The following is a 115,343-nucleotide window of genomic DNA, read 5'->3' as shown; positions in this document are numbered from 1 at the left end:
GCCTATTTCCTGGCACGCATTCTGGCTATAATTAACATGGGTCACAGGGTGCCCAATTATGAAATCTACTCCATTAAACTCTAAATAGTCTTTAAGGTTTTCTGCTAAACGATAACCCATAACTGATGGTGGTAATGTGGGAAACTCCAACACACTACATTCTAGCCCCTGCTCAATATCACTTATGACCTCTTGCCAAGCATTCACACCAAGGACTGCTGGAACAACCACTAAAGAATCCTTAGATACAATACTTTTTAATTGGTTGATAAAACTATTTTTTATTTCACTTTTTTCCATAGCTATAGCAATATCATAGCTGTTTAATTCTCTATTTATTTTAAGTCCTAAGGTAACCCAGACAGGTTTTATTGAACATTTAAGCTGCCGTTTCAGGTTGTGAGCAGCATAGACTGGATAAAAATCAGCCAGTTCCTTAATACCTACTACAATCACTTCTTTTGCTTCAGTAATCTTTCTATTTGCTGTTTTTGGGTAAAGGCTTGTAGGAACTAATGCACCGGCAGCTGAAGGCATTAATATATTTTCATCCATACTACCTGTATATGGAAGCCCCATTTCATTTGTGGCCTGTAAAAAGGCGGAGAATGCATCATTAATAGCATCCTCTCCAACAAGGCTATATGGGTGATTAGGTTGTTTGTCAATCAGTTCTTTTACGCTAATCTTAGGATTTGGTACTGGTTGCTTTGAATTTGCAGGGTAGTAGCCTAGAAAGTCTATATATCCTGAAGCAGAGTAGAAGTTTCCCAGGCCCTTAGCAACAATAAGTGCTTTTTTATTGTATTTTATGGCAGCAAGGGCCGAGCTAAAGCCTGCCAAACCCGCACCAATTATTACAACATCATAGGTCATTTTCATCACTTTCCAATCTCTCCAGGTTTAATAAACCTAGATAAATTCCCCTAGTTAACTCTACTTCCTGAGCTTGCCCGCCCCAAAGGACAGGTCTGCTTCCCTTCCAACGCTCCTGGATGTGGTTCATTAGGAGCTTATTGGTCTCTGTAACCTCTAGGCCCCTTGTCTCATGATAGTAACCTGTTGCTCTAAAGGTACAAAAAGTGCCTTGACAAGGACCCATCCCTAAACGAGTTGATCTACGAACGTCACTTAAAGTAAACTTGTCTTTATCTACGACTGCCTTGTTAAGCATCTCTTTAGTAACCATTTCACATTGACATAAACGGTTCTCATGGCTGGATTCCTGCCTGATAATAGGTGCAAATATCTGTTCTTTGTGGGTTATACAAGGCTTATCCACACCTAATTTGTTGGCTACAAAATCGACGCCAGATTTAGCCATTAGCCGGTAGGTGGTAAGCTTTCCACCTACCAATGAGATTAAGCCCTCAAGACCTGTTAGTTCCTGATGATTAATTAGGGTGAAATCTCTTGTAGCCCCCCTACCGGCTGCTTCCCCATTAGGTTGATATAGGGGCCTAACACCTGCAAATGCACGTATCAAACGCATATCTCTAAGCTCAGGAATGAGCCGAGAACCCTCTTCCAATAAGGCTAGAACCTCTTCCTTTGTTGCTTCAGTATCATCAGGCGAACTGGTACTCTTAGATGTAGTTCCAAAAACAGTTACACTCCCATGAGGTACAAATATATCTCCATCTCCAGGGGGACGTAAACGGTTAAGGACCCTACTAGTAATTCGGTGATTGAATATAACTAGGACACCCTTATCTGGAGAAATGTTTAAATTCTCTCCAGCAAGCTCAGCAACTTTTCCTGCCCAAGCACCTGCCGCATTTATAACAAAGTCACATTCAACAAAGTCTTCTTTGCCAGAATATTTATCCTTTATAAATACACCTTTTATTTTGTTATTTTCTGTTTTAAAGGCAGTCACTTTGGAATAGGTTTTTGCTTTAGCCCCAGCCTTTTTTGCAGAATTGACATTTGCAGCAGCTAAGGTAAAGCCATCTACTGCCGCATCAGGAACAAGGAATGCTTTTTTTACTTCTGTTGTCAGGGCTGGTTCCTCATTTTTCAAGTCTGCTGGTGATATTTCCTCAGTACGTATACCTGCCTGGGAACAACCCTCAAGCCATTTAGTAATATATCCAGGGTCATCTTCTTTGGTAGCTATAAACATCCCGCCAGTATCTTCAATACAGGTTGGAGCAATTTCTTTTAGTATTCTGTTCTCATCTATACATTCTTTGCCAGAATTTAAATCCTTGACCACATAGCGTGCTCCGCTATGCAAAAGTCCATGGAAGCGGCCACTAGTTCCCGTGGCAAGGTCGTTTTGCTCTACCAAAAGGCAGTCTATTCCCCTTAAAGCAAGGTCCCTCAAAACACCAGTTCCTGTAGCCCCTCCTCCGATTACAACAACTTGCACCTTTTCTCCCATTAGCACTCACCTCTCTAAGCCTGCTCTAAGCTCATCAAATCCTAGCTTAAAACTAATCTGAGTCAAGTTTAAGACTAATCTAAGACTAGTTTAAGCCCAGCCCTTCGCTCTTCCAACTGCTTTTTCCCATTTGCGATATAGGTTTTCCGAGGTTTCCTGAGCCATCTTAGGGGCAAATTTTCTTCCTAGTTTCCATGAGCATTCTATATCACTAATATCTTCATAGATTCCGACTCCCAGTCCTGCTAAATAAGCAACACCTAGGGCAGTAGTTTCATTAATCTGTGACCGATCTGTTGTAGTCTGTAAGATATCAGATTGGAACTGCATTAAGAAGTCATTCTTTGCTGCACCGCCATCTACCCTAAGACCTTTAAGTTCCATTTTAGAATCAGCAAGCATTGCCTTGACAACATCTTTGGTCTGATATGCTATTGACTCAAGGGCCGCTCTTGTAATGTGATATTTATTTGTACCCCTGGTTATGCCAACTAAAGTACCCCTTGCATACATATCCCAGTGAGGTGCTCCTAAACCTGCAAAGGCAGGCACAAGATAAACTCCTCCTGTATCTGCTACCTTAAGGGCAAACTCCTCCGACTCAGCTGAATCTTTAATAATATTCATTTCATCACGAAGCCACTGAATGACAGCTCCTGCTATGAAAATACTTCCTTCAAGGGCATAATAGACCTTATCTTCAATACCCCAGGCAATAGTTGTTAATAAACCATTTTGGGATTGAACTATTTTTCCCCCAGTATTCATAAGCATAAAGCAGCCTGTGCCATAGGTATTTTTGGTCATGCCAGGTGTAAAACAGCATTGCCCAAAAAGGGCTGCCTGTTGATCCCCTGCTACACCTGTAATAGGTATTTCTGCACGGAATAATTCTGGAACTGTTTTTCCAAATTCACCACTTGATGGTTTAACCTCTGGAAGCATTTCTTTGGGAACCCTGAACCTTTCAAGGATTTCCTGATCCCACTTTAATTCATGAATATTGTACATCATTGTACGGGAGGCATTTGAATAATCAGTAGCGTGGACCTTCCCACCTGTAAGCTTCCATATAAGCCAGGTGTCAATTGTGCCAAACAATAGCTCTCCCTGATCTGCTCTTTCCTGTAACCCTGGAACATGATTTAAGATCCACTTAACCTTTGTTCCTGAAAAGTAGGCATCTAAGACAAGACCAGTCTTATGTCTAATTTTTTCATCCCACCCTTCTTTTTTTAAACGTTCACAGGTTTCTGCTGTACGTCTGCATTGCCAAACAATGGCATTATATACGGGCTTGCCTGTCTTTTTATCCCAAACAACTGTGGTTTCTCTTTGATTGGTAATCCCAATAGCTGCAATGTCTGCCACATCAATACCCGATTCCTTGATAACCCTTCTTGTTACCTCTAACTGGCTCTCCCATATCTCCTCTGGATCATGCTCAACCCAACCAGGTTGGGGATAAATCTGCTTAAATTCCTTGTTGACCTGCTTTAATATTTCACCATCTTTATTAAATAAAATTGCTCTGGAACTAGTGGTTCCCTGATCTAATGCCAAAAGATAATTTGCCATACACAGTCCCCCCTAACTATAGTTTCGCCCAACTAAATTTCAAGAGCCTATCATCTTATGTTCGTCATTAAATCTAAGCCGCCTCTTTGGTTTTAATACTATTTGTTACAATAATTATAACAGAACTACTAGTACTCAACTAACGTCTTCATTAAAACTTCAGACAATATTCCAAAAGATATCTTAAAAAAAAATGGTTCCCCTGTAAAATACAGAAACCATTTCATAACTTAAATAATAGTCTGACATCATTTTGACACATTTCGGTATGATTTATAGCTTACATCTTGCCATGTTTTTTCTAAAAGTTTTCCTTATTCTTAAGGGCCTCCAAAATTTTCTCAGGTGTAGCTGGAAGACTTGTAATCCTTATACCAACAGCATCATATATTGCATTAATTATTGCTGGAGCGGTTGGTATCATACACGGCTCTCCCACTCCCTTAGCACCATAAGGCCCAGTAGGCTCAGGGGACTCTACTATTAGCGGCTCAATGTCTGGTATGTCCGCAAAGGTAGGTATCAAATATTTGGAGAAGCTAGGGTTTTTGATTTTTCCATTACTTAGTTGTACCTCTTCCAATAGTGCCATGCCCATTCCTTGGCAAACACCACCCGCGATTTGTCCTTCCACATTAAAAGGATTTATTGCTCGGCCAACGTCATTGGCAGCAATAACTTTAATCACATCCACCATGCCTGTCAAGGTATCCACTTCAACCTCAACAATTTGAACTGCAAAGGCATAGGGCCAGTATGGAGCACCTTGTCCTGTTTCCATATCTACCTTGGTACTATGGGCTGTAAAGCTACCCTCACCAACAAGTCTTAAGCCTTCTAGTTTAGCGTTAAATGCTAATTCTTTAATACTAATTTTTCTATTTGGTAAACCTCTAGGATAAATGTACCCTTTTTCCCCTACAAGTCCATGTAATGTGTTTACTTCTAATTCTATACGAGCTCTATCATATAAGATTTCTCTTGCTTCTCGTGCTGCTTTACGAACAGCATTTCCTGAAGTATATGTCTGCCTGGTGGCAGCGGAAGTTCCAGCATCTGGGGTGGCATCCGTATCTTCAGTAATTACAGTTATATCATCAACCCTTATACCTAATTCTTCTGCAGCTATTTGGGCAATAACTGTACTTGATCCCTGACCACAATCTGAAGCACCAATGCGTACAATAGCAGTACCATCTTCATTGACCTCCACAAAGGCACTAGATGTATCTGCAAAACCATTACCGTAGCCAAGACCGTAAAAAATACTTGCCATTCCCGTGCCACGTTTTTTAGTCATTGCTGCCACCTCCAGTCAACTCCTCAAGATTCCATCCGGCAGCAGCTGCTGTTACTCTCATGCATTCCTTTAGCCCTACACTAGTATCAAGAACTTGCTCTGTAGCCGTTTCACTACCTTCTTCCATGGCATTTAGCCAACGTATGGTGAAAGGGTGAATCCCTAGCTTTTCTGCTATTCTATCCATCTGAGACTCATGAGCCAAGGGTGGTTGTGCTGCACCAAACCCCCTCATGGCGCCAGCAAATGGATTATTTGTATATACTGCAAAGGAGTCAACCTTCACATTTGGTATATTGTACGGTCCCGTGGCATGAATAGCTGCTTTTCTCATGATATTTGGGGCCCATGAAGCATATGCTCCTGTATCTCCTATGATCCTTGCTTCTAGTGCAGTTAACTTTCCTTCTGCATCTGCTCCTGTCTTATAATACATTTTAATAGGATGTCGTTTAGAATGGATTTTAAAGGATTCCTTTCTATCAGAAACCATTTTGACTGGTTTGCCTGTTTTTAAAGCCAGGAGAGCCGTTCTTATCTGTAATGTTATGTCCTCCCTGCCGCCAAATGCGCCACCGACTGATGTGTTTATTACTTTTATCTTATGAACAGGCATATTCAATGCTCTAGAAATTTCATAGCGATCCCAATGAATATACTGGGTGGCTACATGAATAACTAGATGGCCTCTATTATCTAGATAGGCAAGGCAGCCTTCAGGTTGTAAAAAGGCATGATCCACCATTTGAGTTGTGTATATATCTTCAATTACCGCGGCTGCCTTTTCAAATCCATCCTCTACATTGCCCTTTCTAATTTTCAAGTGATAGATTATATTATTATTATCATGTACCTTTGGAGCATCTTCTTTCATTGCTTCTTCTGCATCAAATACGGCGGGAAGTTCTTCGTATTCCACTTTGATTTTGGTTAATGCTTCTTCTGCAATGTCTTCTCTTTCAGCAACCACTATAGCTACAACATCATTGATGGAGCGAATCCTGTCTGCAGATAAAACTGGCATGTCAGCAAATAAAACACCCTGACCATTAAGGCCTGGCACATCCTTACCCGTTAAGACCACTTTTACTCCTGGCAGTTTTTGTGCCTCATTAATATTAATATCAATTATCCTTGCATGTGCCACATCTAATTGGAACAGCCTTCCATATAGCATGTTACCCATTTCAAGATCTGCAGGGTATTGCGCCCTACCTGTAACTTTGCTTAAAGCATCAACTTTGATGGAGTTTTGGCCTATTACCTTTTCCTTAAACATACCTACTCAACCCTCCTAGATGCCTTTTGTACTGCCTTAATTATTTTATCGTATCCCGTACATCTGCATAGGTTGCCTGCAAGGTGCCTTTTAATTTCGCTTTTTGTAGGACTAGGTTTTTTATTTAAGAGGTCTACAGCTGATATAACCATACCTGGAGTACAATAACCGCACTGTACTGCACCCTCTTCTAAAAATGCCTGCTGCACAGGATGGAGTTCCTCCCCTGTTGCTATTCCTTCTATAGTAGTTATTTCTTTACCCTGTGCCTGAACTGCCAATACTAGGCATGCATTAACAATATTTCCATCCATAAGAACAGAACAAGCTCCACACTCACCCTCACCACAGCCCTCTTTAGTGCCTGTGAGTTTTAGTTTATCCCGCAAAATATCTATCAACCTCAAGTGACTCTCAACCTCTAAAGTGTATTCCTTGTCATTAACCCTCAACCAAATCAACATCATTATCACCTCTCGGGGTCAGGCTTGACAAATTGACATTTTCAATTTGTTATATTCATCTTTTACAAGATTGTAGTCCGTTCTTGTTAATATCTTGCTAATTCCTGATGGTGTTAAGCCAAACAATTCTCCAAGTTCATTATTACTTATATCCGAGATTTCTTTGCTAAGCAATAGAATAATCGCCCTCTTTCTCCTATCCTCTTTTGTTATTCTACCATTCTTGTATTCTTCAAAATTGACGTTGTAGTAGTCTATCACACTTTCTAAATATTTATCCTTCCCAATTTTCATCGTTAGTTCTACTTTTTCACCTATCTTTTCTACCTCTTCCTCCACCGCATACGCATCTTGAATATTATCCTGCAGGTCGGCTGCTCCCATGAATTTCTGGTATTTTTTAATTGCCTCTTGCCTATTTTTTGAGAACCGCATTAATAGATAACTTGTGTCTACTAACTCTGGAAGCCCAAGATATTCTGCATAACTGCTCCACTTATAATTTGGCGTCTTTGTTATCTCTGCCTTTATCGGATTTTGGTGGATATATCTTATCAGCTCTAAGAAATAATTTTCCTTATCACACAGTATTGCTTTATATCTTTGTTCAAATACATGTCCAGTTCTTTCATACTTTTTATTGAACACTTGCGTATAGACCTGTTGTATTCCCTGCATAATTTTTGAAAGTTCTGTATTCTTAATTTCTATTAGTATATGTGCATGGTTGTCCATAATGCAATAAGCATAAATTAGAAATAAGTATTTTTTCTTATAATTCTTGATAATCTCCTTATAATTTACTTTATCTGCTTCCCCTTCAAAAATATATGCTTTGTTATTGCCTCGTACAATGACATGATATAATGCCCCACTATAATGTACTCTAGGTCTTCGTGCCATTTTCTCACTTCCATTTTTTTCTTTATATTACCTTTATTTTTGTCAAATCGTCAAGCCTGACCCTAAAAAAACCCAAAAAAAGACTGCCTTTGGGACAGTCTTTAAATATTGGCTATTACTGCCTGTATTTCATTTTATGCCACTGGGGCATAAAACCATTTTCATCTAGATCTTCATAACATTTTTCCATTCTAGAGATTATTTTATCTCCTTTTTCCTTTGTAATTATCCCGAATTCAACATACTTATTTATAAGTTCTTTTTTCTTGCCAAAAATGTCCTTATGAAGTGCGGCTAATTCACCTTTTTGTGCATCTGTTAATTCTACTGTTTGTTTTTCTGAATTAATGTCTGTTGCTTGAATAGGAAGCCCCGCTGCCATTAAGAGTCCAAATACAAGCATGGCAATAACTAAAATTTGAAGCTTTTTCATAAAAAAAATCACCTCCTTCTTCAATTGATGATATTATTTTTTGCATTACTGCGGAGTTTTATCTATAGAATAAAAGGAACTTTTTCCATTAAATTTTCTAAAAAATATCTTTATTAAAACTTTGATATTACAATTCTGGGTTCAAAATTATTACCATTTATTACATACTCCATGAGTCATGATTTTTTTGTCAATTTGTCAAGCCTGACCCCGATGGTTTTTATTTGTTGCATTGACAACCAGTATCAGGTTATAATAAATGTTATGCCGCTTATCCGCAATGATATTTGCAATGGAAGGAGAAAACCTTAATGAAACAACAAAGTGAACGTCTTGGAAAAGAGCCAATTCCCAAGCTTTTAGCTAAATTAGCTGTCCCTGCCATGTTTGGTATGTTCGTGATGGCCCTATATAATGTTGTTGATACGATATTTGTGTCAAGAGCTGTGGGTACAGTAGGGGTTGCTGCAGTTTCTATTGCTTTTCCAGTACAAATGATAGTCATGGCACTAGCAGGGGCTATTGGTATCGGAGGGGCTTCAGTAATCTCAAGAATGCTTGGAGCTAATAAATTAGAGGATGCTAATCAAGTTTTTGGTAACGTAATCAGTTTGGTCTTTTTAGTTAGTATTATTGGTATCTTATTAGGACTTAACTTTTTAACCCCTATCCTTTACCTATTTGGATCTAGTGAAACTATTTTACCTTATGCCAAGGATTATTTAGGAATTATTTTATATGGTACCATCTTCTTTGCTTTTGCTTTTTCAATGAATAATATCATTCGCTCTGAAGGTAATGCTAAAACTGCCATGTTGACAATGGTTATTGGAGCAGTCTTAAATATAATTCTAACTCCTACTTTTATCTTTGGTTTTGGTTTAGGTATTAAAGGTTCAGCTCTTGCCACCGTATTATCTCAGGGAATTACAGCGGTTTATCTGGTAATATACTTCCTTTCAGGAAGAAGTTCTCTTTCTTTTAGGACTCTATATCTACGCCCTAAATTACTTGTTATTAAGCAAATATTAGCCATAGGATCATCGGCTTTTGTACAACAAGCCGCCGGAAGTCTAATGTTCATTGTTGCCAACCATATGCTAATTTTTCATGGTGGGGATCTGGCAGTTGCAGTCTTTGGAATAATCCATAAGGTCATTATGTTCTCACTCATGCCAACGATGGGGATTATTCAGGGACTCATGCCCATAGTTGGTTACAATTATGGTGCTAAGCAACACCACCGTGTAAGTGAAGCTATTATGTTAGCCGTAAAAGCTTCAACTTTAATTGTTTTAATTGCATTTATCGTTATTATGGTGTTTCCAAAATATATTATGTTGATTTTTACAAGTGATCCAGAGGCCATTCAGATGGGTCAAACTGCCCTGAGAATTTTGTTTTCTCTGACTGTTACAATAGGAATACAAATGGTTACCGGTGGGGTCTTTCAATCCTTGGGAAAAGCAAGAGCAGCCTTAATTTTATCCATGTCACGCCAGGTATTGTTCTTAATTCCATTGATGCTAATTCTTCCATCTATGTTTAGTGTGGTCGGGATTTGGTTGGCTTTTCCTATAGCAGACTTACTATCTTTTTTCCTAGCCCTTTGGTTTATAAATAGTCATAAATCAATATTTTTTGGTAAAGAGAATTTAATTATTTCCAATCAAAATGCATAAGACACAAAAGAGGCTACCCTATTCTATAGATAGTCTCTTTTAATTGGCATCGCTATATATTATCTTACGATCTAACAAATGCCCTAAATGAAAACAATCGGTAAACTCTACATATTTCCACTTTCTGTGAAAATTATTTCTTTTTTATCAGCATCCATTATGACCCTTGTTCCAAAAGCCATCGTGGGCTGAGGAAAGTTATGTCCAGCCGTGAAGTTTGTGATAACCGGTTTGTTAAATGGAACTATTATATCCATAAACACTTCTTCCAGAGACAAATCGGCACCTCCTTCATCGCCTCTTTGTTCCGAAACACAGTCTATCCATGTTCCCAGTATCACTCCCAGACAGTCTCTGAACTTTCCTGCCAAAGCTAAAGAGGTAAGCATTCTATCTATTCTATATACCTTCTCACCAACATCTTCTATGAATAATAATTTCCCCTTTGTATCAATCTCATAAGGTGAACCAAGGGTTGCCACAAGCAAGGATAGATTTCCGCCGACTATTTCGCCTTCAGCCTTTCCGCCAACAAGTACTTCCATAACCTCCCCTTCTGGATTTTCCACAAGTCCAGGTGCTTCATTTGTAAAAAGGTTTTTTCTCAGGCTGTTATATGTATATCTTTCAAATTTAACTTTGGTTCCTTTAACCTTTGCAAAGGATGATGTTGCCATTGGGCCATGGTATGTAACCATTCTGCATATTTTATTAAATGCTGTGTGAAGCCCAGTTATATCGCTGAATCCAAGGAATACCTTGGGATTTTTCTTTATCATGTCATAATCAAGTAAATTAAGGATGCGCGTTGTCCCGTATCCGCCCCTAAGGCAAATTATTCCTTTTATGCTTCTATCGGCAAAGGCATTGTTTACATCTGCTGCTCTTTTTTCGTCTGTTGCCGACAAATAACCATATCTTGTGTAACACACCGGAGACATTACAGGTTCAAGTCCCATTGCCCGTATGCGCTGTTCTGCCTTGTTTACCGCATTTAAATCAGCCGCTGATGTGGGAGAAATAATTGCAACTTTATCACCCGCTCTTAGGGCTTTTGGTTTGATTATCATTTGTTTACCTCCTGAATACCACTAATTCAATGTTGAACCATAAGTATAGAGCCTGGCCAGTTGATTTACATTTGGCAAAATTAGACAAACATGATCCAAACTCTGAATGTTCTCATTGGATAGGCTATATTATTTGTATTAAAATCTTTCCTCTTTTCATAATTTATACTGGGGGAATATTATGAAAAGTACATTAAATCAAATTTTAGGCAAATTAAACATCATTACCGGTGGAACAGTTATTTTGATGGGAATTTATAAATTTTTCATTGATCGTTCCAGTTATGTTTCGTTATACATAGCACTAGCTATCATTATCGTCGGACCGGTTGAGGATTATTTTAATAAACTGATTAAGGATAGTAATAAAACCTCAAAGAGAAAAGAGTTGTTATATCAACGGGTTGACCTTACAACCAGCCTCATATTTCTTATTCTTTTAGGTTTGGTATTGCTTGAAACATAAGATGTAGGCCCTAAAGATCAAGGGGCCTACATTAAGTTTTTAATGGCACATATCTAATGATTAAATAATTGGTATTACTTCCCTTTTTGGAACAGAATATTGACCTTTCTTTAATTTTCCTAATGCTTTTTCTAGTCTGCTTATCCCTTCTAAAAGTACTTTTTCATTATGCTGGGAGAAGCAGAGACGAAATTCCTTATCTTCTCCTGGAGTTGCATAAAATGCTTCTCCTGGAACAAAGGACACTCCCATTTTTAAAGCCTCCTGCAGCAATCTTTTTGATGGAATGTTTTCATGAATTCTGCACCATATGTAAAATCCTCCTTGAGGGATATGATAGGAAAGCTTTGATTTCAGTCCCTGGTTAAGGGCATCAGCCATAACATTTCTTCGTTTCTTGTAAATTCCCCGCATCTTTGTCAGGTGTTTTGCCAGATACCCCTCCTTGATGAACAAGTCAAGGAGCCATTGTGAAATATTATTGCTGTGCAAATCAACATATTGTTTCTCTAAGATTATTCTATTAATCAAAGATGGATGGGCAACCATATATCCCAGCCTTAATCCGGGCATCAGGATTTTTGAAAAAGTGCTTAAATATATCACCCCTCCATAATTATCTAAAGCTTTCAAACTCGTTGGCGGACTGCATTCATAGTAGAAGTTGCTGTAAGGATCATCTTCCAGAATAACCAACCGATACCGTGCTGCAAGCTGGATAAGCTTTTTTCTTTCCTCAGTATTAATAACATTACCGTTAGGATTTCGGAAGGTAGGAATACAGTACAACAATTTTGGCCTATACCGGGCTAGATAATCTTCCAGGATTTCAAGGGGGAAATCCTCCCTTTGAGGCAGGCTTAATACTCTTGCCCCCAAGGCTTGAAAAACCTGAATAGCTCCTAGATAGGTAGGAGACTGGATAATCACATAATCACCTGGCTCAATCATTACTCTTGCAGTAAGATATAAACCCTGTTGGGACCCTGAAAGAATAACCATTTCATCAGGCTGACATTTGATACCATCTGCATCTAACATTTGAGTAATAGTTTTTCGCAAAGGTTCATACCCCTGTATAGGTATATGTCCAAAATCTCTAGATTTCAACTCTCCCACGTAATCCCTATGCAGCTTACAGAATATATCTACAGGGTAATAATCAGGATCCGGCATACCTGCATCAAGAGAAATCTTATCCTCCAGCATACTGCTAACCATCAGTTCACTCATAAGCGAAGCCATTGAGGGCTGAATATAAGGTTTTAACAATTGGGGCCAGGGTATCTCATTATTGGTTTTGCTTGCTAAAGTATAGCTGTCACTGACATATGTACCACTACCATTTTTTATGCTTACATAACCATTCTTTTCTAAATAACGATACGCATTGATAGCTGTGGTCCTACTAACCTCGAACAACAATGCCAGTTCCCTTTCAGCAGGAAGCTTTTCACCTACTGCCAGGGAACCATCAACAATCTTATCTTTTATAAGGGCAGAAATCTGCAGGTAATATGGAGAATTGCTGTCCAATTTTGTGTTAACCATCAGTTTGGATATATCCATTTCCCATTTTTCACTCCTTTGGTATCCAATTTCACCTAATACTATTATAATTGGATATTTACCTAGTATTTCCTTCTGAGTTAGAATAAAAATGAAGGAGTTGAAATCTCTAGTGGATAGAAATATATCTTACACTTTGCGAAATTGGGATATTGTGATATGGAAGGAAGTATTAAAAGACTGCTTGCCAATTACCGCTGGAATTATTCCATTTGGATTGACCTGTGGGATAATGGGCAGTACCGCAGGTTTTTCAGCTTTTGAAATAACCTTTATGTCCATGACAGTCTTTGCCGGTGCAGCGCAGTTTATGGCTATTGCCATGATCAATTCCGGCATTACCACATGGGGAGTAATTGTCTTTACCACCTTCTTAATTAACCTGCGCCATTTGTTAATGGGTGCATCATTATCTCCTTACCTTTTTAAGCTGCCTCGGAATCTACAGTATCTGTTGGCTTTTGGCATGGTGGATGAAAGCTATGCTTTGACTATCAATCGTATTGAAAAAAAGGGCTATGATCCATATTACCAGTTGGGAGTAAGCTCTTTGTTATATATCATATGGGTTACTTCTACTTTTCTAGGAGCTTCTCTTTACCATAATATTCCTAATCCGCTGGAATGGGGGCTTGATTTTGTCATACCATTAACATTTCTGGTTTTGTTAATACCTCGTCTTATTAACCGAACCGCCCTGCTTGTAGCCCTGGTCTCTGCTCTGACTGCTGTTTGGGGAGCTTTATATCTGCCTGGCAAGTGGTACATAATTCTGGCCGCTTTTGCAGCAAGCATTGTTGGAGGACTGATTGAAAGGGGAAGTAAAAGTGAATCTTAAATTAATCTCCATTATATTAGGTATGGCTTTGGTAACCTTCTTTACCCGAATTGGGTCACAGGTTATCTTCGCTCGTACCGGAATACCATCTTGGCTAGAAAAGTGGTTGAAACATGTACCTACAGCATTTTTAACAGCTCTAATAATTCCAGCTATTTTATTACCAAAGGGTTTTCTGGATATATCATTGAACAATAGTTATCTTTTAGCAGGAATTATTGCTGCATTTACTGCTTATAAAACTAAAAACGTATTAACTACTATTATTATAGGAATGACTGTAATGATATCTGTAAACAAACTTTTATTGTAGAATATAAAAGTATTAAATTTTATTCAAAAAATAACAACCCATGTTATTAACCTATCTAGGGTTTTTTGTCAATTTGTCAAGCCTGACCCTCTCTCGTATTACCTTTATAAATTCTTCTCCATATTTTTCAAGTTTGGCCTGACCAACACCTTTAATTCTGCTAAAAGCTGTCATGTCCGTTGGGTAGTATTCACTCATCTCCCGTAAGGTACTATCATTAAAAATAATATAAGGTGGTACGTGTTCTCGCAAAGAAATTTCCTTGCGAAGGCTACGAAGTTCTTCAAATAAAGTATAATCTGCTTTCACAGTTTCTACTTTATGATGAACTCTTTGAAATACTTTTTCCTCATTTTTTACCACAGATACAGCCTTTTCCTGTAATTTAATTACTGGATATTCATCTTCTGTAAGATGCAAATAACCATCTGCAATTAGTACATTGATTGTTTCTTTTATCTGCTTTAGGGTATGTTCCTGCATAATTCCATAGGTTGTTAACCTATCCAGTCCTAGCTGCTTCAATCTTTTACTATTGGAACCCTTTAACACCTGGGAAATCATTGAAACCCCATAACGCTCTCTCATTCGATGGATACAGGAAAATATCTTTTGGGCATCAAGTGTAATGTCAAAAAGCTCTGTTTCATCCGCACAAATACTGCAATTAGAACAATTGTCCTGCAAATACTCCTCCCCAAAATATTCAAGTATAGATTTTCTTAAACATTTCGTTGTATGACAGTAATCGACCATTGTCTGCAGCCTATTATACTCAAACTGCTTTCTTTCATCAGATAAACTATTGTTCTGTATCATAAATCTTTGCAGTACCACATCCCTGGATGAAAAAAGAAGGATACACTCACTAGGTTCATTATCCCGCCCTGCCCGTCCGGCTTCTTGATAATATGCTTCAATATTTTTTGGCATATTGAAATGAATAACATATCGAACATTTGATTTATCAATGCCCATCCCAAAAGCATTAGTTGCTACCATAACATTTACATCATCAAATATGAATGCTTCTTGGGCTTTATTACGACGCAGATCATTCATGCCTGCATGATATCTAGCTGCAGCAAATCCTTTGTGGTATAGGGTTTCATAAAGCTTATCAACCTCTTTACGTGTTGCGGCATATATAATTCCAACCTCATCTTTATGTTGTTCCAAAAAACGCAGTAAAAATTTTTCCTTGTCTATTTCCTTATGTACAGAAAAGTATAAGTTTTTGCGGTCAAAGCCTGCTATAAACACGTTAGGGTCTTGTAATTTTAACTGCTTTACCACATCGTTTTTTACTTCATCAGTAGCCGTTGCTGTAAATGCAGCAACGGTAGGCCTACTCTTTAATTCTTCAATGAATAATGCTATGGATCGATAGCTAGGGCGAAAATCATGCCCCCATTGGGATACACAATGAGCTTCATCTACTGCAATTAAATCTATGGAAAGATTCCGTACCAATTGTTTGAAATCCCCTGATTCTAGCCTTTCCGGTGCAATATAAATCAGCTTGTATTTTCCATTTTTACATGCTTCAATACGCTCCATTACCTCATAATAATCCAGGGAGCTGTTAATAAATGTCGCCGGAATTCCGAGCTGCTCCAGTGCTTCTATTTGATCCTTCATGAGCGATATTAATGGTGAAATAACTAGTGTTATTCCTTTAAATATGATAGCTGGGATTTGGAAACAGGCGGACTTGCCTCCTCCTGTTGGTATAATTCCAAAAGTATCTTGTTTTTGCAGAATAGATTGGATAATCTGTTCCTGCCCTTTGCGAAAATCATCATATCCATAGTACTGCTTTAATAATAACCTTGGCTGCTGTAGCAATTCTCTGCCTCCCTTGAAGAACTAACTTAATCTTCCTTTTTCCTGGTCCAGCGATTCTTATCTCTTGTATTAAACTTATACATCATTGCGTTAAATGCCTTTTCTAAATCTATATTTAGTGAATTAGCAAAGCAGATAAGAATAAACATGCAGTCTGCCAATTCCATATCTATGCTATTTTCCTCTTCATCAGCTCTTTTGGGTTTTTCTCCATAATAATGGTTTACTTCTCTGGCCAGTTCTCCTGTTTCTTCTGTTAAACGTGCCATTAATGCCAGAGGACTAAAATATCCTTCTTCAAATTGAGAAATATATTCATCAACCATTTGTTGCATTTCTTCTATAGTCAAACTATTTTTTGTCACTTATATACCTCCCATTAACTCTTAGTTAAGGAAGCAAGAGAATCGTCCCTAGGCTTCTTGCTTTCTTAATTGCAATTTACTCAGATGGGCCTACGCTTCCTCTGTTGCTTGCATTTATTGCCTACGCTTCTTAATTCCTCTTACTATTTTAACAGATATTGTCTTACATCTTGACGACTCTTGCAATTAAATATATTTTGCGACTCAAGCCAACCCTTTCGAGCTATTTTCACTCCATAAACAACGTCCCGTAGTTCCTCAATCCTGTGAGCATCAGTGTTAATGGTTATAAGAATTCCTAATTCTTTAGCCCTTTTTAAATATCTCCAATCAAGGTCAAGGCGAGCTGGGCTTGCATTTAATTCAATAATAACATTATACTTACGTGCTGCATCAAATATCTGCTCCATGTCAAGCGGATAGCCTTCTCTACCTAATAAAAGCCTTCCAGTAGGATGACCAAGCATTGTAACCTTTGGATGTTCCATTGCCCTGACTAATCTTTCAGTAGCCTTATCTTTCGACATCTTTAAATTGGAGTGTACGGATGCTATCACAAAGTCAAAAGAATCCAATACTTCATCGGAATAATCGAGAGATCCATCTGGCTTAATATCAGACTCAATACCACTATAAATATCTATTTCGGGATATTTTTCTTTTAAATGGGCTATTTCTTGCTGCTGTCTATAGACTTCTCTTTCCCGCAACCCACCTGCATAAAAAGCAGATTGACTATGGTCTGTAATTCCAAGATATTCATAACCAAGTTCAATACAAGCACATACCATTTCATGAAGTGTATTAGTACCATCACTAAAGGTTGTATGTATATGAAAAGCACCCTTTATATCTGCTTCTTTAACTAGTTGAGGCAGGCTGCCGTTCTCAGCAGCTTCGATTTCACCTAAGTCTTCTCTAAGCTCTGGAGGTATGAATTCAAGTCCGAGTGCTTTAAAAACTTCAATTTCATCTGAACAGTCTATCCTCTTTTCTCCTTGAAAAACACCATATTCATTCATTTTTAAGTCTATGGTCTTTGCCCTATGGCGCATGGCAGTATTATGCTCCTTGCTCCCTGTAAAATGGTGCAATGCATATGGGTATTCATCTGGTTTGACCACTCTCAAGTCAAGGTTTATTCCTAGATTAAGTTTTACTGACACCTTTGTTTCACCAAGTGCGATCACATCATTCACCACGGAAAGATTTGCCAGATAGTTGGTCAATTCTTTAGGGTTCTCAGAAGAAGCTACCAGGTCTATATCCTTTACAGTCTCCTTGCATCTTCTTATACTGCCTGCTAGACTGATTTGAACCAGATCTGGAGATGTTTTTAATTCTTGTATAATATCTTCTGCAATCACAATTGCTTCACTATAATAATATTGGCCTTGAAAACGCTTTAAATACTCTATCCCTTTTAATATGTTTTCTTGAGATTTAGCGCCGAAACCTTTTAGGTCAACCAGTCTGTTTTCTTTACATGCATATTCAAGTTCTATGATACTATTAATTGCTAATTCCTCATATAATACTTTGATCTTTTTAGGCCCAAGGCCAGGGACATGGAGCATTTCCATAAGACCCTGGGGAATATTAGCCTTTAGTTCTTCATAATATATGAGTTGACCTGAAAGAACCAGCTCTGTAATTTTTTCATTAAGTGCTGCACCAATACCTTTTACATCTTTTAACCTATTTTCCTTTACCAAAACTCCCAAATCTTCTTCTAAAAATTCTATTATCCTAGCACCATTATAGTAAGCCCTGGTCTTAAAAGGGTTCTCTCCCATTAGCTCAAGGAATAAACCTATTTCCTTTAAAATTCTGGCTACTGAATGCTTATCCATTGCAATCCCACCCTTATCCATAATATTCCATATGAGTTAAGACTCCCACTTCTATATAAGTGGGCTCTAAATCAGGTGGAGTAGAGTCTCCATCTGATTCCCCGATGTTCAGCTTTAGCTGAACGAGTTCACTTTGTCAATTTGTCAAGCCTGACCCTATCTCACCCATTGTTTTTCCACAATTTAACACATTTTTGCACATAATACAATATTTTAACTATATCTAAGAGCAGGAAATGCAGAGTAGTAGCAGAATTTAGTATAATTGGAGTAAATAAATAATCTTAAGGCGGAATACTATGAAGACAATTATTAAATGGCCCGGCGGAAAAAGTAAGGAATTAAACTATGTGAGACAACTAATTCCTAAGGATTTTGATAGATATATAGAACCCTTTTTTGGGGGAGGAGCAGTATATTTTGATATTGAACCCAAAAAAGCCATTATAAATGACCGTTGTAAAGAACTAATTCTTTTTTATAAATATGTAAAAGATGACCTAGATAGAGAGTCCTTTAAAGTAGAACTGTATAGATATGTAGACTGCTGGGAAAAAATCTCCAACTATATGGAAGCCGTATTTGAGGAGCTACTTGAGCTTTATCTAGACTATAGACAAGGTTTAGCAAATAGTAGCCAGATGAAGGAAAGGGTTCTTGCAGTTTTTACGGAAAATACAGTAGCCATTGATAATCATTTCAACATAAATTTTACAATATTACCCGGAAACCTTTTACGCCAGATGTCTAAAAATACAATAGCTAAACTTAGCCGTATTATGATTCTTGAGGAAAAACAAGGTTGCCTCTCTACTGAGGATCTTATGAAAAATATTGAAACTGCTATAAGAAGTGGTTTTTATATGCACTTCCGTGATCTTTTAAATACCTATAGTGTTGAAGGCCGTATAATTCCAGAGGTAAAAAAAGTTGCTAACTATTACTTTATTAGAGAGTTCTGTTATGGGTCCATGTTCCGTTTTAGCTCTAAGGGTGAATTTAATATACCTTATGGCGGTATAGGATATAACAGAAAAAATTTCAGAAAAAAAGTAGACTTAATTTTTAGTGAAAAAACTAGTAAAATTCTAAGCAATACCATTATAGAAACCATGGATTTTGAGGATTTTTTCCAGAAATATATCCTGACAGATGATGACTTTGTTTTTTTAGATCCACCCTATGATTCAGATTTCAGTAAGTATGAGCAAAACTCTTTTACTTTAGAAGACCAAATAAGACTTTCTAAATGTTTAGTGAATCTAAATGCTAAGTTTATTTTAATAATTAAAAAAACTGATTTTATTATGGATTTGTACAGAGATAAGCCAGGAGTCAATATTACTTCTTTTGAAAAAACCTATTTGTATAATGTTCGGGGACGGAATAATAGGAAGACTGAACATTTATTAATATGTAACTACTAATTATGGAGTAATTTTTGAAATAAAAAGTGCTTAAAGGGTAAAAACTATTTTCAGGATAACAATAACAATATATGGAGGTCTATCATGAAACGAGCTAGAAAAATAGAAAAGACTCCTAGGTTTGCACCTGGAATGGATGATGAATTAGAACGCGGAGCAACCAGGGATGAAAAGAAAAAACAAAAAGTCACCAAAGTGACTCATTTGTCCTACGATGAAGTTGACCCCTCATAGATTCATAAAATATTTTTGATTTGGTCCATCACAAAGGCTTTTCCCGCTTTTGTGCTTTTGTTTTGTCAATTTGTCAAGCCTGACCCCGTTGCAGGGCGACGAAGTGTTCAAATAGGGTTTTGTATATGTCTTTTGTTACAGTTGGGCTAAAGCCTTTTTGTTCTGCAACTGAGCTAAGTTTTTCAAGTATCCACTCTTCTCTTTTTGGGTCATGGACCTCTCCAATACTAGCTTTAAAGTCTCCTATTCTCTTAACAATCCGGGTACGTCTTCCAAGCATCTCAATTATTTGCTCGTCTAAAACATCTACTTCCTGGCGTAAATTTTGTAGGCTGGGGGTAAATTCGCTTTTCCTTCCCGTATTTTGGCTGGCTGCTGGATATGAGCCTAAGACCTTTGCTGGCTGAGTAATAGTCTTAATTTCATTAAGAGCATCGCTAATTTTTGGTTCCAAATAATGTCCATCTATATCTATGAAAAACAAGTATTCTCCCATTTTTGTCTTGGCAGGCCTTGATTCTATTTTAGTTAAATTTATCCCCCTAAGGGAAAACTCCTTTAATACCTGATACAAAGCCCCTGGCTGATTTGCTACATTGATTAACAAAGATGTTTTACATTCTATATTACATTCCTGCTCCTTTTTTGAAATAACTATAAATCTAGTTTCATTATTGAGATAGTCATTTATCTCGTGCTCCAAGACATTTAGTCCATATTTTACTGCTACACCAGACATGGCAATGGCTGCCCAAGGTTTAGTTGCCTGAGCGACTTGCCTTACTGCTTCAGCAGTACTACTTGCTTCTACTAATTCAACTTGAGGAAAGCTTTCTGTCAAGTATTCCCGGCATTGGGCTAATGCCTGGGGATGGGAAATGATACAATTAATATCTTCTAGTTTTATGCCCGGTCGAACTAAGATACTATGCTTAACCGGCAAAATAATTTCTCCTATTATTTTGATGTCATAACTACAATTATCCTCTCTACCAGATACAGGTGGATAACCATACGCTAGTAAATCAAAGGTCTGATTAACTGCACCTTCACAGGAGTTTTCCATTGGGAGAACTCCCAGATCAATTTCCCCTGAATCTACTGAGGAAAAAACTGCTTCAATTGTTTGAAAAGCAAGACTTTGATAGTTCTTTTCTTTAGAATACTGTTGTACAGCTGACTCGCAAAAGGTACCACAGGGCCCTAAATAGCCTATCTTTTTATTCATTGACAACTACCTCCCTTTCAAGAATTAAGTCATCTTCTAAAGCAGGAAGCATCTTTTTAATCCTACTCATCAAGCGGTTTAATTCATCAGGTGTTAATGATTGATGTCCATCACATAAAGCTGTACTTGGATCAGGATGCATTTCTATTATCAAACCATTTGCTCCAGCTGCTAAAGCCGCCAAAGACATGGGTGGGACGAGTTTGGTATTGCCTGTGGAATGACTTGGATCCACGATTACCGGCAAATGACTAAGTTGCCTAACCAATGATACTGCGCTTAAGTCAAGGGTATTGCGAGTATAATTTTCAAAGGTTCTAATGCCACGTTCACAAAGAATAACCCGATGGTTGCCTTCTGCCATGATATATTCAGCTGACATTAACCATTCCTCAATAGTTGCTGATAATCCCCTTTTTAGCAAGATTGGTTTTCCAGACTGGCCTGCCACTTTGAGCAGTTGAAAGTTGTGCATGTTACGGGCCCCAATTTGTAGAATGTCTACATAATCCAAGGACATTTCTAGGCTACGTTCATCTATTACTTCTGTTACTGTAATCAATCCCGTTTTTAAGGAAGCTTCCTTTAATAATTTCAGACCTTCTTTCTCCATACCTTGAAAGCTATATGGGGAAGTCCTTGGCTTGAAAGCTCCCCCTCTTAAAACTTGTGCTCCAGCTTTTTTAACAATTTGAGCAGCAGTTAATAATTGTTCTCTACTTTCTACAGCACATGGACCTGCTATAATAGTCTTATGACTACCTCCGAAACACACACCATTAATATCAATAATAGAATCTTCTTCTTGGGCCTCTCGACTAACCAGCTTAAAAGGTTTCATTATAGGTACAATTTTTTCTACCCCTGGTAGTCTCTCCAGACTCATGGATTCTATATCTTCTCTAGTTCCAACAGCACCAATAACTATTCTTTTTGAACCATGAATTATGTGGATTTTAAAACCCAATCTTTCCAGCTTTTCAGTCACTAATTTAATTTGCTTAGGTGTTGAATTATTTGTCATTACTACTACCATTTTGTATACCTCCTGTAGAGTGAATTTTAAAACCATAGCCATTTTCGTTTTAGGAACGAAGGCTACGGATTTCGCGGTACCACCCTAATTGGTCATTATATTAAAAAATGACCCACTCATATTGGATACGGGAATAGTTTTTTGGAACAAAAAAAGCCTTTCGTCCCAAAGGACGAAAAGCTTTAGCTTATCGCGTTACCACCTTAATTGTTCTGTTAATAAACAGAACCTCTCAAATAAGATACGGGAAATAACTATTCCGATACCCCTTCTCTTGTAACGTAGAGAATATACGACCCTGTCTATTCACCATTAAGGCTTTCAACTAGTGACTCAGGAGTGAACTTCGATTAATCATGTTTTAAAGGTGCTTTCAGTCGATGACACCTTCTCCCTGAAAAAACTGGGTCTAATCTACTTTTCTCCATCATAGTCTTTTAATATTATGTTTGATGTATTTCTCAATATTATATACTATATTAAAAGGTCATGTCAAGAAAAATTATTTTGTCAATTTGTCAAGCCTGACCCTATGAACTCTGCCACTAGGTGTGGGTCAAATTGTTTTCCTGCCTGTTTTTCTAGTTCCATCAATGCATCAGCTTTACTCATTGCTTTTCTATAAGGGCGATTATTGGTCATTGCATCAAATGCGTCAACTATGGCCATGATGCGACACTCAATGGGTATTTCTTCCCCTTTCAAGCCCAATGGGTATCCAGTTCCATCCCACTTTTCATGATGCTTTAATATTAAATCAGCAATTACTGACAGATCAGGTGATGATTGGGCAATTCTATAGCCTTTTTCAGGATGTTGCTGCATTATCTCCCATTCCTTGACGGTAAGTCGGGCTTCTTTAAATAAAATATTATCTGGAATGCCAACCTTGCCCAAGTCATGCACTTGCGCCAAAAGATTTAAATCTATTAGTTGACGAGTTGTTAAACCAACTCTCTCTCCTAGTTCATGGCTAAGTTTGAGCATACGAGATGCATGGCCATCAGCAATATAATCTCTCTCGGAAAGAGCAGCAAGAAGAGAGTTTACAATCTGGCTTCTTACACTTGAGCTTCTATAAAGCTTATCCTTGTACATAAGGTCATCTGCACTTTTTAAAACTTCGTTTAGAGATTTCTCAGGCCCACTAGTAGTTGCTACACCAAGTGATATACTTAAAGGTATTTTTAGATTTCGCAGATTATATTTCTCTATTTCTCGCTTTATTCTTCCAATTATTTCATCTGCAACTTCTTCTTCAGTATTTGGAAGGATAACGGAAAACTCATCCCCACCAATTCTAGCTATTATGTCTGCCTTTCTTAGAGATCTCTCTAACACCCTAGCAGCAGCATTTAATAATTTATCACCCTTGTCATGACCCATTGTATCATTAATAAGCTTTAAGCCATCTAAGTCAGCAGAGATCATCGATACTGGATAGTTTCTAGCACCATCAAGCTTTTTTATTTCTTCTTCAAAATATACTCTATTGTATAAGCCTGTTAAAGAATCATGTAAGCTTATATGCTTTAGATTATCTTCATACCTTTTTCTCTCAGTAATATCTGTATATATTACATAACAACCAACAAATTTATCATCAATAATAACTGGGATTCCTTTTAGATACACATCAATAGGTTTACCAGACTTCGAATATCTCACAGTTTCCAATTCATAGGTTTTGCCATTAGTGATTTGTTCATACATCTCCATAAACTCTTCTTTATGCTTTTCATCCCCTGAAGATAATAAATCAGAGGAACGTGACCCCTTTGCCTCTTCTAAACTGTATCCAAATAGTTCTGTATACTTTTTATTAATTTCTAGAATATTTTTCCCTTCACCAATAAACACTAGTGCATCCATGGAGTCTAAAAATAAAGCCTCATAACGTCTTTTTTGAAGTTCTATTTCTGCCTCAGTATTTTTTCTTTTAGTTATGTCTGTTACAAACGAGAATATGTATTCCTCATTACCATAATTTAAGTAGGTTGAAAATATCTCTACTGGATAAATGATTCCATTCTTTTTTTTATGTAGGGTTTCAAATCTAACCTTTCTTTTTTTCTTTGTGTAATTCCAATGTTTATCCCAATTTCTTTTAGAAATATTAGGATCTATATCAAAAACACTTTTTTCAAGAACCTCTTTACTTAAATATCCTAATAATTCACATGCAGCTAGATTTGCATATGCAAAGGATCCTGATCTCTCAATCCAGAAAACTGCATCAGAGGAATTATCAAGGGCAAATTGAGATATATGAAGGCTGTCCGTTATCTCTTGTAGCTCATCAAATTGGGATTTTAATTCTTCCTCAGAGGCAGCTAATTCTTCATAAGTTGACTCTAATTCTTGATAGTTTTCCTGAAGTTTGATTTCAGCATTTTTTCGTTCTGTTATATCTGAATAAATTGCATAACCACCAACTAATTTCCCATCTATAATTACTGGTGCACTCACTATTAACACAATTATTTTTTGCCCATTCTTTTTAACAGCGGTACCCTCATGACTTACTGGTAGCTTCAGATTAAATTGATTTTGATTATTGTACACTCTTAAATCGTCATTGCCAGTAGCTTGATTAATATCCATTCCAGTAACTTCTTCTAAGGAATAGCCAAAGGTTTTAGTAAATTGAAAATTGGCATCATAAATCCTAAATTCAGTATCAAAGTAGACCACAGCATCTGAAGTATTATTGAACAAAGCTTCAAAATGCTGCTTTTGATCTGAAAGTCTATTGAACAGTTGCTCTACATCTGAGGACATTTTATTCATAGAATCCCCTAACTGTCCCAATTCATCCTGATAGTTCATCTGTACCCTTTCGCTAAAAACACCTGTGCTTAAACTTTTACCATAATCTATTAGTTTATTTATTGGCTTGATTAGAATATGGTTACCTAGCAACATATAAGTGAAAAAAGCTAAAACTAATACTCCAAGCGTAGCTAAAAATATCTGCTGTGTTTTTTCGGATATCATTATATCTACATCGTTAACATATATTCCAGTTCCTATTACCCATTCCCAAGGTTCAAATAGGGCTACACAAGCTAACTTGGGTTCAATTCTATCAATTTCATCATAATACTGCCATTGGTAAAATATACAGCCCTTCCCCTCTTCTTTAGCAATCCTTACAAACTCGGCAAGTAATGCGATGCCGTCTGGATCCTGCTCTGCATTTCCCTCAAGTTCAGATCTAAATGGATGAACAATTATTATTTGATTCAAATCATTAATCCAAAAATAGTCTTGTTGGTCAGTCCCATACTTTAGGTTTCTAATGGCACCTTTTGCAGCATCCTGTGCTTCCGCTCTAGTCATTTCATTATTCATTTCTAGAGAATGATAATATTCTAGAAGAGAAATACCAGCATCAATTAATTCTTCAGTTTGACTTTGTTTTTCCTTCATAATATCAGCTTTTATTGAAGGTAGAAAAACAAATACTACCAAAGCAAGTAGTACTAAAACTGGAATAATTCCTAGAACAGCCAATTTGCTCTTTAAACTTTTCAACTAAACCCATCCCCAATCCATGGATCAATGCTGTATTTCTAAATACTAAATATCAGTTATCACCCTTTTCGACAAATTTTTACATTATCCTTTATCGGATAGGATAAAAAAAACCTCCTGCTTTTTATGCAAACAGAAGGGGAAAACCTAACAAGTACCTTGATAATCCTCTAAGAGTGCTTTGGCTATTTCCCAAGCTACCACAGCTTCACCTACTATTGATGCTGCAGGTACTGCACAGGTATCGGATCTTTCAACACTAGCTTTAAATGGTTCTTTTGTTATGTAATCTACTGAATGTAATGGTGAATATAGTGTGGGTATCGGTTTCATAGCGGCTCTCACAACTAAGAGCTCACCATTTGTCATTCCACCCTCTATGCCACCTGCATTATTGATTTTACGATAGAAACCCTCTTCCTCACTATAGAAGATTTCATCATGAACCTTAGATCCAGGTGTGCTTGCAGCTTTAAACCCAAGTCCAATTTCTACTGCCTTGATTGCTTGAACACTCATTAATGCTCCTGCAATTTTTCCATCGATCTTCCTATCCCACTGGACATGACTTCCTAGACCAACAGGTAGGTTTCCCATGACAATTTCAAATACACCACCGAGAGAATCTCCTTCTTCTTTTGCTCTGTCAATTTCCTTAATCATATTTTGGGTAACCACAGAATCATGACAATAAAGGGGAGTATTATAAATTTCCTGATCTAGGCTTTTGAGCTTTTTATAATCTATATCCTTGGCTTCTACTTCTCCAATTTTCACTACATGCGCTATTGACCATATCTGAAACCTTTTAAGGAATGATTTTGCCAGAGCTCCAACAGCTGTTCTCATGGCAGTTTCCCTGGCACTGGCCCGTTCAAGGATATTTCTCATGTCCTTCTGTCCGTATTTTATTGCTCCAGGTAAATCAGCATGACCAGGTCTGGGCTTAGTAACAACTCTTTCCTGAGTTTTTGCTCCTGAATAAGGGTACATGATTTCCTTCCAGTTCTCCCAATCCTTGTTTTGAATTGTTAGGGTAATTGGGCTACCAAGGGTTAGACCATTTCTAATTCCAGAGGATATTTCTACCTTGTCACTCTCAATATCCATTCGTTTACCCCTGCCATAGCCACCCTGTCTTCTTTTTAACATAGTATTTATTAACTCAATATCAACCTCAATACCAGCTGGCATTCCTTCAACTATGGCTGTAAGGGATGGGCCATGGGATTCCCCCGCTGTTAGGTAACGTAACATAAAAATCCTCCTTTAAAATCAAGAACATAGAATTCAGATACAGGAGCCAGAATAAAATTCTCAAACTATCGCAGATTTTATTCTATTTTTTTAAATTCTGTCTTCTGTTAGTATATGACTTCTAAATTCTGACTTCTGTATTCTAGTTTCCTAATGTATCTAGTAAATCATTAAACCCTGGAAAGGATACATTGATTGAATCAGAGTTATTTATTTTTATTGGTTTATCTGCAACAAAACCTGCTACTGCCAGGGCCATAGCTATTCTATGGTCTCCTTGGCTATCAAGGGTAACATCTCCTTTAAGGGGCTTTCCTCCTCTTATCCGAAGTCCATCTGGAAGCTCTTCTATATCTGCTCCCATTTGTTTAAGACCCCTACAAATGGCTTCTATCCGATTACTTTCCTTTACCTTTAATTCTGCTGCATCTCTTATTTCTGTTATTCCATTTGCACAAGCTGCTGCCACAGCTAACACAGGTATTTCATCCACTAATCTTGGTATTAATTCCCCTCCGAACTGAACCCCATGAAGGTTACTAGTTTCAATGATTATCTCCCCAATAGGCTCACCTGTATCTCCTGATGTTTCACTCACTTTAATACTTGCTCCCATTTCTGTAAGAACATCTACTATTCCTGTTCGAGTAGGATTTAAACCAACATCTTTTATAATTATCCTGGAATCAGGTACTATTGCCCCAGCTACCAATAAAAAAGCTGCAGATGATATGTCTCCAGGAACTTGTATTTCCTTTCCTAGTAAAGTTGGGTAGCCTTTTATCCTTGCTGCCAATCCATCAACTTCCACTTCTGCACCAAAATACTTTAGCATTCTTTCTGAATGGTCTCTTGACTTTTCAGGTTCTATAACCTCTGTCCAACCATTAGAAAATAAGCCTGCTAGGAGAATAGATGATTTTATCTGGGCACTTGCAACTGGAGTTTTGTAGGAAATAGGTTTTAAGTTACCTCCATTAATGGTTAACGGAGCTAAATCCCCATTATTTCTTCCTAATATGGTTGCCCCCATTTCCTTTAAAGGGCTGGTAACTCTACCCATGGGCCTTTTACGAATAGAGGAGTCTCCTGTAACAACAGAGTTAAATAGTTGGCCAGCCAGAATACCTGACATGAGTCGTATTGTTGTACCAGAGTTTCCAACATCCAAAACATCCTGAGGTTCTACTAAACCATGAAGTCCTTTTCCGTGTATGGTTACAGTATCTTCTTGTATTTTAGCATCTATCCCCATTGCTTCGAAACATTTAACTGTACTAAGACAGTCCTCTCCCATGAGAAAACCTTTAATACTTGTAATTCCCTGGGCAAGACTTCCAAGCATTACTGACCTATGGGATATAGATTTATCACCTGGAACCTTAACTGTCCCCTGTAAGCTTTTTCTAGGTTTTATTGTCAATTCCATTAAACTCAATCACCCTTCTATAACTGAAGTCGGATCTCAGAAGTCCTATTTTAGAACTCAGAAGTCAGAGAAATATTAAAAACTTAACTTTATTAGTTAAAACTTGGGATAGACGATAAATTCTTCATTTCTGAGTATTTCTACTGCCCTTTGAGCATCTTCTCTTTCAAGAAAACCAAAACGGATTGTTCCACCATCGCCCTCGCGAACTCTCAAGATTTCAATATCAATAATATTAACATCTTTTTGACCTAAAAGAATAGCAATCTGCCCTATCATGCCAGGTTTATCTGGTACTACAACTACTATTTCAAAAAGTTCAGGTAGGATTCCTTTGATACCTGATGGTATGTCTTCTCTAATTCTTTTGGCACTTGCAAAAGTATTGGTAAGACATTCACTATTCTGTTCCAAAATAGAGTGTTTTAATACAGTTAAGGCACTCTCATGAATCTCCAAAACCTCCAAGATGGCTTTTCTATTATTAAGACAGATATCCTTCCACATTTCAGGCTGACTAGATGCTATTCTCGTGGTATCTCTAAAGCCTCCAGCAGCAAGAAGTAACAGGTCAGGATACTTGTCTTTTACAATACCAGCAGCATTGACTAAAGAAGTTGCTAACAAATGGGGTAAGTGACTAACTGCTGCCACCTGATGGTCATGCTCAGAAGGGCTCATTATTAAAGGTCTAGCACCCAGAGCTTTAATTATATCCAATAGGGTGTTTAATCCATTTTGGGATGTTTTCGTTGTTGGTGTAAGTATATAAGCGGCGTTTTCAAATAAATATGTATCTGCTCCATCTAACCCCTTCTTTTCAGAACCTGCCATTGGATGACCCGGTATATAGTGAATATTTGCCGGTAGTACTTCTTCAATTTTAGTTACTATGGTCTCCTTTACACTACCTACATCAGTTAGAATGGCTCCAGCTTTCAGATGGGGAATTGCTTTTAAAGCCATGGGTACGGTTTGACTTAAAGAACAGGCGATTACTATCAAGTCTGACTCTTTAACAGCGTCATCTATCTTTAAGGAATACCCGTCAATAATACCTGATTGTTCACCTTTTAATAGTGTATGTTCATCTAAATCATATCCAGCTATAGATATTTCTGGACGCACTCTTTTTAAGGCTAAAGCAAATGAACCACCTATTAGTCCTAATCCTATAATTGTAACCTTTTTTAGAGCTGTTATCATTTACTGCACCGCTTCCCTGTCTACTGCATTTGCAACTTTTTTTATATTTATTAAGAGTTTGTTAAAGTTTTCTTCTGTAAGTGATTGGGAACCATCACATAATGCTTCACTTGGACGAGGATGAACTTCGATTATTAGACCATCCGCTCCTGCTGTTACTGCAGCCAATGCCATGGGTCCCACAATTTTCCACTTTCCAGTTCCATGACTTGGATCCACTATGACTGGCAAGTGGGTTAATTGCTTAGCTACCACAACTGCAGATAAATCTAGAGTATTTCTCGTATATGTTTCAAAGGTTCTAATACCCCTTTCACAGAGCATAACCTTATTATTCCCACCATTTAATACATATTCTGCTGCCATAATCCATTCCTCAATAGTTGCCGATAATCCTCTTTTTATTAAAACAGGTTTATCGAATCTTGCCACTTCCTTTAGTAATGGAAAGTTTTGCATGTTTCTAGCACCAATCTGTAAAATATCACTATAATGTGCTACTAATTCAACATTTCCTGGTTCCATTACCTCTGTAATTATTTTTAATCCATAAGCCTCCCCTGCTTCTCGCAGAATCTTCAACCCTTCTTCACCTAAACCTTGAAATGCATAGGGAGATGTTCTAGGTTTAAAAGCTCCACCCCTCATTATCTTTGCTCCTGATCTTTTTACAATATCAGCAATCTCTAAAGCCTGTTCCCTGCTTTCAATTGCACATGGACCTGCCATTATTTGAATCTCATCCCCACCTATATTTACATCCCCAAGCTGAATAATTGTATTGTCCGATTTAAATTCTCTAGAAGCTAGTTTATAGGGAGCAAGTATACCTATAACCCTATCTACACTTGACATAGCCTCAATAGACAGGTCAGCCAAACGGGATTTATCCCCAACTGCACCTATTATCGTTCTTTCCACGCCTTGTGATAAATGAATCGAAAACCCATTTTCCTCCAGTTTTTCAACTACTTTTGTTATTGATTCTTCCCTTGCACCATTTTCCATAACTATAATCATTTTTACCCCTCCAGTTTTACTTAATTTCTTTTCTTCTAGTATGGATGAAGGGTACAAAAAAAACACCCAGAAAGAGTGCCTAAATAAGCCGTCCCTCTACCATCCTACCGTCCTACAATTTTTGCTTTTTAGCCTACTACATCTTGATACCAGTAATCACCATTCTACAAGTTCCTACCAAATAATATATAGTATTTCGTAACACTATATAGTTTGAACTATTATAAGTATTTTTGCATGAAAAAGCAACAAAAATTTTAAAATATCTATAAAACTCTTTAAATGAATATGGACTTCTTTTTAGAATGGGTTTAATATTAGATTGTTCTAAATTATTTTAGACAAACATAGGAGGGGTACTTTTGCCGGATTATTATATACCATTAATATTAATTACAGGAATCGTCGCAGGTTTCTTAAATACTGTGGGTGGTGGCGGTTCATTAATCACAATGCCAATGCTTATTTTTTTTGGTATGCCCTCTGCCATGGCCAATGGTACAAACCGAATTGCATTAGTGGTACAAAACATTGTAGCCGTAGCAGGTTTTCGTCATAAAGGATTTTTCGATCTTAGGTTTGGGCTTATGTTAGGAATTCCAGCTATGATAGGTTCTATCCTAGGAGCTAGCCTTGCCATAAACCTAGCAGACGAAGTTTTCAATAAAATCTTGGCATTTGTAATGCTTATTGTTCTCTTTGTAATATTGTTTGAACCCCATAAAAAATATATCAAATACGAGGAAGAACTAAGTAATGAGAAAAAATGGCTTGCTGGAGTTGTTTTTTTCTTCATAGGAATTTATGGTGGCTTCATTCAAGCTGGTGTCGGTTTCATAATCATTGCATCTCTGTCTATACTTACTGGAACCTCTTTAATTAAAATCAACAGTTTAAAGGTCTTTGTAGTTGGATTATATATAATTACATCTTTAATCGTCTTTTTATTATCCGGAAATGTTAACTGGTTAATAGGTCTTATCTTAGCTGCAGGTAATGGAGCGGGAGCTTGGTTAGGCAGTATTTTTGCTGTTTCAGGGGGTGACAAGTGGATAAAGTGGGTACTTTCTGCCTCAGTTATAGCCATGGCATTAAAACTCCTAGGTGTATTTAACCTTTTTATTTAGTGGCAAGGATGATGAAAGCCCCTGCTTTGAAAACAGGGGCTAAGCAAGTAATATTTTAGTTTTAAACCTATATACTAATTGCGTTACTTGGACATACGTCAATACAAGCTTCACATTCAGTACACTCTTCTTCGTTACAAATTGCTACATCTTCAACTGATAGTGCCTCAAATGCACACTCATCAACACAAGTTCCACACGCATTACAAAGATCCTTATCAATTTTTACTGCCATTTTTTCTCCCCCTAATTGTTTTATATATGAACACATTGAAAGCATTCATAACATATTGGTTTCTCTCGATTTTATTCTACTCTTATGAGATAATTCCTGTCAATAAAAAAGTATAAGTTAAAATTTTTATCCAAGTTTTTATACCATGGGATTTCTCAAGAAAGATATTAGTATTACTAATAAATAAGCTACCAACAATAACGCACCTTCTAATCGGCTGACTTTGTAATTTGTCCTGAGTATTAGAAACATGAAGAAACCCCCAGCAACCATGATAGGAAATTCAAATGTTACAAAAGACCACTGTACAGGAACAGGTCGAACAATTGCAACAGCAGCTTGTACAAAAAGAATATTGAAAATATTGCTACCAATAACATTGCCAATTACCATTTCTGGATACCCACGAATAGCAGCAATGATGGAGGTTGATAGCTCTGGTAGTGAGGTGCCTACAGCCACCATAGAAAGTGCTATGACCCACTCTGAAACTCCAAAGGCAAGTGATATGCTGGTGGCAGACTCTACTAGTAAATGACCACCTAATATTAAATACAATATATTTAAGTTTTCCTCTAGGGGTTGTAAATATGCTTTAGTGAACTCGTTTCAGCTATGCTGAAACATTGTGCATGAAAAAATAAGCCCTAAACAAGGGCTCATTTTTGAAGACTCATTATTCACTACTTAAAAATTACTGTGGTTTTATTACCACTAGGAACATTTTAAATCTTTCAACTGCTTCTAACCCGTGAGGTATATTTGCTGGCATAACAACTACTTCTCCAGCCTTTGCTATCACCTTTTCTTCACCAATAGTAATTTCTGCTGTGCCATCCATTATGTAGACAAGTGCATCTCCTGATGCCGAATGGGAACTAATCCCCTCTCCCTTATCAAAAGCAAATAGCGTTAAACTTAAGTCATCCCTTTGAGAAATAGTCCTGCTTATAACTGTTCCTTCTTTGTATTCAACAAGATCTTTCATACTTAGTGCCTGAGAAAATGGCATATTCTTAATTAATACTTGTTCCATATCATCCACTCCTTTGTTCTTTTGTTTATATTTTACTTTACTGAAATACTATTTACGGTGATTTTTGTCACAATACGATAATTGTTATTAATCTATAAATAACTTCCCCGAGGGGAATAGTAAATATGTAGAGATATTTTCTGAGTAAAGGAATCCTCAAGTTTATTTATTTTGCTCTGCTTTCTATAAATAGGCTCTTATATTGATGGTCTAATTTCATTATATGATTTTGAATCCAATCAGCTATAAACTCTATTATTTCCATTGTTATTTTATTTTGGTTTTCATCAATATTTTGCGCTTCAACTTCCATAATTTTTTCTATAAAATCTTCATGTTGTCTTTTATGTGTTTGATAGTATTCAAAATTAAATTTATTCATCAATTCTTCTTCATGACTAAAATGATACACAGTATAATTTTTTAGTTCCACTAAAACAGCCATAATCTTGTCATAGTGATCTATTTCATCTTCTTTGGAAACAATACCAAATAACTGATTTCCCAAAACAAATAATTGCTGATGCTGCTCATCAATAGAAGTGATGCCCACGTTGTACTTATCGTTCCATTTAAATATCATCTTTGTTCCCCCTTTTTAATAGTCAAACTTCTTAGCTTTTTACTGTTAGCATCCTTGCCTAAATATCTTTCAGGTACTTCAATTCTAATATATTAAAATATTAGAGGTTTTTGTCAAAGTCTTGAAGAATTTATATAATACAATGATACTACTACGATAGGAGGAATAATCTATGAAGATACTATTAGCCGTTGATGGCTCTGAGAACTCTCAAAGAGCCGCAGAAAAAGCCTTGGAATTTGCTAATCAGCTTCCCGTTAAAATTACTGTAATTTCAGTTTTAACAGACTTTATTCCATCCATTTTAGAACTGAGTAAGAAAAAGTATTATGAAAATCTAGTTGAAAGTCACAAAAGGCATAATGAAGATATTCTCGATAGGTACAAAAATTTCTTTAAAGAAAACAATGTAGAAGCAGAAGTCTTATCGAGATTTGGCCCCCCTGTAGAAGAAATCTGTAAGGAAGCCGAAAAGGGTCAATACTCCTTCCTAATAATAGGTAGCAGAGGACTTTCTAATTTAAAAAAAACAGTAATGGGTAGTGTCTCTTACAACATTGTGCACTGTGCTTCAATCCCTGTAATGGTTGTAAAATAGCAATCACGGAGCTAACTCAAGCACTTGTGGGTTAGCTCCATTTTTAAGGAAACCCAGTATCTTAAAGTTTTACCTATCACCAAGCCATCTTTCCATTACTAGACAAGCTGTAAGATCACCTGTTACGTTTACTGCAGTACGAGACATATCTAGAATTCTATCAACACCAAGGATCAAAGCTATACCACTTGCTGGTATGCCAACACTATTTAAGACCATTGCCAGGATAACAATACCAACACCTGGTGTAGCAGGGGCACCTATAGATGCTGCTACTGTTGTTACTACAATTAATAGTAAAGAGGCCATACTTAAGTCTACACTAAATACTTGAGCCAAAAAAACTGTTGCTGCACCCTGATAGAGAGCTGTTCCGTCCATATTTATTGTTGCCCCTAAGGGTATCAAAAATTGAGCAGTTGAGGGTTTCACACTTAGTTTGTCTTCTGCTGTTGTAATTGATAAGGGCATAACAGCAGCAGAGCTTGAGGTTGAAAATGCTAAAAGCTGTACTTCTCTTACTATCCCTAAAAATTTTAATGGTCTTATTCCTGATACTATTAATACAAATAGTAGATAGATACTCATTAGAATTAATAAAGCAAATAATACTGTCCCAACATACACAGCCATACCAAGTAAAGCATCAATTCCAGTATTAATTGTAGTTTGGGCCAGTAATCCAAAGACTGCAACTGGTGCTAGTAGCATTGCCCACTTTACTACCGTCATGCAAACCTCTTGAATGGAATTGAGCAAATCAAGTATGGGTTTAGCTTGTTTAGGAGCCATAGCTATTAATGCGAGACCTAGTACTATTGCAAATAAAACAACCTGGAGCATTTGTTTTTCAACCATTGCACCTAAAGGATTATCTGGTAAAATATTAGCTATTAATTGAGGCACCTGACCGATTGAAGGAATTTCATCAGTCCCACTTTCAGCTTGTTCAACTATGGCAGTCTCTTTGTGTGCATCCAGTAAAGAACCATCTATAAAATTACCTGGTTGAATTAAGGATGTTACTCCTATACCAATAGTAATGGCAATAATTGTTGTAAAAACAAAATAAGATGCTGCACGCCCGCCAATCTTTTTTAAATGCTCCATGTCATCGCTAGATGCTACTCCAGTAATAATAGAAGCAAAAATCAAAGGAATGACTATCATCTGAATCATACCTAAAAAGATTTGACCCGGTAAAGCCAGCCAGTTTGCAATAGTAGTTCCTACTTCTTCTCGTACAAATCCAGCCGAAGGGCTTAAAAACAACCCTACAGTAATACCTAGTGCCATACCAATGAGAATTTTAAGCCATAGGCGACCTTTGACAAGATTTTGCAAGTGACGGTTTAAAAGCTTTAAAGATCTAGGATGAAAATAACTCAATGTTTGCCTCATAAACCTGTCCCCCTTTTTGATGTCAAAAAAACTTCACTAAAATAATAATGAAGCTATTTCTCACTATATACAGTTTAACATAACAAAAAAACTACGGAACCCAATTACCCCTTTCTTACTTTTTTCTTCACATTTTCAACATTAATTCTAAAGGATAAAGGTTTTATCCTGACTCCTTGACTCCTGACTTCTGACTTCTAACTTCTGGCTTCTGACTTCCGACTTCAGTTATTTACCAAATGACAAGCCACAAAGTGTTTATCACCAACCATGCTAAACTTTGGTTCAATCTGCTTACATTTTTCTTGAACTAGCTGACACCTTGTGGAAAATCTACACCCTGATGGTGGGTTCACTAGATTTGGAACATCCCATTTTAAGATAATCCTTTCTTTTTTTCCATTTATTTTTGGTACAGGAATAGCCGAAAGAAGTGCCTTTGTATAGGGATGTAGCGGATTTTGATATATATTATCCTTGTCTGAAAGTTCTACTAGTTTCCCAAGGTACATTACTGCAACCTTATCACTTATATATCTTACAACCCCTAGATCATGGGAAATAAAAATATATGTTAAATTAAATTCTTTTTGTAATTCCTGGAGTAAATTTAATACCTGGGATTGAATAGAAGCATCTAAAGCAGAAACTGGCTCATCACATATTATCAGTTTGGGGTTTATAGCAAGTGCTCTTGCAATACCGATCCGCTGACGCTGGCCACTACTAAGCTCATGGGGCAATTTTTTTGCATATGTACTATTTAAACCTACCACTTCAAGAAGCTTTTGAACCTTCTGTTCCTGCTCCTTACGATCACCTATTTCATGGACTATCAGAGGTTCTCTAATAATGTAAGAAACAGTCATTCTACTATTTAATGAACCATAGGGATCTTGAAAGATCATTTGCATATTCCTACGGAGCTGTCTTAATTCATCCTTAGAAAGTTGGGTTATATCCTCATTTTCGAAATAAATGTGCCCATCGGTAGGTTCTAGTAAGCGTAACACGATTCTGCCAAGGGTGCTCTTGCCACAACCACTTTCTCCAACAATACCAAAGGTTTCCCCTTCTTCTACAGAAAAACTTACATCATCTACTGCTTTAAGCGTATGTTTTTTATGATTGAATAATCCCCCGCCAATTGGAAAATACTTTTTAAGATTTTGTACTTTTACTAGGGGTTGGCTCATTTTGCATCCACCTTCCAACAACTAACATAATGCTCCCTGGTTACAGCTACTAGATTAGGTGTTCTCTCCTTACAAATATCTAGCATATAGGGACAACGAGGGTGAAATGGACAGCCTGCTGGCATGTTCATTGGGTGTGGTACACTACCATTAATCACATGCAGTTTTTCTTTTCCCCCATTGTGAATACCAGGCATTGATTTTAAAAGGCCTTCTGTATATGGATGAAGTGCATCTTCAAAGATATCGCTAGAATAACTTAATTCAACAATTCGGCCTGCATACATTACAGCAACCCTCTGTGCCATCTCTGCTATTACTCCTAAGTTGTGGGAAATAAAGATAATTGCTGTTCCTAGTTCTTCCTTTGCCTTTATCATTAAGTCAATAATCTGAGATTGTGTTGTAACATCAAGTGCAGCTGTCGGCTCATCCGCCAAGAGGATTCTTGGATTACAGGATAAAGCCATGGCAATCATAATCCGCTGGCTCATACCGCCCGACATTTGATATGAATATTCCTTCAGTCTTAATTCTGGCATTGGTATCATAACTAATCTTAAAGCATCTATCGCTTGTACCATAGCAGCTTTTTTACTTACTTTTTTATGTATCATGATTGCTTCAGCTATCTGATCACCTATGGTATGGACAGGATTTAGAGCTGTAATGGGATCTTGAAATATCATTGCAATATTATTTCCGCGGATTTTTTGCATTTCCTTATCTTTAAGTGTTAGAAGATCATTACCTTCAAAATATATGTTTCCCTGGGTTACTTTTCCCAAATATGGTAGTAAGCCCATGATTGAGAGAGCTGTTACACTTTTACCACAACCACTCTCACCAACTATACCTAAGGCTTCTCCAGCTTTAAGGGTAAAAGAAATCTCAGTTAACACCTGAAAGTTGCCTTTGTTTGTAGAGAATCCAGCACTTAGATTATTTACTTCAAGTAGGTTAGCTCCCATAATCATACCTCCAGATAATTGTACCTTCACGCACCAACCATGCGTAACTATCCTAGCTTGGTATATCAGTCTCTTGTACATTTATATCGTCATGAACAGGTATTATATCTGACTGGACTAAGATAACTCCACCTATAATTACTACTGCACCAATGGCCATTTCTATGTGTAGAGATTCATTTAAAACCAAGAAACCAAGAATTATTGCAACTATTGGATTAATATAAGTATAAGTTACAGCCTTGTATGGAGGAACAACCTTTAATATATAAATATAGGCACTATATGCAATTATAGAGCCAAAGATAATTAAGTATAATAAAGCTGCCATGCCTATTGGAGTAATCTTAACACTAACAAGCTCCCCTGCCAGTAATCCAAGAACTAATAGAGCAACACCTCCTGCTAACGATTGTACAGCAATATTAGATATAGTTGAGCAAGACGGTGGCCTTCGTACTGAATATAATGACCCTACTGCCCAGCAAAGTGAGGAAGAAAGCGCCCCAAAGAGACCGGGTAAACTAGTATTACCAAATTCTAACTCCGGGGAAAAAAGAATAGCTACCCCTAAAAAACCGCAAATCAGACCTAGCCATCCCCGCTTGCCAACCCTATTACCCCCTGGCAAGAAGCTGTCAATTAAAGCAGTAAACAGTACTGAAGTCGCAAGTATTATTGCAGTCAGGCTTGTAGCAATGTACTGTTGTGACCAAAACACAAACCCAGCTGCCCCAGTAAGTAAAAACAAGCCAGTTATGGCTGATCTTTTAAAGTCCTGGAAGTTAGCTGGCATTTTTAAACCTTTTAGTCTAGCATAAATAAACATAATTATGCCTACAGTAGTAAAACGAATACCTGCAAATAATGCAGGAGGTAAATCGTCAATTCCTAATTTGATTGCTAAGTATGTAGAACCCCACACAATACACATAATAAAATAACACAAATATGCCAAAGGATCTGTAGTCCCAAGAAATTTTAATTTCACCAAGTCTATCCCCTTACTTCAATAACTTTTATCTATCCTATATTTGCTCTTCATATTTTTTAAAAAGCCATGTATTTTAGCTTTATATTCCTTATTTGCACTACCTTTATTATATAACCCTAGATATCCCCCATAGTACTCAGGGTATTCTTTTTGAATAAAATCCAAATATCTTTTTCTAATCCCTCCAGACATATACAACATGCAGCACATAATATAATCAGCACCAGAATTAGCGCCTGCCTTTACCATCTTTTCAAGACTCTCTTCGTCATCTGATAAAAATGGAAGTATGGGGAAAAAATGCAGCCCTACCCTTGCCTTTGTTTTGCTAAGCTCCTTAAGTGCAATATACCTTTCTCGCGGAAGGGATGCACCCGGCTCCACCCTTTTTGATACTTCTTTGTCAATTGAAGTAATACATATTGCAAGCTTAACGGTTGTGACCTCAGCTAGCTCGGCTATTAAGTCAATATCCCGCATAATCAGATCCGATTTAGTACTTATAACTATAGGATTCTTGTACTTAATCATAAGCCGTAACAAATCCGGCATTAATTTAAATTGCCTTTCCCCTTCCTGATAACTATCACAAACCCCTCCGAAGTTAATGGTTTCTCCTACCCATGTTGTACTTGCTAAAGTCTCCTCTAACCTATCAGAGATATTAGTCTTCACAAAAATCTCATCCTGAAAACTTTCACTATTTAGATAGGAGTGACTTTTCACACCATAGCAATATTTGCATCCATGGGAACAGCCTCTATAGATATTAAGATCGTATTTATAGGGTAATCCCCTCCTAGTCAACCTATGAAGTGCGTCTTTTACTTCAAGTTCACAATATTTAACCATTTAATTCAATCCTTCTTTTACTGTGCTTATAGAAAAAATCATGGATAAGTGTATAATATACTACAAAGGAATATCTTTCTACAATCTACTGCTATTTTCCTGTAAATGTAATTCAAATAGTATCTGAAAATGGTATCAAGTAGTTAAGAATACGGAAGGAGATAATTTGGATGAATCCTATCAACCGCAGAGAAAATATTTTGGCCATTCTAAAAACAACTGACCAACCAATTGCAGGTTCTGAGCTTGCAACCAGGCTATACGTCAGTCGGCAGATTATAGTTCAAGACATTTCCATATTAAGGGCTAGTGGTGAACAAATATTAGCTACACCCCAAGGCTACCTTTTAATGCAAGCATTAACCTCTACCCCTTATAGAAAAACCTTTGCTACCTGCCATACTTCAGAAGAAATGCCTCAGGAACTTGAAATAATGGTAGATGCCGGAGGCAAGGTTTTAGATGTTATTGTTGAGCATCCTGTATATGGAGAACTAAGGGGAATACTTATGCTTAGCTCCCGCAGAGGTATTTCAATATTTATTAATAATATCAAAAATTCTAATTCTAAACCCCTTTCTGCTTTAACCCACGGAATACATCTTCATACTGTTGAAGCTTCTAGTGAAGAGGTTTTTATCCATATTGAAAGGGAGCTAGACAAAGCAGGCTTGTTACTAAAACAGTGAACTCGTTTCAGCTATACTGAAACATCGGGAATCAGATGGAGACTCTACTCCACCTGATTAGAACATCCCACCTACGCCAGTAGTTCTAGCATTGTGATTTTTGCAATGCGTAGAAATACCAGTGCAGAGCAAGAGGTGGAACCCTTAAAATAAGTGCATGATAAAAGTAATAGTTATAATTGACGGGGATTGCTGTATAGGTTAAAATTTTTTTGACAGCACCTGACAAGACATCTGTCTATGCATGTTAGCACATATAAGAGAGGAGATTACTGATTAATGAATTTAATTGATACTATTGCAGAGATAAAAAATTTGAAAAAGCAACGCAACGCTATAATCCTGGCCCATAACTATCAGATAGACGAGGTTCAAGAGATTGCTGACTATACTGGGGATTCCTTTGGCTTAAGTAAGCTTGCTGCATCAACAGATGCAGAGGTTATTGTTTTTTGTGGTGTTCAATTTATGGCTGAAAGTGCCGCCATATTGTCCCCAGATAAGATTGTATTGCTGCCTGAAAAGAATGCCGGATGTCCATTGGCGGATACTATCACTTCTAAAACCTTGCTTGAAAAGAAGAAAGAATATCCAGAAGCCGCTGTTGTGTGTTATGTCAATTCGTCAGCTGAAGTAAAAGCTGAAAGTGATATTTGCTGTACTTCTTCAAATGCTGTCAAAATTGTAAATTCACTAGAACAAAAACAGGTACTCTTTGTTCCCGACAGGAATTTGGCTAGCTATGTTGCCTTAAAAACCGAGAAGGAAATAATCCCATGGGATGGGTATTGTATTACTCACCATAGAGTAACTGTAGATGATGTAAGAAAGGTTCGCCTGCATCATCCTGATGGAATCATTGTCGTTCATCCAGAATGCCAACCAGAAGTAGTAGCACTTGCAGATCATGTTGGCAGCACTTCGGAAATTTTGCGTTTTTCCAAGGAATCTAAGGCAAAAAAATTTATTATAGGAACTGAAATGGGAATGCTTTATCGCTTAAAAAAGGAAAATCCTGATAAGCAGTTTTATTTATTGTCACAGGGGCTTATCTGTCCAAATATGAAGATGACCACCCTTCCAAAAATAAAGGATGCTCTAGAAACCTTGGAACCACAGATAAAAGTAGATAATTCCATTAGAAAGGCTGCATGTGGGACTCTTGAAAAGATGCTTACAATTGCATCAGGTCATAACTAAAAAAGACTCACCTCCCTAACGTAAATAGTAAAAGCATCTAAATAGGAGTGGTTTATTTGTTTCCTAGATATTTAATCAACTTTGATTGTAAAACACACCTTTGTTTTGATTTCATTATTATTGGTACTGGAATAGCTGGAATGTATTCTGCCCTGCACCTATCTGAGCACGGGCGGGTTTTACTAATCTCCAAGGATAATTTTCCTGCAGGAAATTCCATATATGCCCAAGGAGGTATTGCTGCTGCGATTGACGAAAAAGATAGCCCAACTCTGCATCTAAAGGATACTCTTAGTGCTGGAGCAGGCCTTTGTGATATAAAAGCAGTTAAAACACTTGTGGAAGAAGGACCTGTTCATATACAAAATTTGTTAAAAATGGGAGTTCCCTTTGATAGAAGTAGCAAAAAAATATCTCTCACTCAAGAAGGTGCTCACGGAATACCTCGTATCCTTCATGCAGGGGGGGATGCAACAGGAAAGGTCGTATGTAAAGTTTTATCAGAACAACTACAGAATAAAGCTAATGTGGAAATATTAAAAAATACTATGGCTGTGGATTTAATCTCCCAGGCAAATAAATGTTTAGGGGTACTTGTTCTCACACAGGAGCACCAGCCTAATGTAATCTATGCAAGAGCTGTTATTCTAGCAACCGGTGGAATAGGTCAATTATATGAAAAAACTACAAATGCACCAGGAGTTACAGGTGATGGCATAGCAATGTCAGTAAGAATAGGGGCTAGGGTTGCTGACATGGAGTTTGTTCAGTTTCACCCAACTATGTTAAATAGTGAAAAGTTGCGTGGCTTTCTTATTTCTGAAGCAGTTCGTGGTGAAGGTGCTGTGCTTCGCAATCATAATGGTGAAAGGTTCATGCCTAAATTTCATCCCCTAGCAGATTTAGCTCCTAGAGATATTGTTACCAGGGCTATATTTACTCAAATGCTGGAATCATCTTCACAGGTCTATTTGGACGCAACAGGATTTGCAAAAAACTTTTTCAAAAGTCGTTTTCCCACTATTTATAACACATGCACTAGTCTTGGGATAGACCCCAGTTCAGACATGATACCCGTTACACCTGGTGCACATTACCTAATGGGAGGTGTAAAAACTGATACATGGGGAAGAACAAATATTAGTGGACTATATGCATGTGGTGAAGTGGCATGTACTGGAGTACACGGTGCAAATAGACTTGCTAGCAATTCGTTGTTAGAGGGTCTTGTTTTCGGTTACAGAACAGCTAAAGCAGCCTCCCTTGAGGATACATCTTATGATAAGAGCAATATAGAATCTCTGAACTATACCAAACAAAAAACAAAAAAACTAGATTCGCAGGAGTATGACAAGCTTTTAAAACAATCCATGCAGGAAAATGTAGGTATAATTCGAGATGCTCAGGATTTAAAGAAGCATCTAAATTTATTACAGATGGTTTTTCCCTTTCTTGACCATGATTTACAGTCTAAAGAAGGCATTGAGTTTCAAAATAAAGTAATTGTATCATATATGGTTACTCAAGCTGCAATGGCAAGAAATATTAGCTGTGGTGCACACTACAGAACCAATTCTTTACCTAAGGACAAATCTTCATAGAGGAGGTATCTTTTTAAATGGAAATAAACCTATCTCAATTACAAAAATTAGTTACCCAGGCGCTTGTAGAGGATATTGGACATGGTGATCTTACTACTGATAATTTATTTTCGCATGATATTCAGGCCAAGGGTTATTTCTTGGCAAAGGATGACGGAATTATTGCGGGACTTACAGTAGCTGAGACTGTTTTTAAGACCCTTTCCCCAAATATAGCATGGGAAGAAATAGTAAAGGATGGAGACAAGGTACAGAATGGAATGAAACTAGTCTACATCTCTGGTTCACTACCAGCTATCTTAACAGGTGAACGAGTAGCATTAAACTTTTTACAACGTCTTTCTGGTATAGCAACTAAAACCCATAGCTATGTTAAAAAGGTTAAAGGTTATCCGGTAAGAATCGTTGATACAAGAAAAACTGCCCCTGGTTTGAGAATATTAGATAAATATGCAGTAAGAGTCGGTGGCGGAAGCAATCATCGCTTCGGGCTTTATGATGCAGTAATGCTTAAGGATAACCACTTAAAAGCAGCAGGCAGCATCACAAAAGCAATTAGCATTTTAAAAGAAAAGCTTCCATTTACCATTAAAATCGAGGTAGAAACGGAAGATCTTAAGATGGTTCAAGAAGCTCTCGACAATAAAGTAGACATTATCATGCTGGACAATATGTCTCCAGAAATGATGGTTAAAGCTGTAGAGCTAGTAAAGGATCAAGCAATAATAGAAGCTTCTGGAGGAATAACTCTGGATAGTATTAAGGAAATTGCAGCAACAGGAGTAAATATAATCTCTGTTGGCGACCTCACCCATTCAGTAAAAGCCCTTGACATTAGTCTAGAGTTATCCTAGAACTCAAACCTTATAAACAGGATTCTTTATTCAGGTGGAGTTTCCCACAGGATTAGTTCAACTAGAGTTCAGGGACAGTCACCTGAACTAAGTTTTACTGAATGACTTCATCTGAATATTAGAAACCGTTATCCAGGGGCTTAGTACCACTTATCTCCCACTACGCCAGTAGTTCTAGTATTGTGTTTTTTACGATACGTAGAAATACTAGTGCAGAGCCGCCAGTAGTTCTAGCATTGTGATTTTTGCAATGCGTAGAAATACCAGTGCAAAGCAAGAGGTGGGAGTCTTAGTGGTAGTTAGCCATCGGGTAAATCTCCATCATTTTGGAAATCTTATCATATATGTGTATAATAGCAATAGAACTTAATTTTCCCCTATGAGGAGGTAGATAGATATGACAAGCATTAAAGAACTTACAATAAATACCATCAGGGTATTGTCTGCTGAAGCAGTTGAAAAGGCAAATTCAGGACACCCAGGACTTCCCCTTGGTTTAGCACCAGCGGCCTATGTATTGTGGTCTCAAGTATTAAAGCATAATCCCGTTAATCCTAGATGGCCTAATAGAGACAGATTTATTCTCTCAGCAGGCCATGGCTCCATACTTCTTTACTGTCTTCTACATTTATTTGACTATGGATTATCTATGGATGACATTAAGTCTTTCAGACAATGGGGAAGTGATACACCAGGCCATCCAGAATACGGCCATACAGTAGGAGTAGAAACTACAACTGGTCCATTAGGACAGGGTTTTGCCAATGGTGTTGGTATGGCCATTGCCGAAAAAAGATTAGCTGCTGAGTTCAATCGTGAAGGGCACAATATTGTGGATCATTTTACATATATCTTTGCAAGCGATGGAGATATGATGGAAGGCATTAGTTCAGAGGCAGCTTCATTAGCTGGACACCTAAAGCTAGGAAAGCTCATCTGTATCTATGATGACAATGACATCACAATAGATGGTGATACCGCTCAAACCTTTACCGAGGATGTTGGTATGCGATACCAAGCCTTTGGTTGGCAGGTTATAGAGGTTACTGACGGTAACGACACGGAAGCAATACTGGCTGCATTAGAAAAGGCAAAAACAGCTACTGATAAGCCAACTATTATCATTTTAAAGACTATCATTGGCTATGGAAGCCCTAATAAGCAGGGCAAGGCCGCTTCCCATGGAGCTCCCCTTGGGAAGGATGAAGTAGCTGCCCTAAAAGAGAATTTAGGCTGGGAGTATAGTGAAGAATTCCATGTACCTGAGGAAGTAAAAAAGCATTTTTCACAGATTATTAATAAGCTTAATACCAAGTCTAAGGTATGGGAAAAGTTATTTACTAACTACAAAAAGGCATATCCACAGCTAGCAAGCAAATGGGATGATTGGCATTGTGATGAACTTCCTACTCAATTATTAGAGGATGATGACTTGTGGAATTTCGATGATAAGCCAATTGCCACACGTAGTGCTTCGGGTCAGGTAATGAATAAGCTCACGAAATATCTGCCAAACCTGGTTGGTGGTTCAGCAGATCTTAATGCTTCAACTAAAACCTACTTGAAAAATATGGGTGACTTTCAAGCTGATACACCTGATGGCAATAACTTGTTTTTTGGCATTAGAGAACACGCAATGGCAGGAATCCTTAATGGAATTGCTCTACATGGAGGATTTAGGGTTTTTGGATCCACCTTCTTTGTGTTTTTTGATTATATGAAACCTTCCATAAGGCTTGCAGCCCTTATGGGTCTGCCTGTAATTTATGTTTTTACACATGATTCTCTAGCAGTTGGGGAGGATGGTCCTACCCATCAACCAATTGAACACTTGATAGCTTTGCGGGCAATTCCAAATATCCAGGTATTCCGGCCTTGTGATGCAAAGGAAACAACTGCAGCTTGGTTGGCAGCTCTAAAAAGAAAGAATGGGCCTACAGCCATAGTACTTACTAGACAAAATTTACCCATTTTAGAAAATAGTTCTATAGAAGCACAAAAGGGTGCATATGTTATTGGAATGGAAAAAGGTAGGAACCCAGAAGTCATTATTCTCGCAAGTGGATCAGAGGTGCCCTTAGCCCTGAATGCTCAAAAAGAACTATGGATCCAAAAGATTGATACAAGAGTTGTCAGTATGATTAGCTGGGAAGTGTTTAAAAGGCAGCCATTCGAGTATAGAGAAGGTATCATCCCAAGCTCAGTAACCAGGAGGATATCCGTTGAAGCTGGAAGCCCTCTTGGATGGAGAGAATTTGTCGGTGATAAGGGCTGTATAATAGGCATTGAAAGCTTTGGAGCATCTGCGCCGGGTAAAATAGTACTAGAGAATATGGGTTTTTCTGTAGATAATATTGTTGAAAAAGTGGTTGGATTGATGAAGAACATGCAGAGCTAAATATATTACCCCTTAGTATTTTTTACATTTTGATATAGCTCCCCATTTTGATATAACTCCCCTTTTTGATATGCTCCCCTTAAGGTAGACAGGTTAAATAATATAATCTGTTACCAAAGGGGAGTTTTTTAAATTCTATTTCAGCTAATAATTATATATCTTCTAACTCTCTAAATCCTATGCATTCATCAGTATAGGCTCACCTTTCTGCTTTTGATGGCACTTAAAACCCCACTTATAGATGCAAGAACCCATTGACAGTAGTGTGCACCATGCAGTATACTGCACAATAAGGAGGTGGTTATTTTGGATAAATTAATAACAAAAACTACCTTGAAAGATCAAGTATACATTTATTTAAAAAAAGCAATCCTCACTGGCGAAATAGAAGTTGGTAAAACTTATTCAGAGCAATGGTTTGCAGATTTCCTAGGGGTATCACGAACACCTGTCAGGGAAGCAATTCTACAAATTAGGCGAGAGGGTTTACTTGAAACTCTTCCTTGCAAGGGAATTGTTGTAAAAGAAATTTCTTTGTCTGATATCGAGAAGACCTTTCAGATTCGTCTAGCCCTAGAAGGTTTTTGTGTTATAACTTTAGCCAAAGAATCGAATACACAGGCCGCTCAAAAACTCATATCTCATCTAGGAAATTTAATTGACAAACAGAAAGAATTAGCTAATCCTGAGTATAAATATGAGTTTATGGAGATGGACGAATTATTTCACAGAGAAATTATAAACTATATCGACAATAACAAGTTCATTGAAAACTTTGAAGATATCAGAAGCCGTGTTGAAAGATTGTGTATGGACACGTTGAAAATGGAAGGTAGAATGGATAGTACAATAAAAGAACATAATGATATTTATCAAAACATCAGAAGTGCTCAGCCTTGGAAGGCATATACCGCAATGGAAGATCATCTGACTAATGCTAAGAAATTGCTCATGTCCTGTATGCAAGGGTGAAATGAGTTAGCTCTCGGGAAACAAACATACCATAATTAACCAAGGAGGTAATATTTAATGAAGTTAACATCAAGAGAAAGAGTTTTAAGAACCTTACAGCTTATGGAGACTGACAGAATACCATGTTCACCTTTTGTTTTTGATGCCTGGTTTGGGCTTGCACCAAAGGATTATGCTGATAGGCTTGTAGCAAATACTGATATTATGGTGGCAGTACGTACAGGCACCAAGGCCGAAACCTGGGTTGGGGGTGAATTGCATAATGTTTTCAAAAGATTTTCTACTTCAGATGGTAATATTAGAGAAGTAATACAAACTCCCAAGGGAGAACTAACTGCAACCATAAAACCAACTGGAGACCATATTGATTGGTATCTTGAACACCTTTTTAAAGATCCCTCAGATGTGGAAAAATTCCTTTCTATTCCTTATAAGCCTCTTAATCCACCAATGGAAAACTTTTATAAGTGGGAAAACTATATTGGTACCGAAGGACTTGTGCTAGGAGAAATATCAAATCCTTTCTATTGTCCTGCGTACTACTTTGGAACTGAACAAAATTTAATTCAGACATATAGCAATACAGAACTGATTATTCAATTACAAGATGCTCTGGTGGAAAGAGCTTGTGATGTAATAAAAAATGCAAGTAAGCTGGGAGTTAAGGTTTGGAGAATAATTGGAGCAGAGTATGCGTCGCCTAGAGTATTACCACCTAGATTCTTCAAGGACATTATTGTTAAGTATGACAAAAAACTGGTAGATACAATTCATGAATGTGGTGGAATTGCCTATATGCATATGCATGATAAAATGATGGATGTTATTGATGACATTATTGAAATTGGCCCAGATGCTCTGGATCCGCTAGAAGCTCCCCCCTTAGGTGATGTTGATCTTCATGTTCTGAAGGAACGACTTGGAAATAAAATGTGCCTTGTTGGCAACATTGATGATATGAATGTACTTTCCAAAGCCTCTACGGAAGAGGTAGAAAAACTTAGCTTAGAATGTATTAAAGCTGCAGGTAAAGGTGGAGGTTATATTTTAGGCGGTACTGCATCTGGTCTCTTCATGCCTAAAACTGTAGATAACTTTATTGTAATGGCCGATGTTTGTAAAAGAATGAAACAGTAGTTCTGTAGACATAGAAAGAGGGCAGTTCAATAATGAATCCCCCCTTTCTATCTACTAGCTCCTCTTATACTCATTAAAACAGTCTAAGCAGACAATTTTTCCATCTTCCAGCCTTCCTCTTGGTTCCATAAAATGCTCCCCACATTTATCACAGAGAATTGATTTGAAAATACGGGCCTTTTCTGGCAACTTTACATTAACCCAATTGATACTACAGATCTCCTCTTGGGGTCCTTTAAGAATATGCTGAATCCTCTTTTCTTTCATTTCTTGAAAAAGCTGTTTCTCCATTTGAGAGGCCTTGCCTGTCATTACCTTTTCCCTTAAGGCATCATCTGGCCTATGGGCTTCTCCTGCACCCATAATAATTCTGATAGCTTTTCCATTACTTCGTAACACAAAAGTAAATGCGGATTTACCATGGTCCTTAAAAATTAAATTACCTTTTCCTAAAGTGCAACCTGTTAATGCTTGTATACCATCAACGCTACAAGAATCTGTTTCCACTATAGCAACCATTTCCTCATCAGCTGCACGCCCAGACGCAAGATTTTCTAGAGCAATTGCACTTGCCCTTACTCCATAGGCAAGACCCGGACAAGAATGTCCATGAAAGTCTACTGCTTTTTTCCATAGTTCATTAATGTTTATTGTTGAACTCACAACCTATCACCTTCCTTTATAACCCCATTTTACCATTTAACATTGATATTTCATAATTATCAATAAGGAAAAAACTTATTCAATCTTGAAGATTTAATGAAGATAGCTAGTTTAAAAAAGGGTTATATAGTTCAATATAAAACTATTGTAATATGTAGAAAAATTATCTTAGGAGTGATATTTATGAAGTATGAACTTCCAGTACTACCGTATGCATATGATGCCCTTGAACCTCATAATGATGAACAAACACTAAAGCTTCACCATGATGCACATCATAAATCTTATGTCGATGGACTAAATAATGCAATATCAAAACTTGCCGAAGCACGAGAGACAGGAGATTTCGGATTGATTAAGCATTGGGAGAGGGAATTGGCTTTTCATGGATCGGGCCATGTACTGCACACCCTGTTTTGGAACAATATGTCTCCTAACGGTGGCGGGAATCCAACCGGAAAAATTGCTTCACAAATAGAAAAAGACTTTGGTAGCTTTGAAGCCTTTAAAAAACATTTTACATCTGTTGCAGCTACAGTTGAAGGGTCTGGTTGGGGTGTTTTAGCCTGGAATCCTCATGGAAATAAGCTAGAAATAATGGCAGCTGAAAAGCATCAGGATTTAACCATCTGGGGAGCAGTTCCTTTACTAGTTTGTGACGTCTGGGAGCATGCGTATTATTTAAAGTATCAGAATAAAAGGCCTGCTTGGATAGAAGCTTGGTGGAACCTGGTGAACTGGGAAGATGTAAATAATAGATTAGCTAAGTAAAAATAGCTATCTAGAATTCCAAATCTACTGCAAAAACCTGGATGAATTGTCTCCAGGTTTTCACTTCCATTAATATTATCCATATAGTATTAGTGGAAAACATAAGCCTATTGTTAAGTAAATAACCCTGTGATAAGATACATTTAAAACTGGAGGAAATTTCACAATGAATATTGAAATAATTTATGAAAAACTCATTAGCTATGGTGCAAGCCTTTTGCTAGCATTATTATTTCTCATTGTCGGTTTGAAGATAATTAAGATGCTAGTAAATACAATCTCCAAAAGATTTGAAAAGATTGAAATTGATCAGGCATTAAAACCTTTCTTAGTTTCAATTGTTAAAGTATCATTGCAGATTCTACTTGTAATTTCTATTGCTTCCATGATAGGAATAGAGATGACTTCTTTTATAGCAGTTATTGGTGCTGGAGCCTTTGCTGTTGGGCTTGCTCTCCAGGGTAGTCTGGCTAATTTTGCTGGGGGAGTTTTAATTCTTCTTTTAAAACCATTTAAGGTTGGGGATTACATTGAAGTGGTTGGTTACTCAGGTACTGTAAAGGAGATTCAAATCTTCCATACTATTTTAAATACGCCAGATAACAAAAGGGTTATAATTCCTAATGCAAATTTATCAAACAGTAGTACATTAAACTATAGTTCAAACCCAACTAGAAGAGTTGACTTTACATTCGGTGTCGGTTATCAGGATGATATTAAAAAGGTAAAAATGGTCTTAAGAAAAATAGCAGAAAATAATCCTCTTGTCCTAAAAGACCCTCCCGTGCAAATAGTACTAGGAGAACATGGTGACAATGCTGTTATCTTCTACATGAGATTATGGTGTGAAAAAGATGATTATTGGTCAATCTATTTCGACATTCTAGAAGCGGCTAAACATGAGTTTGATAAAGAAGGAATTAACATCCCATATCCTCAGATGGATATCCATATGAGTAAATAGCACAATGATAATGTCTTAGACAGATAAGCCTAGCTAAGGTTACCTTTTTAAGACATTTTTTCTGTTATGGTCATCTTCTGTAGCTTGCCGTAAGTTAAAGTCCTCCATAGCCATTCTATAGGACCAAATCTATATTTATTCAGCCACAGTCTGCTTATAAAAATCTGCGTAGCAAAGATTATGAGAGTAAAAACTAACCCAGCAGCCGGTCCAACTTTACCATATAGACCCAACCCATAGCTATAGAAAATTGTTGTACAAACAATTGATTGGAACAGATAATTGCTCAATGCCATTCTACCTACATTTGCCAATGGCCTTAATTTTTGTATCCAGTCTTTATTCTGACATAGCAATACAATTGATGACATATAGAAAATACTTAATCCCGGATCTGCTAAAACCCTGGAACCCATATTTATCAAATCGTATATCGATCCAGTAGACCTTAGATCTACTTGCAGCCCGCTAAGATAGTTTATGATACTCATGCTAAAACCAATAACTAAGCTCCACTTCCAAACCCTCTTTATAAATGGCAAATTATGCTTAATATCCTGAAAGATTCTTTTTTTACCGCCGTAAAGACCCAACAAAAACATGGGAAATATCAAAGGTAAGACAAAGATGAGATAGTTATAAGTGAAGAGGGTATCCTCCACACGCTGGGCCATTAGTTCACCGAAGGTACCTTGACCATAAGCATAAATGGAGCTTTCTACTTTCATCTCAATGTTTGTAAAAAACTCCTGCATGTATACAGCGTAAGCTACATCATCTACAGAGATTGTAGATAACAGCGTTAAAGCTGTAGGTAGTACTGCAATAGTAAAGAATATTACAACCCAGGTGAGTATGGTTTTAGGTTTACGGTTAAAGAATAGGGGTAATAAAAATCCCAGTATTGCGTACGAAACGAGAATATCCCCGAACCAGATAAAAAAGGCATGAAATAGACCTATAATAAGTAATATAAATATCCTTCTATAAAAAAGTAGTAATGGTTTAGCACTCCTTACCTTTGCCCGTTCCATAAAAATTACAAAACCAAGTCCAAAAAGAAAAGAAAACATGGAATAAAATTTTCCTTCAATAAAAAGGCTAATCACTCCCAAAACAGCTTTATCCAAGAAGACTGTCCACATTTCTTGACCCAATAGTTCCAAATACATAATTGGATAACTGAAAAAAGCCATATTTACAATTAGTATCCCTAAAAGAGCAAAACCACGTATTATATCTATAACTTCAATTCGTTCATGAAACTGTATAGGTCCAGGCATTAGAGAATTCATAGTATCCAGAGCCCGGAATTGATCATTCAATTCATCAAATCCTTTCCTTTGTTAGAAAGACATAAACAGATTCTTAATCTCTATAGCATTATATAGCTCATAACTTGACTTTTGCAAATGATACTAGTAAAACCAAATTTTTTATCTATCTGTTTGAAACTCTTTAGAGATACTTTCGTCTATATATATAGGATAACTGATATGCTTTATTTTAAAGTGCACATTAATCCTGAAATTAGTGTATTATTAAATTAAATACTATTCACAGGAAAACTAACACGGGAGTTGAGAAAGAAATGAGTATTATATTACTTATTGTTCCAGTACTAATTGTCGCCCTAATTGTACTTCTAGTAGTTGGAGTAAAATTTGACCAAGAAAAAGGAGGAGAAAATGTGATTAAAAATGTGTATATTTATTTGGTACTGTTTGCAACTTTAATGATGACCATTGGTGGAAGTGTAGCAGCCTTTATGGCAGTTGCCGATATAGTTGCTCCAGCTCCATATTACCAATCCTTTGAAGAATTTCAACGCTGGGGTGCAGATAAACCTTATCCAGATGGTGAAGTCTCAGAAGAAGCTAGCCTTTCTGCGGAAGAGTTAAGAGAGAAATATGATGCTATGGTATCTTCAGAAAAAGAACGCCAAATTAGCAGGGCACAAAACAATCTAATTAAGAGTTTTGGTTGGATAGTCATTCCATTCCCCATATTTATGTTCTTCCAAAGGCGTCTAAATAAGAAGGAAGCCGTATAATAAAGGTATTTAAATAAGTTGACTAGGATATGTTTAAATCCCCTGTGAAAAATTTTCAGGGGATTTTTGAATCACTATAATTAATATGTAAAATGTTTCAAATCAAATCAATACGTCAATATTAATAAAAGCTTGAAAAATATGCTATAATTATGCAGGCATTTAAAATATTGCTACTTAATTTCGCATAACTAGGAGATCATTATTATGAAAATGGCTATTCAGGGATTGCTGCTAGGTTTTATCATAGTTTTGCCAGGGATGAGTGGCGGAACAGTATTTTTAATTTTTGGTATTTATGAACAGTTGATGAGAGATTTATCCAAGTTTAATCTTAAACCATATTTACCCATGGGACTTGGGTTATTACTGGGCGTCTATTTAGGTGGTTTAGGCTTCAGTTTATTCTTTGAACTTCATCGAGATGCCACTGTTGTATTTCTTCTTGGGTTACTTCTAGCATCAGTAAAGCCTGTTGTTGAATCCTGTCCAAAACCTGATAAGAAGAGTTTGACTTCTACGGCTTTGGCTGTTGTTTTGGGAATAGTTATTGGTTATGTTCTAGTTTTTGAAGATATCGGCGCTATTAATCTTGACTTAAATATTAACTGGTTTTTACTTGTTATAGGAGGTGCCCTGGCAACTGCAGCCATGATGATTCCAGGAATTCCTGGGAGTTCTATCCTTATAATATTTGGAGTATACGATGTAATTCTTTTTTCTATAGCAGAACTTAACTTATTTAATCTTTCGATGTTTGGTATAGGAAGCATACTGGGAATTTTTCTTTTGGCCAATACCCTGAATATTATCTATACTAACCATAAAATGTTAATTTCCTACTTTTTTGCCGGACTGATTATAGGGTCCTCAAAGGGACTACTACCGTCTTCTTTTGAACCCGTTTATTTACTGCTTTTTGCATTAGGCTTTACTATGGTCTGGAAATTTAGTGCTAAAAGGAATATCCCTGAGGTAAGTGAAGAGTGATGTTGCATCAGCTCTTCTTCCCCAGTAATATTTCCAACTTTTTAATATCCGTTGTAGGCGGTTGACAAGAAAAATTTTCACATATATAAGCGGTAGTTTTCCCATCTACTGTATCTCTTTCTTTAATAATTGGAATAAGCCTGCAAATTTCCTCACCCGAGGAACCAGGCATTTTAACTGCAACAAGCCTTTCTGGATTGAATCCCTTATTTATAATGTCCAACATATCACTTGTTTCTTTCTTATTAAGGTCACCAATAATATTAATTTCAGTTGTTGGATTTTCTGCAAAATAGACTGCCATTAGAAAATAAGCATATCCCGGAGGTGATTGACTTACAGTACCCCCGAATGCATTTAATTGCTTATCAGCAAGCTCTGCAATCTTTTCATCACCTGTAAGGTCAGCCAATCTTAGAAAGTTTAGTGCAGCTACTGAGTTTCCTGAAGGTACGGCGCCATCATATAGCTCCTTAGGTTTTGTAATAAGTTTTTCTCCATCATGACCGTATAAATACAAGCCACCTTCTTTTTCATCCCAGAACAAATCTACCATATCCTGATGAAACTCTAGAGATAAAGCCAAATACTTTGGATTATAGGAGGTTTGATAGAGCTCAATTAAACCCCATATAAAAAATGCATAATCATCCACATAGGCCAGATGTGCAGTTTCACCATCTCTATAACGAGCAAATAATCTTCCATCTTCTCTTCTTAGTTTAGTATTTACAAATTCTGCGGCATTCTCTGCTGCTTTTGCATACTTTTTATCACCTAATACCCTTGCACCTGTGGCCAAGGCAGCTATCATTAAACCATTCCAGGCGGTTAGTATTTTGTCATCCTTTAGAGGATGTATTCTTTTTTCTCGGTGTAAAAAGAGTTTTTCTCTTTCATTTTTTAGATCCTGCCCAGTATTTAAGTCTTTTCCAATAATATTAGGAATGTTTTCTCCTTCAAAGTTACCTGCATTAGAAATATCAAATGTCTGGCAAAATGCTTTTCCACTTTCCCTACCCAGCACATCAAAAACCTCATCAAGAGACCAAACATAAAACTTACCTTCTACACCTTCTGAATCTGCATCCTCTGCAGAAAAGAAACCACCTTCCTCTGAAGTCATATCCCGTAAAACATATGAAAATATCTCTCTAGCAACCCTTGCATAAAACTCATTTTGAGTAGCTTGATAGCATTCTAGATATGCTATGGCTAAGAGGGCATTGTCATAGAGCATCTTCTCAAAATGTGGTACTAGCCACTTTTTATCTGTGGAATATCTAGAAAATCCCCAACCAACATGATCATACATTCCACCCTGATACATAGACTGAAGGGTCTTTTCTACCATATCTAAAGCCTTCTTATTGCCTGACATCTTCCAATATCGTAATAAAAATGTCAAGTTATGGGGTGTAGGAAACTTAGGTGCTTCCCCAAAACCTCCATATATAGAATCAAAACTCTGTTCATAGTAACGGTAAGCATGATCAAGAGCCTCTCTCTCAACTGCTCCAGCTTCACTTTTAAAGTATTTATTCTCAATTCCCTTAACTACGGATTCCCCTGCACTAAGTACCTTATCTCTTTTATTTTCCCATGCATCTTGGAGTTCTTCTAATATTTCTATTATCCCAGAACGGCCATATTTCCTCTCCTTTGGAAAATAAGTTCCAGCAAAGAAGGGCTTTTTATCGGGAGTCATAAAAATTGTTAACGGCCAACCTCCCTGACCCGTGAGCGCCTGACATACTGCCATATATATTGCATCCACATCAGTCCGTTCTTCTCTATCTACTTTAATTGATATGTAATATTTATTTAGAACCTCTGCTACCTCTTCATCCTCAAAGGATTCCCTTTCCATCACATGACACCAATGGCAAGTGCTGTAGCCGATACTTAGAAACACAGGCTTGTCTTCCTCTTTGGCCTTTTCAAATGCCTCTTCTCCCCAGGGATACCAGTCTACAGGATTATATTGATGTTGTAATAAATATGGAGATTTTTCATTAGCTAATCTATTGGGTATTTTTTGATTTGACATTTTTATCACCCTCTTTAATATAAATATTATTCCGTTAAACTATATTATTCCCTCTTAATCATAATATATTTTCTTAAGTTATAGTGTTAAGTTTCTATGTGTTTTACAAGCAATAAAGCACCTCTTATGGTAATCCCCTACACTAAGAAGTGCTTTTTGATCCCTTAGCTCAATTCATGATACTTATTTAAAATTATTATTCTTTTAATATCTTTATAAAAATGAGTATCTTTTAATAGTGGATTATTAAAGGATTTTACAGATTGAATTTTAATATTTCTTATTCAAAATAAAGTAATATTATTTTCATACCCTTCCAAAACCCCACTTTCGGATAAAGGCAAAACCCTACTTTCGAGAGGTTCCCCAAGCACTAGAAAGGTTTATAAATAAAGCATGAAGATTTTTATTTAAGGGGGAATCGTAATGAGTTCTTTTTCTTTATCAAAATTATTTAAGAAAGTTCTGGCTACCTTAGCCCTGATCATTTTAATAATGACTGTATATTTGGTTTGGGCACGACCTTACCAGCTTAATTGGGGCGCAACGGACCAAGAAGTTACACAGGTCATGCCAGGCGATCATTTGGAGCCACAGCCAGAATTCTTCGCTACACGGGCGATTACCATTTCAGGTACGCCTGAGGAAATCTGGCCTTGGCTACTACAAATGGGATATGGTCGAGCTGGGTATTATGGCTATGATATTGTGGAAAACCTCGGAAGTCCATTAGGAATTCACAGCGCTGACCGCATCTTGCCAGAGTTTCAACAATTTAAGATTGGAGATGAAGTTCCTATTAGTTCTGTAGCTCGCATGGTCTTCTATGATATTGAACCAAACCAACACATAATTTGGACTGGAACAGAACAAAAAGGCAGTTTTATCTGGGCATTATATCCTATAGATAAGGACCATACCCGTTTAATTAGTCGCATTCGCTGGTCTTTTCATTGGACTGAGCCTAGCTTGCTTTCTCTAGACCTATTCACGGAATTCACCGATTATCTTGCAGTCCGTAAAATTTTGCAAGGCGTAAAAGGCCGGGTAGAAAATCAAATAGAACCAATGGCCCATCAAAACACAGAGGTTGTAATTTATGTGTTAACTGCTTTGATTTTTATATCAACTTTATTATCACTACTCATTCGCCGACTAACATTGAAGAGATGGCTAACAGGATTAGTCGTAGGAGTAGTCTGGCTAGTCACTTGGTTTTCACCTTTACCCATTTGGGTAGGAGTTGGGCTGGAACTTCTTGTAATCTGGAGGCTATTCAATCTACAAGACTTCTTTACAAAAAGAAATGTAGAAAAACCAAGTGAAAATTCAATTTAACAGGAAAATTAAATTAGCCATTCTTTTGACTCGTAAGGCTTAAACAAAATGTGAGTAGGAGGTGATCGCAGATGAAACATTACGAGATCATAATCAAGGGCCACATTGATTGGCGCCGGGCAGATTGGTTTGCAGGACTTGAAATAACTCAACTTCCCGATGGGAAAAGCCTTCTGTCTGGGGAAGTAGCGGATCAGGCCGCTTTACATGGCATCTTAAACAGAGTTAGGGATATGGGCTTACCATTGTTATCGGTAAAGCAGAAGGAGTGAACTCTTTCAGCCAAAGCTGAACATCGGGGAAACAGAAGTGGACTCTAAATCCATAGAATATTTTTGACAAATACAATACTGGAGGGTAAAAAATCATGAAAATTATTACAACTATAATGTCTTCATTATCTGGTCTCTTACTACTATCTGTTTTAATTTGTGGTCTCTGGATAAGAACTCAAAAAACCACCCTAGCAATTCCTGATGATGCGATTAACTTTCACGTTATTCTGGGAGTAGCCACGGTAGTAATAACTCTTTTGACCATAGGTACACTCTTTTTTAAGTTTGTTCGTGGGTGAAATAATGAAAAAATATTAAAACTAATGTAATTTAGCTGTCCTTATAGGGCAGCTTTTTTTGTTGAGAAAATTTCACACTTTTCATAAGTAATGCAGGAAAACACAGTTGCCTGTAAGAATATTACGATAAATAGTGAAAGATAAAGGGGTTAGATTGATATGGCAAGTACATTACTCAAAACCAAAATTCATGTACCAAAACCCCGCCCGGCGTTAGTTAGGCGTACGAGGCTGTTAGAGCGTCTTGATGAAGGGCTATTTATGGGTAAACCTTTTTCCTTGATCTCAGCTCCCGCGGGATATGGAAAAACAACCTTGATAACAAATTGGTTTGAGCAAGTTGACCGTGCGAAGGCCTGGCTTTCCCTAGATGAAAATGATAACGATCCTGTGAGGTTTTTTTCTTATATAATTGCAGCTTTGCAGACTGTTGATTTAAAAATGGGACAACAGACCGCTAGACTATTAACTGGATCAGGCATGCTACCGACACAAACTCTAGTGGTCAACTTAGTCAATGAGATACTTACGACATCCGAGCCATTTATTCTTGTCTTGGACGATTTCCATGTGATAAAAAACGAACATATTTTTCAAGCAGTCCAGGCTTTACTGGATCATCATCTACACTTTCTACACCTAGTAATAATAACAAGGGAAGATCCGGCAATCTCTCTTCCACGTTTACGGGTTCGTAATCAAATAACGGAAATTCGTATGAATGATCTACGCTTCGATCTGTCCGAGGCGATCGAATTCTTCATAACTTCTGCTGGCGTAAAGCTTAAAGATGAGGAAGTTGCAGCACTAGAGGTCCGTACGGAAGGCTGGATTGCCGGTTTGCAACTAGCCGCGCATTCGATTAAGGGAAGGGCTGCTGAACACGCGGGTGAATTCATCAAGGATTTTAGCGGCAATCACCGCTATATTATCGATTATCTAATGGAAGAGGTTATTAAGCTCACTAATCCAGAGATAAGAATGTTTCTTACCCATACTGCTGTCGTGGATCGATTCAATGCGGAATTGGGCGATGAGTTGACGGGTGAGAGTAACGCCAAAAAGATTATCGCTCAGTTGGAACAGGCTAACCTATTTCTAATCCCTTTGGATAGTGAGAGCCAATGGTACAGGTATCATCACCTATTTGCTCAATTTCTACGTACGGAATTAACGAAATCCCAACAAATCCACATTCAGCAACGGGCGGCCAATTGGTTTGCCGACAATGGTCTACCAGAAGAAGGTATCAAATATGCTCTGGCAGGCGGAGCTTACGATTTAGCTGGCGATTTACTTAAGACCCAAGCTACTCGGGTATTTCAAAAGGGTGAAATGGTCACCCTGTTAGATTGGCTAAATTTGCTACCGGCTGAATTGGTGGATGCTAATGGAGAATTTGCGGGTTACAAGGCTTGGGCTTTATTTTTGCTGGGTAAAAGCGAAGAAACAGTACTTTTTTTGGAAAAAACTGAACAAATTAAGCCGGAAAACATTAACCGGCTCGCAGAAGGGAGATTATTAGCCCTGCGGGGTTGGATAGCTAATTATAGTGAAGACCCCCGGACCAAGGAAATTGCGTTATTAGCTATAGAGAGACTGGGTGACCAAGATCCCTTTTTTCGAGAGATTGCACTCATGTCACTAGGCCACGCCCAAAGAAAAAATGAACCGATGCCAGAATCCACGGCAACTCTGTACATGGCATATGATACAGCCCGTAATGCAGCACACATATTTACCAGCCTAGCAGCCTTGCTAGATATTACCATGAATTTAGTAATTCAAGGTGGGCGCAGGGAATCAATGGAACTATGTAATATGGCATTACACCAATATGTTGACGGTCAAGGCAAACCTCTGCCAATGGCGAAATTGTTATATATTCCGTTAGGAATACTCCAATACGAAGGTAACAACCTGGAACAAGCCCGAGATTTACTGGAAGAGGGAATTAGGGCCAGCCTCAGTTTGGGATTAAACAGAATATTGGGCGGTGATGCTGAACAAACGCTTGCCCTCGTGTACTGGGCTTTAGGCGATAATCAGACCGCGTGGAATGTGCTGGAGAAAGCTAAGGCCAATACCGATGCCAAAGCTTTCCCAATCATTTGGGATAGATACAAGGCCTTCGAGGCACATCTATTATTAAAACAGGGAGATTTGGCTGGGGCTCTGGCCTGGGCCGAGTCTTCAGGCTTAAATCCGGTGGACAGTATTACCTCTTTTAAAGAGATACCATATATGGTTATAGCAAGAACATTATACAAAGCAGGACGGTACGACGAAGCCTGGGAGATATTGAATAACATCCAGCAGTTTGACCGGGAAAGAGGAAGATACGGAAGGTTAGTTTATGTAAATATTGTTTTTTCTTTAGTTTCACAGGCCTTGGGCCGACAAGAGGAAGCTATCAGATCTATGGTAGAAGCAGTAAATTATGCAGCCACAGAAGGATACATACGTCCCTTTCTAGGCGAAGGATCGGAGGTTGGGAAATTACTGCTTGCCGTGAAAAATACAAAACCGGAGTTCCTAACGCCTCTCTTAGGCCACTTTGCCCAACAACCTAAACAAGAGATAACGTCAATTCCATCCTTACATGGTTCAGAGATGATTGAAACATTAAGCCTGCGAGAATTGGAGGTTTTAAGATTATTGGCGGCCGGACTGTCCAACGCAGAGATAGGCTCGAAATTATTTATATCACTTGGCACAGTAAAATGGCATGTGAAAAACATATTTGGCAAGTTGGGAGTGGGAAGCCGTACTCAGGCAGTAGCTTATGCCCATGAGTTGGGGCTTTTGAAATATCGAGAATCCTAACCTAGATAAAATATTTAGATGAATTACTCCTTAACATTGCTGCTGTCTTGACAAACAAGGTCTATCGTAGTAAACTTGTATATGAGGTCTATTGAGATAAACTTTTGGAGGTAGTTACTATGGAACAATACAAACTATTCGATGCCGAGTATAGATTTGCAAGTTTAATTTGGGATAATGAACCTATTAACTCTACCAAACTTGTAAAGCTTAGTCTTGACAAGCTGGGTTGGAAAAAATCCACTACATACACAGTTTTAAGAAAGCTTTGTGAACGTGGGATACTCAAAAATGAAGATGCAACAGTTTCAGCAATTGTTAAAAAAGAGGATGCTCAAAAATACGAAAGTCGGGCGATGATTGAAAACACTTTTGATGGCTCTTTACCGCAGTTTTTAACAGCATTTCTAGATGAAAAGAAGATTACTGAAAAGGAGGCCGAAGAGCTAAAGCGTATTATTGAGGGGGCAACAAAATGACAAGCTACTTTACTACTATACTTAATATGAGTATTACTGCAAGCTATGTAGCTCTTGCAGTTATTGCAATAAGGATACCCTTTAAAAAAATTCCTAAGATTTTCTCTTATGCATTATGGTTGCCGGTATTAATAAGACTCATATTTCCTTTTAGTTTTAACTCTAGCTTCAGCTTTTTAGGTTTTCTTAAACATAATGCTCAAACTAATAGTGCAATGGAATATGTCCCTAACAATATCGGTTTCATGCAAAATCCTGCTGTTAGTGTCGGGAGCAACGAAATAAATACTGTTGTGAACACATCGCTCCCAATTGCTACACCAACAGCAAGTGCCAATCCTATGCAACTCATAATTGAAATTGCCAGTATTATTTGGGTTGTTGGTATAGTAATTTTGCTAATCTACAGCATTATTTCTTACCTTAAAGTAATAAACAACGTGAAAACCGCAACCCTTGTAAAAGAGAATATTTTTGAAACTGATAGAATTACTACACCATTTGTATGTGGACTTATTGAACCTAAAATATACATTCCTACTAGCTTAAATGAAAATGAGTTGTCTTATATTCTAGCACATGAACAAACCCACATAAAAAGATTAGATTATCTTGTAAAACCATGTGCATTTTTAGTGCTGATTCTTCATTGGTTCAATCCCTTAATGTGGTTATCATTTGCATTAATGAGTAAGGATATGGAAATGTCCTGTGATGAAAGTGTCGTTAAAGAAATGGATATAGCTATTAAAGGAAGCTATGCCCATTCTTTACTTTCCCTTTCATTAAAAAGAAGTAGTTTGCTAATGGGTAGTCCTCTTGCCTTTGGTGAGAGCAATATTAAATCAAGAATCAAAAATATATTAGCCTATAAAAAACCAGCTTTTTGGGTCATTACAGTTACAGTTGTTGTAACCGCTGCACTAATAGTAGTACTGACTGCAAATCCTAAAATTGAACAGGCAGTTGACCCAACTATGGATTTAGCATACGATATAGAGGTTTTAATCACCAACAAAACTCCATATGTAGGAAATAATAGTAAAGTTGTCACCCTCATCGATGCTATGTCATTACCAGTAGGTATTGTACGTGATACAGTAGAGCTTCAAACATCCAATCAGCCCTATGAAATAACTATTAATTTAAATATAACCGACGCTTCCGCTATTTCTACTAATATAGCCCGAACTGTAAATTCTCTTTATAAAAATTCTATACTGCTCTTTAGTCTGATTGATAATGTTGACATCATAAATTACCAATTCTTAGATGATAATAGTAATTATGACGATGCACCTTTGACCTATACAAGAAAAATGGTTGAGAATGGAATAGGGTACGATGTTCGATCTTTTGCAGAAACCTCCGCTTCCCTTAAACTTCTTATTGACGAACTGAATAATATGTCGGTTGGTAAGGTGTCATCCTTTACCGTGGGAACAGAAAAAGCTGACCAAATTGAAAGGTATCTAGAGATTATTATGTCCTCACCTAATACATCATCCAATCCTAGTAACTATATTACAGCTCATCAAGACGAATATGAAAGCATTTTAAAGATGGGTGATGATGCTCTTAATTATCTGCTTTCTCAATTTCAAAAAGGCAGTATTGACAACGACCTTAGAGGCCATATTATAATGGCCCTCTGCAAAGAGCTTTTAGGTGATAGAAATAATGTAACAGATGAAAGCCTTTCACCGCAGGATTGGTTTTCCCAGCTCTCACTACGTGAGGAAATAAAGCTGCCGGATTTTAAGGCGAATGTTTCTGACCCAATAGAACAGCTTGTTTATGATACAGCCATTAAACAATACTCCCAACCCAGCGAAGGATTTACAGTTGTTGCACCCACCATTTTTGGTAGCTATGAAGAAAAAAATAAACTAAAAGTATTTGTAACTGTTTTTAGCAGCAGATACAGACTTTATGATAAAACTACCTCTGAGGTGGGTGGTAGTGTTGTTCCGGCGGCAATTACTTATACAAAAAATGAAGATGGTAGCTTTAAATTAGATGAATACTTGGAAGCTATGGACGGTTCATACTTTTCAAAGTCTATAAAAGAATACTGCATAATGCCAATATCCAAGAAAGAAATAAATGGACTTTTTGATAGAATAATGAATGATTATGGAAACAACAAAAATCGTTCAGAATTGCTTATTAAAAATCTTATTGAGCATCTAGAATCTAACAACCAAAAAGATATTGTTCTTAAACGAATTACTGGTGAATTAGAACCTTTAACATGAATGACCAGATTTATCTAGCCTTACCCAATCATCACATCACCATTTGGATATATTATATCAGCTTCACTCTTGTGGCTTAAAACTAAGGCCAAGGTTAATGGTCCTACCCTGCCAATAAACATGGTAATTATCACCATAATTTTACCTATTAACGAGAGGTCAGGGGTGATTCCCATAGAAAGCCCTACTGTTCCAAATGCAGAAACTGATTCAAAAAAGTTTTCAATAAAAGTGTTATGTTCTGATAATGTCAGCACAAATGTAGTTATAATAATCAAAAAGAGTGCCAGAAAAGCAATAGTGCTTGCTTTCCAAATAATATCATTTGATACACCTCTTTCATACATTACTGTTTGCTTATTTCCCCGAATATTTGCTATTATTCCAGCTAAAATAATTCCAAAGGTAGTTGTTTTAATACCTCCCCCTGTGGAGCCTGGAGATGCCCCTATAAACATTAATACCATGGTAAAAAGTAATGCAGCATCACTATAACTTCCAACATCAATTGTACTAAAACCTGCTGTCCTGGGAGTAGCTGCCGCAAATAATGAAGCAACTATTTTTTCTAATAAACTTAAATTTCCCATTGTGTCAGGATTATTTCCTTCCATGGAAAAAATTCCTACAAATCCCACAGCAAGTAGAATAAAAGTCATAGTTAGAACTAATTTGCTATGATAGTGTAGACTTTTCCGCTTGGGAAACAAGAAAATATCTGAGAGTACAAAAAATCCCAGTCCTCCAAAAATAAATAAGGATATGATGACAAGGCTTGTTAATATATCACTAGTTTGATTTGTTAAACTAGAAAAAGAACCGAATAAATCAAAACCTGCATTATTAAATGCAGATATTGAATGAAACAAGCCAAAATAGAAGGATTTCAGTCCCATGTCGGGATACCATTTTAATCCCAATACGAGCATTCCAATAGTTTCAAATATCAATGTTAATATAACCACATTTCTTAATAATTTAACAACACCCTGTGTAGAATAATGACTGAAATTTTCCTGCAAAATCAATCTATATTTTAGAGATATTTTGATTCCCAGGAACAACATAACAACACTAGCAAAAGTCATGAAGCCAAGTCCCCCTAACTGAATTAGCATCATTACTATAGTTTGACCGAATAATGAGAATGTGTCCCCAGTATCAACTACTACTAGTCCAGTAACACAAACTGCGGATGTAGCTGTGAATAATGCATCTATATACGGTAAAGAAGTGCCGTCTTTAGTTGCAATTGGTAACGAAAGCAATAGAGAACCAATCAGAATAACAATAGCAAAACTTATTACAAATATTTTCGCAGGATGGAAAAAATGATTTTTATTTATGTTGCCTTTTTTATTGCCTAACTTGATTTCATATAAACTCAATTCAGAAACTCCCCCTAAATATCTGATAGCTAGAGCATTTACAATTACTCGTCTTTTAGTCTATAGCCAACACCAGGTTCTGTTAGAATAAAGCTGGGAACCTGAGGATTAGGTTCAAGTTTGCGTCTAAGATTACTCATATTAACCCTTAATAAATTTCTTTCCTGTGCATAACCCATACCCCAAACAAGTCGGAGCATTTGTTCATGGGTTATTACTTTTCCTTTGTTCTTAACCAGTACCCTTATGATTTCATATTCGGTAGGGGTTAAAGATACTTCTTGATTATCAAGAGTCACACGCCTTCTGGTAAGATCTACACATAGGTTTGCTATCTTATACACGGGTTCTTCATCAACAGTATTCAAGTGGCGTTCGATAACTCTAAGCCTTGCCATGAGTTCACCGATGCTAAAAGGTTTTGTAAGATAATCATCAGCCCCAGCATCAAGAGCCTTTATCTTATCTGTCTCTCTCTCCCTAACAGATAAAACAATAATAGGTATAGAGGTCCATTCCCTAATATTCAGAATGACATCTGTTCCATCCATATCTGGCAATCCTAAATCTAAAATTATTAGATCAGGCCTCTTAGAAATTATTTCTGAAATGCCTTCTTGTCCAGTTACTGCCTCAAATACTTGGTAGTTTTGGGCAGAAAGAGAAACCCGTAGGAAACGTCTTATAGCTTTCTCATCATCTACTATTAGTACACGAATTGATTCCTTATTCAACCTTAACTCCTCCAAGAGTCGTTTTTACAAGGGCAAAGAAATAGTAACAACTGTTCCTCCCCCATCACGCTCATCAGCCCATATATATCCCCCATGAGCTTCCACAATTCCTTTGCTTATAGATAAACCCAAGCCTGTACCTCCGCCTTCTTCCTTTCTTATTCTATAAAACTTATCAAAGACTCTTTCTCTCTCATCAGATGGAATCCCCATTCCTCTGTCACTAATATATATTTTAATTGTTTTAGAGCTATGGTGGACTTTTATATCTATTGGGGAACCAGATGGTGAATACTTTACTGCATTATCAATCAAATTTGAAAGTACTAAAGACATCAGTACAAAATCAACTTTAACTAGGGGTAAATTATCAGGTATATTAATTGATACTTCCCTATCAATAACTCTGTCTGCCATTTGACGTACTACTTCTCCTATTAACTCCTGAATATCATTTAACTCGGCTCTAAGGTTTATTGCCCCTGATTCTAGTCTGGTCATCTCTAACAGGTTACCAACTAATCTGTTAAGTTTTAAGGCTTCGCCCCATGCTGTATCAATTAACTCTGTTTTGGTTTCTTCATTGATTCGAATATAGCTTCTCTGTTCATCAGTAGTTTCTTTTAAGGTACTCAAAACTCCAGCTATTGAAGAAAGAGGAGTTCGAAGCTCATGGGATATAGAGTTTAAAAGTGCTGATTGTATTTTTTCTGTAATCTTTAACATTTCCATTTCTTTTGCTTCCTGTGTCAGCAGCACCCGTTCTACAGCCATTGCTGTTATCATAACATAGGCATCTAATAAACGACTATTATCAATAGAATTAAATTGTTTTATATCCTTAGGCACCACAACCAGAATAGCAACGGTTTTCTCAGAGGCCTTAAGAGGTATAAATTGGGCATTGAACGAATGGAAATTGTCTGTTCCTATCCCTGCAGTTATTCCATGTTCATATACCCATTTTGTTATCTCGTCTAGTTTTTCATATACAACAAACTTATCACTTTTTATCTTCAATTTTAATGTTCCATTTTTTTCTGAAACGTAGAATGCCAATTCACAAAAAAATATATTTTCTAAACGCTGAAAAAGTTTTTGTCCTAGCCCTTTTAAATCACCTACAGTATTTAAATCACGACTCAGCTCATACAATTCTATCGTATGGACCTCACGTTTTTGAGCTACCTGTGCTTGTTCTCTGGCAGAAGCAGTTAAATTACTTATTATAAGTCCTACCGATAGTAATCCAATAAAGGTAATTATATATTCTGAGTCATGTACTACAAAAGTATGACGAGGTGGAACCATAAAGAAATCAAAAGCCAAAACTCCAGTAACAGATGCCACTATGGAAGGCCCGCGACCTAAGTACAATGCCGCCCACACTACTACAAACAGGTAGAGCATTACCAAGTTTGTTGGAGATATTAGCCAGTGAATTGGAACCCCGATTGCAGTTGCAAGAATAACAAGTCCAATACTTAATAAATAGTTTTTTCTATGGTTTAATCTAGGTTTATCAACAGATGGTAATGAAAAGTTGATATTATTGTCACTTGTCGTGACAACATAAACATCAATAGAACCACTTCTTCTAATAATTTGGTCAACTATTGAGCCCTTTATAATCTCTTTCCATTTAGGGCATAAGGGTTTACCCGCAATTATTTTCGTAATATTGTATTTTTTAGCATATTCAACTACAGTATCCGCTATATTATCTCCAGGGATTGATACTACCTGTGCTCCTAACTCCCCAGCAAGTTTAAAATTTTTTAACAACTGTTCCTGTTCATTTTCCCTTAATGATCTATGTTTTGGGTTTTCTACATAGATGGCAAACCACTCGGCTTTTAGCTCTGAAGCTATTTGTTTAGTAGAGCGCACAAGTTTTTCACTAAGTTTGCTGGGACCTAAGCAAACTAAAAGTCTTTCATTAGCAGGCCATGGGCCTGGAATTGATTTAGACTCCATGTAGGCCCTCATTTTCGAATCTACTGCCATGGCAACCCTTCTCATGGCAAGCTGCCTGAGAGCATTAAGGGTACCAATCTTATAAAATTCTTGAAATGAAGCCTCAAACTTTTTTGGAACATAGACCTTTCCTTCTTTTAAACGCCGCCTTAATTCCTCGGGAGAGATGTCGATAAGAACTATTTCATCAGCTTTATCAAGAAGCATGTCTGGTACTTTTTCTCTGATAGGGTTCCCAATAATCTGTAGAACAGTATCATTTAAACTTTCTATGTTCTGGACATTTAAGGTTGTATAAACGTTAATACCTTCATCTAATAATTCCTTTACATCCTGCCAACGTTTGGGATGCCTTTGATTTGGAGAGTTAATATGAGCTAACTCATCAACAATTGCTAACTGTGGTTTCCTTTGTAAAAGAGCTTCTAAATCAAGGTCGGTTAAAGTAATACCTTTATAAGGTATTTCCTTTCTAGGTACCATCTCTATTCCATCTATTAACTTTTTAGTTTCCATTCTCTCGTGGGTCTCTACATAACCTATAACTACATCAATACCTTCGGACAACCTATTTTGGGCATCTTTAAACATAGCATAGGTCTTACCCACACCAGCAGCATATCCAAGGAAAATCTTTAGTTTCCCACGATGTTTCACAGAATCCTGTTTGACAAGTTCTATGACGATCCTCCCCCTCTACAGATATCTTACTGAAAGGGGACGCACCCCCAACTATCCTAATTTTAGCCAATAGTAGGTTTAGTTTCAACCCTGGCACATAGTTCACCCAAGATATCTTATAAAACTAACTATTAAATCTCAAAACATGTACTCAGTTTATTATTCTCACCAATTACAACAAGTAAATCTCCATCCTCGACTATATCATTAGCTCCAGGAGCAACCAGTATTCGGTCTCTTTTTTTTATTGCAAGAACACTAATTTCATACTTTGGTCTAAGGTTTAGACTGCCTAGACTTTTGTTTAGAAATCTTTTTGGAGCTATTACCTCCACTACAGAGTATTCTGGTGAGATATCTATAAAGTCTAGGAAATTGCCAGAGCATATACCCTTCCCTATTTTTTCACCCATATCCCTTTCAGGGAATACTACTTTTGTTGCACCTACCCTGAGTAGCACGTCACCATGAATATCTGAACTTGCCTTGGCAATTATATTTTTTATCCCGAACTGACTTAAAAGGACAGTAGTAAGTATGTTGGCTTCTAAATCATGTCCTATTGCGACTATCACTGTATCAAAGTTTCTTATTCCAATTTTTTGTAAGACTTCTTCCTTTTTCGAATCTGCAACAATCACATGAGTCAATATATTAGATAATTCCTCAACCTTTTTCTCATCCTTATCTATACCAAGGACATCATGACCAAGATTTATAAGTGTTCTTGCTACACTTGATCCAAATCTCCCTAGTCCAATTACAGCAAAGTTTCCTTTTGACACGTTACAACCTCCTTTTATCTTTTTGAACAACGATTAAGCTTTTTTGTAACAATTGTACTGCAGCATCCACTCCAGAAAGATACGATGCCCTGTTTTCTGGTGTTCCAAAATACTTTATACTTTCAAATTGTTTTACTATTTCCGATTCCATGCCAAAGGCCTCTACAAGAGTTTCTCTGGTTCTCTCTTTCCATAGTTTAAAATAGATATTATGTCGTGAAAGACTTTTCAAAAAATGTGCTGTTTCTAAATGTAACTCCAGGGCTTTTATAATAACTGACTTTGAAAGCATAAGGCATTTCCCCTTATCACTAATTACAACTTATTATTCCTAATTATAAATGTTAAATAAATAAATAAAGAATTAAAATTAGAGCTAAAAGGGTTAAGAAAGTATTAAAAATAGACTTCAAAATATGTTGAAGTCTATTTTTTGTTAAATTAATTGCTTTAATAGGGGGTTAATTAGTAACGTTTATGAATATGACACCAGTTACAAGTGCTGTAGCCTAGATAAACCGCTTGTACTATAGTTTAAATAAACTTATTGTAAACACCAGGCACATTATTATCGCACCACCTATATAAGGAAAATTTACATTTATGTCAAAAACAAAGCCCGCACAGATAGGTCCTATAACTCTTCCTAAGCTACCATAGGATTCATTCAATCCCATGGCAATACCAAGGCCCATATTAGCCTTTTTTGAAATATCAGATGTGATTGCTGGCTTAAGCAGAGCATTGAATAAAACAAAGAATCCCGCAGTAAAAAGAACTGTAAAATAACTGTGGGCAAATATCATTGTTACAAAGCCTGCGGAACTGGCTATCAAAGAAACTTTAATTAATCTTGACTCTCCCCAACGTTTGGTGATAAGACCGGCAAATACTCCCTGACTAACAGCGTATATCAGTCCAATAACCATCATGATAGTCCCGACTTGCTCCGGGTTATAGTTAAACTTCTGGAGAACATAAAGGCCAAATATGCCCTGGAAGTTTGACTTTCCAAAGTTCAATATCAATGTCAATATCAGTAAAAACCCAATAGGGGTAAACAGTACATTCCAGAGCTGCTTCAATTGAATAACCGGATAATCCTCATTACACCTCTGGCTGTCTATTTCACTAGATGTTTCAGGGAGAAAAAGCAGAATAAGCAAAAACCCAACTATTGATAGGAAAGCAGCTAAATAAAATGGGGTAGATAGGGAATTTCCTGCTAATAATCCTCCTATCCCAGGCCCTATCACTACTCCCATACCTGTGGCACCCCCAAGCAAACCCATACTGCCTCCCCTTTCATCTTCAGTAGTACTGTCAGCAATATATGCCATTGCAGCTGGGATGGTAGCAGAAGACAGTACTCCCGACAAAGCTCTAGCTACAATCAACATCCACAAACTACTGGAAAGGCCAAATAGCAGTATGGTAACAGCATTACCCAGCATTCCTATCATCAAGACAGGTCTTCTCCCAATATTATCAGAAATACTTCCCCATATAGGTGCAAATATGAACTGCATCACGCTGTAGGAAGCAATGAGTATTCCAAGATAGGTGCCTCCAGCACCTAGTTTTGCAATATAGAAAGGTACGATTGGAATAACCATTCCAAATCCTAACATGACCACAACCAGACTAAAAAACAATATTGCTACTTTTTTAAAACTGCTTTCCATTTATCTTCCCACCTTTTTAGATTTTCAAAATAATGTTCTCTTACTTCAGAAGCTACCATTATATATACCGACCGTCGGTATGTAAATGGTATTTCTTTCTGTCCTGGAGTGGTTTAACCCATAATAACAATTTGTCCTGATTCTCCATTTACACGAACTATCTGGCTATTTTTTAGCCTCGTACAAGCGTTTCTTATCCCTACAACTGCTGGAATACCATATTCCCTTGCTACCACGGTTCCATGGGATAAGGGCCCTCCGCTTTCCATGATAATAGCTCCGGCATTTAAGAATAATGGTGTCCATGCAGGGTCTGTTCCTCGGGTGACTAAGATTTCTCCCTTTTTTAATTGGGCATCCTTTAATTTTTCAATAATCCTTACCTTCCCCTCATAGACCCCGGGTGAAACAGGTATGCCTACAAAAGTATTTGGACCTTCTTCTTCATTTATAGAGTATATGCTTTCTCCTGTGCTAGCAACAAGTCTTGGAGTTGATTTTCTTTTAAGTTCTTTTTGATATGTGTCTTTGTTTTCTAATACTATTTCATGTAAAGGCATACCCGATTCAATATCTTTAAACGTAATGTAAAAAACATCCTCTGCTTTTTCCAATCTACTTAGTATTGCTAGTTCCTTTCCGATACTTAGCAGTATATCCCTAAATATATCTATGGTCCGTACTATATCGTATTTAGGTTGTTCTCGAAGACCAGCAACCTCTCTATAGCTTTGCAATAGTCCTTTGATCTTATTAGCTGCCCCTCTTCCTTTTCTTTTCCTAACTGATGCTACAAATTCTTCAATTGCCATATCCGCCTTGACCATTCCATTGGAAAACTTTTTTATTTTATCCTTTGAATCACCATGCTCCCTATAGGACTTGATTAAATCTATAACATAGGAAGGATCTTCTCTCCATCTGTCCATACCAACATCAATCTCCGTTACAGCCCTGTGCCCATATTTTTTCATAAATCTTTCTATGTCCGGATGTTTAATAAATTGTTCAAGGTTCTCCCCCTTACTACATTCGGCAATTTCCAATAATTCAAGTCCCATTTCTGTAGTTACATTATAGGGCAAGGATTGTTTTATTCTATCTATTCCCGCTGTATCAATATTCCACTTTATTAAGAGACTCTCAGCTTTATCTATTGCCCGAAGCCCAAAACCAATATAGGCCATTTTCTTGAACCCTATTAATGTAATATCCTTTCCGTTCTTTTCTATAAATCTTAACTTATCCTCAATACGTATCAAACTATCTGCTTGTTTTCGTAAAATGTCAATATGTTTATTACCTATCTCTATGACCTTTTTCCTTGCCTTTTGAGGAAGCAACATTCCATAGACAAAGTCTCCAACCAAAGAAACTACAACTTTTATAAGGTGAGCAGAGAATTTTATCCTATTACCCTTAAGAATCTCCTGCTCATTTTTCTCTAACCACTGCAAAAGAGCTTTTGAGGTAACAGGGTCCTTCGTTGATAGTGTATTAGCACTTTTATTCCACGCTTTCTTTTTACGCATAAGATCTGTCATATCTATGAAGATCCTTCCAGCAATTACTTTAAACCAGATAGGGTAGTTGACATCTTCCTTTCCTGTTGCTATTTTTGTATAGCCTGAAAAAATCAATCTCCATATCTCCTGGCCCATTGGTGTAAAAGGTTCTGTCAATCCCTGGCCTATAAGGTTAAAGTTCAAATATATTCTAAGTGTATTATCAGAGTCCGTATCTGATGTTGGCATAGGAAATAGGGACGTAATTGGGCGACTTTGAACGAGATATATTATCCCTTCATTTAAAGTCCACTCTATGTCTTGAGGACATCCAAAATACTGTTCTGTTTTTCTACCAAATTCCACGAGGGCTTTGATTTCCTCTTCATTTAATACTGGCTTGTTTTGTAATTCTTCCGGAACTTTTTTTGTACAAGTCCCGCCATCTTCCTTAACTGTCATGAATTCTTTTATTGATATCCGGACCTCTTCAATACTCCCTGTAGCACTTTTTATCGTCCATTGATCTGGGGTAACTTCACCGCCGACAATTGCTTCACCCAAACCCCTTGAAGCATTTATGAGCATTTGGTCACGCCGGTCGTTAAGAGGATTCGCAGTAAATAAAATTCCAGACTTTTCTCCGCTGACAAGCTTCTGGACAACTACACCATGAGCTAGTTCATCATTTGGTACATTATATTTTAATCTATATGATAAGGCTCTAGCATTCCATAGAGACGCCCAACACTTTTTTATTGCCACATACACATTGTCTATTCCCGTAATATTTAGAAAAGTATCATATTGGCCCGCAAACGAGGTGCCAGGCAAATCCTCAGCAGTAGCTGATGACCTTATGGCAACGGGTATGCCATATAAATTCTCATACACAGCATTTATCTCATCCAATATTCTCTTGGGTATACTGCAGTCCTGAAATAGTTTATTAATCATTTCTGACACATTTTCTAAAACTTCAATGTCGTTAGCCTCGAGGTTAGTTACCAGCGAGTTGATTCTCTCATTTAGATTGCTTTCTTTTATAAAGTCGCGGTAGGCTGAAGTTTGAACCACAAAGCCTTCCGGTACAGGAAGCCCAGCCTGAATCATTTCACCAAGGTTTGCACCCTTACCACCTACATTTTCAAAATCTCTACGGGTAATATCTTTTAATGATTTTACATAATTTAATTGGGACATAAAACATTCTCCTTTATAAAACTATACCATTTACTAATTCAAGTTCGTTTTGATGCTTTAAAGACAACTAAAATCTTTGAATTCTTTCGATTATAGGTCTTGCCAGCTTAATTGACCCTTTTTTCGCCTGCATAATCCTTTCCATACTTTCCTCATAAAACTCTAGTTTTCGCTTGACACTTGTCATTACATCAGGGTCATTCTTTATTTCTAAAATAAATTTTGCCAAAACATAATTAAGATTACCCATCATGTCTATGAGCAATTCAACAGCTTCTTCCACATAAGACGTATTAAAAACTCCTTCTTTTATACCCTGGTTAATAATTGTTTTATAAGAAGAAAAAGCCTGTTCCTTAAAGTTATCCAAAATCTTATGCTGTAATTTTATATTCTCTTCACTCACAAATATTTCGTGGATTCTCAAACGTTTTTCAGCATGGTAAGCCTTATACTCCTGTACCCTTGTTATGCTCATGTTTACTTTTTCCAGGGCAGTTAAATCTTTTCTTTCTGAAATATTCCTGATAATCCTTGCAGTATTTTCTGCATATATCTTTGCTATTGTCTCTATCACTTCTTCCTTAGATTGAAAGTAATGATAGAAAGCTCCCTTTGATACGCCAACTTTTTGTATAATGTCATTGATTGTAGTCTTTTCATAGCCTTTCTCATGAAACAGCTCAAGAGCCTTATCAAGATATTCCCATTTGCGTTCTTCGCTATCCTTTGGTACTTGCATCATTAATTACCTCTCTTCACATCTATTTATACATACCGACCGACGGTATGTATATACTATAACAATTTTACCTATTTGTAAACCTAAAAGTTGGGGTCTTATGAAACAATTTAGTTAAATAGTAAAACCTTCTCTTTTATATATTCTTAATAACGCCTCATAAAACTCACTAGCTCTTAATAAAGATGCCTTATGGTTTGCTCCCGGAATTATGACATTTTTTATATTCGGGAATCTCTCTATATATGGATTCAAATCAGTTTCCCATATCTCATCCTTATCCCCAATTACCTGATATACTGGAATTTTAAGCTCTATATTCTGTTCAATATTGCTATTATCCACATCAAGAGTTGATGCATTTTGTAAAATAAGGCTCTCAAACATCTTCTTATCAGTACTCTTTATAGCATCGGTAAAAAGCTTTATTAATTCTTTTTCACTTTCTAAATCATAAACACCTTCAAAATTGGAATACTTTATTTCTTTTTTTCCTAAATTCAGCTTATAAAAAAGCTTAGCAATTGGTTCTAATAGATTATGTTTATACAAATACCCTTTAAACCCTTTTACTTCTCTTAAAGAAGGTGATGATGCCATCAAAATTACTTCATCAACGCGCTGATCATGGCTAGCTAAAGTAAGGGCAATAGGGCCTCCATATGAAATTCCTATAGCTGTTACTTTTTCTTTAATATCAAGCACATCAAGTAATGCCTTCATGTCTAGTGCGTGATCTTTTATTGTAACTTTATGTGTAAGGGGGCTACTTAAACCTTCTCCTCTTCTGTCAGGTAAAATCACCTTATTAAATAAACCTTTTTCAATCATCCATTTAGAAGGTCTAACTAACATAGTGTGATTCCCCCCTGAACCTCCTCCATGAATATAGATTGCTGTTTTACCTTCCTTTTTCCCACTAATTATTCGTGTATAAAGACTACCACCTGTAATTATGTCATAATTCTGCACTTCTTCTTTAATCTCAGTATTATTAACTATTGGTAACATCAATACATTTCTCCTTTTTTATAATGATTCTAAATCAAATCATGTCTACTCATTTATTTTGGAAATAACTTGAAACTCAACCGTTCCCGGGACCGAGCGCTTTTTCATGAAATTTACAGCAACGGATTTAGAATAGTTTTCAGCATCTTCAACTGTATCCCATTCATAAATTCCTAGGCATAGACCTGTATTTTCATTTACTGCCCAGTACTTGGACCTAAATCCTTTAAAGCCCATAAATACTAACATTGGCAATTTAGAAAATCGTTTGTTTTGTTCAATGCCCATATTTGCTGGCTTAAATGTAATTTTGAATATTGCTTCAGGGTTCGAACGCTTACAGAACGTTTTAATTTGGACATGTCTAAATACCGTAAAGACTTGCCCACTCTCATTCAATTCTTTCCCGACATCACTTTTTAAAAAACTTACTCTACCAGTACTAAAAAGCAAAATGGCTTTTAAAAAACCTAGAACCATATTTGTACCCACTTTGATCTACCCCCTTTGGAAAACCAGTAATTAAACCGACCGTCGGTATGTTAAGTATACTATGACGACTTCTAATTGTAAATATTAAAATTGCACTTATTTAAGCCTATTTTATTTAAATACGATATTTTATTCTAATTATTAGTTTTCATATTGTATAGGTATCTAATCTGCGGTGCTTCAGCAAAGGCAATTCTCTGCGTACTTTATCTACCTCAGCAAGATCTAGTGTCTGGACTGTGTAGCCTTCCTTTTCATCCATCTGAACTAATACATTTCCCCATGGAGCTACTGCGATAGAATGCCCCCACGAGATGTAGGCTGAAGCTGGGTCGCGCGCTGGAGCAGCACCGATGGTGAACACTTGATTGTCTACTGCACGCTGCCGGAACATGGTTTCCCAGTGTGCAGGGCCAGTTGTCATATTAAACGCAGCAGGTACTAGGATGACTTTTGCCCCCTGGTTTACCATCAGGCGGGTAAGTTCCGGAAAACGGAAATCATAACAGATACAAATCCCCATTTTACCAAATTCAGTATCAAACACAGTCACCCGGTCTCCAGCTGTAAGTGTTTCTGACTCCTTAAAACTCTGGCCACCGGTTACGTTAATATCAAAGAGATGCATTTTACGGTGCTTTGCGATCTGATGCCCCTGACGGTCAAATACATAAGCAGTATTGAAAATTCGACCTTTTTCATCTTTTTCAGGCATAGAACCAGCTGCAAGATAAACATTATAGGATGCTGCCATATTTGAAAGCAGCTGCCAGCATGTTCCGCCTTCTTCTTCAGCATAGATAGGAAAGTTATTCGTCTGGTAAGGGCAGCAAAACATTTCAGGGAGCACTGCCAAATCAATTCTCTGATCCACGAGCTTTTGCAGGTAGTCTCCCGCCTTTTCGATATTTTTTAATTTGTCTTTGAAGACTGACATCTGAATCATTGCTGTTTTAATCATCGACATTTCCATTCTCCATTCTCAATTTTAGTTTACTAAGGTTTATAATGCATTTTGATTAACCATATATACATTAATTTCAATGGCATCTGTAATAATCAACAGTCCTTCCGAAATTACCCTTCAGAAGGACCGACGATTTATATTCCCTATTTGTTTATCAGCCCTGATTCTACAAGCAGGTTTCTAATAGCTGTAGCTGCTTCTGCATAGGTTAGCGTACCTTGTGGCACTATTGTCTCAGATGTCCTGCCATTAAAAACATTTGCACTTACGGACTTTTTAACAAATGGATACGCCCATTTAGAAACCTTGTCGGCATCCTTGTATGAAGCAATTCTATTATAATTCACTTCCTCTAGCTTAACTATATCCATGGCTCTTGCATACATGGTCATTGCTTCTTCTCTGGTTATTTTATTATCTGGTCTAAAGGAACCATCTGTATATCCGTTTATTATACCATAGTCAGTAGCTATTGTAATGGCACTTACTAGCTCGTTATGCAAGGCTACATCGCTAAATTTATCCCCTTTTGCTGCACCTTTCCTGTATAAGCCAAGGGCTTTTGTGATGTACTCTGCAAATTCACCCCTAGAAATTTCTCCATTAGGCTCAAATGTATCCGGATTATTTATAACCAGCCTTGATGCCATATCATTAACACTTTCCTTTGACCAATGATTTTCTACTGAATATACGGCTACTGGATTCCATATTATAGTATAATTTGAGTTTGTTAAAGAATTTATTTTTGCATAATACTTCCTGTTTTCTAGATATACATATGTTGGTACATGGGAGAAGGTGCCATCGGGATTATAAACAGTACCTGTTGTAATCTTACTCGGATCTACCCCTGATGGTAATTCTATTACCCTTTCTACATATTGAGTAAATGTGGATACAGTTACTTTCTTCTCTTCTCCGTTTGCTAACATGGTTTTAGCAACAATTGTAAAGTTAACTGGCTGAAAGACTATTTCATAATCCTCTGCTGCCGCACTTTCTGTTATTCTATTAAGAACTACATCATCAGCTTTATCAATTATGACTTCAACGTCAATTTGTCGTAAATTTTCTATTGGTATTCCCAACTCTTCCGCTGCTCTTATAATACCTATTTCCTTGGCTGGAATTACATAATTAATTTCATCCAGCTTAACAGATAACCTAAAAGCATTATCTTCCATTTTCTTAACTACGTCACCTGTTAACCTGACATACAGCTTATCTGAACCATTATTCGTTACAGCAAAAATGTTCGCCAAGTTTTGCCTGTTTTCTTCCTGTTCTTTAATGACCTCGTCAAGTATTTGGTTCATTAAATCCACCTGCAGCTCAATTTCCACGATTGTCCGGTCATTCTCTTCTGTTACTGTTTCAATTCCTGCAGTTTCTTCTTGTTGATTAATAAATACCTGAACACCTATCTGTTCTAATTCCGGTTCAGGAGTTTGAGTCGAACTCCCACCTCCACCACTTCTGGGTGCTGTAGGGGTTTCCGTTACTTCTTCAGATAATGGACTATAATAAATATTGTGACCTGATTTTACAGCAAAGTAATACTGTACACCATTTGTAAGCCCTGTTTTAGTATATGTTGTTACATCTTCATCATAAATAGTATGACTATTCTCATCTGTAAAATCTCCAGATGTAGTTGAATAGTAAACAATATACCTTGCACTATTAACCATATCCCAATTTAGAGTAACCTGACCATTACCTGCAGTAGCTGTAAGTCCGGTAGGTGTTGGTGGGTTGTCATTATCACTAATCTGAACCGTTAATGGGTTCTGGTCTCCAAAAACAGCCCCACCTGTGGGATTTGATAATTCATAGCTGTAATATAAGCTGCCATTGTAAATACTATCGTTTATTGTTGTGCATTGTACAGGCTTGCTGTCACCATCTCCATCAGCCCAGGTTAGGGTACCGCTATATGCCATATAGTGTGTTCCTGCCTTTGCAGTATCATCAACTGTTGTATATGAAACAGTTACAATTCCATCTGTTCCTTCAATACGTTCAACGCGAATCCAGCCATTATACCCTTCGTAAGTGCTGTAGTATCCTGCTTCAAATTGGATAATTCCCGGATTTGCGTGGGAGTATCCCTGCCACTCTAATGCAGGATATCCACCATTGTCTATACTGTTGAGAGTCCATATGGCAGGAAATTCCCAATCTATATAGGTAGATTTGTCTTTGAGTTGACCAGTTGTTTTTGGCTCTCCCCTGCCGGTATCTGTATGTCCTGATGTATCAGAGTTATAGTAACTCTCTATAATAGTGCCATGATTAGCCCCGGTCAAACCGCCCACTTGACTGCCTCCATCTACATATCCTATGGAGTAGCTATTTGAAATTGAGCCGGATGAAACTATCCCTACCAAGCCGCCTACAGAGTTAGATTCTCCTGTGACACTACCCGTAGCATAACTATTTGAGATGGAACCAAGATAGTTAACTCCAACTAAACCGCCAACTTCGCTACGCCCTTGTACATTACCTCCTGCAAAACTTTTTAAAATAGTTCCCGTATTATAAGCAGTCAATCCTCCGGCAGTATCATTAGTGGCTGTAACTGAACCAATACTGTAGCAATCCTCCACAGTTCCACCAGTTTCACCCACCAGGCCTCCTACATATCTCGTACCACTTACAGTTCCTGTGGCATAACTGTTCTCAATTGTTCCCCCATTAGTTCCAACTAAACCTCCAGCATACCAATACCCACTTACATTTCCAGTTGAATAACTATTGGAAATGTCCCCATAATTAGTACCCGCAAGACCACCTATATATAGATAATTTGCAGACATAGTTACATTGCATGTGGTATAGCTGTCTGTTATTTCACCACTATTTGTTCCTACCAGACCGCCTACACTATTACTTGTGCCCGTGACCGTTCCTGAAACATTGACATTAATTATATCTCCATCATTTCGCCCAGCTAATGCACCAACACTTCCTCTACCATTCACATCAACATCTTCTAGGTTTAAATCTTTAACCTCCGAATTATCTCCAAGGTACCCGAACAAACCCATATAATTTGTATCTGTTTTATTTATTGTTAAACCAGTAATCATCTTATTATCCCCGTCAAAGCTGCCAACAAATTGTTCTTCATATGTGCCTATGGGGTCCCAGCCCTCACCTGTATTCCAGGGTGCTGAGTCCAGGTCTATATGGCTAATTAATATAAAATGTTTATCTGCGTGTTCGCTGCCAAGATAGTTTCTGACATTATCTAAGTGTACTGCTGTAGAAATTTGATAGGGAGATGCTGCTGTTCCTGAACCACCTGCAAATTCTCCTGGTTCTATATGTTCATACCCCTGCCATCTTAAAAATGGGTAGCCATCATTCTCTCCAGGATTTATGCCCCAAATATCATCAAAGTCCCAGTTCTCAAAGGTAGATATAATCTGCAAGTCTGCAGTAGGTTTACCAGTACCGCCGGAACTTAAAGCCTGCTCAGATGTTGCAGTATCCCAATAGGAGGAATAAGTATAATTGGTACCCCAGTAGGATCCAATAAGGCCTCCCACAGTAGTAGAACTTGGAAAACCGGTGACCTTACCCACAGAATAAGATCTATTAATCGAAGATGCACTACTAAACCCCACAAGGCCCCCTACCATGTCATCTCCATCTACAGTACTCATGGAATATGAGTTGCTTACTCCAAAACTTACATCTCCTACAAGACCTCCCACGCGCTCGTTACCAGTAACACTTCCTCCGCTGTAAGAATAATGAATACCGCAAGAGTTGGCAGCCGCACCAACCAAACCGCCAACATAATTGGTGCCAATAACGTTACACAAAGCATATGAATTTTCCACATCCCCACTATGAGCATTGCCTGTTAAACCGCCAACGTACTGTGCCCCATTCACGTTTCCCTCAACATAAGCATCAGAGACGTAAGCATAGGAAGAAGATCCACTAAGACCCCCAACAAAATCACCATTACCTGTAACATTACCTTCAATCACTACATCAGTAATAGATGTAGATGAAGCATATCCAACTAGACCACCCACTATTCTTTTACCTGTAATATTCACACCTTCAAGTTTTACGTTTTTAATGGTAGCTTTATTAGGGTAACCGTCTCCATCAAAATATCCAGTATAGCCAAACAAACCAATGTAATCCGCTGACGGTCGATTTATGTAGAGGTTGCTAATGGTATGCCCTCCGCTATCAAAGCTCCCAGTAAAGCTGTATTGGGATAGTGGTAAAGCATAAGAACCAATGGGCTCCCATCCAGCACCACTATTGTATCCATCACCCGTTGCTGATAGATAATCAGCAAGATCTATGTCATTCATAAGCATAAAGTGATCATTTAGATATACTGCCTCCCTAACAGTTGCTAAATGCTCCGCTGTGGTAATCTTCCAGGGATTATCAGATGATCCATCACCACCAGCAAATCCTAATACAGTACCGGGCATTAAACCTATTGTCAGCACAAACACTACCATCCACACTAGCCTTCTAATTAATAATGACAATTTAGTTCCTCCTCTTTCTATGTTTTGTTATAGAACATCGATAGAAAAATATAGTGAATTACTAGACTTATTTTAGCTCCGATACCCTGTAAAAGAATATCACCCATATGGGTGATATTCTAAAATGTGTTACTTTTTTTAATTTCTTGTGATTTCTCCTCCAATAAATTTTCTAGGGTAACTTGCAGGTTTTCTAATCCTTCAAAATGAAGTTTTTGTCCTGTTAAAATAATTTCAATATGCCCTACACATTGGTTTTCCTTATTCCTCCATACTCTAATCAAAAATGATGCTGATTGGTCCGAGCTCATTAATTCCCCTGCCCCCTTTTTCTTAAAAACTACTGAGCAAATACACCGTTAGAATAGTTATTGTTATTATGACAACAGAATAGATGACTATTTTTCGACTTTGTTCATCCATATATTCATCTCTCCTTTTTTACCCACCCACTTTTGATGTTCTATTAAACTAGATGCTTACACTTATTGGCTATAAAAACAATCACCCCTAAGGGTGATTTATTATCCCAAGGAGTGATTTTCTTTGTTTTCAAGGACTCTATGCATAAGCTCTCGCCTGCTTTTAATTTGCAATTTATAATAGATGTTTTTGATATGGGTTTTGAGGGTATTTTCACTCACGTATAACTCCGCTGCAATTTGCTTATTTGTCAAACCCTGAAGTAAATGTTCAACTATTTCTGTTTCTCTTACTGTAAGTGAATGAGCCTCAAATATACTTTGAACAATCTCCATATTTGTTAGCTCGTTATTGGATTCCTCATGGTTGCTGCTGTAGTAAAAATCTTCGATTTTATTAAACATCCACGGTATAATCAAAAATGTTAAAAAAATGGCTGAAAGAGCAAACATGGCAGTAAACAAATAATACCTTTCCCCAATCATCATAAGCTGCCCACCTAGAAGACCTCCTACCAGAATGGCACCTACCATGGCTGTCATACCAAAACCAAATGTTCTAATAGGTTTCCGATTAATTGCCGAAATATCCCCTAGAATTGTAAAAAAGAAAAGATCTAAGAAGGCAAAGGAGGATTGTATCAAAGTTTCTATCAGGAAAAACCCTGGAAGAGTATTGTGCATCAACAAAAAGGATATGAATGCCAAACCCATAAAGGATACTCCCATATAAATTGGCAGTTGTTTTTGAAGATGATTACCATATCGCCACATAACTGCCAGCACGGCTATGTATGGTATATTCCTATAAAAAACTGCAATATTCTCGTACCTTTCTAAAGAAGGATACATTACCTGATACATAAACCCACCATTAATATACAGTCCAAAAATCAGCAGGCTAACGATTAACATAAATGCCCCTGGGAATACTGGAATTTCTTCTATTTCATCTTTTTTGTTTTGGATATTTTGAAATTCTACCCTAGTTAATAACAAGGAAAATCTTAAAGCCACTACTATGCATAATAAGGCCATAATATACACTAGCTGAAGGGTTAAAATAGTAAGTAGAATACTTAATAAAACATATACAATGTTGGCAAGGATTATTGCCAAGGCCATGTATTTCATTCTAGACTTATTATCAATACCATGGGCAAAAGGATAGCTCCAACCTAGGACAAACATTGCTGAACAGAAACCAATGACTGCATAGATAAATGGCCACATTATTGGTGGCATAAAGAATACCAATAAACCAAGTACTAATGATAAAGCACCTCCATATATAATTAGGCTTCTCCAATGCTCAGCTATTTTTACCATTATTCCAAGAACTAACAGTCCTATTGCATGGAAAAATATATAAATTGTAGGTATTGATATATTAGTTTCTACGAATGCCATGGTGGCATATATAATAGGTCCGTTAAATGGAACAGACAACAACCAACCAAAATACAGACCTATGGACAGAATGATATACTTTTGAACTCTATCCAAGAAAACTACCTCCCCATTTTTCATTCCAATGGAACCCTGCTGAAGAACAATAATAGTGCTTTGGTACTTAAACTCAAATATTAACAATTGTAAGTTTATTTCCAAACTCCCCTGAAAAAGTAAAGAAAAGTTCCTCTAGGTTTGTCTCTGAAGCAGTATGTCCAATATAACTTGTATCTTTTGTCTTAATTTCAAGTTCAACTATTTTCGAACCTCGTTTGAATACCGTTACTGACATTAGCTCGTTAGCTGTTACAATAATCCTATTAAGCTCAGTATTTTCTTTTGGAATCAAAATTAACTGGTTCTGGCAAACACCAAGGCTATAAAGCTGAGTTTTGAAAAAACCTGCTTTGAGCCTAATATCCACACTCATGAAAAATCACCTCTAGACCTATTCTATCAGCTTAATTTTTCTTGAAAATACTTTTACACGGTTTGGCAATGACAAAAGCCTGACACAACTTGTGCCAAGTGTATTGCTTGAATATTAAACAGATGATATCATTGATTATAAGGGGTGATATGCATGAAATTTAATGAAAAGCTTAATTTCCTAATGAATATTACTAATACCGCAAACAGCGTTCTTGCCAGAAATGTTTCACTTGATCCATCATTTGTCAGTCGATTACGCCGCGGCATACGCACTCCTGCAAAAAATGAGAATTACATAAAGAAAATGGCCGAATATTTTGCTAAAAACTGTAGTGCAGAATATCAAAAGACAATACTGTTTGAAACAATAAAAAACACCTCAAGACTTATGCCTGAATATAGTGAAACCATAGCGAATCTTCTATATAAATGGTTTTCTGAAGAGGAGGCAGATAATTCAAAACCTATTGAGAATTTTCTTGAAGGTTTTAAAAACTTTAGTTTTAAAAAAGCACCACAGGCTGCAGCCATAGATGTTTCAAATATATCCGAAAATAATGCATACAAAGAAGAGGTATTGTATGGTATTGAAGGTAAGCAAAATGCAGTTATCCAATTTTTATCCCTTGTATTAAAAAACAAAAGCCCGCAAACTCTGCTTTTACACAGCGATGAGGACATGGAATGGTTAACCGGCAACCGTGAATTTACTGTAAAATGGGCATCACTTTTGTCCCACATAATAATGAGGGGAAATAAAATAAAAATAATTCATACCGTAAATCGTAGTCTAGACGAAATGTTCTCTGCTATTAAACAGTGGGTACCAATCTATATGACCGGTACTATTGAGCCGTATTATTATCCAAAAACTCGTGATGGGGTATTTAGACGTACGTTGTTTGTAGCTCCAGATACCGCTGCTGTGGTTTCAACCTCTATAGGAAATGGTACAAAAAATACTGCTAATTTTCTAATTACAGATAAACGTGCCATTATGGCACTTACAGATGAATACAACGACTTTCTTGGCCTATGTAGGCCACTTATGCAGATATTCACACCTTTTAGCAAAGGTGAATATTTAACCGTTCTTTCAGAGTTTGAGGATGAAGGAGCAAATAGAATTATTAAGACAGATGCTCTTTCAAGTATAACCATACCCCTTGATGTGGCAGAAAGTATTCATTCACGAATAGAAAGTGATACAAAAGACAAATTACTGGCATACCATAGAAGGCGAATAAAAGACTTCGAAGATAGTTTACAAAAACATAGCTTTACTGAAATAATTACCATCCCTGACCTGGAAAATATCAAAGAAGGAAAAGTAATGATTAACTTTTCCGATATGCTTGGTGACACTCCACTATTTTATACAACAATGGAAATTAGCAGACATTTTCAAAATATTATTAGACTTCTTCAGGCTTCTGAAAACTATAACGTGCATCTGGCAAATACAAACCATTTGCCGGGTTGTATGCTTTATGTAAAAGAGGATATTGGAGTGCTTGTTGGAAAGTCTTCAATACCATCTGTCATATTTGCTATTAATGAGAACAATATGACTGCGGCCTTTTGGGATTATATGAACCTTATGATAAACAAGTCACCAAAAGATAAAAGACATAAAAAACAAACCATTGCTGAGCTTGAAGCAATGGTAGAAAAAGTCCATATCTATTAAATGGCGAAGTTTCTTGCATTTTTAGCATTTTTTTATTGACTCGGTCTAATTTAAACTCATTTTTAATGAAGTCAACTTCTCTTTGAAAAATTTTGACTTGATGGTCATTTTTTAGTAAAACTCCTGCCAAATATGCTAATCCTAGAGGTGTTAATAAGGGTCTTTTTCCTTTCTGGTTAAAAGTGCATCAGATTTAGTATTCCGTATAAAAAATCATTGTTTGGCGAATTGTTTTGTCTGAGTGGTTTGTTGCAGCAAAAGTTATTACATGAAATCCCTCTTGTAGTTGTTCTTTTAATAAAATAGATATTGTGCCTGTTGATTCTTGGAATTGATGTGGATAAAGCATGCCATCTAATATAACCTGCCAATTGTAGTCATTAATTTCAATGTCTTTATTATCACTTATTCTTGCGGATAAGGTAGGGTAAGGATTCTGAATTATTTCTCCCGTATGGGAAGGAATAATAGGAATTAAGTTATTATCTCCAAAATGAGTAGGAGCAGATTCCTTCCAGACCTCACTTAACAATCTTAAAGTATTTTTACCAAGGATTTTTTCTATTCCTGTCTTTGAATAACCGCGTCGTAGCATCTCCTGAGTAATATTAACTACCATTGAAGTATTTGTTAGGTCCTCAGGCATTTTGCAGCCCCTTCCATCAAAATCTGAACCAAGACCTACATGGTCTATTCCAACTAGATTGATTACATAATCAAAGTGGTCAACTACTGTTTTTACCGTTACGTGAGTACCAGGATCAGCTAATAAATGTTTATGATATAGTATTTGAACCACTCCGCCTTTTTCAGCTATTGCTATAATTTGTTCATCCGTGAGATTTCGAGCATGTTTTTTAAGACTATATACTCCAGAATGGCTAGCTATAACTGGTTCTTCAATTAAGTCCATAACATCCCAAAAGCTTGCCTGTGACAAATGGCTAACATCTATTATTAACCCCAATTGGTTTGCCTCTTTAATAATTTGCTTGCCAAAATCGGAAAGTCCCTTTGGTGAGAGAGTATTGTCATAATATGTTCCTCTGCATCCTTCTGCTAGCTGGTTTGAATCATTCCAGGTTGGAGCTATCACCCTCACCCCAAGATCATAGTATTGTTGTAATAATATGGAACCATCAGGTTCTTTTAAAGAATCTGCACCCTCAATTGCTGCTATAGCTACAATTCTTCCTCCTTGAACTAACCTATCGATATCATTAATTGATGAAGCTAACCCAATTGCATATGGATTCCTTTCTATAGTATAATGGAGTCCATTTAGTAAGGCTAAAGTCTGCTGGAAGACTTGTCCGGGGTAATAGCGTTCTGGTGCCCATACAGCAAAAAATTGAATATTGATTCCTCCTTCATACAGCTTGAGAATATCTACATCAAAATTAGTATTTTCACCTAGATTTATGTGGGGGAAGCCGTTTTCATCTAAAATTTTATTTAAGGTGTCACAGTGAGTATCTACCACAATTGTGGAAAAGTGAATTCTTTCTGCGGAGTTTAATTGGGCAAGAGTATTAATAAAATTCGAGCTATGTAAAGAATAGGTGAGAAATACAATCAGCATAAGCAATATTATAGATAACAGATAAAGAATTCTTTTTTTAATATATAGAATCACCATTTAAAAAAGCCTCCTAGATGATCAAACAATAAGGTTACCTTGACATGGAAAGCAAATTAGGTTTGTTATAATATTATTTCTGTTTTCCGATATTATGCTAATGAGTAAGATATTCTAATTAACACTACCCAGACCTTACTCAAACATGCTGAAGGCAGCAACCTAATGTTGCTGCCTTCAGCTTTCCTTGTTTATGTTATTGCTACTATACTATGCAGAATAATAGCTTAGTATATCCTGCTTTCTTTACCCATTAATTCCCAACTCCTCTTCTCTTTCTTTAATAATAGAGAGAAGTTTCTTATGGACATGATCCGGCAATGGATCTGGTTTATGCGTCTCTAGTATTTCCCTTGCCCTTTCATCACAGGTGGTTGCCAAATCTTTAGAACCTTTCTCTGTCCAAAACTGGCGCATCCTGCGGTCCATGATCTTAGTTTGCGATAATTTCCTCATGTGTTTTATAGTATGCTCCTCGGCCAGGAAGTGTCCTCGTGCACCTACACTTTTGATCACATCCACTGCCAAAGTCTCATCATTGACTGGAATTCCTTCCAATACCTTTCTCGTCATTGCAATAAACTCATTATCCATTACTAATTGACCGAAACTCATGGTAAGACCCATCTCCAACATGCCCCCACCGTAAATCATATTGGCACCTGCCAATGCTGGTAAAAGGGTTGTTAAAGTTTTTTCGTGGCCTGATTGTGCGTCGGAGAGTTTGCTATCGCCCTATGTACCAGCTACATAGCTGGGTAGCAAGTAAAATCGAGCCAACTTAGCCACGGCTGCACTTATCAGTCCAAGTTCCGGGCAACCTACCGAGGCTGTGCTTAGTTTTAAATCAATCATTGAGGTAGAGCTACCGTACATTACAGGTGCCCCTTTCCTCGTCAACTGGGCCAAAACAATCCCACCTAGCACCTCAGCATTATGAGTTACTAATGTACCCGCCAAAGTCACCGGGGAAGTAGCACCTGCTAAAGCCATAGATAAAATATTCTGTGGTAAATTGGCTTTTGCATATTCAATAATTGGGTCAGCGCACCCTTCCGAAATTGTTAATGGGCTTTGTGGACAAGTACAGCCAGAAACAATAGGCCTGTCCTTAAGTTTTTCTTTCCCACCTGCTACCGCTGCAGCCATTTCTATCAGCAGTTGAGCAGAACGCTTATCATGACAAGGCTGCGGAACATGTTTTGTGGTATTTGAAATTGTCACTTCATAATTATGCAAGCTTTCCATTTCTGGATGCACATCCCGGGGAGCAACAGTATTCTCCAACATATCATATTGGTCCAGGGCATCAACTAGTCTCGCAACATTTCCTTTGTCTGCTTTGGTAGATTTTCGATACTCTCCAGTATAAGGATCAATCACCATAATTCCTTCTCCAAATGGACAAAAATTAACTCTGCCGCTTTCCATCACAATATCATGTTTAGGATCCCTTCCGGCTAGAAGCACCTTTTTAGGAGCTGAAACTATTGCTTCCTCCACGATATGAGCGGGGATTTTAACAATTTGTTCTTTCCTATCGACAATACACCCTCCACCTTCATAGATATCCATAGCATCATTGCTCTGAACATATAATCCGGCAACTTCGAGTACTTCTAGTGTGGCATCATGAATCATCTCTAAATCCTCATCACTAAAGAGGTTAATACCACAACCAATAAATGAATTTCTGCCTGCATGCAAGTTTCTTTTCATATCCTCACCCTTTCTGTAAAAATCTATTTTAAATCCGTTTTTCTCTTAAATCTTTCCACAGAATTGATTTTGATGCCAAGCACACTAGCAATCCGAATCTTAGCTTCAATTCCCTTAGCTGCCCCATGGTTTGGCATAGGATATCCTATATCCAATTCCTCGCGTATTTCCCGCATTATTGAGCAGTCACTCAATTCAAATGGCGTTATGCCTAACTTTTGGGCCACATATTTTTTAGCTTCTGTTATCTTCATACCTTTGGCCAGTTGCAGACGTAATACCAGATCTCCGGCAGTACGAATTCCGCCCATGCCAACGGCTACTTCTTGAGTCGCTTCATTTCCAAATGGATCTCCGGAACCCACCTACAATCCATCAGCCTTCCCAATCTCTACTATGGCTTTAACAGCTCTTGACACCGCATCAGCCGGGGGAACTGGTGACATTGGTGTGCCTCCTACCCCCATTCCCACATTTGCATGAACTGGAATATTTGATATTTCAGAACAAGCTTTTATAAAAGTTACTGCTCTGGCAATATTCCATGGGAATGACCTGTTGCTGTTGGTATTTACTACTGGGCCAAAAATGTTTACCCCTGCTTTTTCTGCGATTTCTACCTGCTTATGAGGATATAAGCCGGCCAGACGCGTTCCATCATATTCTAGTTGACCATGCATACCTAAAATAAATTCTCCGGCCATACCCATTTCTATCCCTAAGTCAGGGTATTTTTGTTTTATAATTTCAATTGCCTTTAGTGCTGCTAGAACATCGGCATCCCCTGAGGCACCACAGGTATCAAAATTCATTCCATCCGCTCCGGCTTCATACATACCCTCCGCAATATACACCATATCTTTTACAGCATGCTCAACTGCCTCTTCCTGAGCAGCTCTAGCTTCAGCTATTTTTCCTAGAGGCAGCAACTCCGACCAGTTTTCTACAGGACCATCTGGTTTAGTATATAAACCTAGGTTTGGCATGGCTCCGTATAAAATCGGTATTGTGGTGTTCAACTGTACATTTTCCATTACCTTGGCTTCGTCATGGAGAATGGACTTTACAGCTTTGTAGCTGTAGTCTATATTTCCCAGGTCCAGGGAATCCGCCGAGAGAACCTTCTCATGAACTTGTATAGCCGTAGCCCTGTCCATAGCTATATTGGCCTGATAAGTAATTTTAAAAGCTCCTGAATCCGAAGAAGTCACTACTTCCTTTCCTCTTATCACACTGGTAACATTAACAGGTGAAGCAATAATTTCAAACAGGTAATCTAATTCTTCTTTAGACAGTTCTGAAATATTCCCCCTATCTGCAGCATCACGGGTGCCCTCTTGCAAGTCATGTTGGATTTCTTCACGACTCATATATATTCCAGATCCATCTCCCATTCTGGTAAAAATATTTTCAATCATTTGTGTCCTCCTATTCCTTTTATCCGAGTATCTGGTTTCTTACCTTCTTTTGGTTTTCTTCTCATACTCATTTATTATTTCTTGAACTATTTGGGCATTTTGAAGCTTCATAGGTTGGTGTTTAGCCAAAATCTCTTTGGCTTTTTCCCGGGCAATCTGCTCCGGTGACGGTTTACCTTTTATTACCCATTCATCATAAAGACTGCGGTCTATCACCGTTGGCTGCCATACTTCTCTCAAATGCTTGACTGTATGTTCTTCTACCATATAGTGATTTCCCGGACCTACTTGGTCAATTACTTCCAATGCTAGTGTTTCAGGGCTTACATCACATCCTTGCGTCACCCTTCGTAAAATTTCATAAATTTCACAATCCATGACACACTGTTCAAAAGAGAAGGTACTGGCCCCGTTAATTAAGCCGGCACCACACATCATATCAGCCTTTGAAAACATGCTTACTGCTCCAGATATAGAATTCTCCACTCCTGCATGCCAATCGCTTGCTTTTGCCCCTGTAGCAAAGGTGCCTATATTGGCTGGCACCTGATAGAAATGAGCCATTTGGGCAGCTGCTGCTTGCAGTATAAAATCTTCTGGTCCCCCGCAGGTAACTCCTCCCCTTTTTAGCTCCATCATGGTAGCACAAGATCCGTAAAAAGTAGGTGTGCCTGGACACATGATTTGCAAGAAAGCCATTCCGGCAATAATCTCAGCATTTCCAAGAGCAATCTCTCCTGCTAAGGTTGCCGGTGCAGTTGCACAACCTATAGGCATGATCATAAAACCTGTTGGTACCCCAGCTTCTGCAAATATCAAAGCTGCTTCAAGTCCATGACCATCATAGGAAAGTGGGCTAATACTACACTGGAAATTTGAAATAATCGGCCTATTCTTTAAATTTTCTTTGCCTCCAACAACTGCAGCAGCAATTTCCACGGTACCATGAGCATTTACAGGATCTACCGCCGTCATTGCTTGAATATGCTTACTTGAATTTAGCAACATAGCATGCAGTTCATGTAACGGTTGAATTCTTGGATTACAGTCCTGAGCGCTAATACAAGGCCACAAAAAAGCAATTTGAGGTAAGAAGTCGGCCAATCTTATGGCGTTACCAAGGCTTTCTTTTGAAGATAAACAGACATCACCAGTGTCTATATCAATAACCTGGTTTCCGCATCCATCTAGGGTAAGGTAGCCATGTTCACCATCAAGTGGGAGATCATTTTCTGGATCTCTAGCACAAAGTGTGTAATTGGATGGAGCTTTTTTTAAAGCATCCTCTATAACATTGGGTGGAAAATAGACCCTTTTATTTTCTCGATCAACTTTCGCACCTAAGTCCTGAAGGCGATCATACCTGGGATTGTCTAATGGCATTAAAATACCAGTTTTCTCAAGGATGTGCAGACTCGCTTCATGAACAGTATTAATCTCCTTTGTTGTCAACACTTCCATTGTTGATTTCCATTTAACATGATTCATCTAAAACTTGTCCCTCCTTTTGTCTTCCTATTTTTTGTTATATATTGCAAACATTATGCCAACTGTTTAACAAATCTGCTGAAAGCTCTCCTAGTATTATTTTAAAGGCTAATGGAACAAAAAAGAATACTCACCACTTGAGAAATAGTCAACTTTCAAGAAAGGAATTCTAACAAATGAGAAGAAGTTATTAATATCGATAATTTTTGAGGAGGTTTTTATGGGTTATCTCTATAAAATTCAAAAAGATGTACAAAGTGTTGCAGAAGTGATTTCCGCAGCACTTAAGGTTGAAACAGAAATTGTAGATGAGGATTACATTGTTTTAGGTGCCACAGGGCGAATAAGAGGACTACTATTGCATCAAAGGTTATCTGATTCCCATATTAACCGGTACGTACTAGAAAGCAATCATCCATTCGTTTTAACTAAGCCTGGTCAACACAAAATGTGTGCTCCCTGTCCCGATAAAGATGATTGTTATTATTTAGGTGGTATTTACTATCCCATCACCGCAAATGGAAAGTGTTATGGAGTAATAAGTTTAGTGGGGTTTAACGAAATTCAAAAAGAAATTCTTATAAACAATCAAAATATTTTCCTTGATTTTACGGGGAAGATGGCCGATCTTTTGGCAACAAAACTTCAGGAAGCTATCTTTATGGAAGAGGTGTGTCGGACTAATGAATATTTGGAGACAATCATAAATTCGGTACACGAGGGAATCATATCCTGCAACGAGCACGGCACCATCACCTGCTTTAATCAATCTGCCGCAAGAAATTATGGAATTTCTAAAGAGGACGCTATAGGAAAACATATATCCAATGTAGCTCCCAACAGTTTGCTTAACAAAGCTTTATCCAATTCTGCTTCATTTTATGAAGAAAAAATCTACTGTAATAATACCTTAGGAGAAAGCATTAACCTAGTTTCTAATGCTACTCTAATTAAAGACGCAGATACCATCGTCGGTGCCGTAGAGTCTTTTTCTCCAGAAGAAAGCATTTATCGTGTAGCCTACCGTCTTACCAAGAGGGAACAAACAACAGCATTTGATCATATCATCGGCAAGAGCCTAATTATAAAAGAAGCAAAAAAAATGGCCTTAAATGTGGCCCAAAGCTATTCCACGATCTTGATTACAGGGGAAAGTGGGACTGGAAAAGAACTGTTTGCTCGGGCTATTCATAATTCCAGCCTTCGGGCAAAGGAACCTTTTGTGGACATTAACTGTAGTGCCATTCCAGACTCACTACTAGAAAGTGAGCTATTTGGATACGAAAAAGGTGCTTTTACAGGGGCTAAACACGACGGAAAACCCGGCTTATTTGAACTGGCTGAAGGGGGCACCATCTTTTTAGATGAAATCGGAGATATGCCCCTACACCTGCAGGTTAAAATTTTAAGAGTTTTGCAGGAAAAAACCATTCAAAAAATAGGTGGAACAAAAAAAATTCATGTGGATGTCAGAATTATCTCAGCTACTAACCAAAACTTGAAAGAACAGATTGCAAAAAAATTATTTCGGGAAGATTTATATTACCGCCTAAATGTCATTCCTCTCGTCATTCCCCCTTTAAGACAACGGCCAGAAGATATACCTCTCCTCGTTGATTATATGTGCGAAAAATACGCTGCAAGCTTGAAAAAAAATATCCGTGGGGTTTCCCCAGAAGCCCTCAATGTCCTGTTATCTTATCCATGGCCAGGAAACGTAAGAGAATTGGAAAACGCCATGGAATATGCCATTAACTTTTCTCCTACCGGAGCAATTATTTCCAATGAATATTTGCCCCCCTGGTTGTTTACGCCCATTGATATTCCTATTTCGGAACCGGAAGACTTTAAAGAAAGAGTTCAGATTAGTGAAAAACAGATGCTTATGGAAGCTTTACAAAAAGGAGGAACCTCTTTGAGAGCTAAAAAGCAAATTGCCCACAACATGAATATAGGTTTAGCCACGCTTTATCGGAAATTAAAAAAATATGACTTATTAGGATAATCATATTGCTCTAGTAAAAAGTAGTTGACTCTATTCATTGAGCCAACTACTTTTTCCGATAACTAAAATCTCACCATTTTTAGGATAAGACGTTTACTATTTATTATATATCCTGTATAAGAATACGGCTGTTTCAGCCCTTGTGGTATTGCCCAGGGGATTAATCTTATCAGCACTACCCACGATCAACCCTTCCTTTACTACAGAAGCAACGCTATCTACAGCATAGGCTGCAATACTGGATTGGTCAACAAACTTCTCCAAGTCTGAAGCTGTTCCTTGTTGTTCAAGTTTTTTCAGCATTCTTAAGGCCCTTTCCGTAAGTGTCATCATGTCCTGCCTGGTGATGCTTTCATTGGGGTTGAATTTGTTGTTTCCAATGCCATTGGTGATGCCGAGCTTTTTGGCTATTGCTATTTCTTTGTAGTAATATGCATCTTCACTTATGTCATCAAAGTTTTCATCAACCTTGGCATCGACACCCAAGGTCCTTACGAAAAAATACAGGAAGTCTGCCCTTGTGATGTTTGTTTGAGGTGCGTATTCTTTTTCCAATGTACCTTTCAATATACCCTTAGATGCAAGGACTTCAATTTGTTTCTCCGCCCATGCCACACTTTCCAAGTCTTCAAAAGTTTTTGTTACATATACAACAGCATATTTACTAAAATGTGTGGTTGTGAAGGTGACCAATCCCGTGGCAGGGTCATACCTTCCTGATGGTACTTCCACTACATTACCCTCGCCGTCAATATACCATATTGTGATATGCTCTGGGTCCTTTAGCTCCTCTTCTGTAGGAATATACGGTATGGCGACCATGACTGGTGCCTCTGGGTTATTCCATTGGGTTTGCTCTCCATCTACTGTCAATGTGAGCTGAACTAAGGGTCGTTCACCTATAGCTGCTTTTATTTCATCAGGCAGGTGGGATTTGTTTCCCTCACCTATAGTGATACATGTTTCTTTGCCTTCCGTTTCCGAAATCCCTGAAAGCATATTATCCCCTATGGTGATACTTCCTGGGTCAGTAGAGAAGGTCAATGCACCTTCCCTTTGAGAGCGGGACATGGTATCTGCGGGAATCCCCAAGGTATAGGAGGTCACTCCATGGATGGAAGGCACGATGACGGTGGTCCTTTCCTTGCCTGTGAAAATATCCCCCGTCAAAGTTTCCAGGTTTACTGTTGCCCTGTCTTTATCAGAATTGACATTGACCGGTAGATTGGTCTCCGGTTTACTGTTTCTTGAAACAACTGCTTTGTAGGTATGTGCTACATTCCTTCCTCCTCCACCACCGGAGCGGGAAGCAGCAACTGTAAACAGCTCTGTGATTATATTACTTCCATACCCCGCTATTAACCGAAGCTCCCCTGGTGGGATGTCCGGGATTCTGAATGTATCGGAGTAATTACCGTTTTCATCTGACATAATAGAATTTAAGTATACAATGCTACCTTCACCATCCAAGCCCTTTATGGTCACCCATTCTGAATGACCTGCTGTGCCGGAAGCGATTACACTATCCCCTGCATATCCCCTTGTGGGTTCAATTGTTAGACTGATAGTATCTGCAAAAGCTGAACCAGGAACAACCAATGCCAGACACAAAAAGCTGTATATGAAAATTCTACAAACACTCAGAATAGAATTTCTCTTAATCATTTTATCACCTCTTTTTAAAAGTGTCCGTCTATAAAACATTGGGATTGGTATCCGGGTCGTTGGTTAAATCGTCTACGATATAGGATTTGATGATATCACCTGCCCTCACATTGAATGCGGCCTTTGCTTGATTTACTGTATCAAAATCCGCCTTTGTTGCATTAATTGATATCTGCTGTCCGTTTCTTATATGAATAAAAACACATACCTCATTCCCACTATTTCCTGTAACAGGCTCAATTAATGCCGAAAAGTATTTAAAACCGGATATGCCTTCTTTTACTGTCATTATTGGAATGGCACCCTCTGTATATCCTTTTGTATATGTTGTGTCATCAATAGGATGGATGATGTAGGCTCCGTTGCCAGAGCCCAGATTAACCCTCAGAGATAACGTTTTACTGGCCTCAGTTCCAGTGCTATCAGTTACCTTGACTTCCACTAGGTAGTTTCCTTCACTCTCAAGGGTTCCTGTAATTTCTCCATTTTCATTGAGGGTGAGTTCTGCAGGAAGTCCTGTTGCTGTCCATGTATAAGCTTCAGTTCCCCCTGCTGCCGTCATAGTAGCATCATATGATCCTCCTATTATTCCTATGGGCAGGCTTTCATTGTTTATGGTCAGTACTTCTTTGCGGGTAATGATGACCTGGTAGGTTTTTGTGCTTACTCCATCTTTTCCTGTTACTACTATGTTAATGGTATTTTCCCCTACTTCAAGACTGACTGGTAGGGATGGTGCATCCCCGTTTACTGTAGTGGTTGCCTCAGAGTCTGACAGGGTTGGTGTCACTATAACCTCAGAAATGCTATTGACCACATCGGCAGTATATTGGTTAACTGACGGGTCAAAGGTTTGATTCAAGATTCCATCACTTAGGGTCAGACCGCTAAGATCTACATTCCCCGTAGCACGGTTAACCGTCACAGTATAGGTCTGAGTAGACGCGTCCTGGGCCACCACCATCACCTCTATGGTGTTTTCCCCTGTATCCAGGTTAATTGTCTGCGAATCCCCGCTATTTAAAATGGCCCCTTCTACAAGCATCAAGGCCTTGGTGTCACTAGTTGACGCTGAAAGTTCCAATGTTTCAACACTGTTGTCCAGGTTGATAGTATAGTTTGTTTCCCCTGCTGAAAACACCGGGTTTAAACTATGTCCATTAACCGAAAGGCTTGCCAGGTTTGCGTCACTTGCTGTACCGTTGACCGAGATGACATAGGACTTTTGAGTGTGTCCCCCGGAGGCCGTGACTACAATGGGAATCAGATTGGCACCCTGATCAAGGTAGACTGATTGAGTCACGGTGTGGGTTGCCGGGCTCCCGGCAATGGTCAAGGTAGAGCCGGGGTCTTCCATTACTGCGGTGATGTCTATGCTGTTTATGCTAGAAACGGCATTCACCTGATAGGTCACAATGTTTTTGTGAAAGCCCGGGCTCAATGTCCCGGGATCAACCGTCAGATTAGCTAGGTCAATGGAGAAAGTCTGATAGATGGTTAGGGTATAGTTTGCCGTATCTGTTTTATTATCACTATCGGTGACGGTAGTTGTTAAGTTATAGGTTCCCGTATCCTCCGGGGTGCCGCTGATTTCACCGGTGGAAGAGTCCAAGCTAAGCCCGGACGGCAGTCCGGTAACGCTCCAGCTGTAGGGCCCAAATCCTCCTTGGGCGGTCAAGTTCCCATTAAACTGGGTTGCCACAATACCGCTGAACGGGATAACATTAATAATAGGATTGGCAAATTCAATACTTGTTGTTACTGGAGTGCTCCCATAGTTGGTGTGGTTTGCCGGGTTATATTTTTCATTCCACAGCTTAAGGGTGTAGCTGTTATAGGTAAGTGCTGTGGGCAGATTAAAGGTTGCTGTGCCGCTTGCGTTGCCTGCTGTTAGTTCCTTGATGGCACCCCGATAGGTATCGCTTTCACTGGTAAGCTCTACGCAAAGGTAGTTGCTGGAGCTTGGGGTTGCCCCGCTGTAATTGACTGTGACTTCGCTGCCGCTTGTGGAGCTGTTGGCTGTAACGTCATCAATGGACAATGTTTGGTTGCTGTCGTCGGCTATAGTTAACTTCATATCACCGGTCAGTTGGCTTACCGCTGTAAGATCCTTTCCCAAAGTTGCAGTTTCGCCAGTATCAGCGGCAGGTGCGAAGAGAATAGATGACAAATCTAATTTTGAAGCGGGGCGAATACCCAACGAGCTACTCCCCCCAGGCAAAAACTTGATTTCTCCTTTATCATTAACAATCTGGACATTTGTATCATAAGAGGTGCGCAGCCACCACATATCCGTACTTATGCGGTCTGCTTTAAGACGAGGGAAATAGGTTACACTGACTTCACCTCTTGAAAGCAGGAAAACTTTATCGCCGCTTGGATCGTATGTTGCATTGATTCCTTCTTTAGTATCAGGATCAAACACCTGCTGTGGGCGAATGATTTCCTGTTCCTCGCCTGTAAAAGAACTCATAAAATATCCCAGGAGCCAAGTCCGAATAGACGCTGTGCCATATTTATTTGATCCAAAAAATCTCTTTGCCACCAATCCCTCGGACAGCAGGAACAGCTCCCCCTCTCTGTTGTCAAGAACACGCCATCTTATTGAGTTGCCGCCATATTCTCCGTAATAAACGTGCTGATAGTTACCGCCGCCAGTAGATCCGCTTAATTCACTCGGATAACGTACTTCAACGGCACCTGTGCTGACAGGCATCAGTCCCACCACCATTATTAACATCAATAGTACCAACATTATTCTTATTTTCATTGATTTTCCTCCCCGTATTTTATTTCTTTTATAATTTCCATAGTAACCTCCTTTTTGAAGTTATCAGGCTTTATTTTTTCATTGCATCCAGCATTTCATAGGTGTAGAGCATCAGACTGTCACTCCACCATACATACTCATTGTCCACAAGTCTTCCCTGTTTAAAAAATTCAATATCCTCAAGAGCTGCAAACCGTATAGATTGCAACCTAGGTTTAAGGTTATACACAAAGCTTGAACCATTTTCTAGCTCAACCGCTATTTTGTGATCGTCGAGAAGCTGTATTGATCGTATTTTATTCATGTCCTCCCCCTTTTCCACATAAAAAACCCACCATACGACAAGCATAGTGGATTTTTTTGGGCTTTCATATCACATAAAAGTACCATTTTTATTTTTAATTTCCTGGTGCATTGGCTAGTTAAGACCGCCCCTAGGAGATCATGTTTAGCTCTTTCGCTTTGTTTATTGCTAAAGTTTTGTTGTTTACGCTGAGTTTTTCATATATGTTTTGCAAATGTCTTCTGATTGTGTTATTGGACAGGAAAAGATTTTCTGCAATTTCATTTTGCTTAAACCCCTCTCCCAAGAGAGTTAGTACATCTAGTTCCCTAGCTGTTAGTGGTTCGGTTTCTTGTTGATTGTTGATTTTTTGGATACTCTTTGTAAAGCGTTCTCCCAGGTTAAGGACCTTGTCAGTCCATGCGCTGTACTGAGTGCTCTTTATTTTCTGTAGAATCGGCTCAAGCTCAGGCATACTTTCTGCAAATGGTGTAATAATGCCATCTGATTGTGCAAGCTTTATGGCAGGAAGCAGTATTTCACTTGCTTTTTCCATGCCATATAGATGTTTCTTTGCTATTGCATCATAGATGCCTGCATAAATGAAACCAAATATATGGTTATTAGACTGATAGAGTTCCTTCATTGTTTCTACGATAATCTCAAGCTCTGCGTAGCTTTTTCTTAGTATAGCCGCTCTGGCACTAACAATATAGTTGATGCCCATCCCCTCATGAAAAAGATTGTTTTGAGATATATCTCCCTCCTGCAGCCATTTTGGTATCTGCTCCAATTTACCCAAAATACCGTATATGTACCCTGCCGCAATGTCAACGCTATTTAGTAGGATTGGTCTGCCTGCAGCTTCTGCTTCTGCCTGAACTTCCTCCAATAAAGGAAGCACCTCATTGGGTTTGCCGCTTAAGATTGCCAAGCGGGCAAGACACAGGTTCCCACAGATGATAAGACTCAACTGGTTTTTGGTTTTTGCCTTGTGAATAGCTTTGTAAGCAAAAAGCTCTGCGTTATTCAAATCACCGGTTTCAAGGCAGTATTCTGCCCTTGCCACATGCTCAAAGCCTGTTCCGCAGCCATTTGATACATGGGTATGATACCAATTGTCTTTTTCAATAAGCTCTACAAGCGAAAGTAGTGCTTCCTCCTTTTTGTGGTAGAGATAGAGGGTATGGGGTGAACCACAGGTGAATACGGAATCGGCATTTAATATTTGGGAGCTTGTGCCGCCAAAGAGGGCGTAAGCTTTTTTATGATATTCGCTCATAGCAGATACGTCATTGAAGTCCAGAATGCTTTCAATAAGGACGATTTCACCTAAAATCTGCTCCTTATCCAAAAGGTTGTCGTCTGCCTCATAGATCGCTTTTGCCTCATAAAGTAGACTTGCGCCCTCTATAGTATCTATTGCCAGCATGTAAGAGTATATGTAGGTAATGTACGCTAGGGGATATGATAGCTTCAGCTTTTTATCCATGTCTATAAAAGCAGTGACCATGATATGGGGTGCTCTTTCCATAAGCTCTGCTGAGCCTGGTAGCTCATAAATATCAAGAATTTTCTCATAGCATCCTGCTCTGTGATAAAAATCCACCGCTTCAATGCGCCTATCACTCCTCGCACACCAATCGCCGCAGCGGGAAAACAGAGTAGCTTTGTCTATATCAGAAATCGTAAATAATTCCATCAGCATTGTTTTTAATATTGCGTGTATGGAGTAGGTTCCGTCTTTGTTGTTATATCTTACAAAGCAATTGTTTGCTTCAATTTCGCGTATCAGCTCCCCTGCTTTTTTATTTCCGGTCACAAATATGGCTCCATTAAGACTGAAATTATCAAGAAGGGAAAGCTTCAGCAGAACTTGTTGTGTCTCCTTGTCAAATTTATCATATACAGCTGTTTGAATCAGCCGTGTTATGTCTCGAATGTCTTCAACAGTTTTGTCCTCAGCGTATTTAAGAAGGGAAAGATAGATAGCTGCCACCCAACCATCCGTGTTTTTTACAAGCATTGCTTGTTCCTCAATGGAAAGCAAAAATCCATTTCGCTTAAACAGCTCAACTGTTTCCTCCCCATTAAATTCGAATTGGTCCTGGGAGAGCTCCATGCACATACCCTTTAATGCAAGCTCATCAATTGAGATATCAGGGATGCTACGGCTAATTAGCACTATATGTAGTTTGGAAATGGAGGCTCTTGCGATGGCCGTAAGCAAGTGATTCATATGTACACTTTTGTTTTCATGGTAATCATCTATGACAATAACCGTGGGCTCTTTAACCGTTTTTCTTATGATATTGAGGATACGATCTATATCTACGGAGGTTTGCGGAAGCCCGTGTCCGACAAATTGTTTGGAAAGCTCAAGGCTTATGTCTGCAAGGCTTTGAGAGAACTTCTGCCACATCCACAGCTCATCATTTTCTCCGACGCTTAATGAAAACCAAATATTCCGAAGATTTGGTTTGGAGTTTAGAAAATCTTTTACTGCCGTTGTCTTGCCGTAGCCCATAGAGGAAAGCAGGATGAAAAGCGGGAATTCAAGTATCCCCTCAAATAATTTATCAATACGCTTTCGGCGCAATAATTTAGGTTTGAACAATTTAGCATTCATGTTTTTTACTCCCCCGCCATATTTCTTCTGCAATTCAAGAGTCCATAATCGTATCACACTCATGTCTTTCATTATATTGTAGGATGTAATAATTTACAAGAATTAGAAATATGGAGTAAATGGATTAAAAAACGGCTATTTTTTAGCAAGTATATTATATTTCCTGTAGAAGATTGGACGTCTTCTATGGAATGCTTAATTACTATGAAAATATAACCTTAGTCAACTATTCCTGCAATATTTTTGGCTAATCCTTTTTTATATTCTAGATTGCTTTGTCTCGAAATTATAATTCTTTGAGCTTGTGGAGAACCAGCTCCGTGCATAGACTCTGTTCGGTATCCAACGGCTGCAGTCCCTAAGGTGATGTTTTCAATTAACCTAGTAATGCGCAATCTATTTTCTGTAGGGACCTCGAATACTCCCCTAATATACTTATCAATAAGAGGGCCAATTTCGGAATTCCTAAAGTCCTTTTCTGATGGTAAAGTCGCAATCAAACCTCCACCGATATCTTCAGCTAAACGAGCAATCTCATAGGGAAATCTAGTTACATTTTGCTTACAGATATTTGCCAGCAGCAAATCTATTAAATAGGTTCCACTAGCTGTTGGGCAACCCTGACATGAGCAAGCTATTCCACACGAATACAAAGTTTCATTCAAATGAATCATTTCAATTATTTTGTCTTTAATGTGGCTCGCTTTACTTACTCCATTATATTCAGCGGCTAGAGCAACCGCTCCAATTAGAACATCTCCTACTCCTACCTTACATCCACCATAACTCTGGCGATGATATCCTGCAAAACGTTCCACTAACATATTAGAAAAGTCAAATTCCCTACACATAAAAACCCTATCCCATGTCACAAATACATTATCAAAAATAACTAAGGCTTCCTGACCCCCAAATCTAGCATTACCAACATCTATATCACTTTCCTCAATCTTTCGTGTGTCACAGGACTGACGTCCATAAATATAGGTAATCCCCTGAGCATCAGCAGGAACGCTAAAACAAACAGCATAGTTCTTATCTTGCTCACCCATTGCTAAGGTCGGCATGACAAGAATCTCATGGGAATTTAAGGCCCCCGTTTGATGGGCCTTTGCTCCATTAACTATAATTCCATCCTTATTATCCTCTACAATATGCAAGTACATATCCGGATCTTTCTGCTTTGATGGGGACAAACTCCTGTCTCCCTTGACATCAGTCATGGCTCCATCTACAACCAGATCTTCGTTTTGTACTCTTACTAAGTAATTTCGAAATCTTTTATGATACTCAGTCTTATATTTCTGGTCTATTTCATATGTTACACTATCTATGGCATTAAAGGCATCCATGCCTACACAACGCTGAAAGCAAGACCCTGTTTTCTGACCAAGTAAACGTTGCATTTTCACCTTTTTTATTAAATCATCAGTACTTTGATGCAAATGGGTAAAACGATTAATAACTTTACCCGTGAGACTAGAATTGACTGTCATTAAATCTTCATATTGTCCATCATTAGCTAATTCATATGTCATAGCCACAGAGTTTAAAGACGGTCTAATAATTGGATGATCTACAATGTCTGTAACGACCTCACCAAACATATAAAGCTTAAAGTCCATTTTTCTTAAGGATTCTATATAGTCATCTCTTGTCTTCAATTTTTCCCCTCCTAAGCATCCTTTCTTCCTTTCTTAAGACCTTCAAGATCCAAAGGTTAAGATTCTACACAAATTGCTGAGGTGGATTAACCTCCAAATATATTCCATCCCAATCAGGTATTATTCCATGGCTACCTGGTATCCATCCAATCATTTTTATTGGTATTTGTAGATGTTTTGATACCTGTAATAATATTTCAAATCCTTTTAGTACTACCTCCATAGTAGTTTCTTGAGCAATATTTGTATTAGAAACAAGTCCTGTCACCTTCATACCTGATACCATTTCTATTTTTCTAACATGAGTTACAATATCTGCTAAGATATTATTAAGAGGCCTGCTGGTATTCACAACAAATAATAACTCGAAGGATAAATCAATGGACTTTCTTAACCGGCCTAGAACAGAACGGCCCTTGAAGTCACCAGGTATGTCTAAAACCACACTATCGTATTCTATGGATTTTAAAAGGGCGCCAAGGGTATGGGTTACTGTAGGAATATCTGTATGTGCTACCTTTCCTTCGGGTTGAATGAGATCAATATTTTCAGGAAGCTTATATTTTTTAACAGCATCCCGTAACCGGAAACATGGCTTAGAGTTGTCAGCATCAACTAGAAGGACTCTATTTGCCCCATGAGCCAACCTTAAAGCATAATGCAAGGCTAGTAATGTTTTTCCGCATCCATAATCACCAGTAAAAATGGTAGTTTTCATTCTACATAAGCACCCTTCATTGCGGAAACTGCATTATCAGTATAGCGTTTCAATACTCCTTTACTACGTTGTTTTAAGATTTTTATAATTTCATCTTGTGTTCGCTTTTGCCCTTTGATACCAATAATATTTAGTTCGCGATTAGGTATATCAATCTGAATTAAGTCATCATTTTCAATTACAGCAATTGGCCCACCATCTATTGCCTCTGGAGATACATGACCAATACAGAGCCCACTTGAAAACCCTGAAAATCTCCCTTCTGTAATTAATGCTGTTGTTGTATTGAGAGTTTTATCAGATGAAACATCAGAAATATGACAATAGGTTGGTTTGCCTCCACTTTGGTATACACCAATACCTGCTTGTTTTGTAAGAGTATCCAAATGATAATTTCCTGGATGAGTAGTACCCCATACATCATCTATAAGGATTTGTGGTCTTTCTAAGTCCTCTTCATCCCAATCCATTCCCATACGCAAACTATCCACTTGCTTCCAATTTTTTTTAGCTTGATAGCATGCCTGTTTGTTCTCAACCATAATAATTTACACCACCTTCGGCCATCTCAATTCCTTTATATAGGGCCTTCTCGTTTAAGGGTAGCATTTTATGATGCCTTTCCGGCAGAGTCTTTTTTAGAGCAGCCATAATATAGTCCATAGCAACACATTCTGTGCATTTTAATACTGCACCTAAAATAACCATATTTGATACCTTTTCATTACCTAAATCAGTAGCAATCTTATCGGCGGGAATTCTAATATTTTTAACATCATGCCGTTCCTGTTCCTTGTCGAGTATTGTAGCGTTTATAATAATTATCCCATTCTTACGGACGCGAGGTTGAAATCTATCCAATGAGGGTGAATTCATTGCTACCAATAGGGATGGGAAAGGAGCTACTGGTGCGTCAATTGATCTGTCAGAAATAATTACGGTACAACTAGCTGTCCCACCTCGCATTTCTGACCCATATGCAGGTATAAACATTACATGCTTTCCTTCTAGCATAGCCGCATATGATAAGACCTTTCCCATTGACATAATTCCTTGACCACCAAAACCAGCAAATATTAGCTCATGCTTCATTGTCAAATAACCTCCTTAGGTGCTTTAATAACACCCAGTGGGTAATTGGCTTCTAGTTTTTCTTCCATCCAAGCAATGGCCTCCAAAGGATCTAAACCCCAGTTAGTCGGGCAAGTACTGAGAATTTCAACTACAGTAAAACCCTTGCCACTAAGTTGCAATTCAAAAGCTTGACGTATAGCTTTCTTAGTCCTATTTACATTCTTAGCACTACTTACTTTTGTTCGTTCTGCATAGGTGCAGCCTTCCTGTAGAGCTAGCATCTCTATCATTTTAATAGGATATCCTGCATCTCTTACGGTTCTTCCATAAGGGGAAGTTGTAGTTTTCATTCCGAGCAGACTTGTGGGAGCCATTTGTCCACCTGTCATGCCATAAATACCGTTGTTTACAAATATTACAGTTATGTTTTCACCTCTTACAGCCGCATGAATAACTTCGGAACAACCTATAGCACATAGGTCTCCGTCTCCCTGATAGGTAAAAACTAATTTGTCCGGTTGTACTCTCTTAACACCTGTAGCCGTAGCAGGAGCACGGCCATGAGCTGTAGCAGACATATCTATATCAAAATAATCGTAACAAAAGCAAGAACAACCTACTGAAGCAATCCCAACAGTATTGTTTCTTATATCCATTTCATCAATAATTTCAGCCACTATTCGATGGATAATACCATGAGTACATCCAGGACAATAGTGCATGGGAACGTCTATCAAAGATTTTGGTCTCGACATTATTTTTTCCATTTCAATCCTCCATGGTTAACTCTTTAATCTTATCCAATAATTCAGAAGGAAGTGGTATTACCCCTCCATATCTCCCTAAATGTAAAACTGGTTTTGCTTTACCTACAGCTATTTGAACATCCTCAATCATTTGCCCAGTAGACATTTCTAAAACCAAAAATTCCTTCACTTGATGTACAAAAGAAAATAGTGGGTCATAAGGAAATGGCCATACGGTGACAGGCCTAAATAAACCTAACCTGATATTCTGCTCTCGTGCAATATTAACTACACTTTCAGCTATTCTAGCAGATGTTCCATAAGCTACAATAATATATTCTGCATCTTCGGTTCTATATGTTTGCCAACGAACTTCTTTTTTCATTTCTTCCGACTTATTTTTTAACCTAATAATCACTTTTTCAAGTTCTTCTATCTGTGGATAAGAGGAACTAATGATATTTCTTTTTCTATGGGGATTATAATCTAGAGCCCAGTCCTTTCTCGGAAAGTCTGTTTTTGTCTCGGGTAATAATATCGGTTCCATCATTTGGGATAAAACCCCATCCCCTAATATTATTACAGGATTTCGATATTTATCAGCCAAGTCGAAAGCCTCATAGGTTAAATCAGCCGCTTCCTGTACAGAAGCTGGCGCAAATACTAACAGTCTATAATCACCATGCCCGCCTCCTTTTACAGCCTGAAAATAATCTGGTTGGGCCCCTTGGATTGCCCCTAACCCCGGACCACCTCTCATCATGTTAGCAATGACACAAGGCACCTCTGCTCCTGCAAGGTAAGAAATACCTTCCTGTTTAAGACTCATGCCAGGACTTGAAGAAGATGTCATAACCCTAGCCCCAGTCCCACCTGCTCCATAGACCATATAGATAGCAGCTATTTCACTTTCAGCTTGCAAAAACACCCCATTTACCTGTGGTAATCTTTGTGAAAAATATTCTGGTATTTCATTTTGTGGAGTTATAGGATATCCAAAAAAATATCTGCATCCAGCCAAAATTGCTGCCTCAGCTATTGCCTCACTTCCTTTAATTAATACCTTTTCCATGCATCATCACATCCTTAACAGCGATATACTTCTATGCAACAGTCAGGGCACATCTTATAACAGGTTCCACAACCGTTACAAATCCCAACATCCGTTAGTTTTACCGGCTTAAATCCATGTTTGTTGTTATACTCAACAAATTCTAGTAGATTTTTAGGACAATTACTGATACATAGCCCACAGCTTTTACATCTTTCTTCATTTACTATGATTGTAGCCAAAAACTAACCCCTCCCTTGTAAATTTCCAAGATTTCAAATAATTGAGCCTGGCCTATAGTACCAAGCTCAATATTTTGAACTATAATTTACAAACCTTCAATTTAGATGTTCTCGTTCAAGAACATTCTTCCGAATAATCTGTACTATGATGCTTATTAATTTTTACCCAGTTCTTCGAGAGCCTTTAATACCTTCTCAGGTGTTACTGGAATTTTGTCAATCCATATTCCTACTGCATCATGTATTGCGTTTACAATGGCTGGTGCAGCAGTATTGTTTGTCATCTCTCCTAAGCCTTTTGCCCCATAAGGTCCATGTGTAGAAGGATTCTCATAAATTAACGATATTAATTCTGGCTTATCCATGGAAGTTGGTGTTATATACTCTCCTAGTGTTTTAGGTTGCATCTCAATGTTGGGGTAATTAGGCAACAAATCTTCCATTAATGTTGAACTAAGCCCCATCATTACACCTCCATCAATCTGCCCTAGTACGCCCATTGGGTTAATAGCTTTTCCTGCATCAAAAACGTTGATCATTTTCAATACTCTTACCTCACCAGTATCAGTATCAACCTCCACATTTGCCAAGCTCGCCCCATACGCCAAAGTATTAATTGCATTTATTTGTCCTTTGTCTACATCAGTATAACAAGCAGGTTCCTTCCAAAAATATCCCTTGCCAACAATGATTTTACCTAATCCGAAATTTATCTTATTGGCAAAGTCACTAATTTTTATGAATTTTTCAGGATTGACAGTAACAAAAATTTTACCATCTGACACCGACATTGCATCAAACTCAACTCCTAAATCTTCAGTAGCTAATTCAAACATTTGCTTTCTCGCATCTTCGGCAGCCCGTTTTATTGCATTACCTGCAAAGTACGTTACCCTACTAGCAAAACTGCCCGTACAGATGCCTGCAACATCGGTATCTTCATTGTGAATAACTACCTCATCCATGCTAATTCCCAATTCTTCTGCTACAATTTGAGCAGCAATTGTTTTTATGCCCTGCCCTAAATCACATGAACCGATGTATAGATCAACTCCACCATCAGGTTTAATTTTAATTATAGCCTGAGTAGTATCACCACCACCACTCATACCTACTGGATAATACACTAAAGAAATCCCAGATCCGCGTTTTTTCATTGTTTAAAACCTCCTGTATTGGGATGTCATGTCCATGAGGTTTTTAGGCAGAGCTATCCCTGCTTTATCTGCCAAAGTTTTTAATACCTCTATTGTACTTACACTATCAGGCGAATCCCCAATTGCTATTGGCTCACCATATCTCAAAGCATTAATAAAGCGAATTTCAAAATAGTCTATACCTAATTGGTCAGCGATCTTGTTTATTTGTACTTCATTTGCAAAAGAACAAGAAGTTATTCCAAACCCGCGCATGGAACTGGCAGGCTGCTTGTTAGTGAAAACACAAGATACTGTGGTATGGACATTGGGTATATAATATGGCCCAGCTGCCAAAAATGCATGTTTATCAACAACATAAGGGTTAAAAGATATATATGCACCTCCATCGATGATACTTTCCATTTGACGTGCTATTATACGTCCATCTTTCTTAACGCCATCTTTGATCTTAATGCTCCATGCACCTCTTACGGTCGAGGAATTTAGTTCTTCTTCACGAGTCCAACGCCATTTTACTGGTTTGCCAGTTTTGAGTGCCAGTAAGGCTGTCACAGGATCAGCATGCAGATCATTTTTTGAGCCGAATCCACCACCTACAGTACCTCCAACATACTTTATTTTATTCATTGGCATTTGCAACACACTACACAAAGCTCCCAAGTGAAAATATAAACATTGGCTGGTGGTGTATACTGTAAGTCTACCATTGGCATTAGGTATGGCTAAACTAGTTTGTGTCTCCAAGGGGGTATGCTCAGCAACCGGGAAAAAGAAATCATTCTCCACAATTATATCTGCTTCTTTAAAACCCTTTTCTATGTCACCAAGGTAAACCAGTCTATGATTTTTATCTCCAACTGGTAATATATTGCCCTCTGGTCTGACCTTAGGAGCACCAGGTTTTACTGCTTCTAGAGGATCAAACACAGGAGTTCCCTCTTCAATATCAACTTTTATCAGTTTAATTGCTTCCTCAGCAGTATCTTCATCTACAGCTGCTACTGCCGCTAACAATTCACCTCTAAAGCGAATATCCTTTGCAAAAACAGGTTGATCCCCTCCATAAACATTACTGGGAACATCCTTGCTGGTTATAACTGCAAAAACACCTGGCAGCCTTTCAGCAACTGAAGTATCAATTCTTTGAACCGTACCTTTAGCTACTGGACTCCTTAAGCCTTTACAGACCAGAACTCCAGGAATAATAACATCATCAACATATCTAGTGTTTCCTGTTACATGATCTAGTCCTTCGTGTCTAGGTACGCTTTTACCAACCAGTCTTTGTTCCATTATATTTCACCCCCCTTAATACATTTCTCATTCTTAATAGCAGGCATAACTGTGTCTAAGACATTACTAATCATATTGCAACGACAGTGATTACCAGTTTCGGATACTTCTTTAGCCGCTTCTTTTACAGCTTTAATAATGTTTTCATACCCTGTACAACGGCAAAGGTTTCCTGCTAAACCTTCTTTTATTTCTTCTTCATTTGGAGAAGGATTTTCGTCTAATAAAGCCTTGGCAGCCAAAAGCATACCCGGTGTGCAAAAACCACATTGAGATGCATATACCTCATGAAACGCCTTCTGAAGAGGATGTAAATTACCTGGTCTACCCAATCCTTCAACTGTAAAAACTTCTTTACCTTGAGTGCTTAGAGCATTAGTAATGCACGATTTAACAAGTTTCCCATTGAGCAAAACAGAACACGCACCACAATCTCCAGTATTACAACCTGCTTTGGGACTAGTAATAAATAGCTTATCCCGTAATACTTCCAATAGATTCATGTCTTCCTCTACTTCAACCCTATAGCTTTGGTTATTAACCTTTATACTTAGCATTTGCATCTACTCGTCCCCCTCTCCAGCAATTTGATTAAGTAAACTTTTTACCAGAGCCTTACTCACACGTTTTCTGTACCAAGCTGTTGATCTTGCGTCATCTATAGGTTTAGTTTCCTCAGAAGCAGCAGAAGCAGAAGCCTCAATAGCTAATGTATCAAGGACTTTATCCTCCAATATTTTTGCTGCATTGTTAGACACAAGTGGAATTGGCGCTACTGCTCCAAGTACAATCCTAACGTCTTTACATTTACCATTTTCTATTTGCATTGTCACCCCTGACGAAGCGACAGACAAAGTATCCGCTAACCTGCGACCGAGTTTTTTATAAGCCCATTTGATATTAACTTTTTTAGGAATAATGATCTCTTTTAAAATTTCATCAGAGGTCAGTACTGTTTCACCGGGTCCAACAAAAAACTTTTCACAATCTATTACTCTTTCCCCACTTTTTGAAATCAATATTAAGCTGGCACCCAAAGCTAGCAACGGAACTGCAGTATCGGCAGCTGGTGAAGCATTGCAAATATTGCCACCTATGGTTCCACTATTTCTAACAGCTACTGAGGCCATATTCTTTATTGCCTCACCTAAAATTCCCGCATGTTCTTTTATAATTCCCGACTTCAACAAATCTGAGAGTGTAGTAGTTGACCCAATTACCAGGTTTTCTTCATCTTGGTTAATATAATTCAAATTAATATCTCCGATATAAATTAAAGCCTCCGGTAGTTGTCCGCCTCTATTGAAGCTAACCATAAGGTCCGTTCCCCCAGCAATTATCTTCGCTTTATGATGATAGCTGGATAGCAAATCAACAGCCTCATTAACATCTTTTGCATTAAGATAGGAAGTTTCAGCCACTATTTTTTACCTCCCTTATATTCTTATTATTTATCCTTAGCCCTTGGTCCGTACAATAAGGATCGTTGTACATTATATCTTTCTCTCCAATCTGGGTACCGATAGCGCTTGATATCTTGATCTTTGGGATACAAGAAGCAGGCACCAGGACGTAAAATAGCTGTTTTAATATGAGGTGTATTTTCAGATACTATTCTTTCAAATTGGTTAACAAGCAGTTCAGGATCACCAGCCGTGTTGGCCCAGTTATCATAGTGATCCGGAATTAGTAATTTTGCATCAAGGGTAGCCCCAAGTCTGGCACAGTCATAAGGTGGCATTTTATCAGTAGCTCCAGGGGCATTAGAACCCATATCAAATATTGCCACATCGATATCATGATTTTCACCAACCGCTCTATATCCATCGTGGTACCAAGTATCACCAAGAAAGAGAATATTCCCCCCAGAGGTTTTAAACAGAAAGCTCGTTGCCATGTGCTCGTATGGTTGTACCTCATTAGTCGTACCAGTACGGATGACTGTTTCATCATAGTTGATTAAGAATTCTACTTCTGCTCCAGGTACCTTAATTGACTCACCTACCCGTGTCACAACTAATCTATCTTCTGGAACCTTGAAGCGGCGAAGTTTTTCAGCAGTATCAGGTGGTCCATAGAACTTACAACTCGTTGTTTTTAGTGTGGCTTTGGTCGTATAAATATCACAATGATCTTGATGTTTATGAGTACAGAATACTCCGTCAAGCCTATTGAACTTCCATGGATCTATTAGTTGAGGGTTCAATCGTAACCAATCAATACTTTCAGCTCCTGACTGTTTGCAAACACCACAATAATAATAGGAAGTATACATAGAAGGACCTGAATACACATCAATAAAGAAAATTCCCCCTGCATCTGTTTTTAAAACCCATGAAGGACCGCCTAGCCACCATAGGGCTACCTGCTCTTTAGGAACTTCAAAAGACTCAATCTGCTTGTTTAAAAACGTCCCCCATTCTGGGAAGCTATCTTCTAGCCATTGTTCCCTAGTAATGTCTCTTTCTTCATTTAAATAATCTCCAGCCAAAATTCCTCTTCCATCACTACGCACAATTTCCGTCTTATCTGACAATTTTCACTACCCCCTTTTAATTTTTTTTAAATAGCCCTTTAAACTCTAATACTCATACTAGTAAGTCAGAATATATGTATTTCAACATCTTAACAAAATGGGTGTCTCTTCTTCTTAACGCTTCTTTGTCTTTATCTCCAGAGTATTCATAGAACCCCCTGCCAGTTTTAATTCCTAGATGATTCTGCAAGTATAAATCTTGAAGTTTTTTAGGTATTTCAATATCTTTATTTAAGTCCTTAAACAAATATGACCCAACATTATTAAAAACATCTATTCCACCAAGATCACAGGTTTCAATCGGACCTAAGCCTGCATATCTATAACCTAAACCGTATTTCATTGTATTATCTACATCCTCTGGGGATGCTGCCTCTTCCTGTATAATGTGTAAAGCTTCTCTTAGCAAAGCATACTGCAATCGATTTCCTATAAAACCAGGTATATCCTTTTTCACAATAACTGGCATTTTTTTAAGTTGTTTTGTTATGTCAATCAAGATATTTACAATATCTATAGAAGTATAATCCCCTTTAATTATCTCTACTAAAGGAATAAGATGAGGAGGATTCCACCAATGCATTCCTGCAAACCTTATCTTGTTTTTTGTTTTCATAGCAATTTTGTTAATACTTAACCCTGATGTATTAGTAGTGAGTATGGCTTCTTCCCTAACCACATTACTTATCTCTTCAAAAAAATCTTGTTTTAGATTTAGATTTTCACTAATGCATTCTACCAACAAATCTACGCTGGAGAGACTATTTATATCTGTTGTAAACACGATTCTATTTATAGCCTGTTGAGCTTTATCCTCACTCAACAAGGATTGATTAATCAGATTATTTTGATTATTTTTGACAATTTCTTTACCTCTTACTAAACCTTCCTCAGCATAATCATAAACAATAACCTCATATTGGAATTGGGCAAAAATCTGAGCAATTGTCGCCCCCATTGTTCCGGCTCCTGCTATACCAATTGTATTTATGCTCTGTACATTCAATTTAACTACTCCTCCCTTACATTTTTCTTAAAACCCTTTAAGTAATTTTGCTAATTTACTCAATGAAGACTTAATCATATAACAAATGCAATCAATGTGCCAAAACTGCTTATTCACCAAAAAAATCTTAGACACTTACTCTGGGAGTATCTGGTAATCTTAATCCATTTAACCCAAAATATATAGCCTGGAAAATTCCTACCTCTCAAAAGCAAATTAGCAACACCATGGTGCTTAATAGCATCATAGTGTTGCTAATTTGCATCACTTTGAATCATTTATCATACTTCTTGTGTTTTTCAAGTTTTCTTAATACAGCTGATGGACTCATTCCCAATTTCATAGCGGCTTTTCTTTTAGAACCATGTTTCTTTATTGCCATTTCTATTAGTTGTTCTTCTAACAATTTCACAGCCTCTTTTAGAGGCATTATGCAATTTACAGCTATAGGAACCTGATTTTTAGAGTATATATCATAAATATTCTCTGGTAAATGATATAGTTCTATCTCCTTAGCATTCTTAAGCACTAAACTTTCCACAACTCCTTTTAGCTCATCTTTATCCTGCCACGGGTGATTAGCCAAAATAACTTGAATAGTGGTAGGCAACTCACTTTGAATATTATACTTATTACAAAAATAATCAAAATAATATTTTATTTGAGTAGTAATATCAGACCCATTAGGATGATTATGTACTGGAAGACTAAGCTTAATCATTTCAATGCTCTTGAGCAATCTTTCGTATTTCTTTTTTTCTTTAATACTATTCATTACATTTCTATTAACTGAGCATATAATACGCATACTATTTCTGCTTGCATTTAAAAGTTCTATTAATATCGTTAGAGCTTCTACATTAACTTGGGATATGTATATAGTACCGCCACTCTTACTGTTAAATAGTGTTTGCATTTCCTGTAGTGATGTTTTTTGACTGTCAATAATAAGTAATGGATAATTTCTTTTGTCACTAATTTTGTGCATGTTTTTAACTGCTACTTCTATATCATCATGGTTTTCAACTTCTATTACTATCAATTTATCTGTTGTAAGTTTTTCATCCTTAGAATGTAATTCACTTGTGCCCTCCCTTATTGTTTTTGGAAGATCCTGAATTGAAAGTTCATTTTCACTTGATAGAACAACTAGTTTTTCCATAGTATTTTGAAGTTCTCTTACATTGCCAGGCCATGAATATTCCATCAATACATCAACTAAGTCCGTTGTTAATTTTCTATTTAATTGATATTTATTGTTAAAATACTTGCAAAAGTGGTAAGCTAATGGTGCAATATCGTCAGTTCTATTTCTTAATGGCGGTATTTCAATATTTACCACGTTTAAACGATAGAACAAGTCCTTACGAAACTTGCCATCTGCTACCATTTGGTAAAGATCTTTATTGGTTGCACCTATGATACGCACATCAACCTTGATTGTATCCGTACTACCTACTCTTTTAATCTCACCTTCCTGCAATACACGCAAGATTTTCACTTGCAAGCCCAAAGGCATATCTCCAATTTCATCAAGAAAAACTGTCCCCTTATCCGCAACTTCAAACAGCCCAAGTTTATTTTTACATATAGCTCCAGTAAAAGCACCTTTTACATAACCAAACAACTCAGTTTCCAATAGATTGGGTGCTAAGGCCCCACAGTTAACCGTAACTATCCTCTTATTCATTCTATCGCTTAAGTGATGCAGATAGTTCACTAGTACCTCTTTGCCAACGCCTGTTTCTCCTGTAATTAATACTGTAGTGTCAAGTTTTGCCACTTTAGATGCTAAACTAATCACATTCTTCATTATGGAACTTCGGAAAACAATACTTTCTGAAATTTCCTTTTCTTTCTTAAGTTGTGTCAGTTTATTTAGATACTCGCTATTTAGTTCTTTGTGCCTTGCTATTTCTGCAGAGAGTGTTTCTATTTTTGTGACATCTCTTACATTAGTGACTACGAAAGATATTTTTCCTTTTTCATCAAAGACGGGGTTACCTGTAATTACAACTTTTTTACCGTTTTTCATAATCTGATTTATAGTGATGGGAGTTTTTTTCTCTAATATAAAAGGAGTTATAATCGGCGAAAACATTCCGCTTTTTTCAAGTTCCTGAATATGTCTACCAACAAACTCACTTCTCCTAATACCCGTTATTCGCTCATATGAATTATTCACATAGACTGTAATACCATTTCTATCTGTAATGTAGATTCCATCATAGGAAAAATCAAGTGCTGACTGCAATTCTTTTAATAACATTTGCTCCTCCCTAATAATAAACAGGATTTTTTATTCAGGTGGAGTTTCCCACAGGATTAGTTCAACTAGAGTTCAGGAAAAAGCACCTGAACTAAGTTTCACTGAATGACTCCATCTGAATATTAGAAACCGTTATCCAGGGGCTTAGTACCACTTATCTCCCACTACGCCAGTAGTTCTAGTATTGTGTTTTTCACAATACGTAGAAATACCAGTGCAGAGCCGCCAGTAGTTCTAGTATTGTGTTTTTTACAATACGTAGAAATACCAGTGCAGAGCCGCCAGTAGTTCTAGTATTGTGTTTTTTACAATACGTAGAAATACCAGTGCAGAGCAAGAGGTGGGAGTCTTGGAGTGAAACTTGTCAACTTGTTGGCATAGCTGAACCCATGCAAGGCTAGTGGTAGTTAGCCATCGGATAAAATTTTATCCTTTCTTACAGCTTCGCAATTTATTAAGCTTTTGTTATTTTTTCTCTAACATTTTAGCTACCATTCCCCTATGATTTAAAATACTAGTTGCTTCCTTTTTCACTTGATTTCATGTTCTTAAAATTATTTGATTTACTTTAAATGACCAGAACATCACTATTTGCCTATCTACTGTTTTACCTAAAAAATAATTATTATGTTAGACTCTTATAGAATTTTTATGATTTTTTACAAATAAATATTTTGTGTTTTCAATAAATTTATTATACCATGATATTAATTCTTCCAAAACTTTCTATTGCCAAATT

At 37.7% G+C, this 115,343-nt stretch carries 93 protein-coding genes, 2 pseudogenes and 1 other annotated feature (1 of these 96 cut by a window edge); of the genes and pseudogenes, 26 read left to right on the top strand and 69 right to left on the bottom strand.

Going from position 1 to position 115,343, the window contains the following annotated elements; genetic code table 11:
* The 8 genes from APF76_17225 to APF76_17190 form a co-directional block, all read right to left on the bottom strand.
* On the bottom strand, positions 1 to 882 hold the 5' portion of the coding sequence (locus tag APF76_17225) for a hypothetical protein (GenBank protein KUO51225.1). Its footprint begins 399 nt before the window's first position; only the first 882 of its 1,281 coding nucleotides appear in the window; the start codon lies at positions 880 to 882; its stop codon lies beyond the left edge, outside the window.
* Positions 866 to 2,386 carry a hypothetical protein gene (locus APF76_17220; GenBank protein ID KUO51224.1) on the bottom strand — a complete coding sequence of 507 codons (1,521 nt, stop codon included), beginning with the start codon at positions 2,384 to 2,386 and terminating at the stop codon, positions 866 to 868. Before APF76_17220 ends, APF76_17225 begins: the two co-directional genes overlap by 17 nt.
* A gap of 90 nt (positions 2,387 to 2,476) precedes the next feature.
* Positions 2,477 to 3,964, bottom strand: coding sequence for a glycerol kinase (glpK, locus tag APF76_17215; GenBank protein ID KUO51223.1), 1,488 nt, complete (start codon positions 3,962 to 3,964; stop codon positions 2,477 to 2,479).
* Positions 3,965 to 4,265: 301 nt separating this feature from the next.
* Positions 4,266 to 5,264, bottom strand: coding sequence for a nicotinate dehydrogenase medium molybdopterin subunit (locus APF76_17210; protein KUO51222.1), 999 nt, complete (start codon positions 5,262 to 5,264; stop codon positions 4,266 to 4,268).
* Positions 5,257 to 6,543, bottom strand: a complete 1,287-nt coding sequence (locus APF76_17205) for an aldehyde oxidase (protein ID KUO51221.1) — start codon at positions 6,541 to 6,543, stop codon at positions 5,257 to 5,259. Before APF76_17205 ends, APF76_17210 begins: the two co-directional genes overlap by 8 nt.
* 2 nt (positions 6,544 to 6,545) lie before the next feature.
* On the bottom strand, positions 6,546 to 7,010 hold the full coding sequence (locus APF76_17200) for a (2Fe-2S)-binding protein (GenBank protein ID KUO51220.1): 465 nt from the start codon (positions 7,008 to 7,010) through the stop codon (positions 6,546 to 6,548).
* A gap of 15 nt (positions 7,011 to 7,025) precedes the next feature.
* Positions 7,026 to 7,910, bottom strand: coding sequence for a hypothetical protein (locus tag APF76_17195; protein ID KUO51219.1), 885 nt, complete (start codon positions 7,908 to 7,910; stop codon positions 7,026 to 7,028).
* A gap of 115 nt (positions 7,911 to 8,025) precedes the next feature.
* Complete coding sequence (locus APF76_17190) at positions 8,026 to 8,292, bottom strand: hypothetical protein (protein ID KUO51329.1); 267 nt, start codon at positions 8,290 to 8,292, stop codon at positions 8,026 to 8,028.
* Between the two features lie 362 nt (positions 8,293 to 8,654).
* On the opposite strand from APF76_17190, the gene APF76_17185 reads away from it, so the two are divergent.
* Positions 8,655 to 10,025, top strand: a complete 1,371-nt coding sequence (locus tag APF76_17185) for an MATE family efflux transporter (GenBank protein KUO51218.1) — start codon at positions 8,655 to 8,657, stop codon at positions 10,023 to 10,025.
* A 107-nt stretch (positions 10,026 to 10,132) separates the two neighbouring features.
* Here the strand turns inward: APF76_17185 and APF76_17180 are convergent, their stop codons facing one another.
* Entirely contained in the window at positions 10,133 to 11,095 is a 963-nt protein-coding gene (locus tag APF76_17180; protein KUO51217.1) for a hypothetical protein, read from the bottom strand.
* A gap of 181 nt (positions 11,096 to 11,276) precedes the next feature.
* Between APF76_17180 and APF76_17175 the strand changes: the two genes are divergently transcribed.
* A complete protein-coding gene (locus APF76_17175) occupies positions 11,277 to 11,561 on the top strand; it encodes a hypothetical protein (GenBank protein KUO51216.1) in 285 nt (94 codons plus the stop codon).
* A 60-nt stretch (positions 11,562 to 11,621) separates the two neighbouring features.
* On the opposite strand, the gene APF76_17170 is transcribed toward APF76_17175, so the two are convergent.
* On the bottom strand, positions 11,622 to 13,130 hold the full coding sequence (locus tag APF76_17170) for a GntR family transcriptional regulator (GenBank protein ID KUO51215.1): 1,509 nt from the start codon (positions 13,128 to 13,130) through the stop codon (positions 11,622 to 11,624).
* A 124-nt stretch (positions 13,131 to 13,254) separates the two neighbouring features.
* On the opposite strand from APF76_17170, the gene APF76_17165 reads away from it, so the two are divergent.
* Together APF76_17165 and APF76_17160 are read left to right on the top strand one after the other, a co-directional pair.
* Positions 13,255 to 13,968 carry a branched-chain amino acid permease gene (locus APF76_17165; GenBank protein KUO51328.1) on the top strand — a complete coding sequence of 238 codons (714 nt, stop codon included), beginning with the start codon at positions 13,255 to 13,257 and terminating at the stop codon, positions 13,966 to 13,968.
* Between the two features lie 22 nt (positions 13,969 to 13,990).
* Positions 13,991 to 14,281, top strand: a complete 291-nt coding sequence (locus APF76_17160; GenBank protein ID KUO51327.1) for a branched-chain amino acid ABC transporter — start codon at positions 13,991 to 13,993, stop codon at positions 14,279 to 14,281.
* Between the two features lie 51 nt (positions 14,282 to 14,332).
* Here APF76_17160 and APF76_17155 read toward each other — a convergent pair whose 3' ends face one another.
* The 3 genes from APF76_17155 to APF76_17145 form a co-directional block, all read right to left on the bottom strand.
* Positions 14,333 to 16,129: an ATP-dependent DNA helicase RecQ gene (locus tag APF76_17155; protein ID KUO51214.1), complete on the bottom strand. Its 1,797-nt coding sequence runs from the start codon at positions 16,127 to 16,129 to the stop codon at positions 14,333 to 14,335.
* Between the two features lie 26 nt (positions 16,130 to 16,155).
* Positions 16,156 to 16,464, bottom strand: coding sequence for a nucleotide pyrophosphohydrolase (locus tag APF76_17150; protein KUO51326.1), 309 nt, complete (start codon positions 16,462 to 16,464; stop codon positions 16,156 to 16,158).
* 173 nt (positions 16,465 to 16,637) lie between these two features.
* Complete coding sequence (locus APF76_17145; GenBank protein ID KUO51325.1) at positions 16,638 to 18,347, bottom strand: histidinol-phosphatase; 1,710 nt, start codon at positions 18,345 to 18,347, stop codon at positions 16,638 to 16,640.
* 299 nt (positions 18,348 to 18,646) lie between these two features.
* Between APF76_17145 and APF76_17140 the strand changes: the two genes are divergently transcribed.
* Positions 18,647 to 19,774 carry a hypothetical protein gene (locus tag APF76_17140; protein ID KUO51213.1) on the top strand — a complete coding sequence of 376 codons (1,128 nt, stop codon included), beginning with the start codon at positions 18,647 to 18,649 and terminating at the stop codon, positions 19,772 to 19,774.
* Between the two features lie 307 nt (positions 19,775 to 20,081).
* Here APF76_17140 and APF76_17135 read toward each other — a convergent pair whose 3' ends face one another.
* The 7 genes from APF76_17135 to APF76_17105 form a co-directional block, all read right to left on the bottom strand.
* On the bottom strand, positions 20,082 to 21,236 hold the full coding sequence (locus APF76_17135) for a hypothetical protein (protein ID KUO51212.1): 1,155 nt from the start codon (positions 21,234 to 21,236) through the stop codon (positions 20,082 to 20,084).
* A complete protein-coding gene (locus APF76_17130; GenBank protein ID KUO51211.1) occupies positions 21,229 to 22,272 on the bottom strand; it encodes a 3-deoxy-7-phosphoheptulonate synthase in 1,044 nt (347 codons plus the stop codon). The genes APF76_17135 and APF76_17130 overlap by 8 nt, the downstream gene beginning before the upstream one ends.
* Positions 22,273 to 22,437: 165 nt before the next feature.
* Positions 22,438 to 22,712 (bottom strand) — a sequence feature (T-box leader).
* Positions 22,713 to 22,782: 70 nt separating this feature from the next.
* Positions 22,783 to 25,809 (bottom strand): hypothetical protein, encoded by a 3,027-nt coding sequence (locus APF76_17125; protein ID KUO51210.1) that lies wholly within the window; start codon positions 25,807 to 25,809, stop codon positions 22,783 to 22,785.
* 147 nt (positions 25,810 to 25,956) lie between these two features.
* The gene (locus APF76_17120) at positions 25,957 to 27,066 is read right to left on the bottom strand and encodes a chorismate synthase (GenBank protein ID KUO51209.1); all 1,110 of its coding nucleotides are present in this window, start codon (positions 27,064 to 27,066) and stop codon (positions 25,957 to 25,959) included.
* A gap of 142 nt (positions 27,067 to 27,208) precedes the next feature.
* Entirely contained in the window at positions 27,209 to 28,495 is a 1,287-nt protein-coding gene (locus APF76_17115; protein KUO51208.1) for a 3-phosphoshikimate 1-carboxyvinyltransferase, read from the bottom strand.
* 96 nt (positions 28,496 to 28,591) lie between these two features.
* Positions 28,592 to 29,701: a hypothetical protein gene (locus tag APF76_17110; GenBank protein KUO51207.1), complete on the bottom strand. Its 1,110-nt coding sequence runs from the start codon at positions 29,699 to 29,701 to the stop codon at positions 28,592 to 28,594.
* Entirely contained in the window at positions 29,702 to 30,721 is a 1,020-nt protein-coding gene (locus APF76_17105) for a 3-deoxy-7-phosphoheptulonate synthase (protein KUO51206.1), read from the bottom strand. It lies immediately after the preceding gene.
* A gap of 362 nt (positions 30,722 to 31,083) precedes the next feature.
* Between APF76_17105 and APF76_17100 the strand changes: the two genes are divergently transcribed.
* On the top strand, positions 31,084 to 31,848 hold the full coding sequence (locus APF76_17100) for an integrase (protein ID KUO51205.1): 765 nt from the start codon (positions 31,084 to 31,086) through the stop codon (positions 31,846 to 31,848).
* 373 nt (positions 31,849 to 32,221) lie between these two features.
* On the opposite strand, the gene APF76_17095 is transcribed toward APF76_17100, so the two are convergent.
* The 3 genes from APF76_17095 to APF76_17085 all read right to left on the bottom strand — a co-directional run bounded on the left by APF76_17095 (position 32,222) and on the right by APF76_17085 (position 33,699).
* Positions 32,222 to 32,641, bottom strand: a complete 420-nt coding sequence (locus APF76_17095; protein KUO51204.1) for a hypothetical protein — start codon at positions 32,639 to 32,641, stop codon at positions 32,222 to 32,224.
* A 136-nt stretch (positions 32,642 to 32,777) separates the two neighbouring features.
* Positions 32,778 to 33,119 carry a cupin gene (locus APF76_17090; GenBank protein ID KUO51203.1) on the bottom strand — a complete coding sequence of 114 codons (342 nt, stop codon included), beginning with the start codon at positions 33,117 to 33,119 and terminating at the stop codon, positions 32,778 to 32,780.
* A gap of 166 nt (positions 33,120 to 33,285) precedes the next feature.
* On the bottom strand, positions 33,286 to 33,699 hold the full coding sequence (locus APF76_17085; GenBank protein KUO51324.1) for a bacteriohemerythrin: 414 nt from the start codon (positions 33,697 to 33,699) through the stop codon (positions 33,286 to 33,288).
* A gap of 175 nt (positions 33,700 to 33,874) precedes the next feature.
* Here APF76_17085 and APF76_17080 point away from each other — a divergent pair, with 175 nt between their 5' ends.
* Positions 33,875 to 34,300 carry a hypothetical protein gene (locus APF76_17080; protein KUO51202.1) on the top strand — a complete coding sequence of 142 codons (426 nt, stop codon included), beginning with the start codon at positions 33,875 to 33,877 and terminating at the stop codon, positions 34,298 to 34,300.
* Between the two features lie 69 nt (positions 34,301 to 34,369).
* Here the strand turns inward: APF76_17080 and APF76_17075 are convergent, their stop codons facing one another.
* The 5 genes from APF76_17075 to APF76_17055 form a co-directional block, all read right to left on the bottom strand.
* A complete protein-coding gene (locus APF76_17075) occupies positions 34,370 to 35,701 on the bottom strand; it encodes a Na+:H+ dicarboxylate symporter (GenBank protein KUO51201.1) in 1,332 nt (443 codons plus the stop codon).
* Positions 35,702 to 35,925: 224 nt separating this feature from the next.
* Positions 35,926 to 36,897: a hypothetical protein gene (locus tag APF76_17070; GenBank protein KUO51200.1), complete on the bottom strand. Its 972-nt coding sequence runs from the start codon at positions 36,895 to 36,897 to the stop codon at positions 35,926 to 35,928.
* Positions 36,894 to 37,868: a peptide ABC transporter ATP-binding protein gene (locus tag APF76_17065; GenBank protein ID KUO51199.1), complete on the bottom strand. Its 975-nt coding sequence runs from the start codon at positions 37,866 to 37,868 to the stop codon at positions 36,894 to 36,896. The genes APF76_17070 and APF76_17065 overlap by 4 nt, the downstream gene beginning before the upstream one ends.
* A gap of 52 nt (positions 37,869 to 37,920) precedes the next feature.
* Entirely contained in the window at positions 37,921 to 38,859 is a 939-nt protein-coding gene (locus APF76_17060; GenBank protein KUO51198.1) for a hypothetical protein, read from the bottom strand.
* A gap of 18 nt (positions 38,860 to 38,877) precedes the next feature.
* Positions 38,878 to 39,714 carry a hypothetical protein gene (locus APF76_17055; GenBank protein ID KUO51197.1) on the bottom strand — a complete coding sequence of 279 codons (837 nt, stop codon included), beginning with the start codon at positions 39,712 to 39,714 and terminating at the stop codon, positions 38,878 to 38,880.
* A gap of 170 nt (positions 39,715 to 39,884) precedes the next feature.
* On the opposite strand from APF76_17055, the gene APF76_17050 reads away from it, so the two are divergent.
* From APF76_17050 to APF76_17020, 7 genes are all read left to right on the top strand, one after another.
* On the top strand, positions 39,885 to 40,403 hold the full coding sequence (locus tag APF76_17050) for a transcriptional regulator (GenBank protein ID KUO51196.1): 519 nt from the start codon (positions 39,885 to 39,887) through the stop codon (positions 40,401 to 40,403).
* A gap of 279 nt (positions 40,404 to 40,682) precedes the next feature.
* Positions 40,683 to 41,603: a quinolinate synthetase gene (locus APF76_17045; GenBank protein ID KUO51195.1), complete on the top strand. Its 921-nt coding sequence runs from the start codon at positions 40,683 to 40,685 to the stop codon at positions 41,601 to 41,603.
* Between the two features lie 56 nt (positions 41,604 to 41,659).
* Entirely contained in the window at positions 41,660 to 43,204 is a 1,545-nt protein-coding gene (locus APF76_17040; GenBank protein ID KUO51194.1) for a hypothetical protein, read from the top strand.
* 17 nt (positions 43,205 to 43,221) lie between these two features.
* Complete coding sequence (locus APF76_17035; protein ID KUO51193.1) at positions 43,222 to 44,058, top strand: nicotinate-nucleotide pyrophosphorylase; 837 nt, start codon at positions 43,222 to 43,224, stop codon at positions 44,056 to 44,058.
* Between the two features lie 397 nt (positions 44,059 to 44,455).
* Entirely contained in the window at positions 44,456 to 46,456 is a 2,001-nt protein-coding gene (locus APF76_17030) for a transketolase (protein KUO51192.1), read from the top strand.
* 306 nt (positions 46,457 to 46,762) lie between these two features.
* Complete coding sequence (locus tag APF76_17025) at positions 46,763 to 47,428, top strand: hypothetical protein (protein ID KUO51191.1); 666 nt, start codon at positions 46,763 to 46,765, stop codon at positions 47,426 to 47,428.
* A gap of 57 nt (positions 47,429 to 47,485) precedes the next feature.
* A complete protein-coding gene (locus APF76_17020) occupies positions 47,486 to 48,565 on the top strand; it encodes a hypothetical protein (protein ID KUO51190.1) in 1,080 nt (359 codons plus the stop codon).
* Between the two features lie 54 nt (positions 48,566 to 48,619).
* Here APF76_17020 and APF76_17015 read toward each other — a convergent pair whose 3' ends face one another.
* Positions 48,620 to 49,216, bottom strand: coding sequence for a formylmethanofuran dehydrogenase (locus tag APF76_17015; protein KUO51323.1), 597 nt, complete (start codon positions 49,214 to 49,216; stop codon positions 48,620 to 48,622).
* A gap of 195 nt (positions 49,217 to 49,411) precedes the next feature.
* Between APF76_17015 and APF76_17010 the strand changes: the two genes are divergently transcribed.
* A complete protein-coding gene (locus APF76_17010; protein KUO51189.1) occupies positions 49,412 to 49,999 on the top strand; it encodes a superoxide dismutase in 588 nt (195 codons plus the stop codon).
* A 166-nt stretch (positions 50,000 to 50,165) separates the two neighbouring features.
* Complete coding sequence (locus APF76_17005; GenBank protein KUO51188.1) at positions 50,166 to 50,963, top strand: mechanosensitive ion channel protein MscS; 798 nt, start codon at positions 50,166 to 50,168, stop codon at positions 50,961 to 50,963.
* A 47-nt stretch (positions 50,964 to 51,010) separates the two neighbouring features.
* On the opposite strand, the gene APF76_17000 is transcribed toward APF76_17005, so the two are convergent.
* On the bottom strand, positions 51,011 to 52,288 hold the full coding sequence (locus tag APF76_17000) for a hypothetical protein (protein KUO51187.1): 1,278 nt from the start codon (positions 52,286 to 52,288) through the stop codon (positions 51,011 to 51,013).
* 266 nt (positions 52,289 to 52,554) lie between these two features.
* Here APF76_17000 and APF76_16995 point away from each other — a divergent pair, with 266 nt between their 5' ends.
* Positions 52,555 to 53,016 (top strand): hypothetical protein, encoded by a 462-nt coding sequence (locus APF76_16995; protein KUO51186.1) that lies wholly within the window; start codon positions 52,555 to 52,557, stop codon positions 53,014 to 53,016.
* A 207-nt stretch (positions 53,017 to 53,223) separates the two neighbouring features.
* Positions 53,224 to 54,006, top strand: coding sequence for a hypothetical protein (locus tag APF76_16990; GenBank protein ID KUO51185.1), 783 nt, complete (start codon positions 53,224 to 53,226; stop codon positions 54,004 to 54,006).
* A 7-nt stretch (positions 54,007 to 54,013) separates the two neighbouring features.
* On the opposite strand, the gene APF76_16985 is transcribed toward APF76_16990, so the two are convergent.
* Positions 54,014 to 56,056 carry a thioredoxin gene (locus APF76_16985; protein KUO51184.1) on the bottom strand — a complete coding sequence of 681 codons (2,043 nt, stop codon included), beginning with the start codon at positions 56,054 to 56,056 and terminating at the stop codon, positions 54,014 to 54,016.
* 426 nt (positions 56,057 to 56,482) lie between these two features.
* Between APF76_16985 and APF76_16980 the strand changes: the two genes are divergently transcribed.
* The 6 genes and pseudogenes from APF76_16980 (at position 56,483) to APF76_16955 (ending at position 62,685) form a co-directional block, all read left to right on the top strand.
* Positions 56,483 to 57,394 carry a hypothetical protein gene (locus APF76_16980; GenBank protein ID KUO51183.1) on the top strand — a complete coding sequence of 304 codons (912 nt, stop codon included), beginning with the start codon at positions 56,483 to 56,485 and terminating at the stop codon, positions 57,392 to 57,394.
* A gap of 71 nt (positions 57,395 to 57,465) precedes the next feature.
* On the top strand, positions 57,466 to 57,666 hold the full coding sequence (locus APF76_16975) for a hypothetical protein (protein KUO51182.1): 201 nt from the start codon (positions 57,466 to 57,468) through the stop codon (positions 57,664 to 57,666).
* 95 nt (positions 57,667 to 57,761) lie between these two features.
* Complete coding sequence (locus APF76_16970; GenBank protein KUO51181.1) at positions 57,762 to 57,968, top strand: hypothetical protein; 207 nt, start codon at positions 57,762 to 57,764, stop codon at positions 57,966 to 57,968.
* A 159-nt stretch (positions 57,969 to 58,127) separates the two neighbouring features.
* Positions 58,128 to 60,794 carry a hypothetical protein gene (locus APF76_16965; GenBank protein ID KUO51180.1) on the top strand — a complete coding sequence of 889 codons (2,667 nt, stop codon included), beginning with the start codon at positions 58,128 to 58,130 and terminating at the stop codon, positions 60,792 to 60,794.
* 119 nt (positions 60,795 to 60,913) lie between these two features.
* Positions 60,914 to 61,273: a BlaI/MecI/CopY family transcriptional regulator gene (locus APF76_16960; GenBank protein KUO51179.1), complete on the top strand. Its 360-nt coding sequence runs from the start codon at positions 60,914 to 60,916 to the stop codon at positions 61,271 to 61,273.
* Positions 61,270 to 62,685: pseudogene (locus APF76_16955) on the top strand. The gene APF76_16960 and the pseudogene APF76_16955 overlap by 4 nt, the downstream one beginning before the upstream one ends.
* Positions 62,686 to 63,551: 866 nt before the next feature.
* Here the strand turns inward: APF76_16955 and APF76_16950 are convergent.
* The 15 genes from APF76_16950 to APF76_16880 form a co-directional block, all read right to left on the bottom strand.
* Positions 63,552 to 64,877 carry an ATP synthase subunit J gene (locus tag APF76_16950; GenBank protein KUO51322.1) on the bottom strand — a complete coding sequence of 442 codons (1,326 nt, stop codon included), beginning with the start codon at positions 64,875 to 64,877 and terminating at the stop codon, positions 63,552 to 63,554.
* Positions 64,878 to 64,963: 86 nt separating this feature from the next.
* Positions 64,964 to 65,653, bottom strand: a complete 690-nt coding sequence (locus APF76_16945; GenBank protein ID KUO51178.1) for a two-component system response regulator — start codon at positions 65,651 to 65,653, stop codon at positions 64,964 to 64,966.
* A gap of 24 nt (positions 65,654 to 65,677) precedes the next feature.
* Positions 65,678 to 68,317, bottom strand: coding sequence for a hypothetical protein (locus APF76_16940; protein KUO51177.1), 2,640 nt, complete (start codon positions 68,315 to 68,317; stop codon positions 65,678 to 65,680).
* A 125-nt stretch (positions 68,318 to 68,442) separates the two neighbouring features.
* Positions 68,443 to 69,096, bottom strand: coding sequence for a potassium uptake system protein (locus APF76_16935; protein KUO51176.1), 654 nt, complete (start codon positions 69,094 to 69,096; stop codon positions 68,443 to 68,445).
* A gap of 1 nt (position 69,097) precedes the next feature.
* Positions 69,098 to 69,388, bottom strand: coding sequence for a hypothetical protein (locus tag APF76_16930; GenBank protein KUO51175.1), 291 nt, complete (start codon positions 69,386 to 69,388; stop codon positions 69,098 to 69,100).
* 235 nt (positions 69,389 to 69,623) lie between these two features.
* Positions 69,624 to 70,781: a hypothetical protein gene (locus APF76_16925; protein KUO51174.1), complete on the bottom strand. Its 1,158-nt coding sequence runs from the start codon at positions 70,779 to 70,781 to the stop codon at positions 69,624 to 69,626.
* Positions 70,782 to 70,894: 113 nt separating this feature from the next.
* Positions 70,895 to 73,489, bottom strand: coding sequence for a hypothetical protein (locus APF76_16920; GenBank protein ID KUO51173.1), 2,595 nt, complete (start codon positions 73,487 to 73,489; stop codon positions 70,895 to 70,897).
* A 67-nt stretch (positions 73,490 to 73,556) separates the two neighbouring features.
* A complete protein-coding gene (locus APF76_16915; protein ID KUO51172.1) occupies positions 73,557 to 74,234 on the bottom strand; it encodes a hypothetical protein in 678 nt (225 codons plus the stop codon).
* Positions 74,235 to 74,345: 111 nt separating this feature from the next.
* Positions 74,346 to 75,242, bottom strand: a complete 897-nt coding sequence (locus APF76_16910; GenBank protein KUO51171.1) for a hypothetical protein — start codon at positions 75,240 to 75,242, stop codon at positions 74,346 to 74,348.
* Positions 75,243 to 75,287: 45 nt separating this feature from the next.
* A complete protein-coding gene (locus APF76_16905; protein KUO51170.1) occupies positions 75,288 to 75,734 on the bottom strand; it encodes a hypothetical protein in 447 nt (148 codons plus the stop codon).
* A 148-nt stretch (positions 75,735 to 75,882) separates the two neighbouring features.
* Entirely contained in the window at positions 75,883 to 76,701 is an 819-nt protein-coding gene (locus APF76_16900; protein ID KUO51169.1) for a carbon-nitrogen hydrolase, read from the bottom strand.
* Positions 76,702 to 76,844: 143 nt separating this feature from the next.
* Complete coding sequence (locus tag APF76_16895) at positions 76,845 to 81,233, bottom strand: hypothetical protein (protein ID KUO51168.1); 4,389 nt, start codon at positions 81,231 to 81,233, stop codon at positions 76,845 to 76,847.
* Positions 81,234 to 81,352: 119 nt separating this feature from the next.
* The gene (locus APF76_16890; GenBank protein KUO51167.1) at positions 81,353 to 81,544 is read right to left on the bottom strand and encodes a hypothetical protein; all 192 of its coding nucleotides are present in this window, start codon (positions 81,542 to 81,544) and stop codon (positions 81,353 to 81,355) included.
* Positions 81,545 to 81,757: 213 nt separating this feature from the next.
* Complete coding sequence (locus APF76_16885; protein ID KUO51166.1) at positions 81,758 to 83,266, bottom strand: hypothetical protein; 1,509 nt, start codon at positions 83,264 to 83,266, stop codon at positions 81,758 to 81,760.
* Positions 83,235 to 83,537: a hypothetical protein gene (locus tag APF76_16880; protein ID KUO51165.1), complete on the bottom strand. Its 303-nt coding sequence runs from the start codon at positions 83,535 to 83,537 to the stop codon at positions 83,235 to 83,237. Before APF76_16880 ends, APF76_16885 begins: the two co-directional genes overlap by 32 nt.
* Before the next feature lie 153 nt (positions 83,538 to 83,690).
* Here APF76_16880 and APF76_16875 point away from each other — a divergent pair, with 153 nt between their 5' ends.
* Positions 83,691 to 85,229: a hypothetical protein gene (locus APF76_16875; protein KUO51164.1), complete on the top strand. Its 1,539-nt coding sequence runs from the start codon at positions 83,691 to 83,693 to the stop codon at positions 85,227 to 85,229.
* Positions 85,230 to 85,422: 193 nt separating this feature from the next.
* On the opposite strand, the gene APF76_16870 is transcribed toward APF76_16875, so the two are convergent.
* The 6 genes from APF76_16870 to APF76_16845 all read right to left on the bottom strand — a co-directional run bounded on the left by APF76_16870 (position 85,423) and on the right by APF76_16845 (position 91,493).
* On the bottom strand, positions 85,423 to 86,868 hold the full coding sequence (locus tag APF76_16870) for a hypothetical protein (GenBank protein ID KUO51163.1): 1,446 nt from the start codon (positions 86,866 to 86,868) through the stop codon (positions 85,423 to 85,425).
* Between the two features lie 246 nt (positions 86,869 to 87,114).
* A complete protein-coding gene (locus APF76_16865; GenBank protein ID KUO51162.1) occupies positions 87,115 to 87,522 on the bottom strand; it encodes a trimethylamine methyltransferase in 408 nt (135 codons plus the stop codon).
* An 81-nt stretch (positions 87,523 to 87,603) separates the two neighbouring features.
* Positions 87,604 to 88,587, bottom strand: coding sequence for a trimethylamine methyltransferase (locus tag APF76_16860; protein ID KUO51161.1), 984 nt, complete (start codon positions 88,585 to 88,587; stop codon positions 87,604 to 87,606).
* A 23-nt stretch (positions 88,588 to 88,610) separates the two neighbouring features.
* Positions 88,611 to 88,952 carry a dimethylamine methyltransferase gene (locus APF76_16855; protein KUO51160.1) on the bottom strand — a complete coding sequence of 114 codons (342 nt, stop codon included), beginning with the start codon at positions 88,950 to 88,952 and terminating at the stop codon, positions 88,611 to 88,613.
* Entirely contained in the window at positions 88,953 to 90,005 is a 1,053-nt protein-coding gene (locus tag APF76_16850; GenBank protein ID KUO51159.1) for a dimethylamine methyltransferase, read from the bottom strand. It abuts the gene before it with no gap.
* A 39-nt stretch (positions 90,006 to 90,044) separates the two neighbouring features.
* Positions 90,045 to 91,493, bottom strand: coding sequence for a hypothetical protein (locus tag APF76_16845; protein KUO51158.1), 1,449 nt, complete (start codon positions 91,491 to 91,493; stop codon positions 90,045 to 90,047).
* A 220-nt stretch (positions 91,494 to 91,713) separates the two neighbouring features.
* Between APF76_16845 and APF76_16840 the strand changes: the two genes are divergently transcribed.
* Positions 91,714 to 93,498 (top strand): hypothetical protein, encoded by a 1,785-nt coding sequence (locus APF76_16840; GenBank protein KUO51157.1) that lies wholly within the window; start codon positions 91,714 to 91,716, stop codon positions 93,496 to 93,498.
* Between the two features lie 96 nt (positions 93,499 to 93,594).
* Here APF76_16840 and APF76_16835 read toward each other — a convergent pair whose 3' ends face one another.
* The 17 genes and pseudogenes from APF76_16835 to APF76_16755 all read right to left on the bottom strand — a co-directional run bounded on the left by APF76_16835 (position 93,595) and on the right by APF76_16755 (position 114,604).
* Positions 93,595 to 95,163 (bottom strand): hypothetical protein, encoded by a 1,569-nt coding sequence (locus tag APF76_16835; GenBank protein KUO51156.1) that lies wholly within the window; start codon positions 95,161 to 95,163, stop codon positions 93,595 to 93,597.
* Positions 95,164 to 95,191: 28 nt separating this feature from the next.
* Positions 95,192 to 97,933: a hypothetical protein gene (locus APF76_16830; protein ID KUO51155.1), complete on the bottom strand. Its 2,742-nt coding sequence runs from the start codon at positions 97,931 to 97,933 to the stop codon at positions 95,192 to 95,194.
* Positions 97,934 to 98,003: 70 nt separating this feature from the next.
* A complete protein-coding gene (locus tag APF76_16825; GenBank protein KUO51154.1) occupies positions 98,004 to 98,255 on the bottom strand; it encodes a hypothetical protein in 252 nt (83 codons plus the stop codon).
* 112 nt (positions 98,256 to 98,367) lie between these two features.
* Positions 98,368 to 100,845, bottom strand: coding sequence for a hypothetical protein (locus tag APF76_16820; GenBank protein ID KUO51153.1), 2,478 nt, complete (start codon positions 100,843 to 100,845; stop codon positions 98,368 to 98,370).
* 218 nt (positions 100,846 to 101,063) lie between these two features.
* Positions 101,064 to 102,470, bottom strand: coding sequence for a 4-hydroxybutyryl-CoA dehydratase (locus APF76_16815; GenBank protein KUO51321.1), 1,407 nt, complete (start codon positions 102,468 to 102,470; stop codon positions 101,064 to 101,066).
* Between the two features lie 103 nt (positions 102,471 to 102,573).
* Positions 102,574 to 103,227, bottom strand: a complete 654-nt coding sequence (locus APF76_16810; GenBank protein ID KUO51152.1) for a hypothetical protein — start codon at positions 103,225 to 103,227, stop codon at positions 102,574 to 102,576.
* On the bottom strand, positions 103,224 to 103,769 hold the full coding sequence (locus APF76_16805; protein KUO51151.1) for a hypothetical protein: 546 nt from the start codon (positions 103,767 to 103,769) through the stop codon (positions 103,224 to 103,226). The genes APF76_16810 and APF76_16805 overlap by 4 nt, the downstream gene beginning before the upstream one ends.
* On the bottom strand, positions 103,762 to 104,319 hold the full coding sequence (locus APF76_16800) for a 2-oxoacid:ferredoxin oxidoreductase subunit gamma (protein KUO51150.1): 558 nt from the start codon (positions 104,317 to 104,319) through the stop codon (positions 103,762 to 103,764). The genes APF76_16805 and APF76_16800 overlap by 8 nt, the downstream gene beginning before the upstream one ends.
* 2 nt (positions 104,320 to 104,321) lie before the next feature.
* Positions 104,322 to 105,068, bottom strand: a complete 747-nt coding sequence (locus tag APF76_16795; protein KUO51149.1) for a 2-oxoglutarate oxidoreductase — start codon at positions 105,066 to 105,068, stop codon at positions 104,322 to 104,324.
* Position 105,069: 1 nt separating this feature from the next.
* Positions 105,070 to 106,119, bottom strand: a complete 1,050-nt coding sequence (locus APF76_16790; GenBank protein KUO51148.1) for a 2-ketoisovalerate ferredoxin oxidoreductase — start codon at positions 106,117 to 106,119, stop codon at positions 105,070 to 105,072.
* A 376-nt stretch (positions 106,120 to 106,495) separates the two neighbouring features.
* The gene (locus APF76_16785) at positions 106,496 to 107,497 is read right to left on the bottom strand and encodes a hypothetical protein (GenBank protein ID KUO51147.1); all 1,002 of its coding nucleotides are present in this window, start codon (positions 107,495 to 107,497) and stop codon (positions 106,496 to 106,498) included.
* A gap of 3 nt (positions 107,498 to 107,500) precedes the next feature.
* Positions 107,501 to 108,793, bottom strand: coding sequence for a hypothetical protein (locus APF76_16780; GenBank protein KUO51146.1), 1,293 nt, complete (start codon positions 108,791 to 108,793; stop codon positions 107,501 to 107,503).
* Positions 108,794 to 108,897: 104 nt separating this feature from the next.
* A pseudogene (locus APF76_16775) lies at positions 108,898 to 109,356 on the bottom strand.
* Complete coding sequence (locus APF76_16770; GenBank protein ID KUO51145.1) at positions 109,357 to 110,214, bottom strand: hypothetical protein; 858 nt, start codon at positions 110,212 to 110,214, stop codon at positions 109,357 to 109,359. It lies immediately after the preceding pseudogene.
* A 26-nt stretch (positions 110,215 to 110,240) separates the two neighbouring features.
* Positions 110,241 to 111,329, bottom strand: coding sequence for a hypothetical protein (locus tag APF76_16765; GenBank protein ID KUO51144.1), 1,089 nt, complete (start codon positions 111,327 to 111,329; stop codon positions 110,241 to 110,243).
* Between the two features lie 52 nt (positions 111,330 to 111,381).
* Positions 111,382 to 112,335 (bottom strand): 3-hydroxybutyryl-CoA dehydrogenase, encoded by a 954-nt coding sequence (locus APF76_16760; GenBank protein KUO51143.1) that lies wholly within the window; start codon positions 112,333 to 112,335, stop codon positions 111,382 to 111,384.
* 274 nt (positions 112,336 to 112,609) lie between these two features.
* Positions 112,610 to 114,604, bottom strand: coding sequence for a hypothetical protein (locus APF76_16755; GenBank protein ID KUO51142.1), 1,995 nt, complete (start codon positions 114,602 to 114,604; stop codon positions 112,610 to 112,612).
* Between the last annotated feature and the right edge of the window lie 739 nt (positions 114,605 to 115,343).

It is taken from the genome of Desulfitibacter sp. BRH_c19 (assembly GCA_001515945.1).
Taxonomy (GTDB): Bacteria; Bacillota; DSM-16504; order Desulfitibacterales; family Desulfitibacteraceae; genus Desulfitibacter.
Note: the sequence above shows the minus strand (reverse complement) of the source record. Positions and strands in the feature narration are given on the sequence as shown.

Excerpts from the sequence above, each read along its gene's own strand:
- APF76_16815 (KUO51321.1), bottom strand. The coding sequence starts at position 102,470 with ATGGACTTTAAGCTTTATATGTTTGGTGAGGTCGTTACAGACATTGTA.
- APF76_17160 (KUO51327.1), top strand. The coding sequence starts at position 13,991 with ATGGCTTTGGTAACCTTCTTTACCCGAATTGGGTCACAGGTTATCTTC.
- APF76_16960 (KUO51179.1), top strand. The coding sequence starts at position 60,914 with ATGGAACAATACAAACTATTCGATGCCGAGTATAGATTTGCAAGTTTA.
- APF76_16910 (KUO51171.1), bottom strand. The coding sequence starts at position 75,242 with ATGTTACCAATAGTTAATAATACTGAGATTAAAGAAGAAGTGCAGAAT.
- APF76_16840 (KUO51157.1), top strand. The coding sequence starts at position 91,714 with ATGGGTTATCTCTATAAAATTCAAAAAGATGTACAAAGTGTTGCAGAA.
- APF76_17075 (KUO51201.1), bottom strand. The coding sequence starts at position 35,701 with ATGAGGCAAACATTGAGTTATTTTCATCCTAGATCTTTAAAGCTTTTA.
- APF76_16875 (KUO51164.1), top strand. The coding sequence starts at position 83,691 with ATGAAATTTAATGAAAAGCTTAATTTCCTAATGAATATTACTAATACC.
- glpK (KUO51223.1), bottom strand. The coding sequence starts at position 3,964 with ATGGCAAATTATCTTTTGGCATTAGATCAGGGAACCACTAGTTCCAGA.
- APF76_16845 (KUO51158.1), bottom strand. The coding sequence starts at position 91,493 with ATGAATCATGTTAAATGGAAATCAACAATGGAAGTGTTGACAACAAAG.
- APF76_16780 (KUO51146.1), bottom strand. The coding sequence starts at position 108,793 with ATGGAACAAAGACTGGTTGGTAAAAGCGTACCTAGACACGAAGGACTA.
- APF76_17020 (KUO51190.1), top strand. The coding sequence starts at position 47,486 with ATGAAGTTAACATCAAGAGAAAGAGTTTTAAGAACCTTACAGCTTATG.
- APF76_17120 (KUO51209.1), bottom strand. The coding sequence starts at position 27,066 with ATGTTACGTTACCTAACAGCGGGGGAATCCCATGGCCCATCCCTTACA.
- APF76_16870 (KUO51163.1), bottom strand. The coding sequence starts at position 86,868 with ATGGTGATTCTATATATTAAAAAAAGAATTCTTTATCTGTTATCTATA.
- APF76_17030 (KUO51192.1), top strand. The coding sequence starts at position 44,456 with ATGACAAGCATTAAAGAACTTACAATAAATACCATCAGGGTATTGTCT.
- APF76_17105 (KUO51206.1), bottom strand. The coding sequence starts at position 30,721 with ATGATTATAGTTATGGAAAATGGTGCAAGGGAAGAATCAATAACAAAA.
- APF76_16820 (KUO51153.1), bottom strand. The coding sequence starts at position 100,845 with ATGAATGCTAAATTGTTCAAACCTAAATTATTGCGCCGAAAGCGTATT.
- APF76_16995 (KUO51186.1), top strand. The coding sequence starts at position 52,555 with ATGAGTATTATATTACTTATTGTTCCAGTACTAATTGTCGCCCTAATT.
- APF76_17110 (KUO51207.1), bottom strand. The coding sequence starts at position 29,701 with ATGATAACAGCTCTAAAAAAGGTTACAATTATAGGATTAGGACTAATA.
- APF76_17150 (KUO51326.1), bottom strand. The coding sequence starts at position 16,464 with ATGCAACAAATGGTTGATGAATATATTTCTCAATTTGAAGAAGGATAT.
- APF76_16755 (KUO51142.1), bottom strand. The coding sequence starts at position 114,604 with ATGTTATTAAAAGAATTGCAGTCAGCACTTGATTTTTCCTATGATGGA.
- APF76_17135 (KUO51212.1), bottom strand. The coding sequence starts at position 21,236 with ATGAATAAAAAGATAGGCTATTTAGGGCCCTGTGGTACCTTTTGCGAG.
- APF76_16980 (KUO51183.1), top strand. The coding sequence starts at position 56,483 with ATGAGTTCTTTTTCTTTATCAAAATTATTTAAGAAAGTTCTGGCTACC.
- APF76_16920 (KUO51173.1), bottom strand. The coding sequence starts at position 73,489 with ATGTCCCAATTAAATTATGTAAAATCATTAAAAGATATTACCCGTAGA.
- APF76_17190 (KUO51329.1), bottom strand. The coding sequence starts at position 8,292 with ATGGCAGCGGGGCTTCCTATTCAAGCAACAGACATTAATTCAGAAAAA.
- APF76_17050 (KUO51196.1), top strand. The coding sequence starts at position 39,885 with ATGAATCCTATCAACCGCAGAGAAAATATTTTGGCCATTCTAAAAACA.
- APF76_17145 (KUO51325.1), bottom strand. The coding sequence starts at position 18,347 with ATGGATAAGCATTCAGTAGCCAGAATTTTAAAGGAAATAGGTTTATTC.
- APF76_16970 (KUO51181.1), top strand. The coding sequence starts at position 57,762 with ATGAAAATTATTACAACTATAATGTCTTCATTATCTGGTCTCTTACTA.
- APF76_16930 (KUO51175.1), bottom strand. The coding sequence starts at position 69,388 with ATGCTTTCAAAGTCAGTTATTATAAAAGCCCTGGAGTTACATTTAGAA.
- APF76_16850 (KUO51159.1), bottom strand. The coding sequence starts at position 90,005 with ATGATTGAAAATATTTTTACCAGAATGGGAGATGGATCTGGAATATAT.
- APF76_16810 (KUO51152.1), bottom strand. The coding sequence starts at position 103,227 with ATGAAAACTACCATTTTTACTGGTGATTATGGATGCGGAAAAACATTA.
- APF76_16790 (KUO51148.1), bottom strand. The coding sequence starts at position 106,119 with ATGGAAAAGGTATTAATTAAAGGAAGTGAGGCAATAGCTGAGGCAGCA.
- APF76_17140 (KUO51213.1), top strand. The coding sequence starts at position 18,647 with ATGAAGACAATTATTAAATGGCCCGGCGGAAAAAGTAAGGAATTAAAC.
- APF76_17065 (KUO51199.1), bottom strand. The coding sequence starts at position 37,868 with ATGGGAGCTAACCTACTTGAAGTAAATAATCTAAGTGCTGGATTCTCT.
- APF76_16785 (KUO51147.1), bottom strand. The coding sequence starts at position 107,497 with ATGAAAAAACGCGGATCTGGGATTTCTTTAGTGTATTATCCAGTAGGT.
- APF76_17170 (KUO51215.1), bottom strand. The coding sequence starts at position 13,130 with ATGGATATATCCAAACTGATGGTTAACACAAAATTGGACAGCAATTCT.
- APF76_17055 (KUO51197.1), bottom strand. The coding sequence starts at position 39,714 with ATGGTTAAATATTGTGAACTTGAAGTAAAAGACGCACTTCATAGGTTG.
- APF76_16795 (KUO51149.1), bottom strand. The coding sequence starts at position 105,068 with ATGGAAAAAATAATGTCGAGACCAAAATCTTTGATAGACGTTCCCATG.
- APF76_17080 (KUO51202.1), top strand. The coding sequence starts at position 33,875 with ATGAAGATACTATTAGCCGTTGATGGCTCTGAGAACTCTCAAAGAGCC.
- APF76_17195 (KUO51219.1), bottom strand. The coding sequence starts at position 7,910 with ATGGCACGAAGACCTAGAGTACATTATAGTGGGGCATTATATCATGTC.
- APF76_16835 (KUO51156.1), bottom strand. The coding sequence starts at position 95,163 with ATGATTAAGAGAAATTCTATTCTGAGTGTTTGTAGAATTTTCATATAC.
- APF76_17205 (KUO51221.1), bottom strand. The coding sequence starts at position 6,543 with ATGTTTAAGGAAAAGGTAATAGGCCAAAACTCCATCAAAGTTGATGCT.
- APF76_17175 (KUO51216.1), top strand. The coding sequence starts at position 11,277 with ATGAAAAGTACATTAAATCAAATTTTAGGCAAATTAAACATCATTACC.
- APF76_16860 (KUO51161.1), bottom strand. The coding sequence starts at position 88,587 with ATGAAAAGAAACTTGCATGCAGGCAGAAATTCATTTATTGGTTGTGGT.
- APF76_16805 (KUO51151.1), bottom strand. The coding sequence starts at position 103,769 with ATGGTTGAGAACAAACAGGCATGCTATCAAGCTAAAAAAAATTGGAAG.
- APF76_16880 (KUO51165.1), bottom strand. The coding sequence starts at position 83,537 with ATGAGTGTGGATATTAGGCTCAAAGCAGGTTTTTTCAAAACTCAGCTT.
- APF76_16965 (KUO51180.1), top strand. The coding sequence starts at position 58,128 with ATGGCAAGTACATTACTCAAAACCAAAATTCATGTACCAAAACCCCGC.
- APF76_17185 (KUO51218.1), top strand. The coding sequence starts at position 8,655 with ATGAAACAACAAAGTGAACGTCTTGGAAAAGAGCCAATTCCCAAGCTT.
- APF76_17200 (KUO51220.1), bottom strand. The coding sequence starts at position 7,010 with ATGATGTTGATTTGGTTGAGGGTTAATGACAAGGAATACACTTTAGAG.
- APF76_16830 (KUO51155.1), bottom strand. The coding sequence starts at position 97,933 with ATGAAAATAAGAATAATGTTGGTACTATTGATGTTAATAATGGTGGTG.
- APF76_17035 (KUO51193.1), top strand. The coding sequence starts at position 43,222 with ATGGAAATAAACCTATCTCAATTACAAAAATTAGTTACCCAGGCGCTT.
- APF76_17115 (KUO51208.1), bottom strand. The coding sequence starts at position 28,495 with ATGGAATTGACAATAAAACCTAGAAAAAGCTTACAGGGGACAGTTAAG.
- APF76_16925 (KUO51174.1), bottom strand. The coding sequence starts at position 70,781 with ATGGAAAGCAGTTTTAAAAAAGTAGCAATATTGTTTTTTAGTCTGGTT.
- APF76_16865 (KUO51162.1), bottom strand. The coding sequence starts at position 87,522 with ATGATTTACGGTGGGGGCATGTTGGAGATGGGTCTTACCATGAGTTTC.
- APF76_16900 (KUO51169.1), bottom strand. The coding sequence starts at position 76,701 with ATGTCGATGATTAAAACAGCAATGATTCAGATGTCAGTCTTCAAAGAC.
- APF76_17220 (KUO51224.1), bottom strand. The coding sequence starts at position 2,386 with ATGGGAGAAAAGGTGCAAGTTGTTGTAATCGGAGGAGGGGCTACAGGA.
- APF76_17090 (KUO51203.1), bottom strand. The coding sequence starts at position 33,119 with ATGGAACAAGTATTAATTAAGAATATGCCATTTTCTCAGGCACTAAGT.
- APF76_17005 (KUO51188.1), top strand. The coding sequence starts at position 50,166 with ATGAATATTGAAATAATTTATGAAAAACTCATTAGCTATGGTGCAAGC.
- APF76_16990 (KUO51185.1), top strand. The coding sequence starts at position 53,224 with ATGAAAATGGCTATTCAGGGATTGCTGCTAGGTTTTATCATAGTTTTG.
- APF76_16915 (KUO51172.1), bottom strand. The coding sequence starts at position 74,234 with ATGATGCAAGTACCAAAGGATAGCGAAGAACGCAAATGGGAATATCTT.
- APF76_17180 (KUO51217.1), bottom strand. The coding sequence starts at position 11,095 with ATGATAATCAAACCAAAAGCCCTAAGAGCGGGTGATAAAGTTGCAATT.
- APF76_17210 (KUO51222.1), bottom strand. The coding sequence starts at position 5,264 with ATGACTAAAAAACGTGGCACGGGAATGGCAAGTATTTTTTACGGTCTT.
- APF76_16985 (KUO51184.1), bottom strand. The coding sequence starts at position 56,056 with ATGTCAAATCAAAAAATACCCAATAGATTAGCTAATGAAAAATCTCCA.
- APF76_16800 (KUO51150.1), bottom strand. The coding sequence starts at position 104,319 with ATGAAGCATGAGCTAATATTTGCTGGTTTTGGTGGTCAAGGAATTATG.
- APF76_16975 (KUO51182.1), top strand. The coding sequence starts at position 57,466 with ATGAAACATTACGAGATCATAATCAAGGGCCACATTGATTGGCGCCGG.
- APF76_17010 (KUO51189.1), top strand. The coding sequence starts at position 49,412 with ATGAAGTATGAACTTCCAGTACTACCGTATGCATATGATGCCCTTGAA.
- APF76_17130 (KUO51211.1), bottom strand. The coding sequence starts at position 22,272 with ATGGTAGTAGTAATGACAAATAATTCAACACCTAAGCAAATTAAATTA.
- APF76_16890 (KUO51167.1), bottom strand. The coding sequence starts at position 81,544 with ATGAGCTCGGACCAATCAGCATCATTTTTGATTAGAGTATGGAGGAAT.
- APF76_17070 (KUO51200.1), bottom strand. The coding sequence starts at position 36,897 with ATGAGCCAACCCCTAGTAAAAGTACAAAATCTTAAAAAGTATTTTCCA.
- APF76_17045 (KUO51195.1), top strand. The coding sequence starts at position 40,683 with ATGAATTTAATTGATACTATTGCAGAGATAAAAAATTTGAAAAAGCAA.